The organism is Cupriavidus sp. SW-Y-13 (assembly GCF_009793345.1).
GTDB lineage: Bacteria > Pseudomonadota > Gammaproteobacteria > Burkholderiales > Burkholderiaceae > Cupriavidus.
Genome location: NZ_WHLX01000002.1, coordinates 2415683 through 2531025 on the forward strand (window position 1 = coordinate 2415683; position 115343 = coordinate 2531025).

The 115343-nt window shown below is 61.7% G+C and carries 97 protein-coding genes, 1 tRNA gene, 3 pseudogenes and 1 riboswitch (2 of these 102 running past the window's edge); of the genes and pseudogenes, 61 read left to right on the plus strand and 40 right to left on the minus strand.

Translation table 11 applies throughout. From position 1 onward, the window contains the following. From GA566_RS26285 to GA566_RS26300, 5 genes are all read left to right on the plus strand, one after another. Positions 1-1083 carry the 3' portion of a phosphocholine-specific phospholipase C gene (locus tag GA566_RS26285; RefSeq protein WP_160474473.1) on the plus strand. 1113 nt of this gene lie to the left of the window's left edge, so the window shows 1083 of its 2196 coding nt (coding positions 1114-2196); the start codon falls outside the window, past its left edge; its stop codon occupies positions 1081-1083. A gap of 112 nt (positions 1084-1195) precedes the next feature. Further along, complete coding sequence (locus GA566_RS26290; protein WP_137927292.1) at positions 1196-1594, plus strand: FKBP-type peptidyl-prolyl cis-trans isomerase; 399 nt, start codon at positions 1196-1198, stop codon at positions 1592-1594. Positions 1595-1768: 174 nt separating this feature from the next. Continuing rightward, complete coding sequence (locus tag GA566_RS26295; RefSeq protein WP_137927291.1) at positions 1769-2512, plus strand: sulfite exporter TauE/SafE family protein; 744 nt, start codon at positions 1769-1771, stop codon at positions 2510-2512. A 106-nt stretch (positions 2513-2618) separates the two neighbouring features. Next, entirely contained in the window at positions 2619-2756 is a 138-nt protein-coding gene (locus GA566_RS33015) for a hypothetical protein (protein WP_171020485.1), read from the plus strand. 201 nt (positions 2757-2957) lie between these two features. Further along, the gene (locus GA566_RS26300; RefSeq protein WP_137927290.1) at positions 2958-3269 is read left to right on the plus strand and encodes a hypothetical protein; all 312 of its coding nucleotides are present in this window, start codon (positions 2958-2960) and stop codon (positions 3267-3269) included. A gap of 51 nt (positions 3270-3320) precedes the next feature. Here GA566_RS26300 and GA566_RS26305 read toward each other — a convergent pair whose 3' ends face one another. After that, positions 3321-4370: a phytoene/squalene synthase family protein gene (locus GA566_RS26305; RefSeq protein WP_160474474.1), complete on the minus strand. Its 1050-nt coding sequence runs from the start codon at positions 4368-4370 to the stop codon at positions 3321-3323. Between the two features lie 67 nt (positions 4371-4437). Continuing rightward, positions 4438-5142 carry a DUF899 family protein gene (locus GA566_RS26310; RefSeq protein ID WP_137927288.1) on the minus strand — a complete coding sequence of 235 codons (705 nt, stop codon included), beginning with the start codon at positions 5140-5142 and terminating at the stop codon, positions 4438-4440. Positions 5143-5347: 205 nt separating this feature from the next. Here GA566_RS26310 and GA566_RS26315 point away from each other — a divergent pair, with 205 nt between their 5' ends. The 4 genes and pseudogenes from GA566_RS26315 to GA566_RS26330 all read left to right on the plus strand — a co-directional run bounded on the left by GA566_RS26315 (position 5348) and on the right by GA566_RS26330 (position 9664). Next, complete coding sequence (locus tag GA566_RS26315) at positions 5348-5581, plus strand: CDP-diacylglycerol pyrophosphatase (protein ID WP_130392286.1); 234 nt, start codon at positions 5348-5350, stop codon at positions 5579-5581. A gap of 30 nt (positions 5582-5611) precedes the next feature. Further along, the gene (locus GA566_RS26320; protein WP_160474475.1) at positions 5612-6385 is read left to right on the plus strand and encodes a CDP-diacylglycerol diphosphatase; all 774 of its coding nucleotides are present in this window, start codon (positions 5612-5614) and stop codon (positions 6383-6385) included. Positions 6386-6540: 155 nt separating this feature from the next. Next, complete coding sequence (locus GA566_RS26325) at positions 6541-7833, plus strand: MFS transporter (RefSeq protein ID WP_160474476.1); 1293 nt, start codon at positions 6541-6543, stop codon at positions 7831-7833. Between the two features lie 289 nt (positions 7834-8122). Next, positions 8123-9664, plus strand: a pseudogene (locus GA566_RS26330) (methyl-accepting chemotaxis protein). A 77-nt stretch (positions 9665-9741) separates the two neighbouring features. Here the strand turns inward: GA566_RS26330 and cyoD are convergent. From cyoD to cyoA, 4 genes are all read right to left on the minus strand, one after another. Then, positions 9742-10179 carry a cytochrome o ubiquinol oxidase subunit IV gene (cyoD, locus tag GA566_RS26335; RefSeq protein WP_137927284.1) on the minus strand — a complete coding sequence of 146 codons (438 nt, stop codon included), beginning with the start codon at positions 10177-10179 and terminating at the stop codon, positions 9742-9744. Further along, the gene (cyoC, locus tag GA566_RS26340; RefSeq protein ID WP_137927283.1) at positions 10176-10862 is read right to left on the minus strand and encodes a cytochrome o ubiquinol oxidase subunit III; all 687 of its coding nucleotides are present in this window, start codon (positions 10860-10862) and stop codon (positions 10176-10178) included. Before cyoC ends, cyoD begins: the two co-directional genes overlap by 4 nt. Continuing rightward, a complete protein-coding gene (gene cyoB / locus GA566_RS26345) occupies positions 10855-12870 on the minus strand; it encodes a cytochrome o ubiquinol oxidase subunit I (RefSeq protein ID WP_137927282.1) in 2016 nt (671 codons plus the stop codon). Before cyoB ends, cyoC begins: the two co-directional genes overlap by 8 nt. Positions 12871-13001: 131 nt before the next feature. After that, the gene (cyoA, locus tag GA566_RS26350; protein WP_137927281.1) at positions 13002-14063 is read right to left on the minus strand and encodes a ubiquinol oxidase subunit II; all 1062 of its coding nucleotides are present in this window, start codon (positions 14061-14063) and stop codon (positions 13002-13004) included. 148 nt (positions 14064-14211) lie between these two features. On the opposite strand from cyoA, the gene GA566_RS26355 reads away from it, so the two are divergent. The 3 genes from GA566_RS26355 to GA566_RS26365 all read left to right on the plus strand — a co-directional run bounded on the left by GA566_RS26355 (position 14212) and on the right by GA566_RS26365 (position 17296). Next, the gene (locus tag GA566_RS26355; protein WP_160474477.1) at positions 14212-15531 is read left to right on the plus strand and encodes an MFS transporter; all 1320 of its coding nucleotides are present in this window, start codon (positions 14212-14214) and stop codon (positions 15529-15531) included. A 22-nt stretch (positions 15532-15553) separates the two neighbouring features. Then, positions 15554-16201, plus strand: a complete 648-nt coding sequence (locus GA566_RS26360) for a carbonic anhydrase (RefSeq protein WP_160474478.1) — start codon at positions 15554-15556, stop codon at positions 16199-16201. Between the two features lie 117 nt (positions 16202-16318). Further along, the gene (locus tag GA566_RS26365) at positions 16319-17296 is read left to right on the plus strand and encodes a sensor domain-containing diguanylate cyclase (RefSeq protein WP_137927278.1); all 978 of its coding nucleotides are present in this window, start codon (positions 16319-16321) and stop codon (positions 17294-17296) included. 7 nt (positions 17297-17303) lie between these two features. On the opposite strand, the gene GA566_RS26370 is transcribed toward GA566_RS26365, so the two are convergent. After that, entirely contained in the window at positions 17304-18755 is a 1452-nt protein-coding gene (locus GA566_RS26370) for an HDOD domain-containing protein (RefSeq protein WP_160474479.1), read from the minus strand. Beyond that, positions 18755-20548: a bifunctional diguanylate cyclase/phosphodiesterase gene (locus GA566_RS26375; RefSeq protein WP_137927276.1), complete on the minus strand. Its 1794-nt coding sequence runs from the start codon at positions 20546-20548 to the stop codon at positions 18755-18757. Before GA566_RS26375 ends, GA566_RS26370 begins: the two co-directional genes overlap by 1 nt. A gap of 552 nt (positions 20549-21100) precedes the next feature. Between GA566_RS26375 and ilvA the strand changes: the two are divergent. Then, positions 21101-22081: pseudogene (ilvA, locus tag GA566_RS26380) on the plus strand (threonine ammonia-lyase, biosynthetic); the annotation flags it as partial. A gap of 66 nt (positions 22082-22147) precedes the next feature. Here the strand turns inward: ilvA and GA566_RS26385 are convergent. Beyond that, on the minus strand, positions 22148-23623 hold the full coding sequence (locus GA566_RS26385; RefSeq protein ID WP_137927274.1) for an MFS transporter: 1476 nt from the start codon (positions 23621-23623) through the stop codon (positions 22148-22150). Between the two features lie 249 nt (positions 23624-23872). Here GA566_RS26385 and GA566_RS26390 point away from each other — a divergent pair, with 249 nt between their 5' ends. Continuing rightward, positions 23873-24631: an SDR family oxidoreductase gene (locus GA566_RS26390; protein WP_160474481.1), complete on the plus strand. Its 759-nt coding sequence runs from the start codon at positions 23873-23875 to the stop codon at positions 24629-24631. Between the two features lie 180 nt (positions 24632-24811). Here the strand turns inward: GA566_RS26390 and GA566_RS26395 are convergent, their stop codons facing one another. The 3 genes from GA566_RS26395 to GA566_RS26405 form a co-directional block, all read right to left on the minus strand. Further along, positions 24812-25288 carry an ankyrin repeat domain-containing protein gene (locus GA566_RS26395; protein ID WP_160474765.1) on the minus strand — a complete coding sequence of 159 codons (477 nt, stop codon included), beginning with the start codon at positions 25286-25288 and terminating at the stop codon, positions 24812-24814. Between the two features lie 84 nt (positions 25289-25372). After that, a complete protein-coding gene (locus GA566_RS26400) occupies positions 25373-26818 on the minus strand; it encodes a catalase (protein ID WP_160474482.1) in 1446 nt (481 codons plus the stop codon). Positions 26819-27114: 296 nt separating this feature from the next. Continuing rightward, positions 27115-28287 carry a GGDEF domain-containing protein gene (locus GA566_RS26405; protein WP_160474483.1) on the minus strand — a complete coding sequence of 391 codons (1173 nt, stop codon included), beginning with the start codon at positions 28285-28287 and terminating at the stop codon, positions 27115-27117. Between the two features lie 314 nt (positions 28288-28601). Here GA566_RS26405 and GA566_RS26410 point away from each other — a divergent pair, with 314 nt between their 5' ends. The 3 genes from GA566_RS26410 to GA566_RS26420 all read left to right on the plus strand — a co-directional run bounded on the left by GA566_RS26410 (position 28602) and on the right by GA566_RS26420 (position 33671). Then, positions 28602-32411, plus strand: a complete 3810-nt coding sequence (locus tag GA566_RS26410; RefSeq protein ID WP_237380672.1) for an autotransporter outer membrane beta-barrel domain-containing protein — start codon at positions 28602-28604, stop codon at positions 32409-32411. 126 nt (positions 32412-32537) lie between these two features. After that, positions 32538-32849 carry a hypothetical protein gene (locus GA566_RS26415; RefSeq protein WP_137927614.1) on the plus strand — a complete coding sequence of 104 codons (312 nt, stop codon included), beginning with the start codon at positions 32538-32540 and terminating at the stop codon, positions 32847-32849. Positions 32850-33005: 156 nt separating this feature from the next. Continuing rightward, positions 33006-33671, plus strand: a complete 666-nt coding sequence (locus GA566_RS26420; protein ID WP_160474767.1) for an alpha/beta hydrolase — start codon at positions 33006-33008, stop codon at positions 33669-33671. Positions 33672-33702: 31 nt separating this feature from the next. On the opposite strand, the gene GA566_RS26425 is transcribed toward GA566_RS26420, so the two are convergent. Next, positions 33703-34521, minus strand: coding sequence for a MipA/OmpV family protein (locus GA566_RS26425; protein WP_137927631.1), 819 nt, complete (start codon positions 34519-34521; stop codon positions 33703-33705). Between the two features lie 303 nt (positions 34522-34824). Next, complete coding sequence (locus GA566_RS26430) at positions 34825-35292, minus strand: ion channel (protein WP_160474484.1); 468 nt, start codon at positions 35290-35292, stop codon at positions 34825-34827. Between the two features lie 209 nt (positions 35293-35501). On the opposite strand from GA566_RS26430, the gene GA566_RS26435 reads away from it, so the two are divergent. After that, positions 35502-39839, plus strand: coding sequence for a response regulator (locus tag GA566_RS26435; protein WP_237380675.1), 4338 nt, complete (start codon positions 35502-35504; stop codon positions 39837-39839). Positions 39840-40083: 244 nt separating this feature from the next. On the opposite strand, the gene GA566_RS26440 is transcribed toward GA566_RS26435, so the two are convergent. Both GA566_RS26440 and GA566_RS26445 read right to left on the minus strand, forming a co-directional pair. Next, the gene (locus GA566_RS26440; protein WP_137927615.1) at positions 40084-40500 is read right to left on the minus strand and encodes a copper resistance protein CopQ; all 417 of its coding nucleotides are present in this window, start codon (positions 40498-40500) and stop codon (positions 40084-40086) included. Positions 40501-40872: 372 nt separating this feature from the next. After that, the gene (locus tag GA566_RS26445) at positions 40873-41613 is read right to left on the minus strand and encodes a CerR family C-terminal domain-containing protein (RefSeq protein ID WP_160474485.1); all 741 of its coding nucleotides are present in this window, start codon (positions 41611-41613) and stop codon (positions 40873-40875) included. A 128-nt stretch (positions 41614-41741) separates the two neighbouring features. On the opposite strand from GA566_RS26445, the gene GA566_RS26450 reads away from it, so the two are divergent. From GA566_RS26450 to GA566_RS26460, 3 genes are read left to right on the plus strand one after another with little or no spacing between them, the layout of a single operon-like run. Further along, positions 41742-42908, plus strand: coding sequence for an HlyD family secretion protein (locus GA566_RS26450; protein WP_137927617.1), 1167 nt, complete (start codon positions 41742-41744; stop codon positions 42906-42908). Further along, a complete protein-coding gene (locus tag GA566_RS26455; protein ID WP_137927618.1) occupies positions 42901-44499 on the plus strand; it encodes an MDR family MFS transporter in 1599 nt (532 codons plus the stop codon). Before GA566_RS26450 ends, GA566_RS26455 begins: the two co-directional genes overlap by 8 nt. 2 nt (positions 44500-44501) lie before the next feature. Then, a complete protein-coding gene (locus GA566_RS26460) occupies positions 44502-45962 on the plus strand; it encodes an efflux transporter outer membrane subunit (protein WP_160474486.1) in 1461 nt (486 codons plus the stop codon). Positions 45963-46128: 166 nt separating this feature from the next. On the opposite strand, the gene GA566_RS26465 is transcribed toward GA566_RS26460, so the two are convergent. Next, a complete protein-coding gene (locus tag GA566_RS26465) occupies positions 46129-47541 on the minus strand; it encodes a DUF1254 domain-containing protein (RefSeq protein WP_137927620.1) in 1413 nt (470 codons plus the stop codon). Between the two features lie 269 nt (positions 47542-47810). Between GA566_RS26465 and GA566_RS26470 the strand changes: the two genes are divergently transcribed. After that, on the plus strand, positions 47811-49469 hold the full coding sequence (locus tag GA566_RS26470) for a phospholipase D family protein (protein WP_237380677.1): 1659 nt from the start codon (positions 47811-47813) through the stop codon (positions 49467-49469). 3 nt (positions 49470-49472) lie between these two features. Here GA566_RS26470 and GA566_RS26475 read toward each other — a convergent pair whose 3' ends face one another. Beyond that, positions 49473-49880 carry a hypothetical protein gene (locus GA566_RS26475; protein WP_160474487.1) on the minus strand — a complete coding sequence of 136 codons (408 nt, stop codon included), beginning with the start codon at positions 49878-49880 and terminating at the stop codon, positions 49473-49475. A gap of 189 nt (positions 49881-50069) precedes the next feature. Here GA566_RS26475 and GA566_RS26480 point away from each other — a divergent pair, with 189 nt between their 5' ends. Next, positions 50070-50336, plus strand: a complete 267-nt coding sequence (locus tag GA566_RS26480) for a DUF2917 domain-containing protein (RefSeq protein WP_137927622.1) — start codon at positions 50070-50072, stop codon at positions 50334-50336. Here GA566_RS26480 and GA566_RS26485 read toward each other — a convergent pair. Further along, on the minus strand, positions 50293-51234 hold the full coding sequence (locus GA566_RS26485; protein ID WP_160474488.1) for a LysR substrate-binding domain-containing protein: 942 nt from the start codon (positions 51232-51234) through the stop codon (positions 50293-50295). The genes GA566_RS26480 and GA566_RS26485 overlap by 44 nt on opposite strands. A 166-nt stretch (positions 51235-51400) precedes the next feature. Between GA566_RS26485 and GA566_RS26490 the strand changes: the two genes are divergently transcribed. Together GA566_RS26490 and GA566_RS26495 are read left to right on the plus strand one after the other, a co-directional pair. Then, entirely contained in the window at positions 51401-52672 is a 1272-nt protein-coding gene (locus GA566_RS26490; RefSeq protein WP_237380679.1) for an MFS transporter, read from the plus strand. Positions 52673-52791: 119 nt separating this feature from the next. Next, positions 52792-53307, plus strand: coding sequence for a hypothetical protein (locus tag GA566_RS26495; RefSeq protein ID WP_137927625.1), 516 nt, complete (start codon positions 52792-52794; stop codon positions 53305-53307). A gap of 24 nt (positions 53308-53331) precedes the next feature. Here the strand turns inward: GA566_RS26495 and GA566_RS26500 are convergent, their stop codons facing one another. Next, a complete protein-coding gene (locus GA566_RS26500) occupies positions 53332-53799 on the minus strand; it encodes a hypothetical protein (protein ID WP_160474489.1) in 468 nt (155 codons plus the stop codon). Positions 53800-53912: 113 nt separating this feature from the next. Between GA566_RS26500 and GA566_RS26505 the strand changes: the two genes are divergently transcribed. Then, on the plus strand, positions 53913-55475 hold the full coding sequence (locus GA566_RS26505) for a diguanylate cyclase domain-containing protein (protein ID WP_137927627.1): 1563 nt from the start codon (positions 53913-53915) through the stop codon (positions 55473-55475). A gap of 84 nt (positions 55476-55559) precedes the next feature. Then, positions 55560-55646, plus strand: a tRNA-Leu gene (locus GA566_RS26510). 211 nt (positions 55647-55857) lie between these two features. On the opposite strand, the gene GA566_RS26515 is transcribed toward GA566_RS26510, so the two are convergent. From GA566_RS26515 to GA566_RS26525, 3 genes are all read right to left on the minus strand, one after another. Continuing rightward, positions 55858-57123, minus strand: a complete 1266-nt coding sequence (locus tag GA566_RS26515; protein WP_160474490.1) for a D-amino acid dehydrogenase — start codon at positions 57121-57123, stop codon at positions 55858-55860. 176 nt (positions 57124-57299) lie between these two features. Continuing rightward, a riboswitch (glycine riboswitch) is annotated at positions 57300-57409 on the minus strand. Between the two features lie 58 nt (positions 57410-57467). Next, the gene (locus GA566_RS26520; protein WP_370459355.1) at positions 57468-58022 is read right to left on the minus strand and encodes a cytochrome b/b6 domain-containing protein; all 555 of its coding nucleotides are present in this window, start codon (positions 58020-58022) and stop codon (positions 57468-57470) included. Between the two features lie 2 nt (positions 58023-58024). Continuing rightward, positions 58025-58291 (minus strand): PepSY domain-containing protein, encoded by a 267-nt coding sequence (locus GA566_RS26525; RefSeq protein WP_137928379.1) that lies wholly within the window; start codon positions 58289-58291, stop codon positions 58025-58027. A gap of 252 nt (positions 58292-58543) precedes the next feature. On the opposite strand from GA566_RS26525, the gene GA566_RS26530 reads away from it, so the two are divergent. Next, the gene (locus GA566_RS26530; RefSeq protein ID WP_237380681.1) at positions 58544-59551 is read left to right on the plus strand and encodes a LysR family transcriptional regulator; all 1008 of its coding nucleotides are present in this window, start codon (positions 58544-58546) and stop codon (positions 59549-59551) included. A 27-nt stretch (positions 59552-59578) separates the two neighbouring features. Here the strand turns inward: GA566_RS26530 and GA566_RS26535 are convergent, their stop codons facing one another. Both GA566_RS26535 and GA566_RS26540 read right to left on the minus strand, forming a co-directional pair. After that, positions 59579-60085 (minus strand): hypothetical protein, encoded by a 507-nt coding sequence (locus GA566_RS26535; protein WP_137928378.1) that lies wholly within the window; start codon positions 60083-60085, stop codon positions 59579-59581. A gap of 38 nt (positions 60086-60123) precedes the next feature. After that, entirely contained in the window at positions 60124-60819 is a 696-nt protein-coding gene (locus tag GA566_RS26540) for a helix-turn-helix transcriptional regulator (protein WP_160474491.1), read from the minus strand. Between the two features lie 391 nt (positions 60820-61210). Between GA566_RS26540 and GA566_RS26545 the strand changes: the two genes are divergently transcribed. The 26 genes and pseudogenes from GA566_RS26545 to GA566_RS26670 all read left to right on the plus strand — a co-directional run bounded on the left by GA566_RS26545 (position 61211) and on the right by GA566_RS26670 (position 90544). Continuing rightward, positions 61211-70765, plus strand: coding sequence for a hemagglutinin repeat-containing protein (locus tag GA566_RS26545; RefSeq protein WP_160474492.1), 9555 nt, complete (start codon positions 61211-61213; stop codon positions 70763-70765). Between the two features lie 20 nt (positions 70766-70785). After that, the gene (locus tag GA566_RS26550) at positions 70786-71067 is read left to right on the plus strand and encodes a hypothetical protein (RefSeq protein ID WP_160474493.1); all 282 of its coding nucleotides are present in this window, start codon (positions 70786-70788) and stop codon (positions 71065-71067) included. Positions 71068-71470: 403 nt separating this feature from the next. Further along, on the plus strand, positions 71471-73168 hold the full coding sequence (locus GA566_RS26555; RefSeq protein ID WP_237380683.1) for a ShlB/FhaC/HecB family hemolysin secretion/activation protein: 1698 nt from the start codon (positions 71471-71473) through the stop codon (positions 73166-73168). Positions 73169-73330: 162 nt separating this feature from the next. Next, entirely contained in the window at positions 73331-73507 is a 177-nt protein-coding gene (locus tag GA566_RS26560) for a hypothetical protein (protein WP_160474495.1), read from the plus strand. Positions 73508-74598: 1091 nt separating this feature from the next. Next, complete coding sequence (locus GA566_RS33020) at positions 74599-74832, plus strand: hypothetical protein (RefSeq protein ID WP_202126869.1); 234 nt, start codon at positions 74599-74601, stop codon at positions 74830-74832. Beyond that, positions 74832-75305, plus strand: a complete 474-nt coding sequence (locus GA566_RS26570) for a hypothetical protein (RefSeq protein WP_160474496.1) — start codon at positions 74832-74834, stop codon at positions 75303-75305. The genes GA566_RS33020 and GA566_RS26570 overlap by 1 nt, the downstream gene beginning before the upstream one ends. Further along, a complete protein-coding gene (locus GA566_RS26575; RefSeq protein ID WP_160474497.1) occupies positions 75302-75691 on the plus strand; it encodes a hypothetical protein in 390 nt (129 codons plus the stop codon). Before GA566_RS26570 ends, GA566_RS26575 begins: the two co-directional genes overlap by 4 nt. A 259-nt stretch (positions 75692-75950) precedes the next feature. Continuing rightward, a complete protein-coding gene (locus GA566_RS26580) occupies positions 75951-76457 on the plus strand; it encodes a hypothetical protein (RefSeq protein ID WP_137928616.1) in 507 nt (168 codons plus the stop codon). Between the two features lie 174 nt (positions 76458-76631). Beyond that, positions 76632-77186: a hypothetical protein gene (locus GA566_RS26585; RefSeq protein ID WP_160474498.1), complete on the plus strand. Its 555-nt coding sequence runs from the start codon at positions 76632-76634 to the stop codon at positions 77184-77186. Positions 77187-77225: 39 nt separating this feature from the next. Then, a complete protein-coding gene (locus tag GA566_RS26590) occupies positions 77226-78980 on the plus strand; it encodes a ShlB/FhaC/HecB family hemolysin secretion/activation protein (RefSeq protein ID WP_160474499.1) in 1755 nt (584 codons plus the stop codon). Between the two features lie 153 nt (positions 78981-79133). Then, entirely contained in the window at positions 79134-79391 is a 258-nt protein-coding gene (locus GA566_RS26595; RefSeq protein ID WP_160474500.1) for a hypothetical protein, read from the plus strand. A 101-nt stretch (positions 79392-79492) separates the two neighbouring features. Then, positions 79493-79885 (plus strand): hypothetical protein, encoded by a 393-nt coding sequence (locus tag GA566_RS26600; protein ID WP_160474501.1) that lies wholly within the window; start codon positions 79493-79495, stop codon positions 79883-79885. Positions 79886-80081: 196 nt separating this feature from the next. Continuing rightward, positions 80082-80672, plus strand: a complete 591-nt coding sequence (locus GA566_RS26605; RefSeq protein ID WP_160474502.1) for a ShlB/FhaC/HecB family hemolysin secretion/activation protein — start codon at positions 80082-80084, stop codon at positions 80670-80672. Then, positions 80662-81150 carry a hypothetical protein gene (locus GA566_RS26610; protein ID WP_160474503.1) on the plus strand — a complete coding sequence of 163 codons (489 nt, stop codon included), beginning with the start codon at positions 80662-80664 and terminating at the stop codon, positions 81148-81150. The genes GA566_RS26605 and GA566_RS26610 overlap by 11 nt, the downstream gene beginning before the upstream one ends. 204 nt (positions 81151-81354) lie before the next feature. Then, entirely contained in the window at positions 81355-81987 is a 633-nt protein-coding gene (locus GA566_RS33025; RefSeq protein WP_202126870.1) for a hypothetical protein, read from the plus strand. Then, positions 81987-82478, plus strand: a complete 492-nt coding sequence (locus GA566_RS26620; protein ID WP_160474504.1) for a hypothetical protein — start codon at positions 81987-81989, stop codon at positions 82476-82478. Before GA566_RS33025 ends, GA566_RS26620 begins: the two co-directional genes overlap by 1 nt. A gap of 410 nt (positions 82479-82888) precedes the next feature. After that, positions 82889-83395, plus strand: coding sequence for a hypothetical protein (locus GA566_RS26625; protein ID WP_160474505.1), 507 nt, complete (start codon positions 82889-82891; stop codon positions 83393-83395). Further along, entirely contained in the window at positions 83379-83684 is a 306-nt protein-coding gene (locus GA566_RS26630) for a hypothetical protein (RefSeq protein WP_237380685.1), read from the plus strand. The genes GA566_RS26625 and GA566_RS26630 overlap by 17 nt, the downstream gene beginning before the upstream one ends. A gap of 313 nt (positions 83685-83997) precedes the next feature. Continuing rightward, complete coding sequence (locus GA566_RS26635; RefSeq protein WP_160474506.1) at positions 83998-84258, plus strand: hypothetical protein; 261 nt, start codon at positions 83998-84000, stop codon at positions 84256-84258. A 637-nt stretch (positions 84259-84895) separates the two neighbouring features. Beyond that, positions 84896-85393 (plus strand): hypothetical protein, encoded by a 498-nt coding sequence (locus GA566_RS26640; RefSeq protein WP_160474507.1) that lies wholly within the window; start codon positions 84896-84898, stop codon positions 85391-85393. Further along, positions 85390-85740 (plus strand): DUF596 domain-containing protein, encoded by a 351-nt coding sequence (locus GA566_RS26645; RefSeq protein ID WP_137926626.1) that lies wholly within the window; start codon positions 85390-85392, stop codon positions 85738-85740. The genes GA566_RS26640 and GA566_RS26645 overlap by 4 nt, the downstream gene beginning before the upstream one ends. A gap of 471 nt (positions 85741-86211) precedes the next feature. Beyond that, positions 86212-86556 (plus strand): annotated as a pseudogene (locus tag GA566_RS33390) (POTRA domain-containing protein); the annotation flags it as partial. A gap of 244 nt (positions 86557-86800) precedes the next feature. Then, positions 86801-87607, plus strand: a complete 807-nt coding sequence (locus GA566_RS33395; RefSeq protein WP_160474509.1) for an Imm49 family immunity protein — start codon at positions 86801-86803, stop codon at positions 87605-87607. A gap of 969 nt (positions 87608-88576) precedes the next feature. Then, the gene (locus GA566_RS26660) at positions 88577-89050 is read left to right on the plus strand and encodes a hypothetical protein (RefSeq protein WP_160474510.1); all 474 of its coding nucleotides are present in this window, start codon (positions 88577-88579) and stop codon (positions 89048-89050) included. Positions 89051-89565: 515 nt separating this feature from the next. Continuing rightward, positions 89566-89859, plus strand: a complete 294-nt coding sequence (locus tag GA566_RS26665; protein WP_160474511.1) for a hypothetical protein — start codon at positions 89566-89568, stop codon at positions 89857-89859. A gap of 220 nt (positions 89860-90079) precedes the next feature. Further along, positions 90080-90544 carry a cupin domain-containing protein gene (locus tag GA566_RS26670; protein ID WP_370459356.1) on the plus strand — a complete coding sequence of 155 codons (465 nt, stop codon included), beginning with the start codon at positions 90080-90082 and terminating at the stop codon, positions 90542-90544. Between the two features lie 9 nt (positions 90545-90553). Here GA566_RS26670 and GA566_RS26675 read toward each other — a convergent pair whose 3' ends face one another. The 5 genes from GA566_RS26675 to GA566_RS26695 form a co-directional block, all read right to left on the minus strand. After that, positions 90554-91021, minus strand: a complete 468-nt coding sequence (locus tag GA566_RS26675) for a MarR family winged helix-turn-helix transcriptional regulator (protein ID WP_237380687.1) — start codon at positions 91019-91021, stop codon at positions 90554-90556. Between the two features lie 5 nt (positions 91022-91026). Continuing rightward, positions 91027-91188, minus strand: a complete 162-nt coding sequence (locus tag GA566_RS26680; RefSeq protein WP_160474512.1) for a hypothetical protein — start codon at positions 91186-91188, stop codon at positions 91027-91029. A 92-nt stretch (positions 91189-91280) separates the two neighbouring features. Next, positions 91281-92735, minus strand: a complete 1455-nt coding sequence (locus GA566_RS26685) for an efflux transporter outer membrane subunit (RefSeq protein WP_160474513.1) — start codon at positions 92733-92735, stop codon at positions 91281-91283. Next, complete coding sequence (locus tag GA566_RS26690) at positions 92732-93973, minus strand: efflux RND transporter periplasmic adaptor subunit (RefSeq protein ID WP_370459357.1); 1242 nt, start codon at positions 93971-93973, stop codon at positions 92732-92734. The genes GA566_RS26685 and GA566_RS26690 overlap by 4 nt, the downstream gene beginning before the upstream one ends. Continuing rightward, on the minus strand, positions 93970-97167 hold the full coding sequence (locus GA566_RS26695; RefSeq protein ID WP_160474514.1) for an efflux RND transporter permease subunit: 3198 nt from the start codon (positions 97165-97167) through the stop codon (positions 93970-93972). Before GA566_RS26695 ends, GA566_RS26690 begins: the two co-directional genes overlap by 4 nt. A 193-nt stretch (positions 97168-97360) precedes the next feature. Between GA566_RS26695 and GA566_RS26700 the strand changes: the two genes are divergently transcribed. The 6 genes from GA566_RS26700 to GA566_RS26725 all read left to right on the plus strand — a co-directional run bounded on the left by GA566_RS26700 (position 97361) and on the right by GA566_RS26725 (position 105047). Beyond that, the gene (locus tag GA566_RS26700; protein ID WP_160474515.1) at positions 97361-98287 is read left to right on the plus strand and encodes a LysR family transcriptional regulator; all 927 of its coding nucleotides are present in this window, start codon (positions 97361-97363) and stop codon (positions 98285-98287) included. 115 nt (positions 98288-98402) lie between these two features. Further along, positions 98403-99602, plus strand: coding sequence for an MFS transporter (locus GA566_RS26705; RefSeq protein WP_202126871.1), 1200 nt, complete (start codon positions 98403-98405; stop codon positions 99600-99602). 247 nt (positions 99603-99849) lie between these two features. Continuing rightward, positions 99850-101136: a cytochrome c gene (locus GA566_RS26710; protein ID WP_160474516.1), complete on the plus strand. Its 1287-nt coding sequence runs from the start codon at positions 99850-99852 to the stop codon at positions 101134-101136. Next, positions 101133-101615 (plus strand): (2Fe-2S)-binding protein, encoded by a 483-nt coding sequence (locus GA566_RS26715; RefSeq protein ID WP_160474517.1) that lies wholly within the window; start codon positions 101133-101135, stop codon positions 101613-101615. Before GA566_RS26710 ends, GA566_RS26715 begins: the two co-directional genes overlap by 4 nt. Beyond that, positions 101612-103876, plus strand: coding sequence for a molybdopterin cofactor-binding domain-containing protein (locus tag GA566_RS26720; RefSeq protein WP_160474518.1), 2265 nt, complete (start codon positions 101612-101614; stop codon positions 103874-103876). Before GA566_RS26715 ends, GA566_RS26720 begins: the two co-directional genes overlap by 4 nt. A gap of 52 nt (positions 103877-103928) precedes the next feature. Continuing rightward, positions 103929-105047, plus strand: a complete 1119-nt coding sequence (locus GA566_RS26725; protein ID WP_160474519.1) for an alkene reductase — start codon at positions 103929-103931, stop codon at positions 105045-105047. Positions 105048-105055: 8 nt separating this feature from the next. Here GA566_RS26725 and GA566_RS26730 read toward each other — a convergent pair whose 3' ends face one another. The 10 genes from GA566_RS26730 to GA566_RS26775 all read right to left on the minus strand — a co-directional run bounded on the left by GA566_RS26730 (position 105056) and on the right by GA566_RS26775 (position 114728). After that, the gene (locus tag GA566_RS26730) at positions 105056-105721 is read right to left on the minus strand and encodes a TetR/AcrR family transcriptional regulator (protein WP_202126872.1); all 666 of its coding nucleotides are present in this window, start codon (positions 105719-105721) and stop codon (positions 105056-105058) included. A 119-nt stretch (positions 105722-105840) separates the two neighbouring features. Further along, positions 105841-107478 carry a cation acetate symporter gene (locus GA566_RS26735; RefSeq protein WP_160474520.1) on the minus strand — a complete coding sequence of 546 codons (1638 nt, stop codon included), beginning with the start codon at positions 107476-107478 and terminating at the stop codon, positions 105841-105843. Then, the gene (locus GA566_RS26740; protein ID WP_160474521.1) at positions 107475-107852 is read right to left on the minus strand and encodes a DUF485 domain-containing protein; all 378 of its coding nucleotides are present in this window, start codon (positions 107850-107852) and stop codon (positions 107475-107477) included. Before GA566_RS26740 ends, GA566_RS26735 begins: the two co-directional genes overlap by 4 nt. A 28-nt stretch (positions 107853-107880) precedes the next feature. Then, positions 107881-109101 (minus strand): FAD binding domain-containing protein, encoded by a 1221-nt coding sequence (locus GA566_RS26745; RefSeq protein WP_160474522.1) that lies wholly within the window; start codon positions 109099-109101, stop codon positions 107881-107883. Then, positions 109098-109577: a VOC family protein gene (locus GA566_RS26750; RefSeq protein ID WP_160474523.1), complete on the minus strand. Its 480-nt coding sequence runs from the start codon at positions 109575-109577 to the stop codon at positions 109098-109100. The genes GA566_RS26745 and GA566_RS26750 overlap by 4 nt, the downstream gene beginning before the upstream one ends. Before the next feature lie 221 nt (positions 109578-109798). Continuing rightward, on the minus strand, positions 109799-110506 hold the full coding sequence (locus tag GA566_RS26755; protein ID WP_137925613.1) for a hydrolase: 708 nt from the start codon (positions 110504-110506) through the stop codon (positions 109799-109801). Positions 110507-110714: 208 nt separating this feature from the next. Beyond that, positions 110715-111506 (minus strand): SDR family oxidoreductase, encoded by a 792-nt coding sequence (locus GA566_RS26760; RefSeq protein ID WP_160474524.1) that lies wholly within the window; start codon positions 111504-111506, stop codon positions 110715-110717. A 30-nt stretch (positions 111507-111536) separates the two neighbouring features. After that, positions 111537-112277, minus strand: a complete 741-nt coding sequence (fabG, locus tag GA566_RS26765; protein WP_160474525.1) for a 3-oxoacyl-ACP reductase FabG — start codon at positions 112275-112277, stop codon at positions 111537-111539. Positions 112278-112309: 32 nt separating this feature from the next. Next, positions 112310-113689, minus strand: coding sequence for an MFS transporter (locus GA566_RS26770; RefSeq protein WP_237380689.1), 1380 nt, complete (start codon positions 113687-113689; stop codon positions 112310-112312). Positions 113690-113792: 103 nt separating this feature from the next. Then, positions 113793-114728 (minus strand): 3-keto-5-aminohexanoate cleavage protein, encoded by a 936-nt coding sequence (locus GA566_RS26775; protein ID WP_137926614.1) that lies wholly within the window; start codon positions 114726-114728, stop codon positions 113793-113795. 142 nt (positions 114729-114870) lie between these two features. Here GA566_RS26775 and GA566_RS26780 point away from each other — a divergent pair, with 142 nt between their 5' ends. Then, a protein-coding gene (locus tag GA566_RS26780; RefSeq protein ID WP_160474526.1) for an AraC family transcriptional regulator crosses the window boundary here: on the plus strand, positions 114871-115343 show its beginning. The gene runs 556 nt beyond the window's last position; the window shows 473 of its 1029 coding nt (coding positions 1-473); it begins with the start codon at positions 114871-114873; its stop codon lies beyond the right edge, outside the window.

Genomic DNA, 115343 nt, shown 5'->3' on the forward strand with positions numbered 1-115343 from the left:
GATCACCTGCCCCCGCCTTCGGCGCCGTCGCGCAATACCGATGGCTCGCTCGCTGGTGGCAGCACGCTGGCCGATGCCGACATGGCGTTTGAGTACCACAACTATCCGCCGGCCACGACCACCCAGAACGGCCAGGCGCCGATCGACGGCAAGCCGTTCGGCCCGGGCCCGCGCGTGCCGATGTGGATCGTCTCGCCATGGAGCCGTGGCGGCTTCGTCAATTCGCAGACGTTCGATCACACCTCGACGCTGCTGTTCCTGGAGAAGCGCTTCGGCGTGAAGGAGCCGCAGATCGGCGCGTATCGTCGCGCGGTGTGCGGTGACCTGACCTCGGCGTTCAACTTCGTCAATCCGAACGCGCAGGCGTTGCCGACGCTGGCCGGACGCAGCACGAAGGTGACAGTGGACAACCTCGCGATTTCGCAGGCGGCGATGGCCGCGATTCCGGTCCCCACTACCCCGGTCACGCCCGTGCAGCAGACCGGCACGCGTCCTTCGCGCGCACTGCCGTACGAGCTGCACACCACGTCGCGCGCCGATGCCACGGGCAAGACGGTGACGCTGAGCTTCGCCAACGGCGGTGCGGCGGGTGCGGTGTTCCATGTCTACGACAAGCTGCACCTCGATGCCATTCCGCGCCGCTATGTGGTGGAAGCCGGCAAGACCCTGGATGGCGTGTGGAGTGTGGCGGCCGACAACGGCAAGTACGACCTGTGGGTGATCGGACCGAACGGTTATCACCGCGAGTTCATTGGTAACGTCAGCGAGCAGGCCACCGCCGAGATCCAGGTCTGCTACGAGCTGTGCGATCCGCCGCAACTGCAGGTCAAGCTGTTCAACCGTGGCGACAAGCCCTGCACGTTCAGCGCGGCGGCCAAGGCGTATCGCACCGATGGCCCGTGGAGCAAGACCGTGGCGCCGGGCGCCGTGGGCGAACTGGCGTGGCCGCTGGGCGATAGCGGAAACTGGTACGACTTCGAGATCGCCTGCGATATCGCTCCGTCGTTCCGTCGCCGCATCGCCGGCCGCATCGAGAACGGCAAGGACTCGATCAGCGATCCGGCCCTGGGCGTGGTGGCGTAATCGGACAGGCGAGCCATGCAGTGCGCCGGCGAGTGTGACGTGTACACTTGCCGGCTGGCGTCCGGTCTGGCGATCGGGCGCCATCCCTACACTCCGACACGACCCAATTCACATGAAAACTCTTTCGCTGATGCTTGCCGCCGCGACGCTGGCAGTCTCGGGCATGGCCGTTGCCGCCGAAACGCTGCCTTCGGGCGTGGTCATCGAAACGATCACCAAGGGCACGGGCCCGTCGCCGAAGGCGACTGATTCGGTAAAGGTCCACTATCGTGGCACACTGACCAATGGCACCGAGTTCGACAGCTCGTACAAGCGCGGCCAGCCGATCTCGTTCCCGCTGAACGGCGTGATTCCCTGCTGGACCGAAGGCGTGCAGAAGATGCAGGTTGGCGGCAAGGCCAAGCTGACCTGCCCGGCATCCACTGCCTACGGCGCACGCGGCGTCCCAGGCACGATCCCGCCGAACTCGACGCTGAATTTTGAGGTGGAGTTGCTGGGGATCGGGAAGTAAGGCTTTCCTCTCCATTGCTTTGACTCCCCTCTCCCGCATCGCGGGAGAGGGGTTGGGGGAGAGGGCCAGAAGTTCTGCTTGCCTACTGTTGGCAATTTGAACCGCCTGCCCTCTCCCCCGCCCCTCTCCCATAGGGAGAGGGGAGCAACCCCTCGGTTCTCGTATATCGCCCCCATGGACTCCCTCTTCCTCATCGTCGCCTTGGGCGCCGCTGTCGCTGGTTTTGTTCAAGGTCTGTCGGGCTTTGCGTTCGGCATGGTGGCGATGTCGTTCTGGGCGTGGGGTGTGGAACCGCATATGGCGGCGGCGATGTCGGTGTTCGGATCGCTAACCGGGCAGTTGCTTGCCGCCTTCACGGTTCGCCGCAAGTTTCACCTCGCCACGGTGCTGCCGTTCCTGCTGGGCGGCCTCGTCGGCATTCCCATTGGCGTGAGCGTGCTGCCGATGCTCGACGTCAACCTCTTCAAGCTCTGCCTTGGCACTGTGCTTGTGGTGTTCTGTCCCATCATGCTGTTCGCCAGCCGCATGCCGCGCATCACGCATGGTGGCCGCGTTGCGGATGGGGTCGTCGGTGCAATCGGCGGGATCATGGGTGGCATCGGCGGCTTCACCGGCATCGTGCCCACGCTCTGGTGCACGCTGCGCGGCTTTGACAAGGACCGCCAGCGCGTGGTCATCCAGAACTTCAACCTCGGCGCGCTGATCGTGACGATGGGTGTCTACATTGCCACGGGCCTGGTGACGCGCGACATGCTGCCGATGTTCGCCATCGTGGCGCCAGCCATGTTGATTCCGACCTTGATCGGCACGCGCGTCTACATCGGCATCAGCGAAGTCACCTTCCGGCGCATCGTGCTGACGCTGCTGAGTGCGTCGGGGGTGGCCATGCTTGTGGCATCGGTACCGAAACTGATCTGAGATCCGTGCCCGATGCGGCACATCGCGGAAGCAATCAGGGTTTATACTGATTAGCACATTCCGCCACCGCCCCTGTGGCCGCTTTCGCCCTGCATCGCCCCGCATCATGAACAAGCGTTTTTTCCTCTTCTGCGCCACGTCGTGGACCGCCGCCGCCATCCTGATTCTTGGCAATGGCACGATGTCCATGGATGTCCTGAGCGGCGTCGTGCTGCTGGCCGGGTTCGACCTGCTGCGTCCCTGATCAGCCTGCGAGACGCCCCTTGTTGGTGCTCGGCTTGCTGCACGACACAGCTTTTTTCGAAATCGCACGGTGATGCATGCTGCGCCCCTTCGTCGTCATGGCGATTCGGGGAACTAACGACTAGGCTTGCAGATGGTCCGTACGCTTTTGTCCTGCCAGACTTTGCGTACGTCAAATTCAATCGTTCGCAGGGAGGCTTCCATGAAGGCGTTCACGATGGCATTGGCGGTGGCAGTGTTTGTTCCGGGGCTGGCATTCGCAGCCGGCCCGGCCAACCCCGCCGACCGCTACGACTACAACATGCGCACCACCAATAAGGACGGCTATGTGCCGGATCCGGCGCGCGTGTCGAACAAGGACGGCTATACACCCGACGCGGCGCGTGCTGGCGACAAGTTCGATCCGTACACGCAGGGCGCGAACAAGAGCACGTCGTCGGCCCTGACCGACACCAAGAGCACGAAGAAGAAGTCGTCGCAGAAGGCGCAGAAGAAGGCGCCCGCAGCGCAGTAAGTCAGGGTTGTGAAGTTGTCTCAAGGGCCGCGAAAGCGGCCCTTGTGCGTTTCAGCGCGTGCGGTCTTCGATACGCTCGATCAACCCATCGATCCAGCGATGCAGTTGCCCATCCCACATCACCAGCCCCGTACTGCGCGCCAGGATGCGATACACGCTGCGGCGGTCCACCTTGCTCGCGCGCGCCGGGTCCAGCCAAGCGTCGTTCTCTGCCAGTAGCGCCAGCGTTTCGAGCCCGATCAGGATCGGCCACAGGCACGCGAGCCGCAAGCGGATGGCGGTACGGGGCAGGGCAAAGGTGTAGGCCGAGGCTTCGCGGAAGTGATCCAGTGCGATGCGCAGCAGTTCGTTGCGCATGGGCACGGCGCGCGTTGAATTCGCTGCATCTAGCAGAAGTTGTGGTGTCAGGCCATGGCGATCGAGCACTTCGGTGGGCAGGTAGCAGCGGCCGATGCGCAAATCCTTGCCGCAGTCGCGCAGCACGTTCACCAGTTGCAGCGCCTTGCCAAAGCGCACGCCACGGCGCAGCATCGTGTCCACTGGTGCCTGCATGACGCCGGGTGCATGCGCATCGGTCATCGTGGTCCAGAACTCGCCGACGCAACCGGCGACGAGATAGGTATAGCGATCGAGATCGGCCAGGGCCGGCAGCGCGGCCACTTCGCCCGAACGTTCGTCCGGGAACGTGCGCAGATCGAACTCCATGCCTTCGGTGAGCGTGGTAACGATGTCCTGCACGGCGATGCGGTCGCGCTTGGCAAGCTGGGCCAGCACGTCGAGCGCAGGACCGATCGATTCGAGCAGCACTTTCTCGTTGGAGTCGGTCTGTTGTCCGGCCACTTCGACAGCGAGGCGTTGCGCCAGTGCGCCGTTGTCATCGATGCCATTCACACGCTCGCGCAGCGCAAGCAGCAGTTGCAGCCGCTGCGCGGGCGGAATCAGCGAAGTATCGGCGATCGTATCGGCGGCGCGAGCCAACAGGTAGGCAAGGCCGACAGGGTCGCGCATGCCCGCAGGCAGGATGCGCAGTGTCAGATAGAACGAGCGGGACACTCCCTTGAGTAACGGGCCCAGCAGGAAGGCCCGGTCTGGTGTCGGCATGGCATGGTGATGGCGTCGAGGAACGGCGCATTGTAGCGGGAGGCCGTGCCGCTGGCGTCACTGCATGTCAGGACTTCTCATACGAGAGTTCGGGATACCAGTCGCCGCGTCCTTCGGGGGTGGTGTCGAGCAATGTCCAGAGTGGATCGGGATCGGGTGCGCCGCGCGGGTCCTGTCCGGGGTCCGATATGTCGAAAGAGAACTCCGAACTGTAGAAAAGGCGGATCGTGCCGTCGCGCCGGCTGAACACGTTGTAGGCGGGCATGTCCTCGTCCCTGGGGCTGACGTAGTCACGTGTGAAATCGCCATCCGTGTCGGCGTAGATCGGCAACTGCGTCCAGCCACGTTCCGCCTTGGCTGTCTTGAGGCGCTCGATGGGCGAGCGCGCGATCATGGCAAGCGCCACGCGTTGTTCGATATCGGGCACCTTGCCCTCCCAGCCCGCCATCAGCGATGTACACATCGGGCAGGGCTTCTCGCGTTGCGGCCCGAACATGTAGCTGTAGATCACCAGCGTGTCCTTGTTGCCGAAGAGATCGGCCAGCGTGACCGGTCCGTTTTCCCCTGTGAAACGATAGGTCTTGGTCACTTCGCCGCCCGGCGGCAGTTCCCGGCGCATGACGGCCACGCGCTCGATATGGCGGCGCAGTTCGATTTCCTCTGCCAGCAGCGCGTTGCGCGCCTGGCGATAGGCGGTGGTTTCGTTCGGAAAGTGGATAACGTTACGCGCGGCAAGCTCGGTTGCCGGCACCAAAGTGGACGATTGCGTCATCGTCTGCCCTCCTGAAAAGCGAAAGCGTGGCGTACGCGCCACGCTGGGAAAAACCCGCGCTACCCGCAAAGCCCGGTCCGGCGCGGCTGTCTGACCAGCATAGGCAAAGACGTGTCCACATGCGCACTGCGCTATGTGACAGTCATTCCCATGTCACGCGCGGCGCTGCATAATCTCTAGCATCTGGGCTTCAAGGAATGACCTGATGCGCGTGACGATTCGTACCTCGACGATTCCAGGAACCCTAGACCGTGGCCCATTGCATCGGGCGGCTGTCTACCTCAATACCGAGGATGAAGTTCCACCGCTGATGATCAGCGCCTGGAGTCAACGTGAACCTGAAGTCTTCCTGGCCGCCCAGCGTTGGGCGCGCAGCCACGACTACATGGTTTCGAATCCCCGCAACGGCACTTACTACGGCGGACGCACTGCGCGCTGAAGCATCTGGCGCACCTGGGAGTTTGCCGAAGTGAGACGTTTGCTGTTGTGTTGCCTGGCGCTTGCCGCGTCGGGGCATGCCTTTGCCGATGTGGGCCTGCTGGAACGCCTGGTCGGTGCCTTCTCCCGCGATTCGCTCTGGAAACATGTGCAGGAACGGTGCCTCGTTCCTGCCACGCCTACTCACACCGATTGCGTCGTCGTCGATCGCCAGCGCGGCTTCGTGCTGTACAAGGATGCGATTGGCGCCTCCCACTATCTCGTGATTCCTGACCAGCCCGTCGGCGGCGTGGAAGATCCGCGTGTCTGGTCGGACGGCAAAACACACAGTGCGTGGACGTTCGGCTGGCAGGCGCGTGACATCGTCGCCAAGTCGATTGGCAAGCCGTTGCCCGATCCGCTCGTCGGGTTGGCGATCAATGCGCGCGCGTCGCGCAGCCAGGATCAACTTCATATCCATCTCGATTGCATCAGCGACCGCGCGCGCGATTTCCTGACGACGAACAAGATCGGCACGCAATGGACCGACCTGAGTTTCCAGGGCAAGCCGGTGCGCGCCATGCTGATTCCGTCCGCGCAGCCCACGCTGACTGTTGATCCTTTCGATGTGGTCAGGCAGAGCGCGGGCGGCAAGGAGATTGCAGACCGTGGCGTGTTCGTCGGCTATATCCAGCCAGCGGGCGGTGTGGCAGGGTTTGTCGTGGTCGATGAGCCGGTGGACAAGGCGGCAGGTGGCAACGGCCACGCGAGTGATTTCCTGGATCGCGGTTGCAAGCTGGGACGTGCGTTGCCATCGGACGGTTGAACCGGCAGAGGTTTTGCCAGGTGGAATGTGAGGCCGGTGGAATGCCGATCATTGCGCGATGATCGGCTTTTTCTTGCGTGTGACGGGCGCCGCGAGAGCCGACGCCAGCATCTTGCCGCGTAGAATACGTCGCGAGCCTCCTTCGACGTATCCCAATGCATACCCCGGCACCAGAACCGGAATCCAATCCGGCAACGCCCGCGTCTGACCGGCGCCCGCACACTTCCGTTGTTCCCAATCAGACCACCGTCTCGCGCGGACTTGCGCTGCTGACCTTTGCTTTCATCCTCAGCCAGTTCTATCGCAGTTGCCTGGCGGTTATCGCGCCCGAGATCCAGCATGACTTTGCGTTGTCGCCCGCCGGCTTCGGGGCGATGTCGTCGTGCTTCTTCCTTTCGTTTGCTGTCGCGCAGATTCCCGTAGGCATCGCGTTCGATCGCTATGGCGTGGGGCGTCCCACGGCGTGGCTGTTGGCGATTGGTGCGTTATCGGCAGTTGGCTTCGTGCTTGCTCCCAACTGGGCGGTGGCGATGCTCGCGCAGATGGGTCTCGGTCTGGCCTGTGCGCCGGTGTTCATGGGCCTGCTGCACTACGCCTCCGAAAATCTCGACGAGCGGCAATACATGCGAATTGTGAGTCGCTCCAACGCGCTGGGCATGGTTGGCGCATTGTGTGCCACGGCCCCGTTGGGATGGATCTCGCAGCACGCGGGATGGCGGCCCGCGCTGGCAGTGTCCGCGTTGTGCATGGTGGGCGCGTGTTACGGCGTGTGGCGTTATGTGCGAGACAGCGGTCACGCGCAGGCGCGGCAGGCGCCGATGGGGGCCATGCTGGCCGAGAGCGGCAAGCTGCTGGCGTATTGGCCGCTATGGACGCTGATTCCGATGTGCGTGGCGATGGCGGCCGGTACGGGTTTCCGTAATGCGTGGAGCGGTCCTTATCTGGCGGATGTGTTCGGCATGCAGGCCGGCGCGCGCGGCGTGGCATTGACGCTGCTGAGCCTGACTGGATTCCTCACGGCATTCCTGCTGCCTGTACTCGTGCGTCGCAACACGCTCAAGTCCACCGTGGGCGGATGGGCGTGCTTTGCGATGATCGGCGGTATCGCGCTGACGATCTGGCCCGATGCTGGCGTGGTGTCCGGCGTGGCGATGATGGCGCTGCTGTCCACCATCGGCATGTTGCATCCGCTGGTGATGGCGCAGGGTCGTGCGCTGATTCCTGCGCAGGCGCGTGGTCGGGGACTGGGCGTGCTGAACACGTTCGTGTTCCTCGGGTCGGCGCTGACATCGTGGGGCTTCGGATTGATCGCTAATGCTGGACATCTGCGCGGCTGGGCGAACCCCGATATCTACGCGGCCATCTTTCTCTCGGCAGTCATCGCCGTGGTGCTGTCGCTGGTGGCCTACTGGTTCAGTCCCACCTCGGCACCGGTTGTGAAGCCCTGACGTCACGGCGAAACACGCGCGCAAAATCGCGCCACCGCGGCGGGTGAGTGGCCTCACTAAAGGGGGCATTCATCCGCCGCAATCATTTCAATATTACAAACAGCTTTCAGTTTGACGTTGTCGCCGCAATTCGCGTTTTCCCTTAGTTTTTGCTCAAGTTTCTTCTACGCCTGACCGTTAGGACTCCCAATGTCTGTCCGTGCGTACATGCATCGCGCGGCTACGCAGGAGGAGCGGCCGTGGGCAATGACCACGGCCTGCCACGAACCAATCAATCAGGTAAGAAGAAATGAAGAATCTTGGTATTGGTGTGCGCCTTGGCATTGGCTTTGGCGTGGTGTTGGTATTGAGCACGTTGATGACGGTGCTGGGCGTCTACAGGCTGCAGGAAGTTGCAGGCCGCACGCACGAGATGATGCAGGAACCGCTGGCCAAGGAACGGCTGGTGAGCGACTGGTATCGGCTCATGTATTCGAGCGTGCGTCGCACCACGGCCGTGGCGCGTAGCAGTGACCCCACGCTCGGCGCGTTCTTCGCCAAGGAGACGGCGTATTCGGTGAAGGCGATTGCGGAACTGCGCGACAAGATCGAGCCGACGCTGAAGACCGACGAAGAAAAGGCGGCGTTCAAGAAGATCCAGGTAGTGCGCAATCCGTACAACGATTCGCGCGACAAGATCACCAAGCTCAAGGCCGAGGGCCTGACGGATGACGCGAACAAGGTGCTCGACAACGAGTTCGTGCCGGCTGGCGATGCGTACCTTGCCGAAATCCAGAAGCTGCTCGATATCCAGCGCACGTCGATCGACCAGACCGCTGGCGAGATCAACCACATCTATGAAAGCGCGCGCAACGGCCTGATCCTGCTGGGCGTGATTGCGCTGGCCATCGGCGTGAGCTTTGCCTGGTGGCTGACCATCGGCATCACGCGCCCGCTGCATCGCGCGGTAGGCTTTGCGCGCACCGTGGCCGCTGGCGACCTGACGAGCCGCATCGACGTGGACAGCACGGACGAGACGGGGCAGTTGCTCGAAGCCCTGCGCGAGATGAACGACAACATCCTTGGCATCGTCAAGGAAGTGCGCAACGGCACCGAGGCAATTGCCACGGGTACGAGCCAGATCGCGGCGGGTAACACCGATCTTTCGCAACGCACCGAAGAGCAGGCATCGTCGCTGCAGGAAACTGCGTCGAGCATGGAAGAGTTGACCAGCATCGTGCGGCAGAACGCGGATAGCGCCAAGCAGGCGAGTTCGCTGGCTGTGAACGCATCGGAAGTGGCGACGCAGGGTGGCGACGTGGTGGGCCAGGTCGTGAACACGATGGACGAGATCAACACGTCGTCGCGCAAGGTGGTGGACATCATCTCCGTGATCGAAGGCATCGCGTTCCAGACCAACATCCTGGCGCTGAACGCTGCCGTGGAAGCGGCACGTGCCGGCGAGCAGGGTCGCGGCTTTGCGGTGGTGGCAGGCGAAGTGCGCAGCCTGGCGCAACGTTCGGCTACGGCTGCCAAGGAAATCAAGTTGCTGATCGGGGATTCGGCAGATCGCGTCGAGCGCGGTTCGCAACTGGTGGCGCAGGCCGGAGAGACCATGGAGTAGATCGTGAGCGCGGTGAAGCGCGTGACCGACATCATGGGCGAGATCAGCGCGGCGTCTGCCGAGCAGAGCGCCGGCATCGAGCAGGTGAACCAGGCGGTGACGCAGATGGATACCGTCACGCAGCAGAATGCTGCGCTGGTGGAGCAGGCCGCTGCGGCGGCTGGCTCGCTGGAAGAGCAGGCGCAGCGTCTCAAGGAAGCGGTGGCAACGTTCCGGCTGGCTGCCTGATTGGTTTGAGCAAAAAAACGCCGGCGGACCTGGATCCGCCGGCGTTTTTTATTCGCGTAAAGCGATACTTCGCGAAGCTATTTCGTCCGCGGCGGCACGATCGTGCCACCCGACTGGGCCGCATCCTGTACGTGCTGCATGTGCGGCATCATGTTGCTGTTCAGGTGGAACATCACCCATAGCGATCCCGACAGCGTGATCACCACCAGCGTCAGCGTGAACATCAGCGAGAGCATGTTCCAGCCGCCCTCCGATTTCGCGTTCATGTGCAGGAAGTAGATCATGTGCACCACGATCTGCACCGCGCCAATCAACAGGATCACGATGGCCGTGGTCGACGACTTGTCGAACACGTTGCCCATCACCAGCCAGAACGGCACAGCGGTCAGGAAAACCGATAGCACGAAGCCGGTCAGGTAGCCGCCCAGCGTGGAATGCGGTCCTTCCTCTTCATGGTCGTGCTCATGGTCGTGGCCGTGTCCGTGGCCATCCAGTGCGTGGTCTTGCGCGCTCATGGCAGTGTTCCCATCAGATAGACAAAGGTGAAGACGCCAATCCAGACAACGTCCAGAAAGTGCCAGAACATCGACAGGCACATCAGGCGGCGGCGGTTGGCCGGAATCAGGCCGTGCTTGCCGACCTGCACCATCAGCACGAACAGCCAGAGCATGCCGAAGGTCACGTGCAGCCCGTGCGTGCCGACCAGCGCGAAGAACGAAGTCAGGAACGCGCTGCGCGTGGGGCCTGCGCCTTCATGGATCAGATGCGCGAACTCATAGAGCTCCAGGAACAGGAACCCGGCGCCGAAGAGCGCCGTGATGGCCAGCCAGATCTGCGTGCCGGCCACGCGCTTCTGCTGCATCTGCAGCATCGCAAAGCCGTACGTGATCGACGACAGCAGCAGGAACGAGGTGTTGAGCGCCACCAGCGGCAAATCGAACAACTCGGCCCCGGTCGGGCCTCCTGCATATTCGCGGCCCAGCACGCCATAGGCGGCGAACAGGCACGCGAAGATCAGGCAGTCGCTCATGAGGTAGATCCAGAACCCCAGCAGCGTGCCGTTCTGCGGATGATGTTCCTCGGTCAGGTAGAACTGGTAGCCGCCAGGCGGCACGTCGTCGGCCGCGGCGGTGCCTGTGGGCACGGGGGCATGTGCCGGCGTGCCGTTCGGGTGCAGGGGGAGCGTCGTATCAACCATGGCCGGTCATCAGTTGTTGAGTGCGCAAGGCTTCCGTCCGCACCACATCGTCGGTCGGAATGTAGTAATCGCGCTTGTAGTTGAAGGTGTGGATGATGGCGGCAATGATGATGGCCGCGAACGACGCGATCACGAGCCACCAGATGTGCCAGATCAGTGCAAAGCCCATCAGCGTGGAGAGTCCCGCCAGGACGATGCCCGCCGCCGTGTTCTTCGGCATGTGGATCGGAATGAACCCTTCGAGCGGACGCTTGTAGCCGAGCTGCTTCATCTGCCACCAGGCGTCGGTGTCATGCACCACCGGGGTGAAGGCGAAGTTGTATTGCGGCGGCGGCGATGAAGTGGACCATTCCAGCGTGCGGCCGTCCCACGGATCGCCCGTCACGTCGCGCAGTTCGTCACGGCGCAGGAAGCTGACCACCAGCTGGATGATGAAGCATGCGATGCCCAGCGCAATCAGGAACGCGCCGAACGCGGCAATCTGGAACCAGATCTGCAGCGAGGGATCGTCGAAATGGTTCATCCGGCGCGTCACGCCGAGCAGGCCCAGCCAGTACAGCGGCATGAAGGCGAAATAGAAGCCCACCAGCCAGAACCAGAACGATGCCTTGCCCCAGGAGGCCACCAGCTTGTAGCCGAAGGCTTTCGGGAACCAGTACGAGATGGCCGCCATCAGGCCGAACAGCACGCCGCCGATGATCACGTTGTGGAAGTGGGCAATCAGGAACAGGCTGTTGTGCAGCGAGAAGTCCGCCGGCGGCACCGCCAGCAGCACGCCCGTCATGCCGCCGATCACGAAGGTGATCATGAAGCCCACCGTCCACAGCATGGGTGGCTCGTAGCGGATCTTGCCGTGGTACATCGTGAACAGCCAGTTGAAGATTTTCGCCCCGGTCGGTATCGAGATGATCATCGTCGTGATGCCGAAGAACGAGTTCACACTGGCGCCGGAGCCCATCGTGAAGAAGTGATGCAGCCAGACCAGGTAAGACAGCACCGTGATCACCACCGTGGCATACACCATCGACGCGTAGCCGAAGAGGCGCTTGCGCGAGTAGGTGGCGGTGACTTCGGAGAACACGCCGAACACGGGCAGCACCAGGATGTAGACCTCGGGGTGGCCCCAGATCCAGATCAGGTTCACGTAGAGCATGGCGCTGCCGCCCTGGTCTGCCGTGAAGAAGTTGGTGCCGACGTAGCGGTCGAGCGAGAGCAATGCGAGCGCTGCGGTCAGCACCGGAAATGCGGCCACGATCAGCACGTTGGAGCACAGCGCCGTCCACGTGAAGATCGGCATGCGCATCAGCGTCATGCCCGGTGCGCGCATCTTGACGATGGTGACCAGCAGGTTGATACCCGATAGCAGTGTTCCCACCCCCGCTACCTGTAACGCCCATATGTAGTAATCGACCCCCACGTCCGGACTGTGCAGGATGCCCGATAACGGTGGATATGCCAGCCAGCCGGTGCGCGCGAATTCGCCGACGAACAGCGACATCATCACGAGCACTGCGCCGCCGGTGGTCATCCAGAAGCTGAAGTTGTTGAGGAAGGGGAACGCCACGTCACGCGCGCCGATCTGCAGCGGCACCACAAAGTTCATCAGTCCCGTGATCAGCGGCATGGCCACGAAGAAGATCATGATCACGCCGTGTGCCGTGAAGATCTGGTCGTAGTGGTGAGGGGGCAGGTAGCCGAGGTTGTCGCCAAAGGCCACGGCCTGCTGAATACGCATCATCACTGCGTCGGCAAAGCCGCGCAGCAGCATCACGATGCCCAGGATGACGTACATGATGCCGATCTTCTTGTGGTCGATGCTGGTGAACCACTCGCGCCACAGGTAGCCCCAGACGCGGTAGTAGGTCAGCAGCCCTACCAGTGCCACGCCGCCGAGCAGCACGACGGCAAACGTGGCGATCAGGATCGGTTCATGCAGCGGGATGGCCTCCCACGAGAGTCGGCCAAAGATCGGATGAAGCGGACTGGCGAGTGTGGAGTGCTCGGGCATGTTTGTCACCTGGGCCTGTGTTGACCAATTCTGGCCGACGAGTGAGATGAAAAGCGTTGAAAGCCTGGATTACGCCGATTGCCTGGAATGCCGCATGGCAGACCGTCGCCATCGCAACGGTCACTGCAAGGTCAGCGTAACAATCGCCCGCCGTCCACCGCGCCCGGTGCCGCGCCATCCGGCGCGAATGCCGGCGACACAGCCACGGTATTGCTGGCGGTACAGATTTCAGCGGAAGGATCGAACTTGCCGCGGCTGCGGTCCAGCGCCATCGTGTCTGCCATGCAGGTGCCGCCATCCACGCAACGGTTCAGGATCTGCTGGTAGAGCTCGGGGGCCACGCTGGCATAGCGTCGCACCGGCTCGCGTTCGCTGGGCTTGGCCAGCGCCTGGTAGCTTTCTTTCGACAAGGGTGTGCCCGAGGCTTTCACCTGCTGTACCCATTTGTCGAAGTCGCCTTCGGAGAGGCCGTGGAACTTGAATGACATGTGCGAGAAGCCCGCGCCGCTGTAGTTCGATGACAGTCCCTCGTAGACACCGGGCTTGTTGATCACCGCGTGGAGCTTGCTTTCCATGCCGGGCATCGCGTAGACCATGCCGGCCAGGGAGGGCACGAAGAACGCGTTCATGACCGAGGTGGCCGTGAGCTTGAACGCGATGGGCCGGTCCACCGGCGCGGCCAGTTCATTGACCGTCGCAATGCCTTGCTCGGGATACAGGAACAGCCATTTCCAGTCCATCGCCACCACTTCCACGGTCAGTGGCTTGATGTCGGCGGGGACGGCGCGTTTGTCGTCGAGCCGTGTGATGGGCCGGTAAGGATCGAGCTGGTGGGTGCTCACCCATGTCACGGCACCCAGCGCAATGATGATCAGCAGTGGCGCGGCCCAGATGGCCAGTTCCAGCACGGTGGAGTGGTCCCACTCGGGGTTGTAGGGCGCGTCCTTGGCATTCTCTCGGTAGCGCCACGCGAACAGCAGCGTCAGGCATATCACCGGGACGATGATGAGCAACATCAGCAGCGTGGCGATGATGATCAGGTCGCGGTTGCGCACGGCGAGGTCGCCGGAAGGTGACAGCAGTACCGCGTTGCCACAACCCGCGACGGTCAGGAGCATGGCGATTGCGGCACTTCTAAGAAGTAATCTTTTCGTCACACCAAATGTTGGCACTGCAGCATCGAAGCGTGGCATGGTTCTCGGAAGTGGCGTTTGAATTACGTCGACGGCGGACCGACGTAGCAATCTTTCGATTTCCAATGGCAGTTTAGGCGCTATTCTTGTCAGTGCGGGACTTTAAGTGCAGTACGACATTCCTTCTGCTCTCGATGGAGACTCCACGATGGCCAGTCTGACCCACCAGCATCGCGCGTCGCCGACTGCACCTCCGGCGCCGGGACACCACGAGGTGGCACCTGCCGAAATCGCCACAGGCGTGGTGATTGGGCGTGCTTCCGAGTATTTCGATTTCTTCGTCTACGGCATCGCCTCGGTACTGGTTTTCCCGAAGGTCTACTTTCCGTTTGCCAGTGAGCTGAACGCGCTGCTGTTCAGCTTCGCGATCTTCTCGTTCGCGTTCATCGGCCGCCCGTTCGGCACCGCGCTGTTCATGCGCATCCAGCGCCGGTGGGGGCGGGGTACCAAGCTGACTGCCTCGCTGTTCCTGCTCGGCACCGCCACGGTGGGCATCGCCTTCCTGCCAGCCTATGCGTCGATCGGCAGCGCGGCGATCTACCTGCTGGCGTTCTTCCGCTTCGTGCAGGGCATTGCGTTCGGTGGCTCTTGGGACGGGCTGCCTTCGCTGCTGGCGCTCAATGCCCCGGCGGACAAGCGCGGCTGGTACGCGATGCTGGGGCAACTGGGCGCGCCCACGGGATTCATCATCGCGGGCGGGCTGTTCCTGTTCCTGCATGCGAGCCTGACACCGGCGGAGTTCATCGACTGGGGCTGGCGCTATCCGTTCTTCGTGGCCTTCGCCATCAACGTGGTGGCGCTGTTCGCACGGCTGCGGCTGGTGGTGACCCACGAATACACGCGGCTGCTGGAGGAAGACGAACTGGAGCCGCTGAGCACGTTGCAGATGGTCAACGCGCAGGGCTTCAACATCTTCCTGGGCGCCTTCGCCTCGCTGGCCAGCTATGCGCTGTTCCACCTCGTCACGGTCTTTCCGCTGGGCTGGGTGATCCTGCACAAGACCCAGGACATCTCCGACGTGCTGGCGATCCAGCTGGTGGGCGGCTTCATCGCGATCATCGGCACGATCATCTCCGGCTGGATTGCCGACAAGATTGGCCGGCGCACCACGCTGGCGGTAATGGCCGTGCTGATCGGTATCTTCAGTCTGGCCACGCCGTGGCTGCTGGGTGGCGATTCCACTGCGCAGGACATCTTCATCCTGGTGGGCTTCGGGTTGCTGGGCCTGTCCTATGGGCAATCGGCTGGCGCGGTCACGTCGAACTTCGATCCGAAATTCCGCTACACGGGCGCTGCATTGACCACGGACTTTGGCTGGCTGTTCGGTGCCGCGTTTGCGCCATTGGTCGCGCTGGGGCTGTCGTCGCTGTTCGGCCTGGCGGCGGTGAGCCTGTACCTGCTGTCAGGGGTGTTGGGCACGCTGATTGCGCTGCGCGTGAACCGTGCGCTCGGTACACCGGACGAATGACGCCTGACGTGAAAGCGCCGAAGTGAAAGATCTCGTCCGGGGCATCCTCAAGTTCCAGCGCGAAGCCTATCCGCAGCGCTCCGCGCTGTTCCGCCATCTCGCCACGCAGCAAAACCCGGGCACGCTGTTCATCGCCTGTTCCGACAGCCGCGTGGAACCCGCGCTGCTGACGCAGAGCGAGCCGGGCGATCTCTTCGTGATCCGCAACGCGGGCAACATCGTGCCCGCGTACGCGGTGCAGCCCGGCGGTGTGTCGGCCAGCGTGGAGTTTGCGGTGGCCGGCCTGAAGGTGCGCGACATCGTGATCTGCGGCCACTCGAACTGCGGGGCCATGACGGCGGTGGCGATGGGGCAGGACCTCGACCATATGCCGGCCGTGGCGCGCTGGCTCCAGCATGCTGGCGGTGCGCACAAGATCTGCCTGGCGAAACCGCATACGTCTGACCGGGAGCGCGTTGACGACATGGTGCGGCAGAACGTGATCGAGCAGCTTGCGCACCTGCGCACGCATCCGTCCGTTGCACAGGCACTGGAAGAGAAACGCGTGGACCTGCACGGCTGGGTCTATGACATTGGCACGGGCGGCATCGATGCCTACGACAGCCGCACCGGGAGCTTCGTACCGCTGGTCGAGCATCCCGAGGTCACGGCCACCATTGCACGAGCATGATTGCCTTGCGAACAATCGACGGAAAAGTGCAACAAAGGGTTCATTAACTGGGCGATCTGGCCGTAGTCAGGAATGATGTCATGCATACGGATTGATATGCCGGCCTGAACCCCGAACATGCAACTGCCCCCGATTCCTCCCAACGAAGCCCTGCGCGTGGCGACGCTGCGCTCACTGAATATTCTCGACACGCCGTACGAAGAGCGATTCGACCGTCTGACGCGCCTGGCCAAAAGACTGTTCGATGTACCGATTGCAGTCGTCAGCCTGATCGATACCAACCGGCAGTTCTTCAAGGCTTGCGAAGGACTCGATGGCAGGGAAGCGCCGCGCGATACGTCGTTCTGCGGCCACGCCATCAACTGCGACGACATCCTGCTGATTACCGATGCCACGCAGGACCCGCGCTTTCATGACAATCCGCTGGTCACGGGCGAACCGAATATCCGCTTCTACGCAGGATGCCCGCTCGCGGCGGCCAATGGCGTGAAGCTTGGCACGCTGTGCCTGGTAGACCGGACGCCGCGCGAGTTTGGCCCCGAAGACCGCGCGTTGCTGCACGACCTGGCACAGATGGCCGAGCAGGAACTGGCAGCGGTGCAACTGGCGACGATGGACGAACTGACATCGTTGTCGAATCGTCGCGGGTTTGCCGTGCTGGGCCAGCATGCCGTGGAACTGTGCCGACGACTGGAGCGGCCCGCGACGCTCGTGTTCTTCGATATGGATGGCTTCAAGCTCATCAACGACCAGCTCGGCCATGCCGAGGGGGACCGCGCGTTGATGGCGTTCGGAGCGGAATTGCGCGCGGCGTTTCGGGAGTCCGATGTGGTGGGGCGGCTTGGTGGCGATGAATTTGCCGCGCTGCTGACCAATACCGATCTGAACGGTTGCACCGACGCGCTGGCACGGTTGCATGCGCAGGTGGCGGCGTGGAATGCGCGCAATCCGGCTGGCTATGCGCTGCGTTACAGCACGGGCGCCATTGCGTTCACGCCGCCGCGCCATGGCAACATCCACGACCTGCTGGCCGAAGCCGATGCGGCGATGTATCGCAACAAGGCCGAGCGCAAGGCGGCGCAGAACCCTCAGTAGCGCCGGATCAGCGCGGACGCGGCACGCTGCGGTCGGGCGCCGCGCGCATGACCCCAGCGGCGATCTCCTGCATCAATGCGTCGATGGCATCGATCTCGGCTTCGCCGAGGGCGGCCGGCATGCGCGTTGCGCCCCAGTCGCCGTAGATCAGCGCGATACAGCGATTGCGCATCTTGACGGGTGCCAGCACCACGGAGCGCGCGTCGGGCAATGCATCGCGATACCAGCGCGGCATGCGGTGTGCCACTTCGGGGTCGAATGTATCCTCGATCAGCAGCGGCCGCGACGACAGGCCCGCGAAGTGGAAGACGTCGGGGACGAATCCTTCCTCGAACGACAGCGCCGGCAATGCCTCGCGCATGCCTTCGCCAAAGCCCAGCCGCGCGTGGAAACGCCGCGTCGCCGGGTTCAGCATCATCAGGAAGCAGCGCGAAAAATCCAGCGCGCGCATGCTGGTCTCCAGCACCATCGGCGCCAGTTGAGACACCGACAGGCCCGCACCTTCGCGGCGTACCTCGGCCAGACCTTGCTGCAGCCGCTCCAGCACGTGTACGGGCTGCGCACCGTGCGACGCCGCGCCATCCGTGGGAGCGACCGTTTCCGCCTCGGTGATCGAGGCATTGAGCGTATCGGCCTGGCTCACGGCCACGCCGACATCGCCGGGATTCAGGCCCAGCATCTTGGCGTGCGACATCAGCAGCGCCTCGACCGATTCCTGGGTGCCTTCGCGCACCATTGTTACCGCCGCTTCGGAGGAAACATGGGCGATGGCCGCGAGCCAGTCCGAATGCGTTTCGATGCGGGTATCCGACGAGATCGTGCGGGGTTTCATCGCATGGGCGATCAGCCCCGGCAGGCGCCATTTCGCGGCGGCGGCCTCGGCGATTTCCTCCAGCGAGACGCCAAGCACCTCCAGCGTGGCCTCGTTCTCCGTCATCGGATGCGCGGCGCACATGGCCTCCACGCGCTCCCATTCGTCGGGGAAGTAGAAGACCAGCAGCAGCCGGCTCATGTGGTACATCAACGTGCAGACGACGGCTTCCTCGCCCTCGTTGATGCCGCGTGCCTGGCTCAGTGCGCGCGTGATCTCGCCCGCCACCAGCACGCGTTGCAGCGCCTTGGCGGCCTGCGGGCGCTTGGGCGCCACGCCGTGGAAGTAATCGAGCAACTGGATGCCGAGCGTGAGGTGGCTGATTGCCTCCACGCCCAGGACCAGGATCGCGCGCGAGACCGTGGTGACCTCGCCGCCGAAAGAGCGGTACATGGCCGAGTTGGCCAGCCGGATCACCTTCTGCGACAGGCTGAAATCGGAGAGCACGCTCGTGGCCATCTCGCCTACGCTGAGATCGGCATTGAGCGTCTTGAAGATGTTGTCGACACAGTACTGCAGCGTGGGGAAGTCTCCCTGCTGCGCCATCCGTGCCCACAAGGTCTCGAAGAAGGCTGTCTTGGATGACATCAGGCAGCCACCCGTTGCGTGAAGACTTCACCCTGGCCCATGACGAGCGTGCCGTCGAGCACCGAGTTCTCGAAATCGGCCGGACTCAGGGCGCGTGCATAGCGCCAGCCCTGTACGAGATCGCAGCCCTGCGCCGCGAGCAGATCGCCTTGCGCCTCGGTCTCCACGCCCTCGGCGATGGCCACCAGGCCCAGCTCGCGCGCCAGCGACAGCACCGCGGAGACAATGGTCCGCGCGTGCGGGGAATCGATCATGTCCGCCACGAAACTGCGGTCCACCTTGAGTGCAGACAGCGGGAAGCGGCGCAGATAGGACAGGCTCGAATAGCCGGTGCCGAAATCGTCCACGGCAAAGCGGATGCCGAGCGCGCGCAGCGACAGCAGCAATTGCTCGGCCGCCTTCGGGTCGGTCATCAGCACGCTTTCCGTGATTTCCAGCACCAGACGGTCCGCGCCGATACCGGCGTCCTGGATGGCGGCGCGCACGCTGTCGAAGAAGTTCGGATGCAGGAACTGCACGGCCGATACGTTCACCGACATATGGCCCACGTGGATGCCCTGTGCATCCCAGGCCGCCAGTTGCGCGCAGGCGCAGCGCAGCGCCCAGGCGCCCAGATGCTTGATCAGGCCATTCTTCTCGGCCACGGGAATGAAGATGTCCGGGCGAATGGCTTCACCGGCATGCTCCCAGCGCATCAGCGCCTCCACCGCGCAGATCTTGCCGGAGTCCGGCCAGACGATGGGCTGGTAGTGCAGCAGGAATTCGCCGTTCTGCACGGCCTCGAACATGCTTTGCTCGATGCGGAACTGCTCGTCGAGCCGGCGATCGAGTTCGGACGTATAGACGCAGTAGCGGTTCTTGCCCAGCGCCTTGGCCTCGTACATCGCCAGGTCCGCGCGGCGCAGCCATTGCGATTCGCTCTGCGGCGCGCCGGCCGAATAGGCCAGCCCAATGCTGGTGGTGATGCGCACATGGCAGCCGCCCAGCAGGAAGGGCTGGCGGCAGACGTGGATCACGCGCTCCAGAATCCGCACGGCGTCGGCCTCGGAAGCCAGGCCATCGAGCAGCAGCACGAACTCGTCGCCGCCCAGACGTGCCACGCTGTGCCGCGTGCGCACGGTGTCCTGCAGCCGGGCGCCCACTTCCTTGAGCAGCGCGTCACCGAACTCGTGGCCGAGCGAATCATTGATGTTCTTGAACCCGTCCAGGTCCATCAGCGCCAGCGCAAAGCCCTGGCCTGCCGCGTTGCCGGGCTGGGCAAGGCGTTGCCCGGACGTGTATTCCTCGATCCGCTTGCGAATATAGGCGCGGTTGCCCACGCCGGTCAGCGGATCCAGGAAGGCACGCTCGGTCAGTTCGCGCTGGGATTCCACCCAGTCGGTAATGTCGTGGCCGAAGAGCAGCAGGGTGCGGGCGCCATTGGACGCGGTGTGCTGGCTGACCCGGAGGTCGATCCAGTCCGGGCCGCCAATGCCGCCGGCCATGCGCACGCGCTCGCGGCGCGCGGCGCCATCGTGGGCGCAGCCATTCAGCATCTGGGCCACGCGTTCGCGGGATTCCAGCGCAACGAGGTCGAGCAACGACGCACCGCGCAGATAGTCGAGCGGGTACACCAGCAGATCGGCTGTGGTCTCGGTGGCTTCGAGAATCCGGCCCTGGGCGTCCACCCACATGGCCAGCGCGCCGGATGCTTCCAGCAACGCCCAGGCCTCGCCCCCGGCAGGGGTGGCACCGTGCGCACGGCGGTCGGCCGGCTCGGGTGCCAGGGCTACATCGTATGCAAGCGCGGTCATGTACTTTTTATGCCCGAAGTCCGGTGGACGCAGGATGGATATCGGATGGAATTGTCTGAAACTGAAATGCCGCCGCCTGTTTGACCCAAAACCAGTCCATGGCAAATGCATGCCCGGATCATGACCACTGGCTTTGACAGGCGGTGTGGCGCAACAGCGCCGATTCTAATACGAGGTTGCATACGCCTGTAGGCCGCGCTGCGTAACGGATTGCGGGAATCGGCGCCGCTACAACAGGCGGCTTGTCCTGCACACGCCATCCATGCACCGGGATTGACACGATGTAGTGAAATCCGTGACACTCGCTGCCATGACCTGTCTCGGCCTGCAATCCAACGCCATCGCCATCGCGATTATTCGCACCATTCCAAGAATGGTGGGTTAGCGCGCGTCCGAAACAGACAAACAAACCCGCCCAACGAGGCGGGTTTTTTGTTGCCGCCTCCTGGGTTCCACGCTTTCAGCCAGGAGTGCCGTATGCCATCGACCGCCCACGTTTCGACCGTCTCCCCGTTCTTGCATTCTGTGCCGGTTGCCGCCGATATCGGCGCGATCGATGCCGATGACTACCTGCGGCGCATCCTGACCGCCCGGGTCTACGACGTGGCGCGCGAGACGGTGCTGGAACAGGCATCGAGCCTCTCGGCCCGGCTCGGTCACCGCGTCTGGCTCAAGCGCGAGGATCACCAGCCCGTTTTCTCGTTCAAGGTGCGCGGCGCCTACAACAAGATGGTCAACCTGCCCGCCGATGCATTGGCGCGCGGCGTGATCACGGCGTCTGCCGGCAATCACGCCCAGGGCGTGGCACTGTCCGCCGCGCGGCTCGGCGTGCGCGCCATCATCGTGGTGCCGCAGACCGCGCCACAGGTCAAGGTGGATGCCGTACGCGCCCACGGGGGCGACATGGTGGAAGTGGTGCTGGCCGGTGAGTCGTATTCCGATGCCTACGACCACGCCATGGTCTTGCAGCGAGAGCATGCGCTCACGTTCATCCCGGCGTTCGATGATCCCGACGTGATTGCCGGGCAGGGCACGGTAGGCACGGAGATCCTGCGCCAGCATCGCGGCGCACTGGACGCCGTCTTCGTGCCGATTGGCGGCGGCAGCCTGGCGGCGGGCGTGGCGTCCTATATCAAGGCGGTGCGGCCCGAGGTGCGCGTGATCGGCGTGCAAACCGAGGACTCCTGCGCCATGGCCCGCTCGCTGGTAGCCGGCGAGCGGGTGACGCTGGAAACGGTGGGGCTGTTTTCGGATGGGACGGCGGTCAAGCGCGTGGGGGAAGAGACCTTCCGGCTATGCCGGCATCTGCTGGATGGCGTGCTGACCGTGGATACCGACGCCCTGTGCACGGCGATCAAGGACGTGTTCCAGGACACCCGCAGCCTGGTGGAACCGGCCGGCGCACTGGCCGTGGCGGGTTTGAAACAGTATGCGGAGGGTTTGCCCGAGGGCGCGGCGCAATCACTGGTGGCGATCACGTCGGGGGCGAACATGAACTTCGACCGGTTGCGGATCGTGGCGGAGCGGGCGGAGGGAGCGCGGTAAATTGCTACGGTTTGACTCCCCTCTCCCACTGCGTGGGAGAGGGGAGTCAAACCGTCAGACCTTGCTTGCCACAAAATCCTCGGCATCCACATCGTAGTTCGCCGGTTCCCAGCGGATCGCCAGCAGCGCCAGCAACCCAAGCAGCGGAGCCAGCGCGATCACCCAGAACACCTTGGTAGCCAGCGTGGCGGCCAGCACCGGGAACAGGAACAGCGATGCCGTGGAACTGGCGCGCATCAGCGTCTGGTTGAAGCCCACGCCCACGCCGCGCAGCGAGGTGGGGTAGCTCAGCGACGCGTATGTCATGGTATGCGCGCCGGGACCGAAGCCCTGGCCCAGCAGGAAGACCGCCAGGAACGAGATGGCGAGGGCGATCTGCGCCGTGCCGGCCGGCTTGCCGATCAGCGCCAGGCCGACCAGTGCGGCCAGCTGGAAGGCGTAGCCGGTCACGGTCAGCTTCCACGCGCCGGTCTTCGGCACAAGGTACACGCCGATCAGGCCGCCGACAAACGCGAACAGCAGGTTCAGCGCCAGCGAGATCAGGATCGTGTTCAGCATCGTCTGCGCCAGGAAGCTGGCGATGATGACGGGCAGGCCGAACGCCACCGCGTTATAGGCGAACGACGAGGCAATCGACATGATCGTGGCCAGCGTGGTCCGGCGCGCGTACACGCCCTTGAGCAGCAGGCCGTAGTTGCGCCACGAGGCCGGACGCTTGGGCGGCTCCACTACCGCGTCGGGCGCCACGGTGGCGTCGATGCCGTAGGACTTCCGCAGGATCTTGGCCGCGCCTTCGAGGTCGCCCTGGTTGGCGGCCCAGATCGGGGATTCGCTCATGTAGCGGCTGCGCACGGCGATGATGATCAGCGCGGGCACCGCGCCGAAGCCGAGGATGATGCGCCACAGCAGGCCGCTATGCGATTCCGGCAGGATCGAGTAGCAGCCGAGCACGAGCAGGTACGAGACGCAGATCGCCGCGTACCAGGTGGGGCACCACATGGCCACGCGCGCGGCCTTGTTGCCGTGTCCCTTCAGTTTCGAGAATTCCGCGAGGAACGCCATGGCCACCGGCAGGTCGATGCCGACGCCCAGGCCCATCACAAAGCGCGCACCGGCCAGCACGTACTCGTTCGGTGCCAGCGCACAGGCGATGGCGGCAAAGACGAAGCAGAGCATGTCGGCCATGAACACGCGGTAGCGGCCGATGCGGTCGGTCAGGTAGCCGCCCAGGAACGCACCGACGATGGCGCCGAACGTGATGGCCGATGCCACCATGCCCGTGCCGGCCGGCGTGAGGTTGAATTCGCGGGTGACGTCTTTAAGGCCGAAGGCCAGCGCGCCGAGGTCGTAGGCATCCAGGAAGATGCCGCCGAGCGCGATGGCTACGACGATGCGCGCGTTGCTGACGGCCGCGCCGCCATCGTTGACGAGGCGGGTCACATCGGCGGCGGAACGGATGACGGCCTTCGATGGGGCCGCCGGGCTGGCCGCCGCCGTACTGGCGGGCGACAGGGCGAGATCGACTGACATGGTTTTGTAGTTTTGAGGGCTGGAATGGAATCGGAAAACAGCGCGAAAGCCTCCCTGACCCTCGCCCCGACCAGCGGCGAATCGTACGACAACCCCTTGTTCAGACCAAATGCATTGTTGTTATATCTTTAGAACTGCACACATAGCGGGGTCATGGTGGAGCGACGATTGCAGGCAAGTTGAAAGGTTGCCCTTGCGAACGTGATGTACGATGACCGCCAGCTTTTTCACCGACAGGAGACATCGGGCATGACAACGCATAACAAGGTGGCACTGGTCACGGGTGCCGCCCGTGGCATCGGCAAGGCCGTGGCGCAGGCCATGCTGGAGGATGGTTATCAGGTGGTATTGGCGGGCCGCACCGCCGAAACGCTGCAGGCGCTGGCCGACGAGGCCAATGCTGCCGGGCAGACTGCGCTGGCCGTGCAATGCGATGTCAGCGACCCCGCTTCGGTGGATGCGCTCTACGCGAAGGTCCGCGAGCGCTTTGGCCGGCTCGATGTGCTGTTCAACAACGCCGGTGTCAATGCCCCGGCCTTACCCATCGACGAACTCTCGGTCGAACAATGGAAGGCCGTGCTCGATGTGAACCTGACCGGCGCCTTCCTGTGCGCACGTGGCGCGTTCGCGCTGATGCGTGCGCAAGACCCGCAGGGCGGCCGCATCATTAACAACGGCTCGATTTCTGCGCACGCTCCCCGGCCCAACACGGTGCCCTACACGGCGACCAAGCACGCGATCACGGGGCTGACGAAGAGTCTTTCGCTGGACGGACGCGCCTACGACATTGCCTGCGGCCAGATCGACATCGGCAACGCCGGCACCGACATGGCCAACCGCATGGCGCGTGGTGTGCCGCAGGCCAATGGCGAAATCCGCCCGGAACCGCTGATGGATGTGGCGCACATCGCCAGTTCGGTGCTGCACATGGCCAACCTGCCGCTGGCAACCAATGTGCAATTCATGACGGTGATGGCGACGAAGATGCCGTTTGTGGGGCGGGGGTAATCAGTATTGATTCCCTGCTGGTGGTGTTCTCCCCTCTCCCGCTTGCGGGAGAGGGGCGGGGGAGAGGGCCAGCGGTTCAAGCTCGAATATCGCTTGTCACGGGCGAGAGGCTTGCCCTCTCCCCCAACCCCTCTCCCGCCTTGCGGGAGAGGGGAGTAAAACCAAGCGGGAAAGAAACGTTCAACGCCGCCCCGCCATGAACGCCGCGGCATCCGCCGCCGTCATTCCTCGCTCATCCTTCGCTTCCGGGTCTGCCCCGTGAGCTTTCAGCAGTTCCACGATTTCCCCACGCTGGAACATCGCAGCCGTCATCAGCGCCGTGCGGCCGTCGGGCGATGCGCCTTCCACGTCTGCGCCATATTCGAGCAGGATTTCGATAATTTCCTTGTAGCCCTTGTATGCCGCGCCGGCGATCGGGGTCTGGCCCATGGCGTTGCGGATGTCGGGCGAGGCGCCGGCAGCCAGCAGCATGCGCAGCGCGTCGGGGTGGCCGTAGTAGGCCGACAGCATGACCAGCGTGTCGCCTTTTTCGTTGCGCAGATTGATCGGCATGCCGCGCTCGATCAATGCCGCCAGTGCGGTGGTGTCGCCGTTGCGTGCCAGATCGAACACCTGGCCGAGCGCCGCGATCATGCGGGCTTCGTCTTCGGCGGTCATCGTGGGAGTCTTGGGCGTTTCCATATATTGCCTTTCTGCTGAAACCAGCGCCCTGCGGCAGCAGGGCGCCCGGCTTCCATCAAGTTACTTTGCTTCGATCTTCTCGATCGCGGCGGCCACGCCTGCGCCGTAGGCCGGATCGGCCTTCGTGCAATGGTCGATGTGGCGCTGCTGGATATATCGCGACACGCCCTTGATGGCACGCGCCGTGTTATCGAACAGCACCTGCTGCTGGGCCGGCGACATCACGCGGAACAGCGCGCCCGGCTGCGAGAAGTAGTCGTCGTCCACGCGATGGTTCCAGTGGTCGGCGGCGCCTTCCAGCGTCAGCGGCGGCTCGCGGAAGTCGGGCTGCTCGGCCCACTCGCCCTTGGTGTTCGGCTCGTAGGCGATGGTGCTGCCGCCGTTGCTGTCGGTGCGGCCACGGCCGTCGCGGTGGTAGCTGTTGACGTACTTTGCGGCCTTCGGCGCGTTGACCGGAATCAGGTGATGGTTCACCCCCAGGCGGTAGCGCGCGGCGTCACCGTACGAGAACAGGCGGCCCTGCAGCATCTTGTCCGGCGAAAAGCCGACGCCCGGCACGATGGTCGACGGTGCGAACGACGATTGCTCGACCTCGGCGAAGTGGTTGTCTGCGTTGCGGTTCAGTTCCAGCATGCCCACTTCGATCAGCGGGTAGTCCTTGTGCGGCCAGACCTTGGTCAGGTCGAACGGGTTGAAGCGGTACTTGCCGGCGTCGGCCTCGGGCATGATCTGCACGCAGAGCTTCCAGCGCGGGAAGTTACCGCTTTCGATCGAATCGTACAGGTCGCGCATGTGGTATTCGCGGTCCTGGCCCGTGACCTCGGCGGCTTCGGCGTCGGTCAGGTTCTGGATGCCCTGCTGGGTCACGAAGTGGAACTTGACCCAGTAGCGCTCCATGTCCTTGTTGATGAAGCTGTAGGTGTGGCTGCCAAAGCCGTGCATATGGCGCCAGCTACGCGGAATGCCGCGATCGCTCATGACGATGGTCACCTGATGCAGCGCTTCGGGCAGGCCCGTCCAGAAATCCCAGTTGGTTTCGGCGCTGCGCATGCCGGTGCGCGGGTCGCGCTTCACGGCGTGGTTCAGGTCGGGGAATTTCAGCGGGTCGCGCAGGAAGAAGACCGGTGTGTTGTTGCCCACCAGGTCCCAGTTGCCTTCCTCGGTATAGAACTTGATGGCGAAGCCGCGAATGTCGCGTTCGGCATCGGCCGCGCCGCGTTCGCCGGCCACCGACGAGAAGCGCATGAACAGTTCGGTTTTCTTGCCGACTTCCGAGAACAGGTTGGCGCGCGTGTACTTCGTGATGTCATGCGTGACGGTGAACGTGCCATAGGCGCCGGACCCCTTGGCGTGCATGCGGCGCTCGGGGATGACCTCGCGGTCGAAGTGGGCCAGTTTCTCCAGGAACCAGACATCCTGCAGCAGGGCGGGACCACGCGGGCCGGCCGTCTGGATGTTCTGATTGTCGACGACGGGCGCGCCGAAAGCGGTCGTGAGCTTGTTCATGATGGGTTCCTCTTGCGGTGGCGTGGCCTCGATGGACCGCGCCTGGACGTTTGTGGGTCTGGCAATGTGCAGGAGATTGCCGGCCGGCCTTCGGACTTTCCCGGCAGCATTCGGAGGTCAAACTCTGACTGAATGCGTGGAAGTCCGGCCAACTATCGCAGATGAAATGCGACAAGTCACATCGTATTGATCAATGACCCCGATAGGCCATCAGACTTTTTGGTTACTGAAGTAAATATTTTCGAGATCGCACGATGGTGTGCAGGGGAGAGGGCAAAGGCGGGGCGGAATGCCTCTCAGTCGTCGGCCGTTGCGAACTGGAATTGCCCCTTGCCCTGGGCCTTGGCCCGGTACAGGGCGCGGTCGGCCAGGTGGAGGATGTCGTCGGCGGTCAGGCCGTCGGGGCGCACGTGGGCGATGCCGATGCTGACGCCCAGCCGGGCGTGGTGGCCGCTGGATAGTACATAGGGCGTACTGACTTCGCGCAACAGGTCGTTGGCCAGAGACTGCACGCTTTGCTCGCTTTCGTTGCGCAGCACAATGACGAATTCGTCGCCGCCGATGCGATAGACCAGCCCGCGCCCTGGCACGGCGCCCCGCAGCCGCTCGCCCACCCGCACCAGCAACTCGTCGCCGCTGCCATGGCCATAGGAGTCATTGACGGGCTTGAAACCATCCAGATCCATATAGAGCAGGGTCAGGAATCGCCCTGCCGCCATGCGCTGGGCGCTGGCTTCGCGGATATCGGCCAGTAGCGTGGAACGGTTCAGCAGGCCGGTCAGGGAATCATGCCGGGCGCGGTGGGCGTTCTCGCGCTCGGAGCGCATGGTGGCCACCACCATCGCGTTCATGCGGAACGAAGCGCTGGTCATGCTGAATACGTACACGGGCAATTGCAGCAGCGTCAGCAGGAACACGGGCTCGTGGGCCTGTAGCGCGCCCACGCAGATCGGACCCAGCGTCAGCAGGATCATCATCGCCGTCATCCGCGGCGCGCCGTAGTTGCGGAAACAGATGCCGCCGCACATGGCGGCAGCGGACAGGCAGGCCATGGCCGCGCTGAGCCAGTCGCCACTGAGCACGCTGAGATACGCGCCGCCGCCCACGCTGGCGGCCCACGCCAGGGTCAGCGCGATGTGCCAGTCCGTGAGCGTGGGGCGATGCTCGCGCGCCGCGCGGCGGGCCGCGAACAGCACGACGACGCGCAGCGCGCAGATGGCCGCTTCCAGCGCCAGCCATGCCATGAACTCGGGCCGGCGCAGATGGAGGGTGATGACCGTGGCCACCATCAGGGTGTTGAGGATGCCGCCGAAGAAGATCGACAGCGTACCGAACAGGCTACCCACCAGGGCCGCACGGATTTCCGCGGGCACGTCGCGACCGGGCTCCGCTATCCAGCGCGTGAAGCGCCAGCGCGGGGCGCTGTAGACCTGGCCCGACAGGAACAGGGGGGAATAGCGTTGACTCATCGACACGCATTTTGCCAGAGCCACGTTACGCCGCGTGCACTAGGAAGGGGGGTGTTTGCCCGGGGCAACGCCTGCCGGAAACATCTCCGCTGATCCATTGAAATCTGCATCGGTATTATCTGCGCGCCCTGTCTGATAACCCTCCGCAAATGGGTTGGATAATCCATTGCATTGATATAGAAATAACTGGATCGTCATATCGGGAAAGGAGGTGGTAGTGATAATCCGACAAAGTGGAATTATTTTAAGTTGATTATCTGATTATCCAGAAAATCGTTCCGTAAGCAGCCGGAAAACCAGGGGTGGAAAATCCCATGAAAAGCATGCCAGCGAAGTGCGGGACGCCCATGCCGGGTGGGCTTCAACGTAGCGGAATCTATGGTGCGGTGCTGTTGATGTTTTCGCCGGCGGCATCGGCGGTGACCGTCATTACGTCGGGTACCACGCAGCAGTCGTTCTCGAACGACTCCGCCTATGAGGTGGCGGCCGGCACTTCGATCGTGTCGGGAGCCGGCGATGCCGTGGTCATCCAGGGGCAGCCCGGCGCCACGCTGACCAATGCGGGGTCGTTGACGTCGTCAGACCAGAGCGCCGCGACGGGCGTGCGTTTCAAGGCGGAGGGGACCTTCATCAACCAGGCCTCGGGACTGGTGGACGGCAAGACATACGGCGTCTCCATGGAAGGCAGCGCCGGTAGCAGCAGCGTGGTCAATTACGGCGATATCAGTGTGAAATCCAGCCACGCGATCCATTTCGGCAGCGGTGCCTCGGGAACGATCGAGAATTACGGCACGCTGAACAAGGGGCCCAGTGGCAGTGTCATGAGCAGTGCCGACGGCATTTACCTCGACACTGTCGGGACGGTCTCGATCATCAATTACCAGAGCGGCCTGATCAGTTCCGGCGTTGGCCATCCCACGTATGGCAAGGGCATCATCCTGATGGCGGGGCCGGCGAACATTCAAAACATGGGAACGATCTACGGCTACCAGGGCGGTATCCAGAGCACGACGTCGAACGCCGTCAGCATCGTCAATATGCCCACTGGCGTGATCGATGGCGACAACCACGCCGCTATCGAACTGGTGCAGAACGGATCGGTCACGAACAGCGGAAGCATCGTCAGCAAGGGCGCGCCGGCCATCCTGCTGCTGGGCGGCAACAACAGCGTGGTGCTGGACGGGGCCTCCAGGCTCGATGGGGCCGGCAACGTGGCGATCCAGAGCCAGGGGAGCGGCAACACGATTGGCCTGACCGGCACCGGGGCGGAGGACAGCGATTTCAACGCAACGGAAGGCAATGGCTTTGCGTCGCTCACCGCGCAGGCCGGCAGCAACTGGACGCTGTCCGGCAACGCGGTGCTCGGCGGGGCGGGCGCCGATGCGCTGCATGTGATGGGCAACCTGACGCTGACGGGCACCGTGACCCAGCAGGGCGGCGGGGGCACCACCATCGACAACGGTGCGCAACTGACGCTGGGCGCTGGCGGCGCCTCGGGCATGGTGTCGGGCAATATCGCCAACGACGGCACGCTGGTCTTCCGGCGGAGCGACAACGTGGTGACTACTGCCGTGCTGAGTGGCACGGGCACGCTGCGCCAGAGTGGTCCCGGGGCGGTGATCCTGGAGGGTGTGGGATCGACGCAGGGCAACATCGCAGTCGATGCCGGCGTGCTGGGGTTTGCACGCTCTGGAAACGTTGTCGTGAGCGGCGATGTTTCCACTGCGGGGGGTGCCACACTGGGAGTCGGCGGCCAGGCGGCACTGCAGGTGGGCAACCGCTTCAGCGTCGATGGCACGTTTGATGTGGTGGCGCGTCACGATATGCCTTCCATCACGGCAGGCACGGCGGTGATCGGGCCGGCTGCCAAATTCAATCTGGTGGGCTTTACGGCACCGGCGGAAGCCTCGGTCCAAGAACTGGCCTCGACCGCGCTGAACGTGATCCACACCACCACGCCGGGCGGGCTCACCGGGGCATTCCAGTCGATCCATATCGGCGGTCAGGCGCAGGAACCCGACTACCTGGTCCTGACATCGAGCTACGCGCCCAGCACCTTTGTGGTGGGGGTAGGACTGGCGTGGTACGCGTTGCATAGCACGCGGCCCGAAACTGCGAATGGCGTCTTCACGCTCGATGTAGCCGAGGGGTCCTTCGATGTGGACGCGCGCCTGATCGACCAGCCTGCCAATGCCGCCACGGGCTGGGATGGCCGCACGCTGACCAAGGCCGGCCCCGGCACGCTGCAGCTATCGAAGGCCAACGGCTATTCCGGCGCCACGTGGCTCAATGCCGGAACCCTGCGCGCGGGCGCGGCGAACGTGATCGCGGCCAGCGCGCAACTGTCGATTGCAGACGGTGCCACGTTCGATCTCGACGGCTTTGACCAACAGGTCAACCAGATGGCGGGTGCAGGCGCCGTGACGCTTGGCAGCGGCATGCTGACCGCTAGCTATACAAGCGACGGCGCGTACGCGGGAACTATCTCCGGCAGCGGCGGCTTGAACAAGGCCGGTCCCGCCACGCTGACGCTGACGGCAGACAGCCCCTACACCGGCCCCACCACAGTGAGCGCGGGAACGCTGCTGCTCGACGGAGATGGGCGCCTGTCCGGTACCTCCCAGGTGACCGTGGCACCGGGCGCCATCTTCGGCGGCTATGGCAGCGTCGGGGGCGCGGTGGTCAACAACGGGCTGCTGGCCGTGGCCGACGCCGCGCCCGGTTTCGAGAGCCGGCCCGCAGGCGGATTCACGATTGGCGGTGCGCTCGTCAACAGCGGGGAAATTCGCATGGGTTCGCCGGTGCCGGCCAGCACGCTGACCGTCAACGGCGACTACACCGGCAACAATGGCCGGCTGACACTCTATACGGCGCTGGGCGGCGATACCTCGGCAACCGATCGATTGATCGTGCGCGGGAATACGGCGGGGCAGACACGGGTCACTATCCTCAATGCCGGGGGCGGTGGCGCGGCAACACAGAATGGCATCCGGATCGTGCAGGTGGATGGGCAGTCGAATGGCCTGTTCGCGCTCGATGGCCGCGTGGTGGGCGGCGCGTATGAGTACCAGCTGTACCAGGGCAGCGTCGACTCGCCCGGCGATGGAAGCTGGTATCTGCGCAGTTCGGACGGCAGTGCGCCACCCGTGCCGCGTCCGGAGCCAGGGACGTGGCTGACCAACCAGAACGTGGCGCAAGGAATGTTCGTGCACACGCTGTACGACCGGGTCGGCCTCCCCGATCCGAACCGTGCCGTGACGGGGCCTGACGGAACCGCTGCGCGGGCGTCGATTGGCTGGGCACGCGTGACGGGCGGCCATGCGGATGGCAATGCCGCGCAGGGCCGCCTGGCGGGGTCGGCGGACAGCGCGTTGGCGCAAGCCGGCGTGGACCTGCTGCACTACGCATCGCCTTACGGAATCCTGCAGGGTGGCGTGATGGTGGGCTATGGCACCGCCACCACCCATACCTCGGCGCGCAACAATCCGAACGCGGCGCGCGGTACGGTCAACGGCGGCGGCGCCGGACTCTATGGCACGTGGCACCGCGAGGCGGGGGCAAACGCCGTGGGCAATGGCGGCCCCTACATCGACACGTGGTTCCACTACAGCCGCTTCGACAATACCGTGAAGGGTGGCGCGCTGGGCAACGAGACCTACAGCAGTCGCGTGTGGACCGGATCGATCGAAGGCGGCTGGATGCTGCCGGTGGGCCAGACGTCGATTGGCACCGTCCACCTTGTGCCGCAGGTGCAGGTGCTCTACACCGACTATTCGGCGGATGACCATGTCGAGAACAACGGCACCGTTGTGCAGAGCCGCAGCAGCGGAGGATGGTTGACGCGGCTGGGCGCGCGGTTGTTCCACGCGCCTAGGACGACGAATGACCCCGCGTGGATGCCGTTCCTCGAACTGAACTGGTGGCACAACACGCGGGCCAACGCGGTGGCCTTCAACAACGTGGTGGTCGCGCAGGACGGCCCCGGCGATCGCGTGGAGGTGAAGGTGGGGGCACAGGCGCCGCTGTCCGCGCGCTGGCGTGTCTGGGGACACCTGGGCTACCAGTACGGCAACGGCGGATATGAAAGCATTGCGGGCCAACTTGGCGTGCGCTACCAGTGGTGAGGTATGAAGAGGGCGGCGTGGCGTGAGACGCCGCGATAACTTGCATCGGGCCACGCCGCAGGTTTTCCGTGCCTTTTCAGACCGCGCTTATATCCTTACATGGGGTACAACGCGCAGGAGAGGACGATGCAGGCGAGGTTCGCGCGCGGCATTGCGCAAACGCCGCTCACCGTGGCGGCCCGGGAGTTTCCGCTGGAAGACGCAGCGGACATGCCCGAAGTGGGTGACCTGGTCACCGTCTACAGCCAGGACCTGGAAACCGAATTCAGCATCCGCCTGAACGCCGTGGCGGGTCCGGATCTCTGGTACGGCGTGATCTACGCCATTGGCCGGGGCGCCGAAATGCTCGTCGTGGCGGAGGGGCTGGAACTGGACGATGTGGTCAGCGTCCGACGCCAGGAAATTGCTTCGGTCATCAAGGCAGACCATCAGCACTGACGCATCGGGATCGCATTGCCGGGCCACGGAGCACGCGCGGGACGTTGCGGGCCGGGTCCGGCTGCGGGTATGCTGCGGACGCACACGACAACACGGATTGTCATGGCGGTTGTTTCCGTCGCTTCTTCCACCGCAGTTGCCCCCACGTCTTCGTCGATGTCTTCCTCGTTCACGACCTCCGCTTCCTCCCGCCAGTTCATTGCCGGTCCCGCCGGGCAAATAGAAACGCTTGTCGATTTACCCGAGGGCGCGCCGCGCGGCATTGCCGTGGTGGCGCATCCCCATCCGTCGCAGGGTGGCAGCGCCGAGCACAAGATTCCGCAACTGCTGGCCCGCACGCTGCAGGCGCATGGATTTGCCACGCTGCGGCCCAACTACCGTGGCGTGGGCCAGAGCGAAGGCAGCTACGACGACGGCAACGGCGAAACGGACGATGTGCTGGCAGTCATCCGGCATCTCCAGGCCGAGCGACCCGGATTGCCGCTGGCGCTGGCCGGATTTTCGTTTGGCGCCTTCGTCCAGACGCGTGCGGTGCAGCAACTGACGGAAGGGGGCGTTTCCATTGCTCACGTGATCCTGTCAGGCATGCCGGCCGGCGCACTGTCCCCGACGCTGTCCTATGACACGCCCACCGTGCCCGCCCATGCGCTGGTGGTGCATGGCGAGCACGATGAACGCGTGCCGCTGGCCAACGTGCTCAACTGGGCACGGCCGCAGGAATTGCCGGTGGTGGTGCTGCCCGGCGCGGGACACTTCTTCACCGGCAAGCTGCCCGGACTGAAGCGGGTGGTGGAGGGGTATCTGCGTCGCCCGATGGAGTGACCGGGCGACGGGGCGAGCAAATCCGTGCGGATCAGAACTGGTAGTTGACCGAGATATCGCCGGTCCAGCTTGTGGAGCGCGAGGTGACGGGGCTGCTGCGCGCGTCGCCCACCAGCGCGGACATGCCCACGTCGGCTGTGGTGAACCAGTGCTTGTTGAAGAAATACATGGCGGAGATACCGCCGCCGTAAGACTTGATGCCGGCGCCTGCGCGATGTTGCGGCAATCCGGAGCGCGCCGACTGTTCGGCTGTGACGCCGTACCAGCGGCCCATGTAGGCGGAATCGGCAAACGTCACGGTGGGTCCGGCAAACCAGAAGAATTTCTCGCTGCTGCCCGGTAGCGGCAGATAGGCGCCGATATCGCCAATCACGCCGTTGGCGCCGCCGAACTGGCGCCGGATGTTCGCGCGGATGACCAGCGGGAATTCCTTCGACACCGCGTATTCGGCAAACACCTTGGTTTCAAACGCCATGCCGATATTGCCGAGCCCGCCCAGGTGTTCATGGTCTTTCTTCTCGCGCCGGCCCAGGTCGTAGGTCAGCGCCACGCCGGCGCGGAAGTTGCCCGTATGGACGATGTTCCAGCCCAGACCCTCGCCGGTGGAGAGAAAGTACTTGTCTCCGTAGCGCACGTCGATGACCGGTCCGCCGAGGATGAAGTAGTTCGTGGTGCCCTCGTAGCGTGGCCGGACGCTGACCGCGGCGCCCACGCGCACATCCCAGCCCTGCTGCTCGCCCTCGAACATCTTTTCCAGGGGCACGCCCACCGAGTATTGCCACTCGGCCAGCGGCGCGGGGGTTTGCGCATGCACGCGGGGCGCGGTCAGCATGGCCAGGGCCGCAAGCATGCCCAGGGCCAGTGCCTGGAGCGTGACGATGCGGCGGATCAGTGCTACCCACGGTGGGGTGGATGTGGTGGAAGGGTGGTCGGGCGGCGTGGCGGCGTGGAATTCCGGCGTGGTCGACACTGGGTTTCTCCGGTCGTTTTCATCTTCTTGTTCCCCCGGCCAAAGCTATTGCGTCGTTGGCGGGGCGGCGGCAACTTATCTTTTCACCGAAGCCGGCTGCCGACAACTTCCCGGATTCCCACAACCGTGTAGGAAGGACGCCGATTCCGTTGCGTGCCCGCCTTGCCTACCATCGCATGCGGGTCAGTGCGTCTCCAGCCGGTCTTCGTCATCGCCGCGCCAGTCTCGCCGCATGATCAGGAACGTGAACGAGGTGGACCAGCCGATCAGGATCAGCCCCACCAGCGGCTGGACCGACGCCAGCAGCCGTATGGGTCCGACAGGGATGATGTCGCCGATGCTCTGCGTCGTGAAGGTTTCCAGCGAGAAATAGATATAGGCGATGGCGCCATGCTCCCGCATGCCGCTGAGGCGGCCGATGGGCAGGACATGGGTGCCGAGCCAGTAGCCGAGGCTGAAGACGATGGCTTCGACGCAGTGCGTCACGATGATCAGCAGGATCACCGCGCCAATGTTGAGATTGCCGCTCAGCCGCTTGGGATGAAACGACGAAATCAGCTTCAGGGCTTCGTAGTGGATGCCGACGCAAAGCACTGTCAGGGCCGCGGTGAGCGCGGCGGAGATCAGATAGTGAACCGGGGTATCGACCATAAACATGTGCGGGATGCCGATGAGCGGAACGGACGGGACAGGATGGCGAACGGTATGAAGAACTATACGGCGGAAAAACGCCGCACGGCGCACCGGCGGCGAGACCGGGCGGATACATGCCGGATACAGACGCGGCGCTTGCTGGCGTGTGAGTTGCCATGGAGAATCGTGCTGGCCTGCGTGTTGGAAGCGTACGGGGAGACATTGTCATGACAGCAGCAGACGGTAGCCAGCCGTCGGACAGCCAATATGGTGAAACACCTCCCTTTCTCGCCGGTGGCGGCGAGATGGGTGCCCTGATCCGCCAGTTCGACTGGCGGACCACGCCGCTTGGAGAACCCATCCATTGGCCCCAGAGCCTGAAAACGGCCGTTCGCATCATGCTGACCTCGCGGCAGCCCATCTGGATCGGCTGGGGCCAGGACCTGCGCTTCTTCTACAACGACCCCTACAAGGCGATCATCGGTGGCCGGCATCCCGATGCACTGGGCCAGCCCACCGCGCAGGTGTGGCACGAGATCTGGAGCGAGATCGGCCCGTTGCTCGATACCGTGATGATTGGCGGCGAGGGCACCTTCGTCGAGCAGAAGCTGCTGATCATGGAGCGCAACGGCTATCCGGAAGAGACGTACTACACGTTCTCGTACAGCCCGGTGCCGGACGACCATGGCGGCACGGGCGGCATGATCTGCGCGAACAGCGACGATACCGAGCGCGTGGTGGCCGAGCGCCAGTTGAACTTGCTGCGCGAAGTGGCGTCGTCCGCCGTGAATGCGCGTACCGGGGCCGAGGCATGCCGGCTCAGCCTGGGCGCGTTGCGCGCCAATCCTTACGACCTGCCGTTCGCGCTGCTCTACCTGGCCGACCGTGGCACGGACAAGCTTGTGCTGGCCGGTAGCGTGGGCATCGAGGCGGGCGATGCGGCGGCGCCGGAGACCCTCGACCTGCATGCCGATGCGCCGTGGCCGGGTGGCGTGGTGATACGCGATGGCGAGACGCTGCATGTCACGGACCTCGCCACGCGCTTTCCCGTATCGCTGCCCGGTGGCGCATGGCAGTTTGCGCCGCGCGAGGCAGCGCTGCTACCGGTGCTGACCTCGGGCGAGACATCGCGCAATGGCGTGCTGATCGTTGGACTCAATCCATGCCGGCTGTTCGGCGACCGCTATCGCGCCTTCCTGGACCTCGTGGCCGGGCAGATCGGGCAGGCGGTCAGCCATGCGCAGGCCTACGAGGAAGAGCGCCGGCGCGCCGAGGCGCTGGCCGAGATCGACCGCGCCAAGACCACGTTCTTCTCCAATATCAGCCACGAGTTCCGCACGCCGCTGACGCTGATGCTCGGGCCGCTCGAAGAAATGCTGGCCCGCAGCGGCGCGCAGGCGGACCGCCCGTTGCTGGAAATCACGCATCGCAATGGGTTGCGTCTGCTGAAGCTGGTCAATGCGCTGCTCGATTTCTCGCGGATCGAGGCGGGGCGCGTGCAGATGCATGCGCTGCCCACGGACCTGTCGGCCTTCACCGCCGAGCTGGCGTCGTTGTTCCGCTCGGCCATCGAATCGGCCGGCATGCGGCTCGATGTCGATTGCCCGCCGATACCCGATGCCGTGACCGTGGATCGCGACATGTGGGAGTCCATCGTCCTGAACCTGTTGTCCAACGCGTACAAGTTCACCTATGCCGGCACCATCGCCGTATCGCTGCACACCGACGCAGCGGGCGAGGTGGTGCTCGATATCCAGGACACGGGTATCGGTGTTCCCGCCGAGGAACTGCCGCGCCTGTTCGAGCGGTTCCATCGCGTGGCGGGTGCGGTGGGCCGGTCGATAGAAGGAAGCGGCATCGGGCTGGCGATGGTGCAGGAACTGGTGAGGCTGCATGGCGGCATGATCGAGGTGGAAAGCGAAACCGGCAAAGGCACGCGCTTTCGCGTGAGATTGCCGCCGGGCGCTCGCCAGCCGATGACGGTGCAATCCGCACAACCTGCATCGACAAGCGTGCAGGCGCTGGCCTATGTGGAAGAAGCCATGCGATGGACGCCAGCGGCGGGAGCCGCCATCGCGCAGGACCTCGAGGCCCCCGCGCCTGAAGCCGATGGCGTGACCGGACGCCTGCTCGTGGTGGACGACAACGCCGATCTGCGGGACTACATGCAGCGCATCCTGCGGCTGGCGGGGCACAGCGTTTTCACGGCGGGCGACGGCGAGGAAGCGCTGATTCTCGCCCGCGCCCATCGCCCGGCGCTGATCGTCTCCGACGTGATGATGCCGCGCCTCGATGGGTTCGGTCTGCTGCGCGAGGTGCGCGCCGATGCCGTGCTGAGTCAGACGCCGGTGCTGCTGCTGTCGGCCCGGGCCGGCGAGGAAGCGCGTGTGGATGGCCTGGCGTCCGGTGCGGATGACTACCTCGTCAAGCCGTTCAGCGCGCGGGAACTGGTGGCACGCGTGGCCAGCAACCTGCGGCTGTCGCAACTGCGCAATCGCGTGCAGCAGGAACTGCGCGACATCAACGATTCGCTCGAACGGCGCGTGGCAGAAACCGTTGCGGACCGTGACCGGCTGTGGGACGTCAGCGAGGACCTGCTGATGGTGGCCAGCCCCGACGGCATGCTCGAACGCGTCAGCCCGTCATGGAAGCACGCGCTGGGCCATGCGCTCGACGGGCTGCTCGGCCGCACGTGCATGGCATTCGTCCATCCCGAGGATCTGGTCCATGTGACCGAGCAGATGATCGCGCTGCGTCGCGAAGGGCTGCCGGTACGCCACGAATGCCGCATGCTCCGCGCCGATGGCGCCACCCGCTGGGTGGCGTGGACGCTGTCGATCGACCCTGTCACGGGCCGCATTCATGGCGTGGGCCGCGACGTGACAAGCGACAAGGATGCCGCCGAAGCATTACGTCACGCCGACGAGGCGTTGCGGATGGCGCAGAAGATGGAGGCCATCGGCAAGCTCACAGGTGGCGTGGCGCACGATTTCAACAATCTGCTGCAGGTGATTGGCGGCAACCTGCAACTGCTGGCGCGCGATGTGGCTGGCGACGACCGCTCGGAGGCGCGCGTGCGCAACGCGCTGGCCGGGGTGGCACGCGGCGCCAAGCTGGCATCGCAACTGCTGGCCTTCGGACGGCGCCAGCCGCTGGCGCCCAAGGTGGTCAACCTGGGCCGCTTTGTGCGCGGACTCGACGACATGCTGCGCCGTGCGCTGGGCGACGAAGTGGAAATCGAGACCGTGATCGCAGGCGGACTGTGGAATACGCTGGTCGATCCGTTCCAGGTGGAGAACGCGCTGCTGAACCTGGCGATCAATGCGCGCGACGCCATGAGCGGTAACGGCAAGCTGACCATCGAAGCCGGCAACGCCGTGCTCGACGATGCGTATGCGCGCCGCCATGTGGATGCGGCGCCGGGCCAGTACGTGATGGTGGCGGTGACCGATACCGGTGCCGGGATGCCACCCGAGATCCAGGAGCAGGTGTTCGAGCCGTTCTTCACCACCAAGCCCGAAGGGCAGGGCACCGGACTGGGCCTGAGTATGGTCTATGGTTTCGTGCAGCAGTCGGGCGGCCACGTGAAGATCCAGAGCGAGGTGGGGCACGGCACGACGGTGCGGCTCTACCTGCCGCGCGCCCACGCTGCCGAGGATGAGGAAACCGAGATCGACACCGGACCGGCGGGCGGCGGCAGTGAAACCGTGCTCGTCGTGGAGGATGACGAGGACGTGCGGGCCACGGTGGTGGAGATGCTGTCGAGCCTCGGCTACCGGGTGCTGAAGGCGCGCGATGCGGCCAGCGCGCTGGCCATCGTCGAAAGCGGCGTGCCGGTGGACCTGCTGTTCAGCGATGTGGTGATGCCGGGGCCGATGCGCAGCCCCGAAATGGCGCGCAAGGTGCGCGAGCGGCTGCCGGGCATTGCCGTGTTGTTTACCTCGGGCTACACGGATACGGTGATCGTCCATACCGGACGGCTTGACGCGGGCATCGAACTGCTCAGCAAGCCGTACACGCATGAGGCGCTGGCCCGCAAGGTGCGGCAGATGCTGGTGAGCGGCGGCGCCAGGTTGCCCCCCGCGCCGGCGGCACCGCTACACGCCGTGCCGGAGCCAGCGCCGCAACCGGCGACGAAACCGGCGCCGCAACCGGCGACGCAACCGGCGACGCAACCGGCGACGCAACCGGCGCCGCAACCCGCCAGCCAGCGCATCGTCTTTGTGGAAGATGACGACCTCGTGCGCGCCAGTACGGCGGAACTGATGCGGATGTTCGGGATGGAGGTGATCGAGGCCCGCAATGAGGCGGAGGCGATGGTGGCCCTGCAGGGCAATGGCATCGACGTCTTGCTGACCGATGTGGGGCTGGGCGGTGCATCCGGTGTGGAACTGGCGATGGATGCCTGCCGGCTGCTGCCCGCGTTGCGCGTGATTTTCCTGAGCGGCTACGACGTGGCGCTCACTGCGCCGCAGCGCGCGGCGTTGCCCAATGCGGTGGCGCTGCGCAAGCCATTCGCGCTGACCGATTTCATCCACCTGTTGCAGGCGCGCGAGGGGCGATAAAACCGTTAACGCAGAACGGGCCAGCATAGGCTGGCCCGTTCTGCTGCGATGCCATGCCGGTCAGACCGGCAATGCGGTGGCGACCAGAGCGGCGGCTGCACCGCTTGCTGCGGTGAGAGCGAGCCAGCCGCTGACGATCAGGGCGCTGTTCTTGAAGCTCATGATGGACTCCGAAAGAGGTTTTTCAACCGGAGCCCACATGGACTCCGGCTACTTGACGATGGCCGCCTGCATCCGGCGGATCTCAGGCGCGTGCGCCGTCGGTGTACACGTCGCGGGCACGGGCGCCGTCATAGAACGGGCTACGCGGTTCGTTCACGCCACGGGCGCCGTCCAGGTACGGATCGACCTTGCGGGCCGGGCTGGCCGAGACACCCACTTGATCCAGACCGGCGACGATGCGTGCGCCATCGGTGAACGGATCAGCCTTGCCAACCTTGGCACCGTCGGTGAACGGGTCGGCCTTGCCAACGCGTGCACCTTCCGAGAACGTGTCGAACTGGCCTTGACGCGCGCCATCGGTGAAGGCGTTGCGTTGGTCTTGCACGCGGTAGGTGTAGCCGTAGACGTTGCCAGCTTGCTGGGTGGGGGCGGCTTGCACAGCGCCGGTCACGAAAGCGGCGGCGAGGGCGGCGGCGGTCAGGATGGTCTTGGTGTTCATGATGCTCTCCTTGCAATGGCCGGGCGATCTCGTCTGTGTGGGTCGCGGGGCCTGTTTCTTGCGACTTCCGGTATTCGACTCTCTTTAGCTGCTATCTACTGATAGGTAGACTTCCTGCGCTGAAAAAAGACCGTTGCCGGTTCCGTGTACTGCCTGTCTTGTGTTGCGTGGAACGCTGCGGTTGCTGCACTGCGTCGTTCCATGGACTGAATAATATCTACTACTAGATAGAGAGACAAGGACTTTTATCGAACGCAATCGTAAAGTTCCTAAAATTGGCCGTTGCGCAGACCGCAGCGATTTCGTTGCAGTCCAGCTAACCTTATGATTTTTATTGGAAATTGCAGGAGACTATCGCCTGTCCGCGCCTGATTAGAGTTTTTGCTCTAATTCATGGGATTGCTGGGCGCGTAGCTGATCGCGTCGCGCAATCAGCCCCAGCAGCAGGATTCGCGTGTGCTCCTGCAGCACGTCCTGCACCCTCTGCGTCTCGGACTCGCCATACTCGTCCCAGCCCAGCGCGCGCAGGATGTGCCGGCGCATCACCTTGAAGGCGGCAATCTGGCTGTCGATGGCGACGGTGCGGATGCGCGTGTTTTCATCGGAAGCGGGCTGGCCGATCAGGCGGCCGATGACTGCCGAGGTCAGTGCCAGCAGGCGGCGGTTGATGCCGGCGTCGATGCGCTCGAAGGCGGCCGGTGGACCCAGGCCCGCGCGTTCCCGGGCCATGAACTGGCGCCAGTGGTCCGTTTCCGGGCATTCGTAGAGGAACATCGCAAAGCGGGCTTGCAGGGTCAGATAGGACTCGATCAGTTCGGCATCGGTCACGTCGGGACGCGCGAGATCGGCCTCGGTCTTGACGACGACATCTTCCACCAGCGCGAAGGCCCGCTCGACGAAATAGTCGATGCAGGCCAGATACACGCCTTCCTTGTTATCGAAGTAGTACTGCAGCGCCGGGGCGTTGACGTTGGCCGCGCGGGCGATGTCGCGCGTGGAGGCGCCATCGAAGCCATGCGCGGCGAACAGGCGCAACGCGGCGTCGATGATGCGTGCGCGGGTCTCTTCGCCGCGCTGGTAGCCGCCTTCGGCTGCTGGGCGGTGTCTCGCCATGGTGTGCGTGGTGGTTTCGTGGGAACAACCTGAAATATATCAGTTGACAGATTTCTTCCAAGTGGAATAATTGCGCCGCATCTGGACGCACCGCCGTCCTCCCTCCGTCTGAACGCCCCCCGATCCCCATGAGCGCCCCCGCTTCTGCATCTCCGGCCGTACCCGCTGGCAATGCCACGCCTTCCCGACCTTCCTCCCGTGCCTCGCGCCGCAAGACGCTGCTGATTGGGTTTGGCGTACTGTTGCTCGCCGCCGCGCTGGCGTATGGCGTGCGCTGGTGGGTCCATGGCCGTTTCATCGAAACCACGGACGACGCCTATATCCAGGCGGACAGCATTACCGTCGCCCCCAAGGTCAGCGGCTACGTGGCCGAGGTCTACGTGCGCGATAACCAGCAGGTCAAGGTCGGGCAGGAACTGGTGCGGCTCGACAATCGCCAGTACCAGGCGGCCTTCGACGAATCCACAGCCAACGTGGCATCGCGCCAGGCTGATGTGGCGCGTGCCGACGCCGACCTGCAGCAGCAGAAAGCCCGCATCGCCCAGGCTGCCGCCGAGGTGGACGGTGCCCGCGCCAACGCCCGCTACGCTGCTTCGCAAGTGGAACGTTATGCGCCGCTCGTCAAGACCGGGGCGGAGACCGAAGAGCGCACCGCCGAACTCCGCAATGCGCAGACACGCGCAGGCACCACGCTGGCCGCCAATGAAGCGGCGCTGCGTGTGGAGCAGAGCCAGACCGTGACGTTGCAGACCCGTCTGTTGCAGGCCCGCGCCCAGTTGGAAGTGGCCGAGGCCAGTGCGCGCAAGGCGAAGCTCGATCTCGAAGACACCGTAGTGCGCGCCACCACGGCCGGACGCGTGGCCGACAAGGGCGTGCGCGTGGGCCAGTTCGCGCAACCGGGCACCCGGCTGCTGACCGTGGTGCCGGTGCAGGACCTGTATCTGACCGCGAACTTCAAGGAAACGCAGGTGGGCCGCATGCGTGCCGGCCAGTCGGTGACGCTGCATGTGGACGCGCTGTCCGGCGAGACGCTGCACGGCGTGGTCGATAGTCTCTCGCCCGGCACGGGTTCGCAGTTCGCGCTGCTGCCCGCGCAGAACGCCACCGGCAACTTCACCAAGATCGTGCAACGCGTGCCGGTACGCATCCATGTGGATGTGCCGAACGAAGCGCGTCCGGTGCTGGTGCCGGGCCTGTCGGTCGTGGTCGACGTGGATACGCGCGAACTCCACCCGGCCAGCGCGCAGGCGCCCGCTGCTGCGCCTGCGGCATCCAACGGAGCCACCCATGGCTGAAGCCGGCGCCGCCAATCCTCTGGCGGCGGCACCGGCGGCGCAGCCTCCCAATGCCACGGCGGCCGACTGGATCGCCGTGGCCGCAGGCTCGCTCGGCGCGTTGCTGGCCACCCTCGATATCTCGATCACGAACTCCGCGTTGCCCCAGATCCAGGGGCAGATCGGCGCGGCCGGTACGGAAGGCACCTGGGTGTCCACCGGCTACCTGATGGCCGAGATCGTGATCATCCCGCTGACCGCGTGGCTCACGCGTGTGTTCGGGCTGCGCCGGTTCCTGATGTGGAACGCGCTGCTGTTTACCGCGTTCTCGATGATGTGCGGCATGGCCCATAGCCTGCCGGAGATGGTCGTCGGCCGGATCGGGCAGGGGTTTGCCGGCGGCGCGATGATCCCGACCGCGCAGACCATCGTGCGTACGCGGTTGCCACGCCACCAGATGCCTATCGGCATGTCGATGTTCGGGCTGATCGTACTGCTCGGGCCGCTGCTTGGCCCCGTGGTGGGCGGGTGGCTGGCCGAGAACATCAACTGGCGCTGGTGCTTCTTCCTGAACCTGCCGATCACCGCTGTGCTCGTGCCGCTGCTGTACTTCGGACTGAAGGCCGAACGCGCGGACGTGGAAGCGTTTTTCAAGGCCGATTGGCTCGGCATCGTGGGACTCGCCATCGGACTCAGTTCGCTGACCGTGGTGCTGGAGGAAGGGCAGCGCGAGCAGTGGTTCGAATCGCACAGCATCATTTACCTGTCGTTGTTGTCGGCCATCGGTTTGTCGATGATGCTGGTGAGCCAGTTCACGGCCAAGCAGCCTATCGTGCGACTGCGGCTGTTGCTCAACAAGAGCTATGCGAGCGTGATCCTGATCGTGTCGGTGGTGGGCGCAGGGCTGTATGGCGTGTCCTATCTGCTGCCGCAGTTTCTCTCGACGATTGCCGGCTATAACGCCGAGCAGGCGGGCGGCATCATGCTGATCTCGGGCATCCCTGCCTTCCTGCTGATGCCCGTGTTGCCACGTATTCTCGGCAAGTTCGACAGCCGATGGCTGGTGATTGCCGGACTCGTATGTTTCTTCGGCAGTTGCATGCTCGATATCGGATTGACTGCGGATAGCGTGGGTCACGATTTCACGTTCTCGCAGGTGCTGCGTGGTTTCGGGCAGATCCTCGCGATGATGCCGCTGAACCAGGCGTCGATGGCGGCCGTGGCCGTGCATGAGGCTGGCGACGCCGCTGGGCTCTACAACATGGCGCGCAACCTCGGCGGGTCGATCGGGCTGGCGCTGCTCGGCACGCTGATCGATCGCCGCAATGCGTACCACGACTCGGTGATCCGCGAATCGGTCACGGCCAACAGTTCGATCGGGCAGGACCATATGTCATCGACCATCGCGGGATTCGTCGCGCAAGGCGGTGACTATGCGCATGCGCAATTGCAGGCCGTCGCGCAACTCAGCGGCGAGATCGCGCGCCAGGCTGCCGTGATGACGTTCTCGGAAACCTTTTTTGCCCTCGGCATCGCGCTGCTGTGCTGCGTGCCGCTGGCGCTGTTGCTCAAGACGCCCCGTCCGGGCGCGCCGATTTCCTCCGGACACTGAACATGCCCGCTCTCTCTACTGCCAGATTGCTGGCCCTGTCCGCCGCGCTTTCCACCGCATTGCTCGCTGCGGGATGTACTGTCGGCCCCGACTATCGCAGCGCGCCCGAGGTGGCGGCCAACGCCATCGATGGTGGCAAGTTTCCGCACGCTCCCGCTGTGGCCGATGCCACCTCGCCGCGCGTGGCTGACTGGTGGCACGCACTGGGCGATGCGCAACTCGATACGCTGATTGCAGATGCGCTGAAGCAAAGCCCCGATATCGACGCCGCGCGTGCCCGCGTGCGGCAGGCGCGCGCCGGTCTCAACAGCAACAAGGCCAATCTGCTGCCGAAGGTGGGACTCGACGCAACCATGCTGCGCACCCGTTCGCCGGATCTTTCCGCGCTGTCGGGTGAAGGCTCGTCGGGCGGCGGGCGCGGACCGTTATCGCTGTATGTCGCCGGCTTCGATGCAAGCTGGGAAATCGACCTGTTCGGCGGCACGCGCCGTGCGATCGAAGCGGCTTCCGCCGAGGCCGATGCCGCTTCGGCGCAGCTAGCGGACGCGCACGTGCAACTGGCTGCCGAAGTGGCGCAGGCATATGTGACGTTGCGCGAGCAACAGGCCAGCCTCGCACACTTGCAGGCGTCGGAGAAGCTCGAAGCGGACATGCTCGACCTCACGCAGCAGCGCCGCGCACGCGGCGTGGCATCGCAGCTCGAAGTGGAGCGCCTGCTGACCCAGCTCGACAACACGCGCGCGCAGATGTCGCCCGTGCAGGCCGGTATCGCCGAATCGTTCGACGAGCTTGCGTTGTTGACGGGTCGTGCGCCGGGTGAACTCGATGGGTCGCTGTCGGCGCCGCGGCCGTTGCCCACGGTGCCCGAGACCGTGGCGGTGGGTGATCCCGCTGCATTGCTCAAGGCGCGTCCCGACATCCGCGCAGCAGAACGCAAGCTTGCATCGAGCACGGCACAGATCGGCGCGCGCAAGGCCGACTGGTTCCCGAAGCTGTCACTGCTCGGCTCGCTCGGTTTCAGCGCACTGGACCCCGGCCATCTGGTTCGCAAGGAGAATGGCATCTGGCTGACGCTGCCGCGCCTGCAGTGGAACATTCTCGATTTCGGCCGCGTGGCAGCGGGCGTGGATAGTGCCGAAGGTGGCCGCGACGAAGCCGAGGCCAACTATCGCAGCACGGTACTCAAGGCATTGCGCGATGCAGACGTGGCGCTGTCGCGCTATGGCCATCAGCGTGAGCACGTGGTGGTATTGCGCCGCGTGGAAGCTTCCGCCGAACGCGCGTCTACGCTGCAACAGCAACGCTACCGCGCCGGCACGGCCAGCATGCTCGAATGGCTCGACGTGGAACGCACCCGCGTCGTGGCACAGCAGGATCGTATTTCGGGAGACGCCAATCTGCTGAAGGATTACGTGTCGCTGCAGAAGGCGCTGGGGCTGGGGTGGCAGGTGGAGAAGTCTTGAACTGCTGATTGTCTTGCCGGTTTTCTCCCCTCTCCCGCGCGCGGCAGAGGGGCGGGGGAGAGGGCAAGCGGTGCAAATTGCGATGTGATCGGCAGCAGAACCTCCGGCCCTCTCCCCCAACCCCTCTCCCATTGCATGGGAGAGGGGAGCAACACCGTGGGGTAGGTCAGTCCTGACCCACCCGCACCATCCCCGGCTGTTTCCACCGGCCATCCACTACCTCCGCCTTCGGCAGATACATCCGCAACACCGCATAGAACGGACCATCCGGCGTCGGCAGCCAGTTCTCGCTTGCACCCACCGGCGCAGCGCGCTGCAACTGCAACGTGATGCCCCCATCCGCATCGCGCTTCAACTTGCCAAGCATCCGCGAGTTGATCAGGTAACGGTTGATCGGATTCTCGACCAGCAGCTTGGACTTGCTGTCATACATCGTGATCGACCAGAACGCGTTGGCCGGCGGCAAAGCGTCCTTGGCGAAGCGCAGCGTGTAGGCGTTCCGTCCATCGAGCGGCTTCCGTTCGCTGTCGGCCTGATAGCTCAGGTAGATGGCTTCATCCGGCGTGACGCCATAAATCCCCAACGCAGCACCCGCATAGCGATACAGGTAGTTGTTCTGCAGCTTCGCGCGCGAGCCGAACAGTTCGCCGGTACGGACTTCGCCGGTGCGCAGCTTCTTCGCCTGAAATGTGGCAAGGTCCGCGCGGGCATCGGCAATGCCGGCTTCCATGGCCTGACGGATCTCGGGCGTCAGCGCGCGCTCGTCGAACGACAGGCCCGGTCCCACGCCGATGGCGGCCAGGCGCTGCATCAGTGCGGCTTCGCCGGGGTTGGCCTGCGCCAGCCCGAGCATGACATCGAGATAGCGGAACAGCGCCACGCCCTGCGTGGCATCCGCTTGCGGACGCGGCCATGCGATGGCCGGCGACGCCGCCGGGGCTGGCTTGCCAAGGAACGCCGAGAGCGGTTGCACCGTGTAGCGTTTCTGGATCTGGTTCACACGCGCGAGGTCTGCATCGTCGAACAGTTGCGTGCGATACAGCGCGTAGGCAATATCCGATTCGCTACGCACGACGCGGTCGATGCCTGCGGGCGTGGGCCCTTTCCAATTGGGTCCGGCTACCAGGAAGCGTCCGCCTTTGTTCCCGGTCTCGCGCGTGCCGAGAAAGCCGAAGATGTGCGTGTAGATGTCGAGCAACTGCACGGAGTAGTAGCGCTCCGCTTCCACGGCGGGCAGCGTCAGCACCATCGGCTCCGCGCGCAGGTCCAGCCATGCGAACGAGTACGGCGTGTCCGCGTTGGGCGTGATGATCGCGGTGTCGCGCGGGGAGAACGTGCCGCTGGCATGGCCGATCTGGTTCAGCGGCGCCTTGAAATTGGCATCGTCCCGATCCACGGCTTGTGAATACAGCGTGGTGTACGACGCCACCACGGGATACCCATAGATATAGGCTTCACGAGCCAGGGTACGGGCCTGCTCTGGCGTGGCGGTTACGCCATTGGCAGCGCCACAGGGTTGGGCCATTGCGGCCATTCCCGCAGCCGCGAGCAGCAGGCGACGGGTAGTCTTCCACATCATTGTCTTCTCCTTCGTATTGCTTTATGGCAGGTTGCGTCGCAGCATGACGCGACGCGATTCTGACCCGATCCGGCCATTCGGTTTTTGATCTTTCACCCGGTCGGATGCAGAGCCGATGCAGGAGAAACGCCGACAGCGGAACCGGACGAAACCTGCTGTGGCCGAATCAGGGCACGCGGCAAACTGCCCAGTGGAAAGGGCTGCCCACTACTGGTCAGTCCGAGAAGAAGAATCTGGCGACCGGGGCAATGGACGTCTGGGAGAGGATCATGGCGCTGATGCTGAGGGGAGGGGGGAGCACTGCGACGGGGCGCGGCGTGCCGTGCTCGCCGCATGGCCGGCCATTGCGCCAGAGTGCGCGCGGGCTGGCGATGCTGCTATGCGTCACCCTGTGGCTCGGCCTGCTGGCCGGTTGCGCCAGCCTGCCTGCCAACGCGGGCCGCACGCCGAGCGTTGCCATTACCGATGTCGGCGATACCACGCTGGCGCGTGCGCTACGACCGCGCCTGGCCAACTATCCCGGCCAGTCGATCTTCTACCCACTCGGGTCGGGGCCTGACGCGCTGACGGCGCGTATTGCGCTGGCGCGTGCCGCGCAGAAGACGCTGGACATGCAGTACTACATCTACGACGTGGACACCACCGGCAGCGCGTTGATGGGCGAGGTCATCGACGCGGCGGATCGTGGCGTGCGCGTGCGCATCCTGATGGACGACATCCACACCGGCAAGCAGGACAAGACGTGGGCCGCGCTGGATTCGCATCCCAATATCGAGGTGCGCATCTTCAACCCGTTTGCCAACCGCAGCATGCGCTGGGCGGAAATGATCTACGACTTCGGCCGGATCAATCGCCGCATGCACAACAAGCAACTGACGGTGGACAACACGGTGACCATTGTCGGTGGCCGCAACATCGGCGATGCGTACTTCTCGGCCAAGCCGGACATGAGCTTCAGCGATCTCGACGTGATGGTGGGCGGCCCCGCCGCGCCGGCCGCGAGCAAGGTGTTCGACGCCTACTGGAACAGCGAGAACGCCTATCCGATCGGCACGCTGCTCAAGGACAACAAGGAGGCGCCGGCGGAGTTGCGCGCGTTCCGCAAGCAGATCGAAGCCAAGGGCGACATGGCCAAGGCCAGTCCGCTGGTGCAGGAACTGGTGGACAAGGGCCTGGCGCGCGGTATCGAGATGGGCCACCTGCCGGGCTTTATCGGTGGGGCCCGTGTGATTTCCGACAAGCCCGACAAGGTGGAGGACGATCCCGACGATCCGTCCACGCATGCCATTCCCCAGTTGCGCGCGCTGATGGAAAAGGCCGAGCGCGAACTGGTGCTGGTATCACCGTACTTCGTGCCCGACGAAGAGAACCAGAAATGGCTGGCCGGCATCGCCAAACGCGGCGTGATCGTCAAGGTACTGACCAACTCGTTTGCCGCCACCGACGTGGCCGCCGTGCATGCCGGCTACGCGCCGACGCGCAAGGCGATGCTGCAGGCGGGTGTGGAACTCTATGAACTGAAACCCACGGCCAATGCGGATCTGGCGAAGAGCCGCACGCGCAAGAGCCGGATGTTTGCCTCGAGCCGGGCGAGTCTGCATGCCAAGGCCTATGTGGTGGACCGGCACCTGCTGTTCATCGGATCGCTGAACCTGGACCCGCGCTCCATCAAGCTCAATACGGAGATGGGTGTGGTGCTCGACAGCGTGCCGATGGCCACGCAACTGGTGGAGGGCATGGAGAAGGATTTGATGCAGATAGCCTGGCGCGTGCAACTGAAGAAAGGCGAGAACGGCGCCGAATCGCTGACGTGGACCACCATCGAGAACGGCAAGGAAGTGGTGTCCGACAGCGAGCCCGATATGAACGTGTGGCAGCACATGGGCATCGGCATCCTGCGGGTGCTGCCGGTGGAGGATCAGTTGTAGCCGCTACGCCTCGGGAGGCGCTCCCGTCGCCGCAGGCTTGAGCAGCGTCAGCAGGAATTCCTGCAATGTCGAGAGTTCCGTCGCCACCCCCGCCGGAAACCCTTGCCGGCCGCCGCGCCGGTCGATCAGCAGTTCAGTGAGTAACGCGGACACCGACGCCGCATTGCCTAGCGCTGCCATCTGGTTGGCGATGCGCGGATACGTATGGAACAACTCCAGCGGACGCACCTCGCGCGGCAGGTAGGCCAGCCACTTGAGCGCGGCGGGACTCAGCGCGAGCTTGACGGCGTCGGGCGGCTCACGCAGCGCGCTCCAGTCCACCTGGGCCGCGACTGCCGCTGCAGAGGGCTCGCCGTCGAGGACTTTCTTGGCCTCTTCGACACTCACGAATTCGAACGACAAGGGATCCATGGCTGGTACTCGTGGAAGAAAGATTTCACGGCGACGCCCATGTTAACGGACGGCCTGAGGCAATCCTGAGCTTTTTTTTCGGATGCCGTGCGCGAATGTCATGGGTGGATGCGCCATTGTTCATGGCAAGCGGTTCCGCGTGGCCCGAGACTGCAAAGGTGACAAGGACAAACGGGCAAGGAGCCTGCCATGACCTGGAACCTCTTGATCGATTCGGACTGCATCCCCGTGGCGCTGCGCGCTGGTGCGCGGCTCGCCTGCCAGGCCGGCAGCCTGTGGGTGACGGTGGAGCACGCGCAGGCCAGGCGCTCGGAAGACATCGTGTTGCTGCCGGGGCAAAGCCACTGCGTGACGGAAACTGCCACCTATTTTCTGAGCGCGCTGCGGGGCGCAGGCGCCGTGCAATGCCGCATCACCGCGCCGCAGGATGCGCGGCTGGCGCTGCGCCTGGCCTGACGCGTGCCGCTTCCTCCCGAATCCATTCCGCCACATGCCGCACGTCTTGGCGCGGCTGTTCGGTGGCATGGATCAGCCAATAGGCATTGGGGCTGGGCATGGCGGCACCTGCCGTGGTCAGCACCTGCAACTGACCGCCTGCGAGCAGTGGCTCGATCAGTTCCAGGCGTCCCAGCGTCACGCCCTGGCCAGCCAGCGCCGCCTGGATGACCTGGTCGTACTGGTTGAAGCGCAGCATGCCGCGGCGGTTGGCTTGCCGGTAGCCCTGCGCGCCGAGCCAGTTGCGCCAGCCCAGCCACGGTCGTGGATCGTCAAGTTCGAGCAAGGGCAGGCCCGCGAGCGTATCGGCCGAGAGCACGGCCGGAATGCCCAGCGTGGCATTGGCAACAGGCGCGATGGTCTCGTCGAAGAGGCGGATTGCATGCGGCGGCGCGGCCGATGCCGGGCAGTAGCGGATGGCCAGGTCGATACCGTCCGCCCGCAGATCGCTGATTGCGTTGATGGCCGACAGTCGCACATCGAGTTGCGGAAATTGCCGCTGCAGGCTGCCGAGCCTCGGCAGCAGCCAGAGCCCCGCCACGCCGATGCTGGCCGTCACGGTAACGGGTTGCCGCCCCTCGCGTTTGCGGATTTCCCCGGCCACGTCCTGCAGTTGCTGCACCGCGCCATCGGCGCTGCGGAACAGGCGCTCGCCCTCCGGGGTGAAGGCCACGCCCCGATGCTGGCGCACGAACAGGCGCACTTGCAGATGGTCTTCCAGCGCGCGGATCTGGCGGCTCATGGCGGATTGGGTCAGGCACAGGTCGTCGGCCGCCTGGGTGATGCTCATGCGCCGGCCCACGGCCACAAAGCCCTTCAAGAGATCGAGTGGAAACAGGCGGACGAGCGGAACGGACATGGTGACGGGGGCGCATCAGAGAATCGATGCGTGGGATTACAGCACGGAACCGGATCGTCAGCCATGCGTGATGGGAATGTCTGGAGGGTCGAAAACTCGTTTGAATCCGTGCCACTTTTCGCCTGAAATATGGCCATTGCCATCGCTTCACCTCAGGAACTCCGCCATGCGTGCCAAGACTGCCAGACCCAACTCGCTCGCTGCCGCCGAAGCGCCGTGGTGGCGCGCCACCGGATTCCTGCTGCTGGCGGCGGGGCTCGTGCTGGGCCTGTCGCTGGGCGTGCGCCACGTGCAGGGGTTGTTCCTGCTGCCGATCGTCGCCGAGCGGGGATGGACGCGCGACACCGTGGCCTTCGCCATGGCCGTGCAGAACCTGGTCTGGGGTCTCTCGCAGCCTCTCATGGGCATGGTGGCGGACCGGCTCGGCTCGTGGAAGGCGATGCTGGCCGGCGTGGTGCTTTATGGCATCGGCCTGGCAGGCATGGCACTCGCGCCTTCCACGACCGGCTTTGTGGCGATGGCCGGCGTGTGCATCGGCATCGCACAGTCCGGCACCACGTTCGGCGTGGTCTATGGCGCGCTGAGCCGCATGACGCCGCCCACGCAGCGCAGCCGCATGCTCGGCATCGCCGGTGCGCTGGGCGGCGTTGGCCAGTTCCTGATGGTGCCCATTGCGCAGGCATTGCTATCGGGCGTGGGATGGCAGCAGGCGCTGCTGGTGTTCGCCGTAGTGATGGCGGTGCTGCTGCCGTTTGCGTTGCCGTTTCGGGATCGCCCGGTGCAGCCAGCGAGCGGCGCTATCGATGCCGAAGGGGACGAGCAGCCCATGGGCGCGGCTATCCGCGAAGCGTTTGGCCATTCCGGTTTCTGGCTGCTGAACCTGGGATTCCTCGCTTGCGGGTTTCAACTGGCCTTCATCGCGAACCATCTGCCGGCCTATCTGCGCGACAAGGGCATGGCGCCGGACAGCGCGATGGTGGCACTGGCATTGATTGCGCTGGCCAATATTTTCGGCACCTATTGCTTTGGCTGGCTGGGCGGGCGGCATACGCGCAAATACCTGCTGGCGGGCATCTATCTGGCGCGTACCTCGGCCATGGCGTTGTTCGTATTGCTGCCGTTGAGTGCGTGGACTCTCTATGGCTTTGCAGCCGTGATGGGATTCCTGTGGCTGGGCACCGTGCCGTTGACCAGCGGCATCGTCTCGCAGGTGTTCGGCGTGCGATACATCACCACGCTGTTCGGCTTCGTGTTCTTCGGGCATCAGTTAGGGTCGTTCCTGGGCGTGTGGCTGGGCGGGCTGGTATTCGAGCTGACGCATTCCTATGATCCAGTGTGGATGGGCGCGATGGCGCTGGGGGTGGTGGCCGCCGCGCTGCACTGGCCCATCGACGATCGCGAAGTGGTGCGCGCGCCGTGGCAGGCGGCGCGGACCTGACGCGCGCTGCGTGCATCGGCATGGCTGCTGCGAGTGGTGTAAGCTCCGCGCGAGGGCGCCGTCTGCGGACGGCGCGAACCTGCTCGAACCTGCCTGGATACGGATACGGAGGCCCCGCCATGCTCAATCGATTCTTTGCCTGGACAGGCGCCATCGCCGTGGCCATTGCGATGAGTGCCTGCGCCACGCTGCAGCCTGAAGAGACCGGCAAGAAACTGATCGGCAGCCCGCAGGCTACCGTGCGCGATACCTTCGGCGCTCCCACCGAGACATTCCAGCTGGCGGACGGCACGCAACGCTGGATCTATTCGAAGCAGCCGTACGGCTTCGATATCTACGCTGCCGATTTCGATGCGAGCGGCCGGCTGACGAACTATCGCCAGATGCTGACGGAAGCCGAGATCTACACCGCGCGTCCCGGCGTCTGGACCAAGAAAGATGCGCTGGAACGCTGGGGCACGCCGAAGGAGCCGATCCAGTACTACGCGCTGATGAAACGCGAGGCGTGGTCGTACCGCATGTACCTGCCCGGCTATGTGCCGGCCCATTTCAGCATCTACTTCGACGACAACGGCGTACTGGATCGCACGATGATCATTCAGGATGCTCGCGGCAGCGATCGCAGCAAGCGCTGATCGGGCGTTGGGTTAGCGACGCGTTCACAGCTTTTGCAATGCGGCCAGCCGGAAGATGGTTTCCCACCGGCTGGCCGCATTGCGATCCGGCACCGGAATCGCCCACTCGGCCTGCTTGTGGTGGTGCAATGCCAGCACGATGTACCAGCGCCCCTCGCGCGCCTCGGGCCTCGAATTGGCGATATCGGCAAAGATCAGCATCTCGCGCTGGCCGTTCATCTCGATCACGGCGTTCTTGCGCTCCGCATCCACCTTCAGCGTTCCCCAGTCTCCTGCCAGCGTCAGCACGCGCTCGCCGCCGACGCGCTTGCCGTGAATCGCACGGTAGCGGCGCAGCCATGCCAGGAACAGTGCGGTGAGTGCAGCCAATATGGCGATTACCGCGGCTGCACCGGCCACGGTGCCAAAGGCGCCAGCTACGTTCTGGTAAAGGCGGACCAGGCCGTAGATAAAGGCGATGAGAATCGCCAGTCCGAGAAGAATGATGGGCACGTCGAGTTCCAGATGTGTGCGTTGAGGCGCGGCGGAGATGGGACTGCGCGGGCCTATAATGGTTCGCCCCGCCGTTGCCGGCGAGGTTTCGACATCGGCCCCGTCACGCTTTCATGCCATCGTATCCTCTCGTCCTTTGCCTGACCATTGCCGTTGTCTGCAGTGTGGGCATGGCCATTGCCGCCTGGCCGAGGCGCGACGATCCCACGGTCCGCGCGTTCCTGGTGCTCGCTGGCGGCGTGGCGATCTGGAGCGGAGGCCGGCTGCTGGAAATCAGCGAGACCGGATTGGCGGGACGCATCTTCTGGGCCAAGTTCCAATATGCGGGGATCGTCGCGGTGCCCATCGGCTGGCTCGTGGCGATGATCCACCTGAGCCGTCCACGCTTTGTCGTGCCGTGGTCGATGCTCGGCGTGCCGGTGTTTGCCGCGCTGCTCACGCTGGCGCTGGTCTTCACCAACGAGCGGCACGGGCTGATCTGGACGTCGATCGAACTGATGCCGCCCGGCGTGTCGCCCGGTGCGGTATTCCATCACGGCATCGGCTACACGCTGGTGGCCGCATGGACCTACGGCATGCTGGGCCTGAGCATGTACTTCCTGGCCACGGCGCGCGTGCCCAATGCCGCATTGTCCGTGCGCGGCCGCAACGTGCTGATGGGCGGCCTGTTCCTGCCGCTGCTCACACACATCGCCTACTTGTATCGCTGGACCGGTCCGCTCGGCGGTGACCTCACGCCGGCCACGTTCTCGCTGATGACGGTGCTGGTCTGGATCTGCGCCTTGCGCACGCATCTGGAAGACATCGGCCACTATGCGCGGCTGCGCGTCTTTGACACGATCCGCGAAGGCTGTGTGGTGATCGGCGCCGATGGCCGTATCGCCGAATGCAATCCTGCAGCCATGCGGCTATTGCCCGAGATGCGGCGCGGCCAGTTGCCACCCACGCAGTGGAACGCGGTGCTGGACGCGCCTGGCGAAACGCCCCATTACATCCCGGAGGGTGCCCAGTTCGAGTTGTCGGTAGAGCCGGTCGTCCGCATGGACGGCAAGACCATCGGCAGGCTGGTGTTCCTGCACGATATCAGCCGCTATCAATCGCGTGAGCTGGCGCTGACGACGCAACTGTCGCGCGTGCAGGCGGACCTCGACATCGATGCACTGACGGGCATCCCGAACCGGCGGTTTTTCCAGCGCGAGTCTCTGGCAGCCGTCACCCGCGCGTACGAACGTGGCCAGGAACTTGGGTTGCTGATTCTCGATGTGGACTTGTTCAAGCAGTTCAACGATCAGTATGGGCATCCCGTGGGCGACGAATGCCTGCGGCAGGTGGCATCGGCACTGAACGGCGTGCTGCGCGACGACCAGTTCTGCGCGCGCCTGGGCGGCGAGGAGTTCGCCGTGGTGCTGCCGAATTCGAACGTGGACGAGACACGCAGTGTTGCCCGCGGGCTGGTGGCATCGGTGCGAGACCTTGGCATTCCGCACAACGGCACGCCAGTGCAGCCCTTCGTGACGATCAGTGTGGGCGCCGTCTGCACACTGCCGGAGGCGCCTCGCCTGGAGCCACTGCTGCACCGCGCCGACAGCGCGATGTACCGCGCCAAGCGCGCGGGGCGTAACCGGTATGTGCTCGACGGCAGCCTGTCCCTCGGCGTGCAAAACACCGGATTGTGACCATCGCGCGAAAAGGGCTTGCAAATTGCCAAGTCTTCTGTAGAATTCGCGGCTCGCATCGACGCAGCAATGCAGCGATACGAAGCCCAGATGGCGGAATTGGTAGACGCACTAGGTTCAGGTCCTAGCGGTGGCAACACTGTGGAGGTTCGAGTCCTCTTCTGGGCACCAATTCAGATAAACCCTCGCTCGTAAGAGCGGGGGTTTTTCATTTGTGCGCCCCAAATGCTGTTGGTTTGCTCCCCTCTCCCATGAAATGGGAGAGGGGCGGGGGAGAGGGCCGGAGGCTCTGCTTGCCGACCACGTAGCAATTTGTACCTCCAGCCCTCTCCCCCAACCCCTCTCCCGCCATGCGGGAGAGGGGAGCACACCATCAGGCGATTCAGGCAACCGCACTACCCCCCACCTCGCCCCCAGCCACCACCACCTCAGCCCCAGCCCCCCGCACCACATCTCCCACCATCTCGGCCGTCACCGCTGACAGCGTCCATCCCAGATGCCCATGCCCCGTGTTGTAAAACACATTGGCCGCATGACCCCTGCCCACGCGCGGCATCATGTTCGGCATCATCGGGCGCAGCCCGGCCCAGGGCACGACGCTGCGTGTGCTCACCGCAGGAAAACATGCGTGCACCCAGTCGATCAGCGGACGAATGCGATCGGCGCGGATATCGCGATTGATGCCATTGAACTCCGCCGTGCCCGCCACCCGAAAACGATCGACACCCAGCCGGCTAGTGACCAGTTTGGTTTCATCATCGAGCAGGCTCACAACAGGCGCGCCGGCCTGGCTCTCGGCATCGTTCAGGTTGACCGTGATCGAGTAACCCTTCACCGGATAGATGTTGACGCGATCGCCAAGCTGCTGCGCAAAGGTGCGGCTCGCCACGCCAGCGCACACCACGATGCCGTCGAACTCGCGCGATGAGGGCAGACCGTCTTCGGCGGATACCACGGTGACGCGTCGGCCTGTGGTCGATAGCGTGCGCACGTCCTGGTTGTATAGCGTAGTCACGCCCAGCCGCTGCACGGCCGCCGCGAGCCCACTGGTGAACTTGTGGATATCGCCGGTGGCATCGCTCTCGGTGTAGTACCCACCGTAGAACTTGCCGGCCAGCGTCGGCTCGATATCGCGCATCTCCGCAGGCGTGACCGCGCGCCGCTCCAGTCCGCCTTCGGCCAGCAGCGTCGACACGCGCCCGGCATGATCGAACCCCGACTTGTTGCGATAGATATGCAGGATGCCGCGCCGCTTCAGATCGAAATCGATACCTTCCGCATCCGCCCAGGCAAACAGGTGCTGGCGTGCGGCAATGGCAAGCCGCGCCGTCTCCACGGTGTTGCTGCGATAGTGCGGCATCGACGCGATGAACTCGGCGAACCAGCTCAACTTGTGCCACGTAGGGCGCGGGTTGACCAGCAGCGGCGCATCGTTGCGGAGCATCCACTTCACACCCTTAACGAGCGTGGACCAGTGCGTCCAGACTTCGGCGTTCGATGCCGATAGCTGTCCGCCATTGGCGAACGATGTCTCCATGGCCGCATAGCGATGGCGTTCGAAGAGCGTGACGGAGAATCCGCGCTTGGCGAGGGCGTAAGCGGTCGTGACGCCGGTAATACCGCCGCCGATCACTGCAATGGTTTTCATGAGAAGGTCGCGAGGACGTCAAGGGATGGCAGTCCACCGCGCCCCATGCGCGGATAGACGCCCCCTCTGTCCTTGACCTGAGAGATTCGCGCGGCGCCGGTCGCGGAGGACGGCACACATCGCTTGCTCCTTCGGTACCAGCGGCCGACGTGAGAGCCGTGGTTCTTCAGAGTGCATTGGCGATATCGGTCCTTTTGCCTGAGAGTTTCCGGGGCGGTTGCTCCTTCGGCGCCGTGCTGCCTGTCGGATCGAGTCGGACTGGCACGGGCTCTCCCGATATCACGGGACAACGTGAGGCACTATGCCACAGGTTTTAAGATTTCGGCTATGTCCATTGAGCGATATCAACGATCCGAGGCGCGACGCTTGCGGCCGGTGAGCATCGCCGCTATGAGGTTCTCGCGCAGCTTGAGGCTCATGGCGATGGCCGCGATTACGTGGACGACGACCAGCCCGAGCAGCGTGTTCGACATCCATCGATGGATGTCGATGGGCCAGTCCTCGCCCCAGAACGGATCGAGCCGGGACATCCATCCCGTGACGGCGAGGCCAAGGATCAGCGCCCACATGGCGAGCATCATCACGGCGCCGAGCGGCGTGTGGCTGAGATGGCGCGGCGCGCGGCCACGCAGCAATGCCCGGGCATAGAGCAGCACGCCAGCCGGACGCGGCAGCCAGGCACCAAAGCGCGCGTGCTCGGTGCCGACAAATCCCCAGAGAATCCGAAACAGTACCAATCCGGCCGCCACATAGCCCAGCACACGGTGCAGGCGGTCGCCGGAGTCATCGAAGATATCGAACAGGACGATGGCCGCCACGCTCCAGTGCGTGAAGCGGACGGCCAGATCCCATACGGCGAGCGTATCGGACCGCTCCATGCGATCCGCCGGCGTGGACATGCTTACTTCTCGATTTCCGATTTCACGATGTCGAGCGTCTTCGTGTCGAAATAAATCTCGGCCTTCTTGCCGTCCTTGGTGGTGCCGTAGATCTCGTAGCAGTTGCCGTCCACCTTGAACTTCTTGATGTTGTAGCCCTGGGCCGCGATCTTGGCCTTGGCGTCAGCCTCCGGCATCCATTCGGCCTTGGGGTGCTTGGCGCAGTTGGCGCCAGCGAACGCTGCCGAGGAGAATAGGCCAGCGAGGGCAAAGGCTGCGAACTTGTACATGAATGACTCCTCCGATTTACCCATTCGGGCGATGTCTCGCATCGTATTCTGGAATGAGACACGTTTCATGTCATCGCTTTCCCGGTGGACGGCATGCGCCGAGTACATCGCTCGCTACTGTGAATGTCACCCCGATGTCATCGTCCCGTAATGTCCACACTAAGAGCGTGGACTTCATCATTGTTCGTAGTGTGGGACAATCGCCCGCCGGGCTAGGGTTTTCCCGGAGAAATACTACGAATAAGGTGTCAGATGAAAACGAGCGACTGGAAGGACTGGGAAATCTTCTGCCGAGTGGTGGAAGGCGGCGGCTTCACACAGGGTGCGGAGCTGGCTGAAGTCCCCAAGTCGTCGGCCAGTGCCGCGGTGGCGCGGCTGGAAGGCCAACTCGGCGCACGCCTGTTCGAGCGCACCACGCGCCGTGTGCGTGTGACGCAGCGCGGGCAGCAACTCTATGAACGCGTTGCACCCCTGTTCGGCGCGCTGCGCGAGATCAGTGCCGAAGCCGCCTCGTTCAGCGACGAAGTCAGCGGCACTATCCGGATTGCCACGCCGTACGAAGTGGGTTCGCAGCATCTGTCGCCCACGCTGAACCGGCTGCTGAAGCAGCATCCGTCGCTGCGCGTGCAGTTGGACGTCAGTTGGGACCAGCCCGATCTGGTTCGCCATGGCTATGACCTGGCTTTCGTGATGACCGACACGAACCTGCACGACAGTTCGTTTGCCAGCAAGCGCGTGGTGTTGATCGACCGCGCGTTTTACGCCGCGCCGTCGCTGATCCGCGAACGGGGTTTGCCGCGGACGCCGCAGGACCTGCAGGGCTGGCCGACTGTGGGGAATCTCGATGACACGCACTGGGAGTTTCTGCGCGACCGCGTGGAAACATTCTCGATGGATGTGGTGCCGCGTATCTGCACGCACAACGCGGAAGTCCGGCTCAAGGCCGCCGTCGACGGACTCGGCGTAACGCGACTCTCGCCGCGTTTCGTGCACGAGCAATTGCTGCAGGGGCAACTGGTGCGCGTGCTGCCTGCCTATGCGTCGTCGCCGTTGAAGGTGTACGTGCTGATGCCGGCGCGCAAGCTCATGCCAGCCAGTGTGCGGGCGTTCCTCAACGCGCTGGAGGAAACGCTGGGCGTACCGGAAGCGGCCCGCCGCCCTGTGCTGCGATCGGATGCCGCAGCGGCAGAATCGGCGGAGCCCATGCTGCTGGCGGAAGCCGGCGCAAACGCGGCCCCCGCCGTCTTGACGCTGGGCTAACGCGAGGGACTGGCGCTCGCTACACCCTTAGTAAGGCTGGTCGCCGGTGCGCACGTCCAGTGCGAGCGTTTCGGCGATCTCCAGCATCTCGTCGTCGTCTTCGCTGCGGGTGATAAACCCGGCGTACGCGTCGCCGCCGGTGTCCCAGTTCCACAGCGTGTAGCCGGCCACGCGCAATTGATCGGTCACCAGTTCCATCAGTTCAGGCACGCTCGTGCCCTCCAGGAAGTCCTCGTCCTCGGTATCGTCGGTGCCCCAGTTGATTTCCAGGTCCATGCGCTCGCACAACTGGTTCAGGCAGCCGATGAATGACTCGGCATCCTTCCAATCGACATAGAAGCCGGCTTCCCAGTCGATCACTTCCTTGATCTGGTAGAGCAGGGCGTCGCCGTCGGCCTCGTCTTCCTCGGAATCTTCCAGCGCTTCCTCGAACAGTGCCAGATGGCGCGTGGTCTGCTGCGTATCGCCGAGATTGATCAATGCGAACAGGCGGCTGATTGCGTCCTGCGCGTCGTCTTCCAGTTCAATTGCCATATGCTGCCTCCTTCTTGGCGCGTGTTTCGGGCGTCATTCTAGATGGTAGCCGCCACTTTTTCGATCTCTCGATGTCCGCTCGGCGTCACACGCAGCGCTCGCGAGGTTGCGGTGGGTTCCACCCAGCCCCGCGCCAGCAGCGCCTGCAACATCGCCGCTCCAAGCGCACCGCCCAGATGGGGTTTGCGCTCACTCCAGTCAGGACAGGTGCAGGCAAACTGCCGCCGCTTGCGCCGCGCGGCAGCCAGGTCGATGCCAAGCTGCGTCATCGCCTGCGTACCGTCCGCAGTCAGATCCACTGACGAACCCGCCACCGCGAACCATCCCGCCTGCGACATTCGTTCGAAAAGCCCTACCGCAAGTTCCCCGGCGAGGTGGTCATAGCAGGTCCGCGCCTGCCGAAGGGCGGGCGGCGCCGTGCGCGACACCGGCACGGCCCGCATCCGCGGCGGCTGACTGGCCAGCGAAGCCGTAGCCAGCGCCTCGATGGCCACCCCGATCTCGGGCGTCGCCAGCCGGTAATAGCGATTCCGCCCGCGCGTCTCCACCACCAGCAACCCACCCTCGGACAACCGCGACAGATGCCCGCTCGTCGACGACGCCGACAACCCCGCAATCAACGCCAACTCCCCCGCCGGCCGCGCACTGCCATCCATCAACGCCCACAACATGGCCGCCCGGCCTGGGTCGGAGAGCAATCCAGCGAGCTGGCTGATACCGGGTGCAAATTCCATGATTCAGTGAAGGGTGAAGAATGGATGCAGTATAGGACGAGCGGAATGACGGGCGAAAGTGCGTCCAATCGTTGTTATTAAGCAAACCATCTTCGCATCAAATCTTAAGAGATCGGCGATGCCGCTCCGTGCGACTATCGCCCGCAAGCCGTTGTACGGGCTGGCCTGGCGGGTTTTAAATGATTGCGGGCGTAGTCATTTTGTGGGTTGGCTCACAAGCCATAGCCAGAAAGTAGGGTGTCGAGCGCTCGTTACGTTGACTTACTCTCCAGCTCACACAGTGTCGTTACAAAAGGTTACAGCTGGAGTTGCACGTACGAGGAGGTTCTTCGCCCTTGGTAGCAGCGGTTGCAGCGCGTGACCACCAGACACGCCAGCAATCCGGGTCGCTATGAATCGTCTTCGTTATCGCATCGTCTTCAATCGCGCGCGCGCCATGCTCATGGCTGTTGCCGAAACCGCCAGCAGCACGGGCACAGGCAAGACAGCCGCTGTTTCCGCCAGTGGCTCGGCCGCTTCCCGTCCCGATGTTTCGTGGATGGCCATCTCGGCGATTCAACTGGCCATCGGTATCAGTCTGGGTTTGCCGATCATCGCCAGCGCGCAGATCGTGGGCGATCCGAATGCAGGCGCCAATCGACCGGGCGTGATCCAGACCGCCAATGGCCTGCCGCAGGTCAACATCACGCGCCCTTCCGGCGCAGGTGTCTCGGTCAATCAGTACAGCCAATTCGATGTCAATCGGCCCGGCGCGATTCTCAACAATTCCCCGGTCATCACGAACACGCAGCAAGCCGGCTACATCAACGGGAATCCGAACCTGCTGCCGGGTGGCGCGGCGCGCATCATCGTCAACCAGGTCAACAGCACGTCGCCGAGCCAGTTGCGGGGCTATCTCGAAGTGGCTGGGCAGCGCGCCGATGTGGTGATCGCCAATCCGAACGGCTTGCTCGTGGACGGTGCGGGCTTCATCAATACCAGCCGCGTCACCCTGACCACCGGGACGCCAATCTATGGCGGCAGCGGCAGTCTCGATGCATTTCGCGTTTCGGGCGGGCAGATCAATGTCGAGGGTGCGGGGCTCAATGCGGCGAGTGTCGATCAGGTGGACCTCATCGCGCGGGCGGTAAAGGCCAATGCAGCGCTCTATGCGAACCGGCTCAATGTGGTGGCCGGGGCGAACCAGGTCGACTACGGGACGTTGGCGACCAGTGCCATTGCACCCAGTGGCGCAGCGTCGGCAGTGGGCATCGATGTGAGCGAACTGGGCGGCATGTACGCCAACAAGATCTTGCTGGCATCCACCGAATTGGGTGTCGGGGTTTCCAATCGCGGCGTGCTGGCCGCACAGGCCGGAGACCTGACACTGACCGCACAGGGCAAGCTCGTGCTCGCAGGCCAAACCAGCGCCACGGGCAATCTTGCGGCATCCGCGCGTGATGGCGTGGACAACAGCGGCACGACGTATGCGCGCGGCAATATCGGGCTGGACAGCGACGCTGCTTTGGACAATCGCGGCACTCTCGTCGCACAGCAATCGGTCGGCATTCGTGCAGGGCAGTTGAATTCCACAGGCACCCTTGCGGCGGGCATGGGTCCCGACGGCAAGCCTGCCGGGACAGGTGACCTGACCATCAGCACGGTGGGGGCAGCTTCCGCGACCGGCAGCAACCTGGCCACCGGCAACGTCGACATCACCGGCAGCAGCATCAATCTTGCTGGCAGTCAGACGGTCGCCAATGGTGCGATGAAGCTATCGGCCATCGCGGGCAACCTCGACCTCTCGGGCGCAACGGTGAATGCGGGGACGCATCTGTCCGCAACCACTGCAGGCGCGCTCGACAATACGCGCGGACAGGTCACGGCACAGGGCGATCTCGCCATTCATGCGGCTGCGCTCGCCAACGATGCGGGATTGCTGAGCGCGGGTGGCGCGCTGAGTGCCAACGTTTCGGGGGCCGGTAGCAATCGTCAGGGTTCGGTCACTGGCGGCGCGGTGACGCTCACCGCCGCGTCGCTCGACAACACGGCAGGCCAGATTGAAAGCGATGCCCTCGCAATCAAGGCGACTGGCGATGTCGTCAATCAGGGCGGAAGCATCAAGCAATACGGGCAGACCGATGCCATCATTGCGGCCGGCGGGAAGCTCGACAACACGGGCGGCACAGTCGCTGCGAATGGCAAGAATCTGACGCTCGAAGCGGGTAGCCTGATCAACGACACCGGCAAGTTGTCCCACGCTGGTGCCGGCACGCTAACGGCGACGGTGCAAGGCACGGCGCGCAATGTGAACGGTGCCATCGAGACGAATGGCACATTGCAGGCGCAGCTCGGCTCGTTCCTTGGCGCAGGCGGAGCCGTTTCGGCTGGCAAGGCCCTGACGCTTGGCTCGCATGGCGCGGTGGATAACACGAATGCGACGTTGCTTGCAGGGGCATCGTTGTCGCTGGAAGCCGACGGCACACTGACCAACGCAGGCGGCACGATATCGGCCGCTACGACGACTTTGCAGAGTGCATCGCTGGACAATGCTGGCGGCCACATCGATGGCGACCGCGTGACAATCAGCACCACGGGCAGCCTGTCCAATCGTAGTGGCACGATCAAGCAGTACGGCGACACGGCCACGTCCGTAACTGCAGGCGGTCAACTCGATAACACCAGCGGGAGCATCGTTGCGAACGGTGTCGACCTCGACATCGCAGGCGCATCGTTGATCAACGATGGTGGCACCGTGTCTCATGCGGGAAGCGGCACGCTTGATGTCATAAGCCAGGGTGCGCTCTCCAACAACACAGGGACGATCCAGACCAACGGCACGCTGCAAGCCAAGGCGGTCACGCTCGACAACAACAGCGGCAAGATATCCGCGCAGGGTGCGTTGTCAGCAATCACGAGCGGCACACTGAACAACCGGCAGGGCAGCCTCTACGGGAACGACGGCTTGTCGATTGCGTCGGGCGGCAGTGTGGATAACACCTCTGGATCAGCGCAAACCAAGGGCGATCTGGGCATCGTGGCAACCGGCGCCGTCAACAACGTGGATGGCACGCTCGCTGCGAATGGCTCGGATGGCGAGGTGAGCATTTCCGCCACCGGCATCGACAACTCCCGTGGCGCGCTGCTCAATGCGGGCACAGGCAGCACCACCGTCAAGGCCACCGCTTCGCTGACGAATACAGCGGGGCGAATCGGTGGCAACGGTGACGTCTTCATTGCCGCGCAGACCTTCACCAACAACGCAAACGGCACGACGGCGGCACAAGTGGCCGCTGGTGGCGCGCTGGATCTGCAAGTCACCAATCGGCTTGAGAATCGCGGTGGTACGCTATACGGCCAGGACGTGACGTTCGATCAGGCGGGTGCAACGCTCGACAACGCAGGCGGTCAGGTGCTCGGCGGCACAGGCATCCGCCTCGGCTTGTTGTCGATGTCCAACCTCGGCGGTGCGGTCAAGGCGAATCAGGACATCGCCATGACCGGTGCGCTCGGAGGCAGCGGCACTTTCCTCGCAGGCAGAAACCTGACGCTGAATCTGGCTGGCGACTACACCAACGACGCGTCCAACCAGTTGCGTGCCAACGGCACGCTGAAGCTTTCCACCAGCGGCACGCTGACCAATACCGCGAGTCTCGCTGCCGCTGGCGCATTGGATCTGTCCGGTGCGAACATTGTCAACGCCGCCGGTGCCAGCATCGCATCGGGTAGCACGACCATCGCCGCTGGCAATCTGCTCGCGAATGCAGGGCGCATCGAGGGCGATACGGTACAAGCCAGCGCAGCCACGGTATCGAATACCGGCACGGTCATCGGCAATAACGTCACGGTGCGTGGCACGGACATCGTCAACAACGGTGCGTCGGCGCTGATGGCGTCCGTCCAGAACCTGAACCTGTACGCGAGCAATTCGGTCCAGAACCTCGACGGCGCTACGCTCTACAGCGCGGGCAACCTCCAGATCGCACGGGACGGCACGCGCGATCCCAACTCGGGGCTACTTGCCAATCAGACAAACTCACTGATCAATCGATCCGCCACGATCGAAGCGGACGGCGATATCGATATCGCGGCCAATCAGGTGCAGAACACGCGCACGAACATCGTGACAACGGCGGGAACGCCGGTGCAGACGGCGGTGAAGACGCTGGTGTTGTGGCAGGCGGGGTTGACGGGTTTCGATCAGAATTTTCACGCCAGCATTACGTTTCCCGGTTGGACATGGTACGCAGAAGGCGCACCGGTTAGCACACCGCAAACAAACGCCTTACGAGCGCCGATCACCGTGACCGTAGACAAGGCAACCGTCACGAATCTGGATGCGTCTAACAAGACATTGTCGTTTGCTAAGTCGCCTATCGAGGAATACACGACGGCTATGCCCGGCGACAACTGCGACGTCGACACGGGCATCTGCTCACGCCCCATCGCCACCCGCCCCACGCAGTACTACCAGGCCATCCAGGACAACGGCACCACCTACAGCATCACCTTCTGGCCAGACTGGGACCCCAACATTCATATTCGTCCCGACGAAGTTCGTCAGGCCAACTTCGGTACAGACTTCAACGAGATCTCCCGCACGACCGTCACGATGACGGCGACGGACCAGCTTGTCAGTGCATCGGATCCAGCCAAGATCCAGGCGGGCGGCAATATTCGTATCAACAGCAACAATGGCAGCATCCTGAACCAGTCTTCGACGATGGCTGCGGGTGGCAACCTCGTGCGCGTGGCAGCCAATGGCTCGATCCAGGATGTGGGCACCGTATTGCAGCAAACGGTCACCACGCAAGACACCTCGACGTTCTACTGGCATCAGCGCACAGGCGGCAGCCAGAAATGGGAGGAGGTGGCATTCCCGAGCGCCCCGCAAGCATCTACGACGACCGCAGCGCTGCCGGCCATCGCCACAGGTAACCAGACCGTGCAGACCACGGCGCAGAACGTCACCGTCGCCTCGGTCAACACCGTAGGCGCTGCAGTAACTGGTGCCTCCATTACCGGTGGCGGTGGCACTGGCACGCAGGCCGCAGCAGCCACAGGAAGCACCAACGGCACGGGCGCAGTGTCCGGCGCGACCGGCCAGCGCCCACCCCAGACGTTAGGCACTGCAAAGGGTGGCATTCCCAATCTGCGTCTGCCGAGCAACGGTCTCTATACGTTCCGCACGGCGCCGGGCGACACCTATCTCGTCGCGACAGACTCTCGTTTCACGCAGTACACGAGCTTTATTTCGAGCGACTACATGCTCGACGCACTGGGCCTCGATCCGCAGAAAACCCAGAAGCGTCTCGGGGATGGCTTCTACGAGCAGAAACTCATTCGCGACCAGGTCACGCAATTGACGGGCAAGACCTTCCTCGAAGGCTATAGCGATCAGCTCGAGGAATACAAAGCGCTGATGAACAACGGCGTGACGTATGGCAAGTCCTTCGGTCTGACCCCCGGCGTGGGCCTGACCGACGAGCAGATGCTGCAGCTCACGACCGACATGGTCTGGATGGTCTCGCAGGACGTGACACTGCCTGATGGCACTACGCAATCGGTTCTCGTACCGAAGGTGTATCTCGCGCAGGGTAGCGGCGTGGATCTGAACGCAACCGGTGCCCTCGTCGCCGGTGGATCGGTTGCCATCAATGCCACCGGGACAGTTGCCAACAGCGGCTCCATCGTGGGCGACATCGCCACGCAAGTCGTGGGCACCGACATCGTCAATCGCGGCAATATCGGCGGCACCGGCACCACCGTCGTCAAGGCGACGCAGGATGTGCGCAACCTCGGCGGCCGGATCGGCGGAGAAGACGTCGTGGTGTCTGCAGGGCGAGACATCGTCAACGCATCGCAGACGATCACGAACACCACAACGTTGGCCAACGGCAATAGCGCGAGCGCGACGGGCGTGGGTGCCGTGGCCACAATCGCGGGTTCGAACAACGTCGCCCTGCTGGCCGGCCGGGACATCAGCATGGCCGGTGGCGCCGTGGATGCGGGCAACAACGCGCTGCTCGCCGCTGGCAGGGATCTGAACATCGGCACGGTGCAACTCGGCACCACACAGGATGCGACCGCACACGGAGGGAAGGATTACCTGCGAGATCAGACTGTCGTGAATCAGGGCAGCACGGTGCAATCCGGAGGCAACGTAACCGCCGTCGCCGGCCGGGACGCCACGCTGACGGGTTCCATGATCGACGCTGGCGGCGACGCCGCCCTCGTGGCGGGTCGCAATACCACAGTGACTGCGGCGATGGATTCACGCACGCAAGAGGCAGGCGCGTTCAGCAACAAGGCTTCGCAGTTTACGCAGTCGAGTTATGACGAGGGGGCGCGGGGTAGTTCGGTGCAAGGGGGCAACAACGTCACGCTGGCGGCAGGACAGACGACCGTAGCGGGCCAGATCCTCGGGGCCAACGGCATCACGCCTGCTGCCGTCGAGGGTGCTACGACAGGCGATGTGACTGTGCTCGGTTCCTCCGTCAGCACTGGCAGTGCCACCAGCAACGGTGGTGCGGTCAAGCTCGTGGCGACTGGCGATGTGACGGTAGGAGCCGTGACCGAGCAGCACGATGCGCAGAACTGGTCGCAAACCAAGAAGCCGGGTTTCCTCTCCAAGACTGAAACCACGAAGACTTCCAGATCGCACGACACGGTGGCGGTAGGCTCGGTCGTGTCGGGTGACTCTATCGTCGGAAGTGCGGGCCGCGACATGACGATCAGTGGTTCGACTGTTGCCGGCACCGGCGACGTAATGCTGGAGGCTGGCCGCAATCTGACCATTACCACCGCCGAAAGCACCAGTGAAAGCTACAGCTACTCACATACGAAGGCCACGGGCTTTGGTGCCACAGGCGGGGGTATCTCGTACGGGATGCGCGATCAGAAGGACACCACCAATGACCGTTCGGTCACGCAGACCGGCAGCCTGGTAGGCAGTACCGACGGGAACGTCAGCATGAAGGCCGGCAGTACGCTGCATGTGACTGGCAGCCAGGTCATTGCCGCGAAGGATCTGACCGGCGTCGGGGCCGATGTGATCATTGATGCAGCCGTGGGTAGCGAGCATCACGACGAAACGCACGAGATCAAGCAAACCGGCTTTACGCTTGGTGTAAGCGGCGGCGCCATCGGTTCTGCGATCAGCGCGGGGCAGAAGGTCAGTTCGGCAACCAAGAGCCAGGACGGCCGCGCATCTGCGCTGTGGGGCATTGCCGCTGGCCGCGATGCTTACGATGCGGCCATGGGTGCTGGCGATGCAATGAAGAGCCTGGCTGATGGCAAGGGGCCTGCCGGTACGGCGGTGACGCTATCTTTCGGCACAAGCAAAACCAAGAACACCTTCACGCAGGACAGCACCACGCATACTGGCTCAAACATCCAGGCGGGAGGCACTGCGACGTTCATCGCCACGGGCGTCGATGCCGATGGCAACAAGACCACAGGGAACCTCGACATCATCGGATCGGATATCTCGGCCACGAAGGTGGGTCTGGGCGCCAAGGGCGACGTCAACATCGTCTCGGCGACCGATACTTATGAGAGCCACAGCACGAACAAATCGAGCAGTGGCACCATCGGCGTGTCATACGGGGCGCAGGGGTTCGGTGTCTCGGCGTCTGCTTCTGCCAGCAAAGGCAATAGCGACACCACCGGCACCACGCAGGTGAACAGTCACATCACAGGCAGTGAGTCGGTATCGATCCTCTCCGGCAATGACACGAACATCCTGGGTGGCGTCGTCAGCGGAGGAAAGGTTTCCGCCGATGTGGGTGGCAACCTGAACCTGGCGAGTCGCCAGGACACCGAGGAAAGCCGCGCCCGCCAGCAAAGCGTCGGCGGTGGCCTGAGCTTCAGCCAAGGCGGCGGAGTAAGCGGTTCGTTCTCCGCATCCAAGGGCAAGAGCGACGGCAGCTATGCCAACGTGACGGAACAAACCGGGATTCTCGCGGGCGATGGCGGCTTCGACATCCACGTCAAAGGCAACACCGACCTCAAGGGCGCCATCATCGCCAGCACGGCAACGGAGGACAAGAACAAGCTGAGTACGGGCACCTTGAGCTGGAGCGACATCGAGAACAAGTCGGATTACAGCGCTACCTCGCTCGGCATCAGTGGCGGCTTCACGTTCGGACCCAAGGTCGATGACAAGAAGTCTGGCCAGACGTCGGGCAAGAACACAGGCGGTGTCAGTCCGATGATTCCGCAGCACGAGAGCGGAAGCGAGCGCGGCGTCGCCCAATCGGGCATCGCCGGCGGCACCATCACCGTCACGGATCAGGCGAACCAGACGCAGGACGTGGCAACCCTCAACCGCGACACGTCCAACACGAACTCCACCGTGGGCAAAGGCCCGGATCTCGGCAACTTGCTGGGCAAGCAGGCCGACATGATGGCGGCGGCGCAGGCGGCTGGGGAGGCGGTGGCGAAGACGGTGGGTGATATTGCGGGGAGCAAGGAAAAAGCCGCGAAGGAAGCGCTGAAAGCAGCCACCGAAGCCTATGAAAAAGACCCGAGCGACGCAAACCGTGCATCCATCGACGCCGCCAATGCGGATATCGCCAACTGGAAGGAAGGTGGCGAGTATCGCGCGGCGCTGCATGCTGCGGGCGGCGCGATGATTGCTGGGTTGGGCGGTGGCAATGCTCTTGCGGGTGCGGTCGGGGCGGGCTTGTCTTCGCTGGCGGCCGACAAACTGGCGTCAGTGGGCAGGTCCGTCGCCGATGGCGTGGACAGTGGCAACAAGAATCTGGACGAGGCCATTGGCAATCTGGCGGCGAATCTTGTGGCAGGAGGTATTGGCGCTGCGGTTGGTGGCGGATCGGGAGCGGCGACTGCGGCGAATGTGGATCGGTTTAATCGGCAGTTGCATCCCAGCGAACAACAGAAGCTTCAGGCATTGCAGCGGGATAAGACTCCGGAAGAGCAGTACAAGCTTGCAGCCGCCGAATGTGCATTAACCCGTTGCGCAGACGGCATCCCGGACAATGACCCCAGTAAATTCACGCTGCAAAAGATGCAGAGTGACGGTCAAGGATACACCGCTCAGCAGGCACAACTGATAAATGCAGGTGCGTTTGATGGCTACGGTACGGTTGACCGTATTAATGACGGACTCGATAAGTATCAGGTGTCGAATCGTGCTGTGGGCGCAGTTCAGGGTGTGACAAGTACTGCGGTTGCTCTCGGCGCACTAGGGACGGGATGCGCGAGCGTAGTGGGCTGTGCGTTGGGAACGGCAGTTGCCGTTGGTGGCCTGGATTATGCGAAGGCGGGATTTACACAGACGGTCAACGGCGATGTCACCGCAACATATGGCGAACAAGTACTGCAGGCCTTAGGTATGAGCCCAGGTGGTGCGGCTCTTGCTTACGGGGCATTGAATATCGGTGCAGCAGCGGGCAGTGCTGCAATACTAAACCGCGCCAACTCTGGGAAAACCGGCGCTGCGGGCGCCGCGGATACAACGATAGCCAATAATTTTCACCGCGATGACAATTTGACGACGGGATTGGTCCCGGCCGAAACGATCAACCAGCAATTTTTGAATAAAGGATGGTCTGCTCCTTTTACGTCGGGAACCAATGTCAATGTCGGCATTGCGGCGACGGGTACTCCGGCAAATATGATCGTGACATCAGGACAAGCCAGCGCTATTTCAGAAGGAAAGCCCGCCCTTGGTGCATTTTCGACGCCCGATGTAGTATTTAATCAGCAATACGCGCGGGGTACGCTGGCTATTACACCAGAAATGAAGCCCGAGGTTTCCATGGTCCAACCAGTTGTAACGACAGGGAAGGCCATGGTCGTTGTTGACGGTAAGGTTGCGCCTCAGGTGCCGGCGGTCAAGTATCCAGGTGGTGGTAATCAGACTTTTTACGACTATCCTGCCAACAGTCCGAGAACGGACTACGTTCGGCCAAATGGATCAACGACGCAGTTGCCAAATTGAATTTTTAAAGAAAATTGAAAATGGGAAAACTAGATATTTTGTGCGATGGTAAGCTAATTTATTATTCTGACGCAGAAAGCAATGTGAAGTGGAAAAATGTTGCGCCGACTGTCGAGAAATGGGAATCCCTCGGTGGTAGTTCACAAGATATTAAATCGTTAGCGGAAGGAATTTTTCTTTGGTTGAATGGCATGAGCAATGAAGAGGTGACCGTCGTGTTTTGTCCGTATAAAGGATTGGACTTCAATTTGGTTTATTCAACCTTAACAGGAGAGCTAATACGAATTCACGAGGCTCGCTAGTATATTTTCAATGTATTGGTGTCATGGAATACCGCAAGAAATTCTGGGGCAGACTGTTTGAATGCACGATCTGCCGAGCAGTTGATTCCCGACACTCGTAGGCAGACTATCATTGCCGACGGTGGCATCCTGAAGTCACTTAGGGGATCGGTCTCGCCGTACGCCGGCCGTCTTCTGTTCGGTACACAGGGCGGCGCAGCGACGGGCCTGCAAGACGGTTCAACAAGGAAAAATGGTGCGGTTCGGCTTTGGTCTGTTCCCTGAGTCCCTATGTTCCAATGCCCAACTGCGGGTGGCTGTAACCCTTCGTCAAGCCTCTGCTACGCCGATGTTCTTTAAACTGTCGCAAATCGCTATTGCCGCCTCATTCGCGGTAGGTTTTTCGGGGCTGCATTCTTCCGTGATGGCCCAGGTCCCACCATCCCCCGGCCATGCTGCTGCCCTGACCAACGCCGAACAAGACCAGCGCAACCGCCAGCAGCAGGAAGCCCGCGAACGCGCCGCTGTCGTTAACGCGCCCGCAGTCCGCGCCGAGGCAATCGCGCGCGCTGAGTATCCGGCGCTGCCAACGGAAACCCCTTGTTTCCACGTTGACCGCTTCGCACTGGAAGTCCCCCAAGATCTTCCGGCTGACCTCCAGTCTGCGGGAGCCTCGGCGTTGCCGATGGACCCCTTTGCATTTGCGAGGCAGTGGCTAGAACACTACCAAGGCCAGTGCGTTGGCAAGCAGGGTGTCGAAACCTTGGTGAAGGGACTTTCGCAAACGATCCTCTCGAAAGGCTACGTCACCACCCGTGTGCTGGTGCCCGAGCAAGACCTGTCAACGGGCACGTTGAAACTCGCGCTGATTCCCGGCGTCATCGGCGATATCCGTTTCAGTGATCCTGATTTGTGGGGCACGTGGAAGACTGCTTTCCCGACGGCACCGGGCGAACTGCTGAACCTGCGCGATCTTGAGCAAGGGCTGGAGCAAATGAAGCGTGTGGCGAGTCAGGATGTCGATATGCAAATCGTGCCGACTCCGGTGCCGGGGCGCAGCGATGTCGTCATTGCCATCAAGCGCAACAAGCCGTGGACGCTGGTGGCATCGGTCGATAACTCGGGTTCGCGTTCCACGGGGAAATGGCAAGGCAACGTGAGTTTAGGCATCGACAATCCGCTGGGGCTGAGCGACATCTTCAACATTGGCTACAGCCAGGATTTGCAGTTCAACAACAAGGAACACGGCACGCGCGGCTGGAACGGCTACTACTCGGTGCCGTGGGGATATTGGACAGCCACGCTGTCGGCTTACAGCAGCAACTACTTCCAGCAGATTGCCGGGGTGAACACCACATTCGTATCGAGTGGAAAATCCGAGAACGTGGATTTGAAGTTGCATCGCGTACTGAGCCGTAGCCAGAGCGATGTCTTCGGCATGCAGGTGCGACTGACGCGCCGATTCGGCAAGAGCTATATCGAGGATACGGAGCTTCCGCAGCAGCGCCGCAACAACACGATCGTCGAAATCGGGATGACGGATCGGCACTACTTCGGGCAATCGCAACTGGATGCGACGCTCTCGTTCCGTCAAGGCATCGGGGCGATGGGCGCGCAGCCCGATGCGCTGGCCGCAGACGGTGGCCCCACATGGCGCTTCCGCATGGCCGTCCTCGACGCCAACCTTTCGGTCCCCTTCAAGATTGCCGCGCAGCCATTCCGTTACGTGACAACAATCCGCGGCCAGTTCACGAACGACCGTCTCTACTATGTCGATGACCTGACCATCGGCAGCCGATACACCGTGCGAGGCTTCGATGGAGAAAGCCTGCTGGCGGGCGAGCGCGGATTCTATTGGCGCAACGAGTTGCAAGCACCACTCGGTTCAACCGGCCAGGCCCTTTACGCCGGCCTGGACTATGGCCGAGTCTACGGTCCAGCCACGGCTGCGCTGGTAGGCACTCAATTGGCCGGTGCAGTCATCGGCGTTCGAGGCGGCGTGGGTTCGCAGAAATTCGGCGGTGTCTCGTATGACGTGTTTCTGGGAGTGCCCGTGTACAAGCCGGAGCAGTTCCACACGGCAGGGGTGACGGGTGGGGTGCAGGTGGTTTATCAGTATTAGCGATATCGGCGGCGACGCCAATGGCTGGTTCATCGGCACTGGGCAATTCGTTTAGTGCGTTGCTTCCAAAATCGATGGGTGCAGCGGAGAATAAAATTATCAAAATTACTCCGGGCCGATGTAGACAGCAATTGAGAAGGATTTGAGCAGGATATAAAAGTCATGACTACTGATCGGAAGAAGCTGGCGCAGATCACGCTACCGGTAGCGCAGTACTTGTACGATCACGGCACAAATAGCCTCCCGGGTGCACCAAATTCCGTTAACAAACTTCTCGACAATCCTAGTTTTAGCAATGCTATTCAAAAAGGTCTTACTAAATATCTCGGAGCGAAGTGATGAAGCTCAACAATGAGATGCAGCGCCTACTAGTGAGTTCTCCAGTAACCCGCGAGCTCACTTCTGAATTGGTGTCGATAGCAGAACGAGGATTTCAAGTCGTCGGAGACTGCTATCTTCTGGCTTCTTTGTTTGAAAGAGAAATAAACGTTAGCCGGAGAGACTTCAAAGACGCTACAGGGTATGAATGTTTCATTAATTCACTTCATATCTAAGATTACGATGAAACATTTCCTCTACCTCAAGCAATCCAATTCATACACTGCATCTTTCAAGTCTGGAACAAATTCACAAGTCTCGTTCTCGTCGCCGCTCTTTCCGCTGACGAACTTTGCGTTGTTGTGAAGTTCCACGTAAAGAGAGATGGGGAAAGCTGGCTGAGTGCCGATCTTGAAGGCTACATTGATGCAACGATGTTGATGAATTCAACCGAGGACGTGAAAGGAGCTATTAGTGCCGTTGCAGGTCCATCAAAATCGAAGAAATAGCTCACGAATCCACGTCGTTTTATTCGAAGATCGATTTGCGCGATGCGCAGCGTTGCTCTGCTGTTCCGACTTCGAAGACTCCAGTACGTACGGAATTTCACTAGTCCGACAACCTTCTGTGGCGCGTAAGTAGGGGCACGAGACTACTTCGGTGCTATACGACCTACTTTTCCCTTCGCCTCATTTTGGTGTTCCGCTGAGCGAATGAGTTTCCACCCCGAGACCGCTGGCCATCATCAAGTCATGCCGCTTGTCCTTAGCGCAAACGGCAAGCCCATTCAAGACTATACGAATCATGCCTTTTTACACCTTCGCAAAGTCGCTCCGGAGCGTGGCGCTTGCCATGTTTGGGTTCATCGGCGCCAGTGAATCACTGGCGTCCTCGGGCGACGGGACGTTCCAAGTTCATCCCATTACCGACTCCGTGCTGATCAATCGAAGCCGATTGTCGATACAGCAGATACCATTGGGGCAGTAGTTGGTGGAATATTGCCCAACCCGCTAAAGATTGTTGAAGGACTCGGGGCGATCTTCAGTAGCGGGAATGACGCACCCAAGTACGCGCCGAGCCCGAAACACGACGTTGGCGGATGGGGTATGCCCATGGATCTAGAGGATTCAGCAGCACAGCAAGTGCTGAATAATTCCGTGCAAGGCGGAAAGCAGAGTTACGGCGTTTCCGATGGGAGAGTGTATGAATTCCAGCCTGATAATGTTGGGGGATGGCATGGCTATCCAGTTCCGGGCAATGAAGTTCCGACAAGTGTGTTGAGAGCGCTATTGCAGCGCGGTGATATTAATAAAGCCGAATATGGAAAACTTATCAAGGGGAAGTGATGAGCGAACTGAATCTTGAATTCTCCCTGTCGCAAAATAAATCCGCAACAGATTTGGGATTCCCAGCAGGAAACCGCGTGGGTCAGATTGTGCTATCTGTTCTCGACAGTGGGAAAAGTTATGTCATTTTGGACGTCGAATGGAATCTTGATGAACTGGTAGGTTGGTTTAAGGACAATAAGTCCCACATGGAAAAAGAATCTCTTCCAACGTTTGTTCAATGGTGTGGATCAATTCACAGGTCCATTGAGACTACGTATGAGAACTTCGATGCCTATCTAGATGAGCAACTGGACGAGCTGTTCGAATACAGGCGCCGTCACGAAATCTGCTTTGGAATGCGGGGAGTGAAAATTCCAGCAATCTACATAGGGATTGGCGAATTAGGTTCGGAAGTGTCGGGTGAGCGCAACGGCGTTCGGTTTTGCTATGCTGTAGATCTGAAAGCTTTCTTAGGAAGGCTGGCGAATTGACTATCGAAGAACACAATGCCCTGTGTCCGTATCCGTACGATATGTTCGAATTCTTGAAGCCTCTTGTCCGCATCCCTTCGTCAACCTTGCGTCTTGGATTGTTCGAAAATGGTTTTTTTCCAGTCAATAATGACCTGATATTTGAAGCCGAAAAGAAGCTCGGCTATGCGTTCCCAAACGAATTGCGCACTTTCTACGTTGGAATCGGCGAGGGAAGATTGCAGTCAGGGGAAGAAGCCCGCTTTTTTTCACATTCACATAATTCCGTGATTCACCCGACGGATATACCGAAATTGTTCGACGGAACATGTGAATGGATGATGCCGTACACTGAAATCCAACCTGACGTTCTCCCATTTTTCGATCGGGACCTCGATCTGTTTTAGTGTCTCCGACCCCGCAGTGACAACCCAAATGCCGTCTACTGGATGTGGGGTGACAGAATCTGCGACTCGCTAATTAAGTTCTTTCAGCGGCTGATGGTGGATCCAGATTGGTTTAATCCGCCAAAAAGCCGATCGACAGAGCATTGACTGTAGCCAAGCCTGCCAAGGCCACGGTCGAGTAATCTCATCATCCTAATCATTCGTATGCTGCAATGGGCATGACTAACCCAGATTCGACTGAATTCAAGAGGAATTAGCGATGTCATCGCGCGTCGGGTTTCACGGGGGTAGTTCGATTTTCGAGCTCGGCAACCCCGCAGATGTAGCCTTCTTTTTTCGCTGCATTGAGTGTTTCGTGGTACAGAAGTCTCCAGCTGCGGACTGGAGCATTGTCTCGGACCGGCTGTACAAACGGTATTTGAGACAAGAAGAACTAGAGGTCGCGATTCGACTAATGAAGAGCGTCCAAGAAGTCTTCGGTAGCCTGCCGGGTAGTGCGCCACTAGATGAAAATTCATTAATCGACGAAGCTGGCAAAACACGATTGAATTGGTCATTGCCAACGCTTTCGGATGTTTTTTGTAAATACTTCGAGGGGCTCGCTTATTGTGTGGAATCCGCTAATGGTTTTCTCATGGATTGGGCACTATACAAACCGGTCAGGATTGTAAAAACGGATCTACCAGACTTCGCCGCCGATAAGAAGCGTTCATTAGCAGAATACGACGGACTCGGGCCAGATGAGTCTCCTTTTTGGATGCGGTGAAGCAATAGCCCAAGGCACTCGCAGCGTTCCATGCAATCGTAGGTTGCGCTGGCGCGTCGGCAGCTGGGCGGAGTGAGGCATCCCCTTACACAGAACACTATCGGCTTCACTAGCCATTTCTGGGGCGAGGAGGCCAACCGAAAAAATCAGGTTTATTGGAGACTGAAGACTGCCGTGCAGAAACTGCGACGTAACGAAATGTCTGAAGTGATATGCCAGCTCTCTCGGCATCTTGATTTCAAGATTGATTTGCCTGGAAATGTTTTCAAAGGTTACGATTTTGATTTCTTTTTTTTTGAAAGGCCATTATTTGACTTTTCGGAAGTTTTTTTCAAATTGATAACGGAAAATTTTAGAGTTTTTGATAAGAAAATGTATGTGAAATTCTCAGGAGAGGAGTTGCTGGAAGATTCTTGCCTGATTGTTAATAAAAACGATGTGAATTCGACTGTAGAAATCGTTGAAAAATACTTTTCAGATTTCATGGGCGGGAAAGTTGGTTACCCAATAATTTTGTTCAACGCTGCGTTCGATTGGATTTCTTTCGAAAGTTCACGGGAGGAGATAGGTGTTATAGCTGTAAAAAAATCGACGAAAAAAAATGAATTTATGTCTGGACTTGAGTCTGATTTTATTTCGATTTATTCACTTTTGAAAATGCGATCTGGATCTGGAGCGGAAAGCTTGACCGCGAGATCATTTCTTAGGTCGTATGCTTTAGCCTCATAAAGAGATTTGCAAAGGTCCTGCCTGATCCACTTTGCCTCGATGCTCATCAAACCTTCATATGTCTCCACTGCGATCTCACTCGCGTCCGGCCTTCTGAGTTTGTCATTTCAAGCAACTGCGCAAACCAATGCCGCCCTAACCAACGCCGAACAAGACCAACGCAACCGCCAGCAACAGGAGGCACGCGAACGCGCCGCTGTCGTTAACGCGCCCGCAGTCCGCGCCGAGGCAATCGCGCGCGCTGAGTATCCGGCGCTGCCAACGGAAACCCCTTGTTTCCACGTTGACCGCTTCGCACTGGAAGTCCCCCAAGATCTTCCGGCTGACCCCCAGTCTGCGGGAGCCTCGGCGTTGCCGATGGACCCCTTTGCATTTGCGAGGCAGTGGCTAGAACACTATCAAGGCCAGTGCGTTGGCAAGCAGGGCGTCGAAACCTTGGTGAAGGGACTTTCGCAAACGATCCTCTCGAAAGGCTACGTCACCACCCGCGTACTAGTGCCGGAGCAGGACCTGTCATCGGGCACGTTGAAACTCGCGCTGATTCCCGGCGTCATCGGCGATATCCGTTTCAGTGATCCTGATTTGTGGGGCACGTGGAAGACGGCTTTCCCGACGGCGCCAGGCGAACTGCTGAACCTGCGCGATCTGGAGCAGGGGCTGGAGCAGATGAAGCGTGTGGCGAGTCAGGATGTCGATATGCAAATCGTGCCGACCTCAGTGCCGGGGCGCAGCGATGTCGTCATTGCCATCAAGCGCAACAAGCCGTGGACGCTGGTGGCATCGGTCGATAACTCGGGTTCGCGTTCCACCGGGAAATGGCAAGGCAACGTGAGTTTGGGCATCGACAATCCGCTGGGGCTGAGCGACATCTTCAACGTTGGCTACAGCCAGGATTTGCAGTTCAACAACAAGGAACACGGCACGCGCGGCTGGAATGGCTACTACTCGGTGCCGTGGGGATATTGGACAGCCACGCTGTCGGCTTACAGCAGCAACTACTTCCAGCAGATCGCGGGTGTGAACACCACGTTTGTGTCGAGCGGCAAGTCCGAGAACGTGGATTTGAAGTTGCATCGCGTGCTGAGTCGCAGCCAGAACGATGTCTTCGGCATGCAGGTCCGACTGACGCGCCGATTCGGCAAGAGCTATATCGAGGATACGGAGATTCCGCAGCAGCGCCGCAACAACACGATCGTCGAACTCGGGATGACGGATCGGCACTACTTCGGGCAATCGCAACTGGACGCGACGCTCTCGTTCCGTCAAGGCATCGGGGCGATGGGCGCGCAGCCCGATGCGCTGGCCGCAGACGATGGCCCCACATGGCGCTTCCGCATGGCCGTCCTCGACGCCAACCTCTTGGTCCCCTTCAAGATTGCCGCGCAGCCATTCCGTTACGTAACCACCATCCGCGGCCAGTTCACGAACGACCGCCTCTACTATGTCGATGACCTGACCATCGGCAGTCGATACACCGTGCGAGGCTTCGATGGAGAAAGCCTGCTGGCGGGCGAGCGCGGATTCTATTGGCGCAACGAGTTGCAGGCACCACTCGGTTCAACCGGCCAGGCCCTTTACGCCGGCCTGGACTATGGCCGAGTCTACGGTCCAGCCACGGCGGCGCTGGTAGGCACTCAATTGGCCGGCGCAGTCATCGGCGTTCGAGGTGGCGTGGGTTCGCAGAAATTCGGCGGTGTCTCGTATGATGTGTTTCTGGGAATGCCCGTGTACAAGCCGGAGCAGTTCCACACGGCAGGGGTGACGGGTGGGGTGCAGGTGGTTTATCAGTATTAGCGATAGCGGCGGCGATGCCAACGGCTGGTTCATCGGCACTGGGCAATTCGTTTAGTGGGTTGCTTCCAAAGCCGATGGGTGCAGCGGGAAATCAAATTATTCCGGGGCCGATGTAGACAGAAATTGAGAAAGATTTGAGCAGGAGAAAAAATCATGACTACCGAACGGAAGAAACTGTACCGTAAATTCTTAATCGGCTATGTCGGGTGTTTTTCGTTGCCGCTGTTTGCACTGATATTTAGTCTTGCACAAGGAGCGAGTTGGAGGCCAGTTATCGTTGGCATGCCGGTCTACTTGATATTTCTCGCAGGGATAACCTATCAGTTCGCTAAAGAATTCAGCGCACTGCGTCGAAAGGAGCGAGGTGAGTCGGATCTACCGAAGAAGAGAGGCTATTGGGAGAGTGATTGAGTAGCGCAAACGACCGCCGCCTTTACCAAAGCTGAGCAAGATCAACGCACCCTCCAGCGGCATTATTAAAAATGGAAATGCTATTTTGATCGGAGGATAAGATGTCAATCATGATGGTATTTGAGGCTGAGGCCGGGATCTCAGAAGTCGATTTTAGAAAAGCTTTGGTCTCATCTGGTGTGAAAGATTTTTATGTGAATGGTCGCAGTATAAGAGGGAATTTTCCACTCTCTAATATGTATTTTTCATTTCAAAGTGAGAGTATTGAGAAATCTAAAATTAACGCCGAGGGCTATGAAGGGAATTGGGTCGTAGGGATGCGGTGTATTTTTGTTTACGTCATCGAAAACCTTGATGAATGTCGGAGACAATTAAAAAATTTTTTAGTGGAAATCTCCAGAGTTTCCGCCGCAAATTGGGTGCTATCTTTTCAGTACGAATCAATTTACGCGACTCGAGACGATCAAGGAATTCGGCATTTTTTGGAATTTTGAGTGGCGCTGGTAGAAGTTCTTGGATGCGAGGGTCTTGCACGTAGTCGGAACGACAGCGTCGTTAAGCAGTACCCGGAAACAAGCTGGCAACTGCTTTGGAGGATGATGCGGACCCTGCGATCAGCTAGTTAGTCCATTCCCTATCAACACACTCGTCCGGCGAACACCAGAGTCCCGCCTGGCACTTGTATCGTCCATGAACTCGTCGCTATTTGCCAGGAGCGCGTCACTTGCGCTTGAACTGTTCCTAACCCCGTTGTTTGCGCTGGCACAGGTCCCACCACCGTCCGGTCAGGCCGCCCTGACCAACGCCGAACAAGACCAGCGCAACCGCCAGCAACAGGAGGCACGCGAACGCGCCGCTGTCGTTAACGCGCCCGCAGTCCGCGCCGAGGCAATCGCGCGCGCTGAGTATCCGGCGCTGCCAACGGAAACCCCTTGTTTCCACGTTGACCGCTTCGCACTGGAAGTCCCCCAAGATCTTCCGGCTGACCCCCAGTCTGCGGGAGCCTCGGCGTTGCCGATGGACCCCTTTGCATTTGCGAGGCAGTGGCTGGAACACTATCTAGTCCGATGCGTTGGCAAGCAGGGCGTCGAAACCTTGGTGAAGGGACTTTCGCAAACGATTCTGTCGAAAGGCTACGTCACCACTCGCGTACTGGTGCCCGAGCAGGACCTGTCAACGGGCACGTTGAAACTCGCGCTGATTCCCGGCGTCATCGGCGATATCCGTTTCAGTGATCCTGATTTGTGGGGCAATATCTCGGAGCGAAGTGATGAAGCTTAACAATGAGATGCAGCGCCTATTAGTGAGTTCTCCAGTAACCCGCGAGCTCACTCCTGAATTGGTGTCGATAGCAGAACGGGGATTTCAAGTCGTCGGAGACTGCTATCTTCTGGCTTCTTTGTTTGAAAGAGAAATAAACGTTAGCCGGAGAGACTTCAAAGACGCTACAGGGTATGAATGTTTCATTAATTCACTTCATATCGAAGATTACGATGAAACATTTCCTCTACCTCAAGCAATCCAATTCATACACCGCATCTTTCAAGTCTGGAACAAATTCACAAGTCTCGTTCTCGTCGCCGCTCTTTCCGCTGACGAACTTTGCGTTGTTGTGAAGTTCCACGTAAAGAGAGATGGGGAAAGCTGGCTGAGTGCCGATCTTGAAGGCTACATTGATGCAACGATGTTGATGAATTCAACCGAGGACGTGAAAGGAGCTATTAGTTCCGTAGCAGGTCCATCAAAATCGAAGAAATAGCTCACGAATCCACGTCGTTTTATTCGAAAATTGATTTGCGCGATGCGCAGCGTTGCTCTGCTGTTCCGACTTCGAAGACTCCAGTACGTACGGAATTTCACTAGTCCGACAACCTTCTGTGGCGCGTTAGTAGGGGCACGAGACTACTTCGGTGCTATACGATCTACTTTTCCCTTCGCCTCATCTTGGTGTTCCGCTGAGCGAATGAGTTTCCACCCCGAGACCGCTGGCCATCATCAAGTCATGCCGCTTGTCCTTAGCGCAAACGGCACGCCCATTCAAGACTATACGAATCATGCCTTTTTACACCTTCGCAAAGTCGCTCCGGAGCGTGGCGCTTGCCATGTTTGGGTTCATCGGCGCCAGTGCATCACTGGCGTCCTCGAGCGACGGGACGTTCCAAGTTCATCCCATTACCGACTCCGTGCTGATCAATCGAAGCCAATTGTCGATACAGCAGATACCATTGGGGCAGTAGTTGGTGGAATACTGCCCAACCCGCTAAAGATTGTTGAAGCACTTGGGGCGATCTTCAGTAGCGGGAATGACGCACCCAAGTACGCGCCGAGCCCGAAACACGACGTTGGTGGATGGGGTATGCCCATGGATCTAGAGGATTCAGCAGCACAGCAAGTGCTGAATAATTCCGTGCAAGGCGGAAAGCAGCGTTACGGCGTTTCCGATGGGAGAGTGTATGAATTCCAGCCTGATAATGTTGGAGGATGGCATGGCTATCCAGTTCCGGGCAATGAAGTTCCGGCAAGTGTGTTGAGAGCGCTATTGCAGCGCGGTGATATTAATAAAGCCGAATATGGAAAACTTATCAAGGGGAAGTGATGAGCGAACTGAATCTTGAATTCTCCCTGTCGCAAAATAAATCCGTAACAGATTTGGGATTCCCAGCAGGAAACCGCGTGGGTCAGATTGTGCTATCTGTTCTCGACAGTGGGAAAAGTTATGTCATTTTGGACGTCGAATGGAATCTCGATGAACTGGTAGGTTGGCTTAAGGACAATAAGTCCCACATGGAAAAAGAATCTCTTCCAAAGTTTGTTCAATGGTGTGGATCAATTCACAGATCCATTGAGACTACGTATGAGAACTTCGATGCCTATCTAGATGAGCAACTGGACGAGCTGTTCGAATACAGGCGCCGTCACGAAATCTGCTTTGGAATGCGGGGAGTGAAAATTCCAGCAATCTACCTAGGGGTCGGCGAATTAGGTTCGGAAGTGTCGGGTGAGCGCAACGGCGTTCCGTTTTGCTATGCTGTAGGAGGGAAGATTGCAGTCAGGGGAAGAAGCCCGCTTTTTTTCACATTCACATAATTCCGTGATTCTTTCACATTCACATAATTCCGTGATTCACCCGACGGATATACCGAAATTGCTCGACGGAACATGTGAATGGATGATGCCGTACACTGAAATCCAACCTGACGTTCTCCCATTTTTCGATCGGGACCTCGATCTGTTTTTGTGTCTCCGACCCCGCAGTGACAACCCAAATGCCGTCTCCTGGATGTGGGGTGACAGAATCTGCGACTCGCTAATTGAGTTCTTTCAGCGGCTGATGGTGGATCCAGATTGGTTTAATCCGCCAAAAAGCCGATCGACAGAGCATTGACTGTAGCCAAGCCTGCCAAGGCCACGGTCGAGTAATCTCATCATCCTAATCATTCGTATGCTGCAATGGGCATGACTAACCCAGATTCGACTGAATTCAGGAGGAATTAGCGATGTCATCGCGCGTTGGGATTTACGGGGGACGGTTCAATTTTCGAACTCTGGCTGATTCGCTTGGCAAGGGCACTTCCGAAACCGAGAGCGCGAGATCCGCACTTCATGCAATCGTAGTTCACTCCGCCGAAAATGATATCCGGCGGGTTAATAAAATTGCAGTGAATATGACTACATTGAATAACTTAATTTTGCTTCAAGTTGTGAGCGTAGAGGAGCTTATCCGGCCGGCGGCTGGAGAGGACGCGCAGCTTAAGGAATTGTATGAAGTCAATTTGGCTCCTGTCCTTGATGGAATAAGAAGTGGCGCCGTTGCTCCTCCCAGTGATGCATTGACCGGGTATTGGTATTACTTTTCTCCAGAAGGTCCTTGGGATTTGTGGTCGAGATTTCCATCGATATCTGAGGCGGTAGCGAAATTAATCAATCTACTTGAGATTGATGGTGACGATCAATTTCGCGCGTATCTTCTTCGGAGAAATATGAAACATGATGATGAGTACTGAAGACATTACGCGCCGGCTACTTCTCGCCATGCAGACAGCCTTGCTAGGAAGGATCAGCCCCAACATACGCGCCATAAGCTGCGAATTTGAAGGTGGGGACGTCAAAATGAAGGCCGTCTTTGATGGTCCGATCTCGGATGTCGATCGTGAGATGATGGACGAGGTCGGGACAGAGGTGGCTTCGCACTTTGAAGAGGCATCCGTTGAGGCGGAGTGCGTAAGACTCGATGCCCCGCAAACTTATCGAGACTGTATGCTTGCTTGGTACGTGTATTTGCGTAAGGAGTAGCCAATACACTGCTGACTTGGCATCCATTGGCCTGCAGCATAGGCCTGTGGCACACATGCATGCAAAGATCCGAACCCGGCCGTGTGAAGCCGGGTTCGTCGTTAGAAGTTGGCGGACTTGCAGCGTGGTAAGAGCCAGGAAGAGCAGCAGCGCCTAGATGACCCTAGCTATGCAGAAAAGCAGCGTGGCCAGCAATACACGGCTGAACAGGCGCAGCTGAAATCCACGGGGATGTATCAGTATGACCCGGTAGCTCACACCGTGCGGGATCTTCAGACACGCGAGCTGAACTACGTTGGCAACGAGTTGAAGAGTGCTGGTCGAGGCGCGAAGAACTTTCACGCAGGCACAGAAGGCGAAAATTTACCAGCAGAACCTAGAAAGAAACGGTGGAGTGCTAAGATCAGATCTTGACGGCCAAGAATTGGTGACGCCAGAGAAAAGTCAGGCGGGGGTTACTCCTCCCCAAAATGCTGCACAGATCGACCATATTGTGCCGAAGAGTCCGGCTGATCCCGATGTTGCCAGAGGCAGTAATCGCTACAGCAATGCGCAAGTGCTCTCTCGTGAGTAAAACCGAGCGAAGTCAAATAAATAGCCCATGAGCCTAGAAAGCTGGCCCTTTGGCGATCAGCCAAACGTAGCGGTCATCGTCAATCGAACGATTGTCACGGAGCACGCTTGGATTGCGTACGTGTCGCATGATAGCGATGATGGGGCATGGCAGTTTTACACCAGTCAGACAGAGCCAGTAAGCGAGTCCGATGCGATGCTCGTTAGTCTGCGATGCGTTGTAGAGATTGATCCAACTGTGCAGCAGCTTTCTGATCTGCCATTGGGGTGGCATGCTTGGCGCGACTCTGCTAGCGCCCCGTGGACAAGGGCGAAAATAGCAAGCTAACAACCTGAACCCGGCCTCGCTGCCGGGTTCTTCGTTTCTATGGCTGCTGTTGCGGTCCTGCCCGCCACGCGAGGCCTGCGGCGATGGCTTCCTCGCGCGTGGGGTAAGTCTCGCTGGGGCCGCTGGTGATGTTGTCAATGCGAACCCACGACTCCCACCGGCCGTCCTTGCGCCAACTGGGCACAGCGGCAACGCCGTTGCGGCGGCGAGCGCATGTGCTGCCAATCCTGTTCTTTGACTCAACAACGCAGGCATTACTACCGGAGAGATTGTCGCTGGCGGAGCCATGCCGGCCGGAACGGGAGCGGTAGTGACCGCAAGTGCAGTCGGCTCGCTCGTGGAGGGAGAGGCCGCCGCTCTAAGGCGCCTGGCGCAGAATCCAGCGGGGCCGACGTTGACGGGCAAGGGGTCGGGGACAATCCTTCAATTGCAATCTCAAAGGAAGATTGACGAACTTGCTGCACAGTTCAACAATCCCGCAGTCCAACCAAAGGATTTTCAAATAAGTTTGGATGGAAAGGTATTGAAAGCGGACCCGGAGGTCAGCTTGGGCGCGCCAGTCTATGCGGGAGCCACAACGGCCGACGTGATGAGCTACTTCAGAAAACTGGCTGGTGTCGACGAGATACCAACAGTAAGAACGGTGGCGGGAAAAGGCGATGTTTTTTCGGCAACCACGGAATCCGGTGCAAAGATAACGCTACGTAATTTTTCGACATCTGGCCAGCAGAGTGGTGCATCGTGGACCATTGATGTAATCGATGCATCGATAAATAGCGGGCGTCGGGTGGAGATCAAATTTAAATGAAGAATGATGAACTGATTGAACGCGTCCGTCGTAGTGCATTTGGGCTTTCGATGGGTGCCATCTGGCAACATATGACGGTTGGTCTAGAGTCCGAGGGGATCTGTGTGGACAGGACTGCGATGTTTTTTTCCATACTGCGAAGCCTCATGTCGGCAGGAGTTGTGAGGCTCGGCAGTGGTGGCATCATGCTTGCCGGAAGCGAGGAGGATCAGCTTGCCCTGCTCAGGGCTTCGTGGCCCACGGAACCCAACGAGGATGATCTTGATGGCTTTGGCATGTGGTTTCTAGCTGATGCGCCGGCTGGCGTTGTCTGGGTTGACGCGAACGGAGCGGAGGTATGGACTTAGATGGTCCATGAACATCTTAACTTTCCCAACTGAGCGATCGCCATGTGCGAGCTGTTCCAAGCTTATAAAAATGTTTGGTGATAAATATCAAAATAAGCGTTTACGACAATAATGGTGCGATTGTGCGCCGTCGATGAGGTTGGAGATGGAAGACAGGACAAGTTACTGTGAAATGAAAGCTTGGCTTCTCGAAGCTTGCCGTTATCCGTGATGGCGCAGGTCCCGTTGCCTTCAGGTCAAGCCGCCGCCCTGACCAACGCCGAGCAAGACCAGCGCAACCGCCAGCAATGGGAAGCCCGCGAACGCGCCGCAGCGGTGAATGCCCCTACAGTCCGCGCCGAGGCAATCGCGCGCGCTGAGTGGAGGTCCGCCGGAAGATCTGTGGGGACTTCCAGTGCGAAGTGGTCAACGCGGAAACATGGAGTTTCCGTTGTCAGCGCCGGATACAGTCGGCTGGCGCGTCCACTTTTTTTGCCGATGGACCCCTTTGCATTTGCGAGGCAGTGGCTAGAACACTATCAAGGCCAGTGCGTTGGCAAACAGGGCGTTGAAACATTGGTGAAGGGCCTCTCGCAAACGATCCTGTCGAAAGGCTACGTCACCACCTGCGTACTGGTGCCCGAGCAAGACCTGTCATCGGGCACGCTGAAACTCGCGCTGATTCCCGGCGTCATCGGCGATATCCGTTTCAGTGATCCTGATTTGTGGGGCACGTGGAAGACTGCTTTCCCGACGGCGCCAGGCGAACTGCTGAACCTGCGCGATCTTGAGCAAGGGCTGGAGCAGATGAAGCGTGTGGCGAGTCAGGATGCTACGCCAACGTGAGGGGGTAATCCGGGATTCTCGCGGGCGATGGTAGCTTCGACATTCACGTCAAAGGACACAAGCGGTGTCAGTCCGATGATTCCGCAGCATGAGATTGCCGGGCTGGGCGGTGGCAATGCTCATGCGGGTGCGGTCGGGGCGGGCTTGTCTTCGCTGGCGGCCGACAAACTGGCGTCAGTGGGCCCCGGAGTTAGTTCGACGAATGGGACGATTATCAAACTAAAGTGAGTCTGTCGTGGAAAATGAACTCTTGAAAACCAAACTTCGCGGACTCCATTTTGCGATGGATCACATGTCTGACGTCGTCAAGAAGATTCGTCACAACCGTGACAAGATTGATTTGTCAGCGTGTTACGGTAGTCTTGCCGCCGATAATTTGATAATTGGATTTTTTAGGTATTTTGTCGAGGGAAACGTTGATGATTTCAAACAACATCTCTACACGGCTTGCCAACTAAAATTGGCGGAATTTGAAATCAATAGTCATCAGCGATTCGAAATCGGGTACGAGATACTTTTTGCACTTTTTTCTGATTCGCCTGCCATGATCAGGGCTGTGGCAAACTTTGAATCGAAGGAATTTGTTGATTCGTGTGAGAACCCTATTCGTCCGCAATTTAGAGTGCATATGTGGCAGCTGGCACTGCGAGGGGAATACGTCGCACTGGAAGATAAGATACGCCGGCTTGCGAAGAATGGCCGCAAGCCGGAGCGAACGCTTGCTTCGGAAGGAAGTGACTTTTTCTCATTGCTAATCAAGAATAGCAAACCGGATCTGGAAGCGCGCATAAAAGAGGATGCCAATGCTCAGAATGCGGACGCCATTACGGAGGGCTATATCTCGTTTCCGGCTGCCTTGGAGGCAAAGCTGTGCTGGTATCGAGGTATACAGGTAGGAGTTGATCATCCTTTGGTGCCGATGGAATTGATGCCAATCCTTCCACTCGAACATTATGCTGAAGTCTACGATTTTCTCTCGCCTAACTATGTGCCGTCATCCCGTGGTCTTATTGGAAGGCTGTCTGATTTTTTAAAAATCTGACTCGCCGTTAGGTAGCAAACATGTTGCTCGATAATGGCTATCGTCTGGTGGATGACGGGGCGACCAAAGGGTCAAGCGGTAATAGGTATGCTGTCGCGTATATCAGCCAGAATGCGGATAATCTGTTCACGGTAACGGTGCCTGAGCGGTGTGGACAGTCTCCGGATAGCATTATCGATGCACGCAACCAACCTAGCATGAGCCCCGATATCGCTCAGCGCGGAGTGAGCCGTGCATACTCGGCAGATTCTAAATCTGGCGTAAAAATCAAGAGTATTACGCTTATCACTTCCCAGAGAAGCGTGTACGTTCCGAGGTTACCACAATGACAGCAATGATGACTGGCTATCCGACGGAAAGCGAGTTGCGTGAAAGAATGAAACGTCAACTCGCGAGGCGGGGGGGCAACGGAGAATGTTGCACTGCTGTGGCATGGATATTTATCTGGCTTATTGGAATGGGGGCTAATTGAATTAGTCGTATTTGATCGACTTAGCTCCTTGCTTCCAAAAGTCGGTCGTAAGGAGATCGTAGAATTATCGATGGATGAGTGTATTTCGCCCGAACTTGAACGCGAAATCGAGGAATCAATGCGCAAGCCTCAGTAACGCCGAATCCGGTTAAGAAGTCGGGCGCGGTATCGCGGGGGCATCTTGGAACATTCGGTTCGATTTCCGGGCAATCCGGCAACCAAAGACGTTATTTCGCGATCTATGGCAAATGACAGGCGCGGTCTCATGGTGCTTGGTTCGGTGGCGCCAGCTATTGCGACTGGCTGGGTTCACTTGATAGCAACGTTAATTTTGCTGGAGCACAGATAAATACAACTAGGCAAGGGAATGGTCAGCTCACAGAGCTAAATTCTCTGCTGCGTGGTGGCGCATTACACGCGCAATTTTTGATTCCTCCGGCTGAGCGCCTGGAACATTTGAAGCCCACTACGCTGCCGCGGCAACTTGGATATTAATCATGGAAAAAATATGCAGCGTCCTTGAGATATGGGACACAGGTGCAACCTCCTCTAAGGAAGAGCGTGAAGCGGCCAGCGATAGGATGCAGTGGTGGGATGACTTCTATGCTCGGACTGGTGCGAGAAAGATTGTAGGGACACGATGGACTTATAAAGGGATAACATACGAAGATAAAAATCGTCCAGTACCGGTCCCCGACATGTCTGGGCTGGTTTACGCTGCTCCCGACTTGAAGAGTTGGACCGTTTTAAATCCGGACGGTACACGAAGATTTTGTATTGCCGTCCCAAAGCTCAGTGAAAATTCTGTTCCGCAGAACGGCGAACTTGGCATTCCGAAGCACATGAAAGGAGACCCGACTAACGTAATGTATGGAGAGGGTAGCGACGGTGATAGATGTGATTGCCGATTCATGTTTGATATGAACAACGGGGAATTAGTCAAGGTTGAATTCTTGGGTAAACACTGGTGAAAATAAACTTCCATCTGCGCCAGCGCGCTCTTCCCTATCACGGGTGACTCAGGCTCCATCCTCTCCAATGTTCTAAGGAGTGCAAGCGGCGTACCCTGCGTTTCCTTGTTTGAAGCAGACGAATGTCGATGCAGGGTCTGTATTCGGTACTAACAAATGAAGCTTAAATCTATCCTAATTATCGCGAGAGGCATTCTCTCACCCTGGATACTTTACGCCATCGCTTGGTCGCCAAAGATCTTGGGATTCAACGTGGATGCGAAGCAACTGCATCTCGTATTTCTATTTTGTCTCTACTTCATGCTGGGGCTAATCGCAATTGGATTCGTAGGTTTCGTACTGAGGGTGTTGCATCGCGCTAATTGTAAACGTTGAAATTTTTCCTTGGCATCCTCTCATTCTCCATAATGCCGATGTCAAAAAAAGCCGGGCGATGGCAGGCGTACCTATTACCATTCTCATTCCGGCAATCCGGGGCAGGGCTGCATGCGTAGAAAAGGACAGGCAACGTAGCTATGAAATTGAAAAAACAAAACTTAGAAATTTCATGCGACGGAAAGTCAATTTGTTATTCTGATAAAGAAAATAATTTAATATGGAGAAATACTGCGCCGAGTCTTGAAAAATGGAAGTCGCTTAATCGTGGCTCGCAAACTATTGAATCTTTAGAGAAGGGAGTCTATCTTTGGTTGAACGGAATAAGCGCGGAGGAAGTAATCATCGTATTTCGTCCATATAAAGGGTTGGACTTCAATTTGGTGTATTCTGCATTAACCGGAGAGTTGGTGAGAATCCACGAGGCGCGCTAATAGACTTAGTGTGCCACGGTAGGGATCGGAAACCTGAAATTCGCGATGTTGAAGCGGAAATCCAATATCCCCCTTCTTCCAATTAGCCGAATTTCCGTGCAGAGATCATCATCCCTCGCCCCATGACCCCCCGGCATGCCTGCCATGAATGCCAGTCCATGGCGTCCGACGCATCTGCCTTCCATACTGCGTAGTTTCCAAAAACTACAAAGCACATACCGTGAAGCGCAATCTAGTTCGGGTGGGTCTGATGGCCGCCGCATGCATCCTTACCTCCATGGCTCACGCAGAGGTTATCAAGCCCATCAAGGACTCGCGTGCCGACATCGGCGGTGCGATATTCAAGCAGCCGGATGTGAAGGTGGAGCGTGCTCCGGATGGCTCGGTGTCGGCGGATGCGCAGCGCTACACCTCGACGGATGGCGCCTTTCAGACGGGGATGTACAAGTCCGGACCGTTCCGGGAAGAGATCGCTGCGAACCCCGGTTTTCCGTATGACGAGTTCCTGTATTTCGTCTCGGGCAGCGTCAAGCTGACGTCGTCGGATGGCTCGTCGATGACGGTTCGGGCTGGCGAATCCGTGACGATCCCGAAGGGATGGAGCGGGGTATTCGAGACCCAGGGCTATACCAAGATCTACGTGGTGTACGATGCCGCCGCGGTGAGCGAAGCAGCCAAAAAGTAGCGCAAGAAGTCAGTCAGCAACGCCGCCGTTTGCCACGACCCGGATCAGCATTTGGCGGAACATGGCGATCTCTTCGGGGCTGAATCCCGCGAAGCCCCTGTGTGTGACGTCGATGAACACCGACGGAAGCCTCTGGACGATTGCATGGCCTTCATCGGTCAGCGTGAGATGCACCATGCGGCGGTCGGCCTCGCCGCGGCTACGCGTGATGAGGCCGCGCCGCTCCATGCGATCGACCAGGCGCGTCACGGCGCCGGCATCGATGTCCAGCCGCCGGGAGAGTTCGGTAGGTGTCGTGGAGTGGCCATTCGCCAGCATCATGAGGCAGCACGCCTGCGCATGCGTCAATCCCATATGGCTGGCTCCCTGCTCCACGTACTGGGACAGCGTGTTCTTCGCGCGAACGAGCAGATAGGCAATATTGCCGCTCAGGTCAAAGTCACCGGCATCGATCAGGCTGCGCGGGACTGTGGGCAAATCTGTCAATGCGTGGCCTTTGCGCAAGTGGCCTGTTCATGGGGCTGCGATGCCGTGGCGTTGGCCTGACGCGCGGCTGCCCGGGCGCGCTCGATCACTGTCCAGTCCGGGCCGGCGAAGGCCGAGATCGACAAGCTGGCGAACGCCAGTGCAATGAGAACCTTCATGAGTCGCATATCTGGAATGTTGAGGGTGCCGATGTGAGGCGAGATTGTGGCGCCCGTAGTGGTTGCGAGCCACCCACGGACGTTCATAGCTGTTATTGCGTTTCTACATGTCCTGCCGGGCGCAAAGCATCTGGACGCTTCGACGCGTTGGGCTGGCCGTGGTCGCTCACGTTCCAACCTCCACCTAGTGCCCGATACAGCGACACGCTGGCTGCCAACTGGCGCCGATGAATGGATTCCAGCGCGCGCAGGTTATCGAGCGTGGTGGCTTGCACGACACTGACATCAAGATATGCAACGGCTCCCAGACGATAGCGTTCGGTCACCTGCTGGAGCGCGCGCTCCGATGCCGCCACCGCCGTCTCCTGGCTTCTGGATTCATCGGCGAGAATCCTGAGGGCGGCGTAGTTGTCCTCCACGTCTTGCACGGCCTTCAAGACTGTGTCGCGATAGTCGGCCGCACTGGCATCGAATTGCGCCCGCGCGCTGTCCACCCCTGCTTCACGCTTGCCGCCGTCGAACAGCGTTGCAGCCAAAGCCGGGCCCACGGCCCAGAAGCGGCTCGGGGCGGTTAGCCAACCCGCAAGGCCGGAACTCTCCAGGCCGCCGTTGAGATTCAACATCAGGGTAGGGAAGAACGCTGCGCGCGCCACGCCGATCTGCGCATTGGCCGCCGCCACGCGTCGCTCTGCTGCGGCGATGTCGGGCCTGCGTTGCAGCAGCGTGGCGGGCACCGCATCGGGCGTGGGTGGAACCTGAAAGCGCTGTCGGTCGTTCTCGTCCGGTACGGAGAAGGACGTTGCAGGCTCCCCGACCAGTGTGGCCAGCGCATGAAGAAGCTGTGTGCGCGCCAACTGTGCGTCCGCCAGTTTGGTTCGAGTGGTTTCCAACTGGCTGCGCGCCTGATCTACGTCCGATTCCGCAGTGATGCCGCCGCGATATCGGTTCTCTGTCAGTTGCAGCACGGCTTCATAGGTGGCTATCGTCCGCTGCAACAATGCCGCTTCCCTGTCGAGTGAGCGAATACCGAAGTACTCGATGGCGATTTCTGCCTGCAAGGCCAGGCGCACCGCAGCCACGTCATCCACACTGGCTTGCTCGCGGTCCTTCGCTGCATCCACGTTCCGTCCGATGCGACCGAACAGGTCGGGCTCCCAACTCGCGCCTAGTCCCAGCAGATGATCCGGGGTAGTCCGTCCAGCCAGCGAATGGCCCAGCACGTTGGCAGACAGATGTGTGCTTGTGACGCTAGCCCCGGCGCCTATCGTAGGGAAGTAATCCGCTCTCGCCGCTGCAACCTGCGCGCGCGCATCGTGCAGCAGGGCGATCGACTTCATCAATGTCGGACTGCCGGCGTCGATGCGTGCGATCAGGGTGTTCAACGTCTCATCCTGATATGCCTTCCACCAGTCTTGCGTGATGACCTGATGGACGGTATTGCCCGCCTCGCGATACGCGGATGGCATTGGCATGTCGGGCGCGTGATACGGAGCCGACGCGCAACCCGCCAGCACGACGCAGGCCAGCAGTATCGAGACCCCCTTCATGCCGGTGCTCCCTTGGCCTTGACGGCGGATGCGACGCGGACAGTCGCGCCAGCCACCAGTCCATCTCCAGGGTTCGTCACAAGTCTTTCGTTTCCCTGCAGTCCGGCAAGGATCTCGACGTGAGAGCCGTAATCGCGACCGAGCGTTACGCGGCGTGTGGCCAACCGGTCCTGATCGTCGACGATCAGGACCGCTGCGCCATCCTTGCCGAACCTCAGCGTGTTGGCCGGCACATCCAGCCCGGCATGCGGATTGGCGATGACGAGGTGCACCTCTGCATAGGTGCCCGGCAGTATTTCCACCTCCTGGCTGTCTACGTCCAGTTCCACGCGCAAGCTGCGTGTGACAGGATTGATCGCGCCAGCCGTGCGCGCCACGGTTGCCGGGTAGCGCTTCGCGGGTGATTGCGGCAACGTCAGCCACGCCTTGGTGCCGGGTTCCAGTGCTGCGCTGATGTCCTGTGGCACCTCGGCATAGACGCGCAGCCGTGACCCTGCCGACAGGTGGAAGAGTTCGGGGCCTTGGCCCGTACCGCTTCCGGCATCCACCAATGCCCCCGTGTCCACGTTGCGCTGCGTGACCACGCCGTCAAACGGCGCGCGAATCTGCGCGAAGCTGGTCAGTTGCGCAAGTCGGGCCGTGTTGGAGTGGGCGGCGCTCAAGAGGGCCGCCTTGGCGTTCATGTCGGCAACCTTCTGGTCGGTATCCTGCTGCGCCACGGAGTTCGTCGCCTGCAGGGCCTTCCATCGCAGCGCGGTAGTCCGGGCAAGGTCATACTCGGCCGATGCCGTGGCCTCGGCGGCGCGTGCCTGGCGGAGCTGGTCGGCAATCTCGGGCACGTCGATGTCTGCAAGCAACTGACCTGCCTTGACCGGCGCACCGATATCCACGTACCAACGGCGCAGGTATCCGCTCACGCGTGCGTGGATGGCGGTGTCCTCGTAGGCGCGGACGTCGGCGGGAAGCACGATGTCGTAAGCCTGCGCCCCATTGCGAGGCGCCACCACATTGACGATCGGTATCTGCGTTGCCTGAACGCGTTCCTGCAAGACCTTCTGTCCGTGCAAGCGTGGCACAAGACCGACAGTCAATGCCGCCGCAGCAGCCAGTGCCATGACAAGCAGCGCAAGCAGGCGCCCACGGGAGCGGCGCATTGGCGTGGTATGCGTTTCCAGCGCGCTTTCGGAAGGGTCTTGCTGCGGCTGTTCAGACGCGGAGCCAGATTGGGGCGAACTCATGCCGTGCCTTCATGAAGGTTGGGAGAAGCTGCGGGGCGCGAGCGCGCTGCCATCCAGCCATGCAGCGCAGCGAACAGCACCGGTACAAGCACCAGCGTGGCAGTCGTGCCGAAGGCGAGTCCGCCGATGACCGTACGGCCCAACGGGGCGTTCTGCGCGCCGGCTCCACTGGAGCCCAATGCCATGGGGACCATGCCGAACAACATCGCCAACGCGGTCATGGCAACGGGGCGGAAGCGGCTGAATCCCGCCTCGAAAGCCGCGTCCCGCGCCGATTTGCCGGCAGCGAGCAGGCCCCGAGCATGACTGATGACGAGAATGCTGTTGGCGGTGGCTATGCCGACGCAGATGATGGCCCCCGTCATTGCGGGAACGCTGATAGTGGTGTGCGTGGCAAAGAGTATCCACGCCATGCCGGATAGCGCCACCGGAAGGGCTCCGACAATCGTCAACGGATCGAGCCACGACTGGAAATTGACGACCATCAGCAGATAGACCAGCACGATTGCGATGGCCAGGCCAGTCAGCAGCCCGCTGAACGATGTGTGCATGGTTTGCACCTGGCCTCGCACGATGATCTCCGAGCCGGCCGGCAGATGAGGCCGCGCCTGATCGACAATGCGCTGCACATCGGCAGCCACACCTCCGAGGTCTCGTCCTCTCACTGCGCCAAAGATATCGAGTACGGGCTGGACGTTGTAGTGCGAGACGACGCCCTGCTGCGAATACCGCCTCACGCTGCCCAGCTGGCCGATTTCACCTGCCCCGCCTTGCTGGGGCGCATTGACCCCCAGGCGGACGGGAATGTTCGATAGCGTCTGGAGGGAATCCATCGCGTACTGCGGTACGGACACGGCAACCGGATAGCTGACGCCATTCTTCGGATTCAGCCAGAAGTTTGGCGAAGTCTGACCGCTGCCGGACAACGCGATCAGCAGGTTCTGCGCCACCTCCCGTTGCGTCAGGCCGGCTTGCAACGCCCGCGTCCGGTCTACGTCGATGGCCAGGGCGGGTTGGTCCGCCGGCTGCTGAAGACGAAGATCGGCCAGCCCCGGCACCGTCGCCAGGTTGCGCAGCAAGGAGTCCGCAACCTGCCGGTTGCCATCCACGTCATTGCCAACGATCTGGATGTCGATCGGTGCGGGCAGCCCGAAGTTCAGGATCTGGCTCACCATGTCTGCGGGCAGGAACGCGAAGCTCACACCTGGGAAGGATGTCTGCAGCGCAGCGTCGAGACGTTCCACGAGTGCTGCGGAAGAACCGGCGCCGGGTTTCAGGGAAACAAGAATCTCGGCATCGCCCGTGCCGATGGGCAGCGAGGAGTCGTAGGTGAGATTGATGCCGCTTACCGGCAATCCAATGTTGTCGACGATGCCGCCGACATTGCCGGGCCCGGCAATGCGGCGTATCTCGTTCTCGACTTCATCGGCGATACGCGCCGTCTCTTCGATGCGCGTGCCAGTGCGGACGCGCATATGCAGTCGAAGCTCTCCGCTATCGATGGCCGGGAAGAAATCCTGTCCGAGAAACGGCACGAGCGTCATCGAGCCCGCACACAGCAATGCGAATGCCAGCGCGGTACGGCGCGGCGCGGCCAGTGCGGCCGACAGCATCGCGGAATAGGCGCTCCGCACGCGCTCGAATGCCGCTTCAAAGCGCTGGTGTGCGACATCGAACCAGTAGGCAGGGCCCCGGGTAGCTGCGGGGCCGCGGCCTTCGCCACGCAGAAGATAGTGCGCCAACGTGGGAATCAGCGTGCGTGACAGGAAGTACGAGGCCATCATGGCGAACACGACGGCTTCGGCCAGCGGTACGAAGAGATAGCGCGCCACGCCGCTAAGCAGGAACATCGGCAGGAACACGATGCAGATACACATCGTGGAAACCAGCGTGGGAAGTGCGATCTCGCCGGACCCGTCCAGGATGGCCTGCTCCAGCGGCTTGCCCTGTTCCCGATGATGCGCAACGTTCTCGATGGCCACCGTCGCGTCATCCACCAGCACGCCCACGGCAAGCGCCAGTCCGCCGAGCGTCATGATGTTCAGGGTCTGGCCGAAAGCGGCGAGGGCGATCAATGCCGCAAGGACCGATAGCGGGATCGTGATCGCGATGATCAGCGTCGCGCGCCAGCTTCCAAGAAAAAGCAGGATCATCGTCGCTGTCAGGCAAGCCGCGACCAGCGCCTCGTGCAGCACGCCGTCGATTGCGGATGTCACGAAGACCGACTGGTCCGATAGCGGCTGCACTTCAAGGGACTTTGGCAATCCCGCCGTGATGTGGGGAAGCAAGGCCCGGATCTGGGCCACGACGGTCAGCGTCGAGGCACTGCCCGTTTTCTCGATCTCCAGCAGGGCGGAACGCAAGCCGTTGTGACGGACGACGTTGGTCTGCGGCGCATAGCCATCGTGTACTTGCGCCACGTCGCGCACAAAGATGGTGCCATCGGGCCCGGAGCGGACCGGAAGGTCGTTGAGCGCCGCAACGGTCTGCGTGCTCCCGTTCAGGTCCACGCGATACTCGAGCGTGCCAATCTTCGCTGTGCCACCCGGCAACACCAGGTTCTGGGCATTCACAGCGTTGACCACGTCAAGCGGTGAGAGGCCGCGCGCCTGCAATGCGGGCACGTTCAGGTCGACGGTGACCTCGCGCACCTTGCCACCGTACGGAAGTGGAACAGAGGCGCCTTCCACTGTCGCAAGCTGCGTGCGGATAAAGCTGTTGCCAAGGTCGTAGAGTTCCTGCTCGGGCAATGTGGTGCTGCCCAGGGCGAGTCGCAGGATCGGCACCGTCGAGGCGTTGTAGCTCAGCACCAGCGGGGGCGTGGCGCCCGGGGGCATCTGTTTCAAGATCGATTGTGCGCCTGCGGTGGCTTGCGTAATGGCCCGGTTGATGTCGGCACCGGGATGGAAGAACACCTTGATAACCGCTACGCCCGCCAATGACTGCGACTCGATGTGCTCGATATTGTCGACATCCGTGGTCAGGGAGCGCTCGTAAGGCGTCACGATGCGTTGCGCCATGTCCTGCGCCGAGAGCCCGTTGTAGTTCCAGACCACGCTCACTACAGGGATATCGATCGCGGGAAAGATATCCGTTGGCATGCGCAGGACGGCCAGCGTTCCGCCCAGCATGAGCAGGATCGCGAGAACGATGAAGGTATAGGGCCGACGCAAGGCGAGCCTGACGATCCACATGCCTGTTTTATCCGGTTGGGGGACTTCCGTGAAGATTCGCGAAGTCTAGGGATACCGCGTGGGGGCGTTTAGCAGCCAGATCGCAGGGCTTTTCAAATGCCACTTCGATACGACAGAATCTCCGGGCATGTACGATACGCAAGCGGTTGATCCGCAACCTGCGTCATCCTCAATCCTTTGCCCCACCCAGCCCATGGACAAGTTGCTCGCCCTGAAAATGTTTGTCGAGACCGTCGATGCCAAGGGTTTCTCTGCGGCAGCGCGACGCATGAACCTGGCGACCTCGTCGGTCACGCGGGCGCTCGACGGCCTGGAAAGCGACCTGGGCGCAGTGCTGTTGAACCGTTCGACACGCCAGGTCACGGTGACGGAAGCCGGTGCGAGCTACTACCAGCACGCGCGGCAGATACTGGAGGCGGTGGAAGAGGCCGACGCGCTGATCGCGGACCGTGGCGAGGCGCCGGTGGGTCAGTTGCGCGTATCGCTACCGGTCGCATTCGGCCGGTGTTGCGTGTCGCCCTATCTCGGTGCGTGGATGGCGCAGCATCCTCGGCTGGAAGTCGAAGTCCAGCTCACCGACGAGATTGTGGATCTGCTGGATGCACGCGTGGACGTGTCGGTCAGGCTGGGTAGCGCTGCCACTTACGACAATGTCGTGGCAAGGGAAGTGGGGCGGTTTCGCCGGCTGGTGGTGGCAAGCCCGAAATACCTCGACCAGCATGCGGCGATAGCGGAGCCTGCCGACTTGCTCGATCACTGCTGCCTGCGCTTCAGCTTTGGACGCCGCGATCAGGTCTGGACGTTTCGCCAGGACGCGCACAAGGTGGTGGTGCCCGTCAACGGCAGCCTTCGCAGCAACAACATCGAAGTGTTGAGGGATGCGGTGCTGGCGGGCCTGGGCGTGGGATTGCTGCCAGACTGGCTTGTGCAGGATGACATTGCCGAGGGCAGGCTGGTGACGTTGCTCGCGTCGTGGGACGTGACACCCAACGATTCGAGTTCGGTCATTACGGCGCTCTATCTTCCGAATCATCGCGGATCGCGCCGCGTGGCCACGTTCCTTGAGTTCCTGTCGTCGCTGCCGGGGCCGACCGGCCAGGCAAGGCCCACTGCGGAATAAGCAGCGGTCAATCCACCCATTGCCCTGCGCGCAACGCTGTCTTGCGCCGTGTTGCGATTCCCGCAACGTCGCCTGACGACTAACCTCCGGTCATTCCCTTTCAGGAACCGGAGCCATGTCTACCCAAGCCTCTCCCTCCCCCGCTGGCAATGTGACGGTGTCGCCGATGTCACCCGCGCTCGTCGCGCTGTTCTCGCTCTGCGCCGGCGTCCTGGTGGCCAACCTCTACTATGCCCAGCCAATTATCGAGCTGATCGCCCCAGCGATCGGACTCTCTACCGACCGCGCGAGCGTCATCGTTTCGCTGACGCAGATTGGATACGCGGTCGGGCTTTTCTTCCTCGTGCCGCTCGCCGATCTGCTGGAGAACCGCCGCTTGCTGGCCATTAGCGGAGTGGCCGCCGCTGTCAGCCTCGCGGGTGCGGCCTTGTCGTCGCAGCCGAGTGTCTTCCTGCTGGTCTCGCTGCTGCTGGGGCTCAGTTCTGTGAGCGTACAGATCCTGATTCCCCTTGCCGCCCACCTCGCGCCGGAGGCGCTGCGTGGCCGCACCGTAGGTACGATCATGGGCGGCCTGCTGTCGGGCATCCTGCTGTCGCGCCCGCTTTCGAGCATGGCGGCGCAATGGCTGGGCTGGCGCGCGGTATTCGTGATCGCAGCGGCCCTGACGTTGCTGACCGTCGGGATCATCGTGATGACCCTGCCGCGCCGTGTGCCGCAACATCGCGCCACCTATGGCAGCTTGCTGGCGTCGCTTTGGCATCTGCTCGCCCGCTATGCGCTGCTGCGTCAGCGCGCGCTGTTCCAGGGTCTTCTGTTCGCGGCGTTCAGCCTGTTCTGGACCGCGGTGCCGCTGGAACTGGCTGGGCAACATGGCCTGTCGCAATCGCAAATCGGTTTGTTCGCACTGGTCGGTGCGCTGGGTGCCGTGGCCGCGCCCATTGCTGGACGCCTGGCGGATGCAGGACACACACGCATCGCCTCGCTTGCGGCAATGACCGTTGCGGCACTGAGTTTCCTGCCGGGACTGACAAGCGGTAGCGGTGCGGTGATTGGCCTTGCGTTCACGGGCATCCTGCTCGACTTTGCCGTGCAGATGAACATGGTGCTGGGGCAGCGGACTATCTACGCACTGGATGCGGCGAGCCGTGGGCGCCTGAACGCGCTCTATATGACGGCCATCTTTGTGGGCGGTGCCGCAGGTTCCGCGCTGGCCAGCTCGCTCTACACGCACTTCGGCTGGCACGGCATTGTCGTGGCAGGCGGCAGCATGGCGCTGCTTTCACTGGCGGCGTTTAGCGCGACGTCGCGCCGTTGAATCGAGTCGGATACGGTATGCCTTTGGGATGCATCCCTAGGGCATATCGCTGCATCGCGCTTCCGGACAACGCCAGCGATTTCTGAATCGCACACCGCACTGAGCCCGTGCACAGACCGCCAAGGGATTGGTTTATCCGAGCCCATACCATGGTGTCAGCCGTGCTCCACCACGTGCCAGTTGTCCGCCTTCCCCGTGTTTTCTACGATTGCCGCAACCCACAGAAGAGATGGCGGAGGTCCACCACATGTTGTCCAGATTCCGATGGAAGCCCATCGTCATTACCGGCGCGGCCGTTGCCGTGGTCGGCATAGCCGTGGCGGCATGGCTGATGTGGGAGCCGGCCATCGCGCCGATCCAGCCGCCCGCACCCTCAACCATCGACCGCGAACTCGCACTACGCGGCGCACGCGTGGTGGCACTGGGCGATTGCGCGGTCTGCCACACCGCACCAGGTGGCAAGTCCTATGCGGGTGGCCTGCCGCTGGCCACGCCGTTTGGCACGCTGTACACCACCAACATCACGCCCGATGCGGAGACGGGCATCGGCACGTGGTCGCTCGACGCATTCAAGCGTGCGCTGCGTCGTGGCATTGCGCGCGACGGTCACCAGCTTTATCCCGCGTTTCCGTATGTGCACTACACGCGCATGTCCGATGACGACATCGCTGCGGCATATGCCTTCCTGATGCGGCGCGATCCCGTTGTTGCCAAGGCGCCGGACAACGACCTGATGTTCCCGCTGAACTTCCGGCCGCTCGTCGCGTTCTGGAACGTGCTGTTTCTACGCACGGGTCCCGAAGCGCCAGATACCACGCAGAGCGCCGCATGGAATCGCGGGCGTGAACTCGTGACCGGACTCGGCCATTGCGCAGCGTGCCACAGCCCGCTCAATCCGATTGGCGCGGAAAGCTGGGGCAAGTCCTTGCACGGCGGCGTGGTCGATGGTTGGGTCGCGCCTTCGCTGGTGTCGCTGGCGAATGCACGCGCACCATGGACCGAGGCCGACCTTGTGACGTACCTGCGCACCGGCATGTCGGCGCGCCACGGTGCGGCGGCGGGTCCGATGCTGCCCGTCACGCAAGAGTTGGCCACGGTGCCGCTGGCCGATGTGCAGGCCATGGCCACCTACCTGTTCTCGCTGCAGCAGCCCGTGGAGCATCCGGCCGCTACCACTTCAACAGATGCCGACAGGCAATCCATCGCACGTGGTGCGGTGCTGTTCAACGGCGCGTGTGCGTCGTGCCATGGCGACAAGTCACCGATGCAGAGCGTGGGCGACCGCCCGAGCCTGTCCACCAGCAGCGCGGTGCTGGCCAGCACGCCGCGCAACGTGATCCAGATGATGTTGCTCGGCGTGCCATGGCAGGGCGAGCAGCCCATGCACTACATGCCCGCGTTCGGCGAGTCGCTGGACGATGCGCAGATCGCCGATCTGGCGATGTACCTGCGCGCCACCTATACGACGCTATCGCCGTGGCAGAACGTGCCGCAGGCGGTGGCGGATATCCGCAAGGGAGATGCATCGCGATGATCCAGCTCACAGTTAACGGCGTCAGCCACACCCTCGATATCGACCCGGCCACGCCGCTGCTCTACGCCTTGCGCGAAGACCTGGGGCTGAACGGCGCGAAGTTTGGCTGCGGCATGGGCCAGTGCGGCGCATGCACGGTCATCGTCGATGGCAACCCCACGTTCTCGTGCGTGACACCGGTTGCGGCCATCGGCAAGCGTCCCGTGCGCACGATCGAAAGCCTCGGCACGGCGGAGAAGCCGGGCCCCTTGCAGAAGGCATTCATCGATCATCAGGCTGCGCAGTGCGGCTACTGCATCGCCGGCATGGTGATGCGCGCGCAGGCGTTGCTCGACCGCAATCCGCATCCCACCGATGCAGAGATCCGCGCGCACATGGAGCCGAACCTGTGCCGCTGCGGCACGCATATGCGCATCCTTGCTGCCATCCGGGCGGCATCGGGTGCAGCAAGTGGTGGTACAGCCGGGGCAGCGCGATGAGCCACGACGAACAGATCGACAATCCCGGCCGCCGTGCCTTCATGGTGTCGGGCGCGCTCGTCGTCGGCTTCTCGCTGGTGCCGGGGCACGAGGCACTGGCGCAGATGGTGCTTGCCGACGAAGGCGCGGCGGTAACCGTGGGCCGTGAATACACGAAGCTCGCCGGCAGCCTCAAGACGAATCCGTATCTCGATGCATGGATCCAGGTGGCGCCGGACAACCATGTCACGGTCTACACCGGCAAGGTGGAACTCGGCACCGGCATCCGAACCGCGTTATGGCAGGTGGCTGCCGAGGAACTGCAGATCGCGCCGCATCGCATGACGTTCCTGACCGCCGACACCGCGCACTCGCCCGACGAAGGGTTGACCGCCGGCAGCCATACCATGGCCGATAGCGGCAGCGCCTTGCTCAACGCCGCCGCACAGGTGCGCGGGCTGATGGTCGATGCCGCCGCGCGTACATGGCGTGTGGATCCATCTACGCTCAAGACGAGCGATGCGCGCATCGTCGCAGCGGATGGACGCGCGCTGACCTTTGCGGAACTGCTGCCGCGCGTGAACCTGCATGTAGTGGCTACGCCTACGTCGCCGTTGCGCGATCCGTCGACGTTCACGGTGATCGGCACGCCGATGCATCGCGTGGACATTCCGGGCAAGGTCACGGGCGGACCGAGTTATGTGCAGGACATGAAGCTGCCCGGCATGGTGCATGCGCGCGTGGTGCTGCCCGCAGCGTATGGCGCGCAGTTGCTCTCCGTGGATGAGACCGCCGCACGGGCCACGCCAGGCTTTGTCGCCATCGTCCGCGACGGCAACATGCTGGCCGTGGTGGCGCGCCGCGAATGGCAGGCCGTGCTCGCGCAGCGCGCGCTGTCGGCGGGCTGCCGATGGGGGCCGGGGCGCACGCTACCTGCGCCCGATCAGGTCAACGCGCAGCTCAAGCAGATCAGCACGGAACACATCGTCATCGCCAATCAACGCGCGCCGATGGCGCCTGCGGTGAAGACGCTCTCCGCCACGTACGCCAAGCACTATCTGATGCATGGCTCGATTGGACCATCGTGCGCCGTCGGCTATCTCGACGATGGCATGCTCACTGTCTGGACGCATTCGCAGGGTGTTTATCCGCTGCGCGACGGCCTGGCGGAAATGCTGTCGATGCCCAAGGAAAAGATCCGCTGCGTGCATGTGGAGGGCTCGGGCTGCTATGGCCATAACCCCGCCGACGATGCCGCCGCACATGCCGCGCTGCTGGCCCGCGCGCTGCCCGGTCAACCGGTACGCGTGCAGTGGATGCGCGATCAGGAAAACCTCTGGGACCACTTCACGCCTGCGATGGTCACGCAGGTCAAGGCGTCGCTCTCGGCGGACGGCACCATCGTCGATTGGGACTATGCGTTGTGGAGCAGTTCGCACAACGAGCGCGTGGTCAACGCAGGGCGCCTGCTTCCTGCCACCTTGCTTGCCAAGCCCTTCACGCCCGCGCCGTCCACGCCGATGTTGCAGCCCGAAGGCGGTGGGGATCGCAACGCGATTCCGCTCTATCGGCTGCCGACCAGCCACATCGTCAACAACTTCTCGCCGACGATGCCTTTGCGCACCTCGGCCATGCGCTCGCTGGGCGCGCACATGAACGTGTTCACGATCGAGACCTTCATGGACGATCTCGCGCATTCGGCCGGTATCGACCCCGTGCCGTTCCGCATCCGCCATATGGACGATCCGCGCGCGCTCGACGTGATCCGCCTCGCCGCACAGCGCTTTGGCTGGCCGCGCCCCGCGCGCAAGCCAGGACACGGCGTGGGCTTTGCATTCGGCAAGTACAAGAACCTGATGGCGTATGTGGCGATGGCCGTGGAGGTATCGGTCGAGCGCGACACCGGTCAGGTGAAGCTCGAACGTGCCGAAGTGGCGGTGGACTGCGGGCAGATCGTCAATCCCGATGGCGTGCGCAACCAGATCGAGGGCGGCATCCTGCAGGCGGCAAGCTGGAGTCTCTACGAACAGCTTCGCTTCGATCCGCAGGGCATCCGCAGTTTCGACTGGGGCACATACCCGATCCTGCGGTTCTCGGCGGTGCCCGCGCAGGTCAACGTACACCTGATCGACCGTCCCGGCATGCCGTTCCTGGGCGTGGCCGAAGCAGCGATGGGTCCGACGGCGGGCGCCATCGGCAATGCACTGTTCGATGCCACGGGTCACCGTCTGCGCGACATGCCGCTGGCGGGTGAGCGGCTGAAGAACCTGATCGCTCCCTAGTTACCGCGAGGCGCCTTCACGGCGCTCTTTCCCCCACATCCTGGAGATTCTCATGGACCGTACGCTTTCGCTGTTCTCGCCAATCACGATTGGATCGCTCCAGTTGCCGAACCGCATTGCCATGGCACCGTTGACCCGGTCGCGGGCAGGTCAGCCCGGCAACGTGCCCACCGCGCTGAACGTCGAGTACTACCGGCAGCGCGCATCGGCTGGATTGATTATTTCCGAAGCCACGCAGATTTCGCCGCAGGGGCAGGGATATGCGTGGACCCCCGGCATCTATTCGCTTGAACAGATTGCCGGGTGGCGTGCCGTGTCCAAGGCGGTGCATGAAGCCGGTGGCCGGATGTTCCTGCAACTCTGGCATGTCGGGCGCGTGTCGCATCCGTCGTTCCAGCCCGGCGGTGCACTGCCTGTCGCGCCCAGCGCGCTACCCGTTCCGGGAAAGACGTTCATCGTCGATGAGGAAGGCAAGGGCGTGTGGGGCGATGTGCCGACGCCGCAGGCGTTGACCCTCGAAGGCATTGCGGCCATCGTGGAGGACTACCGTTATGCGGCCCGCAACGCGATCGAAGCGGGCATGGATGGCGTGGAGATCCACGCGGGAAATGGCTACCTGCTGGACCAGTTCATCAATTCGAACAGCAACCATCGCGACGACGCCTATGGTGGCAGTCTGGAGCATCGGGCACGCCTGCTGCTGGAGGTGGTGGAAGCGGTGTCGAACGAGATTGGCGCGTCGCGCGTTGGCGTTCGGCTGACGCCGATGGGTCGCTTCATGGGCATGGGCGACGAGACGCCGATGCAGACATTCGGTTACATCGCGCGGCGTCTCAATGAGTGGTCGCTGGCCTATCTGCACCTGGTGGAACCCGCGATGGTCGGCAACGTCCGGGACGAGGCCAACGATCCACGGTGGGACGAGATGATCCTGTCGATGCGCGAAGCGTGGCACGGTGTCCTCATCCTCGCAGGTGGCTACGATGGCAAGACGGGGCAGGAGGCGTTGGCCTCGGGGCGGGCCGACATCATCGCGTTTGGCCGTCCGTTCATTGCCAACCCGGATCTTCCTGCACGAATCCGCCTGGCCGCCTCGCTGAATGCACCTGACCCGGCAACATTCTTCGGCGGCGGTGCCGTGGGCTATACGGACTACAAGGCACTTGCGTAGGGCAGGTGCTACCCGCGCAGCTTCTTCATCGCCGCTGGTGCACCGTACAGGAACAGGTCGACCTTTTGCCGGATTAACGCATCGAGGTCGGCCGGTACCTTCAGGCCATAAACCCACTTGCGCACGCCGATATAGAAAATCGCCGCGTGCAGGCTCCAGATCATCTCGATCTCGGCATCCGTCTCCGCCGTGCTACGGGGCGCAGCGATGCCGAAAGCCTCGCGCACTTCGGCCAGCACCGGCAGGAAGACCTTGGTGCGCAGCTTGCTGAGATACTTGTTGTTGATGCCTTCGTGCGTCAGGCCGGCAAAGATGAAGAGGCGAATCCATTCCTCGCGCAGTATCACCGAGGAGTAGTCGAGATAGAAGGCATGGAGCCGTTCGGTCAGCGGCAGCGAGCGGTCTGCGATCTGCCGCTCCCAGTCAGGACGCCACTGGAAGACTTCGTTGTAGACCCGCTCGATCAACGCATCCTTGCTTTCGAAGTACCGGTAGAGCAGGGGCTGTGTGACGCCGATCTGCCGCGCCAGTTCGCGCGTGCTGCCGCCGAAGCCGTTGCGCGTGAAGTGCTCGATCGCCTTCTCGACGATCTGCTGCTCGCGCTCCTCGGGCAACAGCCGTCGCGTGGATTTTGCGGAGACCTCGGGTTCGGTGGAAGTGGCGCGTGACTCCATGGCTGTCTCTGTGGTCCTGCTGTCCTGTAATCCGCCGATTCTACCAATCACCCGATAAATGGGAACAGGGCCGCAGTCTTTTGCAGACCGCAGCCCTCATGCAAACGCTGGAACGCGGCTCAGCTTCCCGATTTCGCGATGATGCCCAGTTCACAGTCCACGCGCTGGTTCTGGTAGGCACTGCGCTCCCAGGCGCCGCGCGCCGAGCGATCCGTCACCGAGAACACGTAGATGCCGATGAACGCCACCAGCATCGAGAACAGCGCCGGGTACTCATACGGATAGATGGCCGAGGCGTGGCCCAATACCTGCACCCAGACGGTCGGGCTCAGGATGGTCAGCACCACCGCCGTGACGAGGCCCATCGTGCCGCCCACCACCGCGCCGCGTGTCGTGAGCCCACGCCAGTAGATCGACAGCAGGAGCACCGGGAAGTTGGAACTCGCGGCAATCGAGAACGTCAGGCTGACGATGAACGCGATGGTCTGCTTCTCGAACAGGATGCCCAGCAAGATCGACAGCACACCGAGCACCAACGTGGTGATGCGAGAGACCCGCATCTCGTCCTTGTCGGACGCCTGTCCCTTGCGAATCACCGTGGCATACAGGTCATGCGAGATGGCAGAAGATCCGGCCAGCGTCAGCCCTGCCACCACGGCCAGAATCGTGGAGAACGCTACCGCGCAGATGAATCCGAGGAACACGTTGCCACCGACTGCATGCGCGAGATGCACCGCCACCATGTTGAGGCCGCCGATGATCGCGCCGTTGCTGTTGTGATAGAGCGGGTCCTGCGACACCAGTGCAATGGTGCCGAATCCGATCACGATGATCAGCGCGTAACCCGTGCCGACGATGCCGGTGGCGTACAGCACGCTCTTTCGCGCGGCCTTCACGTTGTTCACCGTGAAGAAGCGCATCAGGATGTGCGGCAGGCCCGCCGTGCCGAAGATCAGCGCGAGGCCGAGCGATACCGCCGATACGGGATCGGAGACCAGGCCGCCGGGGCGCATGATGGCTTCGTGCTTGCCATGGGCGGTGATGGCGTGATCGAACAGGTTGTTCAGGCTGAACCCGAAGCGGCTCATCACCATGAAGGCCATGAACGCGCAACCGGCCAGCAGCATCACGGCCTTGATGATCTGGATCCACGTGGTGGCCAGCATGCCGCCAAAGAACACGTAGACCACCATCAGCACGCCGACGAGTACGACCGCCGAGGTGTAGTTGAATCCGAACAGCAGTTCCACCAGCTTGCCGGCACCCACCATTTGCGAGACCAGATAGAGCAGCACGATCACGATGGAGCTGGACGCCGAGAACGCACGGATGGGCCGTTGCTTGAGCCGGTACGACAGCACATCGGCCAGCGTATAGCGTCCGAGGTTACGCAGTGGCTCCGCAATCAGGAACAGGATGATCGGCCAGCTTGCGAGAAAGCCGATCGAGTAGATCAATCCGTCGTAGCCGCTGGTGAACACCAGTGCCGAGATGCCGAGCAACGAGGCGGCGGACATGTAGTCGCCCGCGATGGCCCAGCCATTCTGCATCGCGGTGATCTTGCCGCCTGCTGCATAGTGGTCCGCCACGCTGTTGTTGCGCCGCGCGGCCCACTTCGTGATGGCGAGTGTGGCGACGACGAACACCAGGAACATCCCGATGGCGATGACATTGAGACCTTGACCGACGGCCGGGGTGGCGGCGAGGACAGGGGTCGCCAACCCCATGGTGATGGCGGCGCAGAGGATGCGGCTCATGATTGCACTCCGGCGCGGACATTGTCGATCATGCGGTCATAGACCGTATTGGTGCGATAGACATACACCGCAACCAGCGCAAACGTGAAGGCGAACATGCCGAAGCCGACCGGAATGCCGACGCTCATCGGCTGCCCGGCAACGAGTGGGATGGCCAACAGGTCGGGACGGAACGCCAGCGTCAGGATAAAGCCGAAGTACGCAATCAGCATGATCGCAGTCAGCGTCCACGAAAAGCGTCGGCGAGCGCTGTGCAGCGTCTGGAAGTCGGCGCGCGCAAGCATTGGATGTGGAACGAACGGCGGGTTCGCATCGTCGGCGTCAGTGCCGTAGTGGGTGCCGGCCGAGATGGCGTGGGGGGCGACTTGAGGCATGTTGTCTCCTTATGTTCTGTCTGGATGCTTAGAACCGGCGTGACACGGCGGTCTCGCGCATGACCGCTTCCGGCGTACGGTAGCGCTCGGCCAAGGCACGGTCCTCGTCACTCTTCAGTTGCGCCTGCATGTAGGCGCCAAGGTGTCGCGCATGCTCCACGATGGCCCGGCCCACCTGTACCCGCTCCGCGCTGTATGCATCGAGACCTGTTTCGACGGTAGCGTTGCCTTCCAATGCGCGGACCAGCGCGATGGCGTCGCCAGCCGCTTTCGTGACACCCATGCCGCAGTGCGGACGCGCTACGAAGGCGGCATCGCCCAGCAAGGCAACGCGGCCGAATGACATCCGCGACACGGTCAGGTCGTATATGGGCTGGAACAGCGGCTGTGCCGTGCGTGCCACCACTTCGGCGAATTGCGGCGCGAGCAGGTCGGTAGCGGCGCTTTCCATATCGGCGATGACATCAGGACGGATCAGGCCAGGCGGGATGCCAGTCGACCAGCACTTGCCATGGGCATCGGTCAACAGGTTCGCCAGCTCGTCTTCGCTCGTCGCCCGATACCAGACGTAGTTGTAGCGGCGCGCGCCAGCAGCCGTACTGTTGTGCTCGCCCGCCACGGGATAGCCGAGAATCTGTTCGCGCGGCGGCAGGCAGAATGCGAATTTGTCGAAGATCGCCGCATGCGTGGGCGGGGTCAGGTCGCCCTCATTGACGAGCCCGCGCCACGCGATATACCCCGCATATTCAAGGCGCGCGTCGGGCAGCAGTTGCTCGCGCACGCTGGAGCGGAACCCATCGGCGGCAATCACCATGTCCGCGCGATGCGTCGAACCATCGGCAAGCGTGACCTCGGCATGGTCGGCGTACGATGCGACGCGCATGACATGGGCACCAGTGCGATAGATGCCGGTGAATGCCTTGCCGAGAACTTCGTACATCTTGCCCCAGCCCGTCAGTGTCTGCGGCATTTGCCTTTGCGAGACGGTGCTGCCGTCCAGTGCAAGCGTGATCCGCGTATTGACGGACACGCCGATGCTGTCATCGACTTCCACGCCTGCGGCGGCCAACGCTTCGAACAGCTCGGGATGCGTGACGATGCCTGCGCCACGGCCTGTGAGCGCCTCGGGCGTGCGTTCCAATATCTCGACGTTCCAACCGCTGCGCGACAGCAGGTTGGCGGCGAACAATCCACCTACCGAGCCGCCAATCACGATGGCCTTGCGCTGCGAGGTTTGCACTGCGCTCATGCTGTTACTCCTGCTTGGTGCTGGTCTTGCGCGGGCGGGGTAAGGGCCGCCACTTCCTCGGCCGGATAGTTGAGTTCGATGGTGACGCCCGAGGGGTCTTCGATGAACACCTGATGCAGCCCGAGACTGGGCACGGTGCGGTCGCGCCACGGGATGCCTTCGGTGCGAAGGGTGGTCCACATCCGGGCGACGCCGGTGGCGAGGAAGGCGATGTGGTCTACCGTTCCCGTACCGGCGGCGGGCAATGCCTTGTCACCGAGATATGCAGACAGCCCGGACGGATTGTTCGGGTCGATGCCGATGATGTGCACGGTCCCGAAATCGCGCTCGTCGTCGCCCATGTAGAGCCACGCGCCGGGAAAATCGAAAGGCGGCCGGTAGCCGCGCCGGAACCCGAGCACCCGTTCGTAGAACGCGCAGGAACGCTCCAGATCGTGCGTGCGGACCGAGTAGTGGGCCAGTTTCGTGAGTCCCATGTTTGCCTCCTTCTGATGATTATCGATCGATAAGTGATCATGTGATAAATCATAGGGAGAACGTCGGCGTTAGCCAAGCGGGTCGTGACTGGTATTTACCCTAGGGGTGTTTCGGTGCATGGAAAAAAATGAAGGCTGCATCCATACCGGCGTGCAGCCTTCATTCCGGAGAACCGGCATCCAACGATTGCGGATTCTGGTTTCTTCTTGCTCGATTTGGCTTAGCGCTCGATCACCGGCGCATGCACCGGAGCAATCGACTCATGCGTCGTCTGCGTGCGTTGCGCGGCCTTGTGCACCATCGTGTAGGCGTAGTCGATGCCCATGCCGTAGGCGCCCGAGTGTTCCTTGGCCAGGCTCGTCACGGCGTCGTACGTTTCCTTGTTCTTCCAGTCACGCTGCCATTCGAGCAGCACTTGTTGCCACGTCACCGGCACCACGCCAGCCTGGATCATGCGTTGCATCGCATAGTCGTGCGCTTCCTTGGTGGTGCCGCCGGAGGCATCGGCCACCATGTAGATCTCGTAGTCACCTTCGAGCATGGCGCACAGGGCAAACGTGGTGTTGCAGACTTCGGTCCACAGACCGGCGACGACGATTTTCTTGCGGCCGTTCGCGGCCAGTGCGTCGCGCACCTTCTGGTCATCCCAGGAATTCATCGAAGTGCGTTCGAGCGTTTCCTTGCCGGGGAACACGTCGAGCAGTTCGGGGTAGGTATAGCCGGAGAACGATTCGCTCTCGACGGTGGTAATCGTGGTCGGCACGTCGAAGATCTTGGCTGCCTTGGCCAGGCCCACGACGTTGTTCTTCATGGTCTGGCGGTCCATCGACTGCACACCGAAGGCCATTTGCGGCTGATGGTCGATGAAGATCAGTTGGCTATTGCGCGGGGTCAGGACTTCCAGCTTGGCGTTGTTGGCGTTCGACATGGTGATTCTCCGGAATAAAAGGTATTCAATAAGTTTGAGGTTTTATCGGGCAGCGCTGGCTTGGCTTCGTTGCGTTGCTGCGCTGTCCATGGGTTGAACTATAGCGGTGGCCCCGCCGTAGAAAAACGGGGGTTCGCTGTCATAGTTGTTCAAATTTATTGAATCGATAGGAAGGGGCTAATTCATCGCGCAATTCTTCGGCACGGGATCAGAGATATTCGACGTTGCCATCGACACTGATGGCCTGTCCGGAAACGTTGTGTGCAGCGGGCGATGCCAGGAACAGCGTCATGGCTGCGATGTCTTCCACGGTCACCATGCGGCGCAGCGAGATTTTCTGGAGATACTGTTCGCGCATCGCGTCGAAGCCGATACTGAGCGATTCGGCTCTCGCTGCGATGACGCGGTCCATGCGCTCGCCTTGCACCACGCCGGGCAGGATGGCGTTGACGCGGACATTGCTGGGTCCGAGTTCGATGGCCAGTGATTTCACCATGCCGACAATGGCCCATTTTGTTGCGGCGTAGGGCGTACGGTAGGCGTATCCGAGACGGCCTGCGACGGACGACATGGCGATGATGCCGGGGCAGTCCGAGGTCTGCTTCATCAGCGGTACCACCCCGCGCACAAAGTTGAACTGGCTGTTCAGGTTCGTTGTGACGGTGCGTTCCCACTCCAGTGGATCGATAGTTTCGACGCCACCGGTGGGCCCGGCAATGCCCGCGTTGTTGACGAGAATATCGATCCCGCCCAGCCTGGCGCCGGCATCGGCCACGATGCTTTCAACGTCCTCCCGTTTGCCGACATCGGCGATGCCCGTGTGCAACGTGCGGTTCGCCGCTTTCAGCGATTCGAGCGCGGCGCCGTCGACGTCGCAGACGTAGACGTTGGCCTCGGCCTGGAGAAAGGCTTCGGCGATGCCGGCACCGATGCCGGAGCCGCCGCCCGTGATTAGCACACGCAGACCAGGGCGTGGCCGTAGCAGTGCCAGTGCGTTCATATGTGTCTCCTCATGTTGTAGGGCACGCAATCAGAGCGTCATGCCACCGGATGCTTCGATGACGGCGCCGTTGATATAGCTTGCGTCAGGGCTGGCAAGGAAGGCGTAGATATTAGCGATTTCTTCCGGCTTTCCCAATCTACGCAACGGCACCTGATGGCGCATCTTTTCCAGGACCTCGTCGGGCACGGTGGACAGGATGGGCGTCTCGATGAAGCCCGGCGCCACGGCGTTCACGCGGATGCCCTTCGGCCCCAGTTCGCGGCTCCAGGTCTTGGTGAAGCCGATGACGCCAAACTTGGCGGCGGCGTAGTTTGTCTGACCGAAATTGCCATAGAGGCCCACCACGGAACTGGCATTGAGGATGACGCCCGAACCGCGCTCCACCATGCCGTCCACCACCGCCTGCGTGACATGGAATACGCCGCGGAGATTGACGTCGATGACGTCATCGAACTGCTGGGTCGTCATCTTTTGGAGCTTGGCATCGCGCGTAATGCCGGCGTTGTTCACCAGGATATCCACGCGTCCGAACTGGGCGACCACTTCTGCAACCATGTCGGATACGGCGGCGGGATTCGCCACGTCCAGGCCGAATCCGATGGCGGTCGCGCCGTCTTCCCGACAGGCAGCGACCACCTCGCCCACGGCATCCTGCTTGAGGTCGCATAGCACGACAATGGCGCCTTCCTGCGCAAACTTGCGGGCCGTTGCCGCGCCAATTCCCTGTGCCGCGCCCGTGATGATCGCGACCTGTCCTGCTAGCTTCATGACTGCCTCTCTTGTGTGCTGCTTGCTAAGTTTCAGGCGTTAGCCTTGGTGATCGTGCGTGACCCGGAGTTATGCAGTTCCGCCGCCGCGTCGCCGGAAGCCACCGGGTGGCCTTCGGTCCGGATGGCGCGGGCGAGCATCGGAATCAGGATGAGGCCCAGTACTGCGGCAGCCAGGATCACGTAGAAGCCGCTGGAACTCTTGCCGGTCGCGGTCTCGGCGAGGCCAAACAGATAGGGACCGACAAATCCGCCGAGCAGACCGATGGTATTGATGAACGCCAGCCCGGCGGCCGCCTGAACGCCGTGCAGACGCTTCATGGCGATGGACCAGTAGGACGGCAACACGCCGCCGCCGAAGAATCCTGCCGCTGCCAGCAGTGCGATCTGCGCGGTCTCATTCGACGTGGAGATAAATGCGGAAGCTGCCACGACCACTCCCATGGTCAGGATGCCGAGGTAGACACAGTCGCTGTGCATCCGGCGATGGATGCGCGGCAGCAGCAAGACGCCAATCAGAAAACCAAAGCCCACGCTGCTCGACAGGATGGCGATCAGCACCGGAGACTTCACGTTCATCTGCGAGACGATGGAGGGCGTGAAGAAGTACAGCCCCACAAACGCAATCTGGTTCAGAAAGTAAATCAGGCTGATGCAGAGCGTGGTGGGTCTCTTGAGCGCCGACACCCAGTCGCCGGAGAACAGATGGGCGTGGCCATGCGCGTCGATCACGGCGTGCGCCTCCAGCGAACGGCTTTCCTCGGGCGTCAGCCATTTCACATCGGTCGGGCGATCCGGCAGGATGAAGTAGAGCATGCAGCCGATCAACACCGTGGGCAGCCCTTCGAGCAGGAACATCCATTGCCATCCATGCAGTCCGCCAAGACCATCCAGTTGCATCAGGCCGATGCCGATGGGATTGCCAATGATGAGCGCCACCGCCGGGGCCGTATAGATCCAGCCGACCGCAACCGCGCGATCCTTGGGCGCGAACCACAGCGTGACCATATACATCAGCGCCGGGAACAGGCCCGCTTCCGCGATGCCAAGCAGCACACGCAGCGCATAGAACGACCATTCCCCCTGCACGAACATCATGCCCGCCGACAATGCGCCCCAGGTGACCGCGATGCGCGCGATCCAGCGGCGCGGTCCGATGCGATGCGCGATGAGGTTGCTGGGCACTTCCAGCAGTGCGTAGCCCAGGAAGAAAATGCCGGCGCCCAGCCCATACGCGGCGGCGCTGATGCCGAGGTCTGCCGCGAGATGGGCCTTGGCCAGCGCCACATTGGTTCGATCGATGAACGAGAGGAAGTAGATCCCGCACAGGATCGGGATGAGTCGCAGCATGGCTTTGCGCGTGGCGCGCGCATGCAGGCCATCGGCACTGCGCTCAGCGGTGTTCGTTGTCATGAGTTGTCTCCGGTGTGGATCCCATGGCTTTTGTTGTTATGGCCGGATGCTGGTAGCAGGCGTCCGGCCTTGCGCATGGGACGATAGAAATGAAGCGGGATGATTAGAACGAAACGGCGTCCCTGCCTTTGAGGCACAGCATTTGCCGCGCCTCGGCGGGCGTGGCGATTTCGAAGGAAAGCTCTTCCAGGATTCGCCGGATCTTGCGCACCTGTTCCGCATTGCTTTTCGCCTTTACGCCCTTGGATAGGTAGACACTGTCCTCGAGCCCCACGCGAACGTTCCCACCCAGGATGGCGCCCATGGTGACGAGCGGCATCTGGTGGCGGCCTGCGCCGAGTATCGAGAAGTGATAGTTCTCGCGGCCGAAAAGCCTGTCGGCCGTGGCACGCATCAGGGACAGGTTCTCGGGGTCGGCGCCGATACCACCCAGGATGCCGAACACAGACTGGATGAAGAACGGCGGCTTGATCAGGCCCGCGTCGATGAAGTGGGCGAGGTTGTAAAGGTGGCCCACGTCGTAGCACTCGAATTCGAAGCGTGTGCCGTGGTCGCGGAACTCGGTCAGGATGTTCTTGATGTCCCGAAACGTGTTGCGGAAGATCATGTCCTCCATGCCTTCGACGTATTCCTTTTCCCAATCGAAGCGCCATGACGTCATCTTCTCGGCAACCGGATGCAGCGAGAAGTTCATCGAACCCATGTTCAGCGAGCACATCTCCGGGCGGGCGACGCGCGCATAGGCCAGTCGCTCGTCGAGTGACATGCGCGTGCTGCCGCCCGTGGAAATGTTGATGACCGCGTCGGTTTCACGCGCGATATCGGGCACGAACTCCCGGAAGACTTCCGGTTTCGGGGTGGGGCGGCCGTCGGATGGGTTGCGCGCGTGCAGATGCAGGATGGCGGCCCCGGCTTGCGCGGCTTCCAGTGCTTGGGCACGGATCTCGGCAGGTGTGATGGGGAGGTATTCCGACATCGACGGTACATGTGCCGAGCCCGTCACGGCGCAGGAAATGATGACTTTGCGGTTGCTGCTCAAGGCTTGTCTCCAGTGTCCTTCGGGCGGCGCCAGTCCGCGCTCGCCCGAATCTTGTGATACGGATAGTAGTGAGATAGGATGCGCCCCGTAAGGTCATTTCCGGACAAGAGGGAGTCCTTGCAGGACAAACTGGAACAAAGCCGTGACGTCGAAACTATCGCTTCCCAATGAGCGCGTGCACGCGCCGTACAAGATCGCGGCATTGGTCGAGGTGCTGGCCGAGCAAGGCATCGAACCCGTCGACAGTTTGAAAGGGTCCGGCATCGAACCGGATGAGATCTACGATGCCGCGGTGCTGACTTCCGTGCGACAGTACGCCGCCGTCTGCAGCAATGCCGTGGCCTTGTCGTCCGACCCTGCGACACCTTTCCGGACGGGGTCCCGGCTGCATCTCTCCGCCTACGGGATGTATGGATACGCGCTGATGTCGTGCCTGTCGCTGCGCGACTATTTCAGGCTCGGGGTCAAATACCACCGACTTGCCACGCCGACGTTGACCATCGCCTGGACGGAATATCCAGACCGGGGTGTGTGGACGTTCCCCGATGCCTTCGCGTCGAATCAATCCCGTGAGGTCCAGCAGTTCCTGCTGGAGCAGCAGTTCACGCAGCACGT

What these genes read in the sequence shown, in the direction of transcription:
- GA566_RS26290 (WP_137927292.1), top strand. Translation starts at nt 1,196, where the DNA reads ATGAAAACTCTTTCGCTGATGCTTGCCGCCGCGACGCTGGCAGTCTCG.
- GA566_RS26295 (WP_137927291.1), top strand. Translation starts at nt 1,769, where the DNA reads ATGGACTCCCTCTTCCTCATCGTCGCCTTGGGCGCCGCTGTCGCTGGT.
- GA566_RS33015 (WP_171020485.1), top strand. Translation starts at nt 2,619, where the DNA reads ATGAACAAGCGTTTTTTCCTCTTCTGCGCCACGTCGTGGACCGCCGCC.
- GA566_RS26300 (WP_137927290.1), top strand. Translation starts at nt 2,958, where the DNA reads ATGAAGGCGTTCACGATGGCATTGGCGGTGGCAGTGTTTGTTCCGGGG.
- GA566_RS26305 (WP_160474474.1), bottom strand. Translation starts at nt 4,370, where the DNA reads ATGCCGACACCAGACCGGGCCTTCCTGCTGGGCCCGTTACTCAAGGGA.
- GA566_RS26310 (WP_137927288.1), bottom strand. Translation starts at nt 5,142, where the DNA reads ATGACGCAATCGTCCACTTTGGTGCCGGCAACCGAGCTTGCCGCGCGT.
- GA566_RS26315 (WP_130392286.1), top strand. Translation starts at nt 5,348, where the DNA reads ATGCGCGTGACGATTCGTACCTCGACGATTCCAGGAACCCTAGACCGT.
- GA566_RS26325 (WP_160474476.1), top strand. Translation starts at nt 6,541, where the DNA reads ATGCATACCCCGGCACCAGAACCGGAATCCAATCCGGCAACGCCCGCG.
- cyoD (WP_137927284.1), bottom strand. Translation starts at nt 10,179, where the DNA reads ATGAGCGCGCAAGACCACGCACTGGATGGCCACGGACACGGCCACGAC.
- cyoC (WP_137927283.1), bottom strand. Translation starts at nt 10,862, where the DNA reads ATGGTTGATACGACGCTCCCCCTGCACCCGAACGGCACGCCGGCACAT.
- cyoB (WP_137927282.1), bottom strand. Translation starts at nt 12,870, where the DNA reads ATGCCCGAGCACTCCACACTCGCCAGTCCGCTTCATCCGATCTTTGGC.
- cyoA (WP_137927281.1), bottom strand. Translation starts at nt 14,063, where the DNA reads ATGCCACGCTTCGATGCTGCAGTGCCAACATTTGGTGTGACGAAAAGA.
- GA566_RS26355 (WP_160474477.1), top strand. Translation starts at nt 14,212, where the DNA reads ATGGCCAGTCTGACCCACCAGCATCGCGCGTCGCCGACTGCACCTCCG.
- GA566_RS26365 (WP_137927278.1), top strand. Translation starts at nt 16,319, where the DNA reads ATGCAACTGCCCCCGATTCCTCCCAACGAAGCCCTGCGCGTGGCGACG.
- GA566_RS26370 (WP_160474479.1), bottom strand. Translation starts at nt 18,755, where the DNA reads ATGTCATCCAAGACAGCCTTCTTCGAGACCTTGTGGGCACGGATGGCG.
- GA566_RS26375 (WP_137927276.1), bottom strand. Translation starts at nt 20,548, where the DNA reads ATGACCGCGCTTGCATACGATGTAGCCCTGGCACCCGAGCCGGCCGAC.
- GA566_RS26385 (WP_137927274.1), bottom strand. Translation starts at nt 23,623, where the DNA reads ATGTCAGTCGATCTCGCCCTGTCGCCCGCCAGTACGGCGGCGGCCAGC.
- GA566_RS26390 (WP_160474481.1), top strand. Translation starts at nt 23,873, where the DNA reads ATGACAACGCATAACAAGGTGGCACTGGTCACGGGTGCCGCCCGTGGC.
- GA566_RS26395 (WP_160474765.1), bottom strand. Translation starts at nt 25,288, where the DNA reads ATGACCGCCGAAGACGAAGCCCGCATGATCGCGGCGCTCGGCCAGGTG.
- GA566_RS26400 (WP_160474482.1), bottom strand. Translation starts at nt 26,818, where the DNA reads ATGAACAAGCTCACGACCGCTTTCGGCGCGCCCGTCGTCGACAATCAG.
- GA566_RS26405 (WP_160474483.1), bottom strand. Translation starts at nt 28,287, where the DNA reads ATGAGTCAACGCTATTCCCCCCTGTTCCTGTCGGGCCAGGTCTACAGC.
- GA566_RS26410 (WP_237380672.1), top strand. Translation starts at nt 28,602, where the DNA reads ATGAAAAGCATGCCAGCGAAGTGCGGGACGCCCATGCCGGGTGGGCTT.
- GA566_RS26415 (WP_137927614.1), top strand. Translation starts at nt 32,538, where the DNA reads ATGCAGGCGAGGTTCGCGCGCGGCATTGCGCAAACGCCGCTCACCGTG.
- GA566_RS26420 (WP_160474767.1), top strand. Translation starts at nt 33,006, where the DNA reads ATGTCTTCCTCGTTCACGACCTCCGCTTCCTCCCGCCAGTTCATTGCC.
- GA566_RS26425 (WP_137927631.1), bottom strand. Translation starts at nt 34,521, where the DNA reads ATGCTTGCGGCCCTGGCCATGCTGACCGCGCCCCGCGTGCATGCGCAA.
- GA566_RS26430 (WP_160474484.1), bottom strand. Translation starts at nt 35,292, where the DNA reads ATGGTCGATACCCCGGTTCACTATCTGATCTCCGCCGCGCTCACCGCG.
- GA566_RS26435 (WP_237380675.1), top strand. Translation starts at nt 35,502, where the DNA reads ATGACAGCAGCAGACGGTAGCCAGCCGTCGGACAGCCAATATGGTGAA.
- GA566_RS26440 (WP_137927615.1), bottom strand. Translation starts at nt 40,500, where the DNA reads ATGAACACCAAGACCATCCTGACCGCCGCCGCCCTCGCCGCCGCTTTC.
- GA566_RS26445 (WP_160474485.1), bottom strand. Translation starts at nt 41,613, where the DNA reads ATGGCGAGACACCGCCCAGCAGCCGAAGGCGGCTACCAGCGCGGCGAA.
- GA566_RS26450 (WP_137927617.1), top strand. Translation starts at nt 41,742, where the DNA reads ATGAGCGCCCCCGCTTCTGCATCTCCGGCCGTACCCGCTGGCAATGCC.
- GA566_RS26455 (WP_137927618.1), top strand. Translation starts at nt 42,901, where the DNA reads ATGGCTGAAGCCGGCGCCGCCAATCCTCTGGCGGCGGCACCGGCGGCG.
- GA566_RS26460 (WP_160474486.1), top strand. Translation starts at nt 44,502, where the DNA reads ATGCCCGCTCTCTCTACTGCCAGATTGCTGGCCCTGTCCGCCGCGCTT.
- GA566_RS26465 (WP_137927620.1), bottom strand. Translation starts at nt 47,541, where the DNA reads ATGATGTGGAAGACTACCCGTCGCCTGCTGCTCGCGGCTGCGGGAATG.
- GA566_RS26470 (WP_237380677.1), top strand. Translation starts at nt 47,811, where the DNA reads ATGGCGCTGATGCTGAGGGGAGGGGGGAGCACTGCGACGGGGCGCGGC.
- GA566_RS26475 (WP_160474487.1), bottom strand. Translation starts at nt 49,880, where the DNA reads ATGGATCCCTTGTCGTTCGAATTCGTGAGTGTCGAAGAGGCCAAGAAA.
- GA566_RS26480 (WP_137927622.1), top strand. Translation starts at nt 50,070, where the DNA reads ATGACCTGGAACCTCTTGATCGATTCGGACTGCATCCCCGTGGCGCTG.
- GA566_RS26485 (WP_160474488.1), bottom strand. Translation starts at nt 51,234, where the DNA reads ATGTCCGTTCCGCTCGTCCGCCTGTTTCCACTCGATCTCTTGAAGGGC.
- GA566_RS26490 (WP_237380679.1), top strand. Translation starts at nt 51,401, where the DNA reads ATGCGTGCCAAGACTGCCAGACCCAACTCGCTCGCTGCCGCCGAAGCG.
- GA566_RS26495 (WP_137927625.1), top strand. Translation starts at nt 52,792, where the DNA reads ATGCTCAATCGATTCTTTGCCTGGACAGGCGCCATCGCCGTGGCCATT.
- GA566_RS26505 (WP_137927627.1), top strand. Translation starts at nt 53,913, where the DNA reads ATGCCATCGTATCCTCTCGTCCTTTGCCTGACCATTGCCGTTGTCTGC.
- GA566_RS26515 (WP_160474490.1), bottom strand. Translation starts at nt 57,123, where the DNA reads ATGAAAACCATTGCAGTGATCGGCGGCGGTATTACCGGCGTCACGACC.
- GA566_RS26520 (WP_370459355.1), bottom strand. Translation starts at nt 58,022, where the DNA reads ATGTCCACGCCGGCGGATCGCATGGAGCGGTCCGATACGCTCGCCGTA.
- GA566_RS26525 (WP_137928379.1), bottom strand. Translation starts at nt 58,291, where the DNA reads ATGTACAAGTTCGCAGCCTTTGCCCTCGCTGGCCTATTCTCCTCGGCA.
- GA566_RS26530 (WP_237380681.1), top strand. Translation starts at nt 58,544, where the DNA reads ATGAAAACGAGCGACTGGAAGGACTGGGAAATCTTCTGCCGAGTGGTG.
- GA566_RS26535 (WP_137928378.1), bottom strand. Translation starts at nt 60,085, where the DNA reads ATGGCAATTGAACTGGAAGACGACGCGCAGGACGCAATCAGCCGCCTG.
- GA566_RS26540 (WP_160474491.1), bottom strand. Translation starts at nt 60,819, where the DNA reads ATGGAATTTGCACCCGGTATCAGCCAGCTCGCTGGATTGCTCTCCGAC.
- GA566_RS26545 (WP_160474492.1), top strand. Translation starts at nt 61,211, where the DNA reads ATGAATCGTCTTCGTTATCGCATCGTCTTCAATCGCGCGCGCGCCATG.
- GA566_RS26550 (WP_160474493.1), top strand. Translation starts at nt 70,786, where the DNA reads ATGGGAAAACTAGATATTTTGTGCGATGGTAAGCTAATTTATTATTCT.
- GA566_RS26555 (WP_237380683.1), top strand. Translation starts at nt 71,471, where the DNA reads ATGGCCCAGGTCCCACCATCCCCCGGCCATGCTGCTGCCCTGACCAAC.
- GA566_RS26560 (WP_160474495.1), top strand. Translation starts at nt 73,331, where the DNA reads ATGACTACTGATCGGAAGAAGCTGGCGCAGATCACGCTACCGGTAGCG.
- GA566_RS33020 (WP_202126869.1), top strand. Translation starts at nt 74,599, where the DNA reads ATGGATCTAGAGGATTCAGCAGCACAGCAAGTGCTGAATAATTCCGTG.
- GA566_RS26570 (WP_160474496.1), top strand. Translation starts at nt 74,832, where the DNA reads ATGAGCGAACTGAATCTTGAATTCTCCCTGTCGCAAAATAAATCCGCA.
- GA566_RS26580 (WP_137928616.1), top strand. Translation starts at nt 75,951, where the DNA reads ATGTCATCGCGCGTCGGGTTTCACGGGGGTAGTTCGATTTTCGAGCTC.
- GA566_RS26590 (WP_160474499.1), top strand. Translation starts at nt 77,226, where the DNA reads ATGCTCATCAAACCTTCATATGTCTCCACTGCGATCTCACTCGCGTCC.
- GA566_RS26595 (WP_160474500.1), top strand. Translation starts at nt 79,134, where the DNA reads ATGACTACCGAACGGAAGAAACTGTACCGTAAATTCTTAATCGGCTAT.
- GA566_RS26600 (WP_160474501.1), top strand. Translation starts at nt 79,493, where the DNA reads ATGTCAATCATGATGGTATTTGAGGCTGAGGCCGGGATCTCAGAAGTC.
- GA566_RS26605 (WP_160474502.1), top strand. Translation starts at nt 80,082, where the DNA reads ATGAACTCGTCGCTATTTGCCAGGAGCGCGTCACTTGCGCTTGAACTG.
- GA566_RS26610 (WP_160474503.1), top strand. Translation starts at nt 80,662, where the DNA reads ATGAAGCTTAACAATGAGATGCAGCGCCTATTAGTGAGTTCTCCAGTA.
- GA566_RS33025 (WP_202126870.1), top strand. Translation starts at nt 81,355, where the DNA reads ATGAGTTTCCACCCCGAGACCGCTGGCCATCATCAAGTCATGCCGCTT.
- GA566_RS26620 (WP_160474504.1), top strand. Translation starts at nt 81,987, where the DNA reads ATGAGCGAACTGAATCTTGAATTCTCCCTGTCGCAAAATAAATCCGTA.
- GA566_RS26625 (WP_160474505.1), top strand. Translation starts at nt 82,889, where the DNA reads ATGTCATCGCGCGTTGGGATTTACGGGGGACGGTTCAATTTTCGAACT.
- GA566_RS26630 (WP_237380685.1), top strand. Translation starts at nt 83,379, where the DNA reads ATGATGATGAGTACTGAAGACATTACGCGCCGGCTACTTCTCGCCATG.
- GA566_RS26645 (WP_137926626.1), top strand. Translation starts at nt 85,390, where the DNA reads ATGAAGAATGATGAACTGATTGAACGCGTCCGTCGTAGTGCATTTGGG.
- GA566_RS26660 (WP_160474510.1), top strand. Translation starts at nt 88,577, where the DNA reads ATGGAAAAAATATGCAGCGTCCTTGAGATATGGGACACAGGTGCAACC.
- GA566_RS26665 (WP_160474511.1), top strand. Translation starts at nt 89,566, where the DNA reads ATGAAATTGAAAAAACAAAACTTAGAAATTTCATGCGACGGAAAGTCA.
- GA566_RS26680 (WP_160474512.1), bottom strand. Translation starts at nt 91,188, where the DNA reads ATGAAGGTTCTCATTGCACTGGCGTTCGCCAGCTTGTCGATCTCGGCC.
- GA566_RS26685 (WP_160474513.1), bottom strand. Translation starts at nt 92,735, where the DNA reads ATGAAGGGGGTCTCGATACTGCTGGCCTGCGTCGTGCTGGCGGGTTGC.
- GA566_RS26690 (WP_370459357.1), bottom strand. Translation starts at nt 93,973, where the DNA reads ATGAGTTCGCCCCAATCTGGCTCCGCGTCTGAACAGCCGCAGCAAGAC.
- GA566_RS26695 (WP_160474514.1), bottom strand. Translation starts at nt 97,167, where the DNA reads ATGTGGATCGTCAGGCTCGCCTTGCGTCGGCCCTATACCTTCATCGTT.
- GA566_RS26700 (WP_160474515.1), top strand. Translation starts at nt 97,361, where the DNA reads ATGGACAAGTTGCTCGCCCTGAAAATGTTTGTCGAGACCGTCGATGCC.
- GA566_RS26705 (WP_202126871.1), top strand. Translation starts at nt 98,403, where the DNA reads ATGTCTACCCAAGCCTCTCCCTCCCCCGCTGGCAATGTGACGGTGTCG.
- GA566_RS26710 (WP_160474516.1), top strand. Translation starts at nt 99,850, where the DNA reads ATGTTGTCCAGATTCCGATGGAAGCCCATCGTCATTACCGGCGCGGCC.
- GA566_RS26715 (WP_160474517.1), top strand. Translation starts at nt 101,133, where the DNA reads ATGATCCAGCTCACAGTTAACGGCGTCAGCCACACCCTCGATATCGAC.
- GA566_RS26720 (WP_160474518.1), top strand. Translation starts at nt 101,612, where the DNA reads ATGAGCCACGACGAACAGATCGACAATCCCGGCCGCCGTGCCTTCATG.
- GA566_RS26725 (WP_160474519.1), top strand. Translation starts at nt 103,929, where the DNA reads ATGGACCGTACGCTTTCGCTGTTCTCGCCAATCACGATTGGATCGCTC.
- GA566_RS26730 (WP_202126872.1), bottom strand. Translation starts at nt 105,721, where the DNA reads ATGGAGTCACGCGCCACTTCCACCGAACCCGAGGTCTCCGCAAAATCC.
- GA566_RS26735 (WP_160474520.1), bottom strand. Translation starts at nt 107,478, where the DNA reads ATGAGCCGCATCCTCTGCGCCGCCATCACCATGGGGTTGGCGACCCCT.
- GA566_RS26740 (WP_160474521.1), bottom strand. Translation starts at nt 107,852, where the DNA reads ATGCCTCAAGTCGCCCCCCACGCCATCTCGGCCGGCACCCACTACGGC.
- GA566_RS26745 (WP_160474522.1), bottom strand. Translation starts at nt 109,101, where the DNA reads ATGAGCGCAGTGCAAACCTCGCAGCGCAAGGCCATCGTGATTGGCGGC.
- GA566_RS26750 (WP_160474523.1), bottom strand. Translation starts at nt 109,577, where the DNA reads ATGGGACTCACGAAACTGGCCCACTACTCGGTCCGCACGCACGATCTG.
- GA566_RS26755 (WP_137925613.1), bottom strand. Translation starts at nt 110,506, where the DNA reads ATGTCGAACGCCAACAACGCCAAGCTGGAAGTCCTGACCCCGCGCAAT.
- GA566_RS26760 (WP_160474524.1), bottom strand. Translation starts at nt 111,506, where the DNA reads ATGAACGCACTGGCACTGCTACGGCCACGCCCTGGTCTGCGTGTGCTA.
- fabG (WP_160474525.1), bottom strand. Translation starts at nt 112,277, where the DNA reads ATGAAGCTAGCAGGACAGGTCGCGATCATCACGGGCGCGGCACAGGGA.
- GA566_RS26770 (WP_237380689.1), bottom strand. Translation starts at nt 113,689, where the DNA reads ATGACAACGAACACCGCTGAGCGCAGTGCCGATGGCCTGCATGCGCGC.